This window comes from Streptomyces sp. NPDC002054, assembly GCF_040296685.1.
Taxonomy (GTDB): Bacteria; Actinomycetota; Actinomycetes; order Streptomycetales; family Streptomycetaceae; genus Streptomyces.
Genome location: NZ_JBEOXT010000008.1, coordinates 1 through 114265, shown reverse-complemented (window position 1 = coordinate 114265; position 114265 = coordinate 1). Strand labels below are relative to the sequence as shown.

The following is a 114265-nucleotide window of genomic DNA, read 5'->3' as shown; positions in this document are numbered from 1 at the left end:
GCCTCCGGGGTAGCGGCGGGCCATGCCGCGCCGCACCTCCTCCTTGAACCAGGTGGTGTTGGTGTAGCCCTCTTCCGGGATGTCGAACTTCGGCATGAGGTCGCGCGGCTCGAACATGCCGGTGGTGTCGATCTGCTCGGCCACCAGGAGGGTGTTGCGGCAGCCCTCCTGCCAGGCGTCCGAGGAGTCGACGGCGTACATCTCGTCCGTGGACTTGAGGTAGTAGCCGGTGCCGTCGAAGCGGAAGCGGTCCGGGTCGGAGAGGTTCTTGCCGGTCTGGATGCAGAGCAGGGCGTCGTGCGCGCCGGCCTCGTGGGCGTACGTGTAGTGCGAGTCGTTGGTGACCAGCGGCGGGATGCCGAGCTTCTTGCCGATCTCCAGGAGGCCGTCGCGGACCCGGCGCTCGATCTCGATGCCGTGGTCCATCAGCTCCAGGAAGTAGCGGTCCTTGCCGAAGATGTCCTGGTACTCGGAGGCGGCCTTCAGGGCCTCGTCGAACTGGCCGAGGCGAAGACGGGTCTGGAGCTCGCCGGAGGGGCAGCCGGTGGAGGCGATCAGGCCCTCGGACCACTGGCTGATGGTCTCCTTGTCCATGCGCGGCCACTTGGTCAGCCAGCCCTCGGCGTACGCGTCGGAGGACAGCCGGAAGAGGTTGTGCAGGCCGGTGGCGTTCGCCGCCCAGATCGTCTTGTGGGTGTAGCCGCCGGAGCCGGAGACGTCGTCGCGCTTCTGGTGCGGCTGGCCCCACTGGATGCGACGCTTGTTGCGCCGGGACTCGGGTGCGACATAGGCCTCGATCCCGATGATCGGGGTGACCCCGGCCTTCTTCGCGGAATGGAAGAAGTCGTACGCCCCGTGCAGGTTGCCGTGGTCGGACATGGCGATGTGCGTCATGCCCATTTCATTGCAGGCGTTGAACATGTCCTTCAGCCGCGCGGCACCGTCCAGCAGCGAGTACTGGGTGTGGACGTGCAGGTGCGTGAACGGCGTCTTGGTCACGACGGCAGACCTCCGGGGGGAGTGTGGGGGGCAGCTTCGAATCCTACGTCCAGCGGGTGACTGATCGCGGGCACGGAACGATAGCGTCGGGCGTTGCAACAGCCAGAAGACCCGCGCACCAGGAGGCACCACCCATGGCGGTCCCCGAGACGACAGACGAGCAGCGCGCCGAGCAGATCCTCGACGTGTTCGACACCGCGTTCGGTGAGCTCCACGCCGCCGACCCCGCTGCCTTCCAGGTGAAGTTCCGGAAGATGGCGGCCTCCGCCTTCGCCTTCTACCGGGGCACGGCCGGCCTCTTCTACGCCGACCTGGAGCGCGACCGGCACGGCGGGCCCTACCTGGACGAGCGGACCGGCCGGGTGTGGATCCACGGCGATCTGCACGCCGAGAACTTCGGCACGTACATGGACGCCAACGGCCGGCTGATCTTCAACGTCAACGACTTCGACGAGGCCTATGTCGGCCCCTTCACCTGGGACCTCAAGCGGTTCGCCGCCTCGGTCGCCCTGATCGGCTACACCAAGGCCCTCAGCGACGGGCAGATCAGCGAACTGGTGCGGATCTACGCCGCCGCCTACCGGGAGCGGATCCACGCCCTGGCCGCCGGCGCCAAGAACGAGGAGGTCCCCTCCTTCACCCTGGAGACCGCCGAGGGAGCCCTGCTGGACGCCCTGCGCGCGGCCCGCTCGCGGACCCGGTTCGCGCTGCTCGACTCGATGACGGAGATAAGGGAGTACGAGCGCCGGTTCGCGGCCGGCGGCGGCTCCATCGAGCTGGACGCGGCGACCCGGTACAAGGTGCTGGCCGCCTTCGACGGCTATCTGGAGACCCTGCCCGAGGAATCCCTGGTCCGCCCGGACTCCTACCGGGTCAAGGACGTGGTCGGCCGCCGGGGCATCGGCATCGGCTCGGCCGGCCTGCCCTCGTACAACATCCTGCTGGAGGGGCACAGCGACGCCCTCGAGAACGACGTGGTGATCTACCTCAAGCAGGCGCAGGTCCCGGCGGTCTCCCGGCACATCACGGACCGGGCGGTCCGGGAGTACTTCCAGCACGAGGGCCACCGGACGGTGATCTCCCAGCGGGCCCTGCAGGCGCACGCGGACCCCTGGCTGGGCTGGACGGAGCTGGACGGGGCCGGGCAGCTGGTCGCCGAGGTCTCCCCGTACGCGGTGGATCTGGACTGGTCCGACATCGACGACCCGGAGGAAATCGCGGCCGTGGTCGCGGACCTGGGCCGGGCCACGGCGACCATGCACGCCTCGGCCGACGAGCACGGCAGCGGCCACTCGCTGGTGCCGTTCTCCACCGAGCGGGCCATCGATGCGGCCATCGCGGCGGACGAGGAGGGATTCGGGGAGCTGCTGGTGGACTTCGCCCATGCGTACGGTGCCCGGGCCCGCGCCGACCACCAGATCTTCGTGGACCTCTTCCGGAACGGCCGGCTGACCCGCTGAGTCCCGGTTTCACAGGGACACATGGCACACTCACGGGCGATGGACATATCGGGAGTACGGCTCAGGGGCCTGCGGGCGGCGCTGTTCAGCGCCCTCGTCGTGCTGCTTTCGGCCGGCTCGCACGTCCTGATGTCCCGGGTTCCGCTGCCGCCCACGCTGGTCCTCGGCGCGTTCGCGGCGGTCTTCGTGATCGCCTATGCGCTGGCCGGCCGGGAGCGGGGCCTCGGCCCGATCGCCGGACTGCTGGTGCCGCTGGAGCTGGCCGCCGACACGGTCTTCACCGCCGGCCAGCACGTCTGCTACGGCCCCGCGGGCGGCCCGGTCTCCGGGCCGCTGCGCGCCCTGGGGCTGGAGGAGCTGTGCGGCGGACCGCCGGTGGGCGGGGCGCTGGCCGAGGTGGCCGGGCCCGCCGCCGATCCGGCGTCGCTGCTCGCCGCCCCGGGCCCCTGGGTGCCCTGGCTGCTGCTGGGCGCCCACGTCTCGGTCGGCCTGCTGGCCGCGCTGTGGCTGTGGCAGGGCGAGCGGGCGCTGGGCCGGCTGCTGCGGGCGGTGGCCGCGCTGGCGTTCCGGCCGCTGCTGCTGGCGGTGGCCGCGGGGGCGGCGGTCCTCGGCCCGGCTGCCCGGCGGGCGGTCCGGCCGGTCCGGGCGGGCGCTCGGGCCCGTAACCGGTTCCCCGCGCATTCCGTGGGACGTCGGGGACCTCCCGTGGCGGTCGTGGCGCCCTCCGGCGCCTGACAGCCCTGCGGCAGGACCCTCACCACTTCTTTCACCACCCACGGAGTACCACCATGAGTGCACGCAACAACAAGGCCAACAAGGCGGCGGCCCGCGAGCGGCTGCGCCAGGAGCGCGAAGCCCAGCTGAAGAAGGACAAGGCGCGCCGGCAGGCCATCGTGGCCGGCTCGATCGTCGGCGTCCTCGCCCTGGCGGGCGGCATCGGCTACCTGGTCATGGAGATGACCAAGCCGGACGCCTGGGAGAAGGCCGCGGACGCCCCGCTGGTCACGCCGAAGAACGCCACCGGCGACAAGGGCACCACCGTGGTCGTCGGCAAGGCCGACGCCAAGAAGACCCTGGAGGTCTACGAGGACTCGCGCTGCCCGGCCTGCGCCGTGTTCGAGCAGTCGGTGGGCGGACAGATCAAGACAGATGTGGACGCGGGCAAGTACAAGCTCCGCTATGTCGGCGCGACCTTCATCGACAAGGGTGTCAGCGGCGAGGGCTCGAAGAACGCGCTGAGCGCGCTGGGCGCGGCGCTCAACGTCAGCCCCGAGGCGTTCCTGGAGTACAAGGCGGCGCTGTACTCGAAGGCGAACCACCCGGAGGAGACGGACGACAAGTTCGCGAAGGACGCCTACCTGATCAAGGTGGCGGACGGGGTGCCGGCCCTCAAGGGCAACGCCGACTTCAAGGCGGCGGTGGAGAACGGCACCTACGACCGGTGGGCGCTCGAGATGTCGAAGGCCTTCGACGCGTCCGGGGTGAAGGGCACGCCGACCCTGATGATGGACGGCAAGAAGATCGAGACCCCGCAGACGCCGGAGGCGTTCACGGCGGCCATCGACGCGGCCCTCAAGGGCTGACCAAACGGCTGATCACAAGGCTGACCAAACGGACTGAACGACACATTCCAGCCAACGGGCGGGCGGACTCCGAGAGTTCGCCCGCCCGTTGCCGTTCGAGGGGTGTTCGGTGGCTATACCGGTCGGTAATATGATCATCCGTGACCAGTCATCTCCCCCTTTCTTCCGCGGCTTCGCCGCGCCGCCGTACGGTCGTCCTGGCCGCGGCGGCCACTGCCGCCCTTGCCCCGCTGGCGTTCGCCGGCGGGACGGCCCATGCGGCCGAGAACGCCCCGGCGTTCCTGCACGGCGTCGCCTCCGGCGACCCGCTGCCCGACGGTGTCCTGCTGTGGACCCGCGTCACCCCCACCGCCGAGGCCCTTCCCGGCTCCGGCGTGGGACCCGACACCCAGGTGGGCTGGGAGGTGGCCGAGGACAAGGCCTTCTCCCGGATCGTCGCGAGCGGCAGCCTGACCGCCTCCGCCGCGACCGACCACACCGTCAAGGCCGATGTACGGGGACTCCGGCCGGAGACGGTGTACTTCTACCGGTTCACCGCGGGCGGCACCGTCTCGCCCGTCGGCCGGACCCGCACCACCCCGGCACACGACGCCACCGCCCCGGGGGTGCGGTTCGGCGTGGTGTCCTGCGCCAACTGGGAGTCGGGGTACTTCTCCGCCTACCGCCACCTGGCCGCCCGTACCGACCTGGACGCGATCCTGCACCTGGGCGACTACATCTACGAGTACCAGACGGGGGGTTACCCCGAGGCCAAGTACGTGGTGCGGCAGCACGAGCCGAAGCACGAGATCACCACCCTCGCCGACTACCGGCTCCGGCACGGCACGTACAAGACGGACGCCGACCTCCAGGCCCTGCACGCGGCCCACGCGATCATCGCCATCTGGGACGACCACGAGTTCGCCGACGACACCTGGTCCGGGGGCGCCGACAACCACACCCCCGGCACCGAGGGCGACTGGGCGGCCCGCGCCGCCGCCGCCAAGCAGGCGTACTTCGAGTGGATGCCGGTCCGGGCCTCCATCGCGGGCACGGTCTACCGCCGGCTGCGCTTCGGCAACCTGGCCGACCTGCACCTGCTGGACCTGCGGTCGTTCCGCTCGCAGCAGGCCAAGACCGGCAGCGGCTCGGTGGACGACCCCGAGCGCACCATCACCGGGCGGGCCCAGCTGGACTGGTTGAAGGCCGGCCTGGCGAGCTCGGACGCGACCTGGAAGCTGGTCGGCACCTCGGTGATGATCTCGCCGGTGGCCTTCGGTTCGCTGCCCGCGCACCTGATGGCACCGCTGGCGAAGCTGCTCGGCCTGCCGCAGGGCGGCATAGCCGCCAACGTGGACCAGTGGGACGGGTACACGGACGACCGCAAGGAACTGCTGGGCCACCTGAAGGACCGGAACATCCGGAACACCGTCTTCCTGACCGGTGACATCCACATGGCCTGGGCGAACGAGGTCCCGGTCAACATGGCCACATATCCGGGTTCGGGCACGGCGGCCACCGAGTTCGTGGTGACCTCGGTGTCCTCCGACAACCTGGACGACATCCTGCACGTGCCGACGAACACCGCCTCACTGGCCGCCGAAGCGGCGATCCGGTCCGCCAACTGGCACGTGAAGTGGCTGGACATGGACGACCACGGCTACGGCGTGCTGGACGTGACCGCGGAGCGCACCCAGATGGACTACTACGTGGTGTCCAACAAGGCGAAGCGGGACGCGAGCTCGTCTTGGTCCCGGTCCTACCGGACCATGAACGGTACCCAGAAGGTGGAGAAGGTAAACAGCCCGGTGCGATGATCATTAATTGATGCACCGTCAATTTTGCGGTCCACAACGGCGTTCGGAGACATCCGAGCGCCGTTGCGCGTTTCCGGCAACAAATCTTTTACAGCAAACGTCTTGACGTTTCGATGACATGCACACGTAAGCTTCGCGCCAGTTGAGGAGATCATTCTCCGCCACCCCCACATCATTCGCGAGGAGCACACGTGCGCGCCGTTGCCCGCATATCCCCCCTTCTCCGCCGCCGCCTGATCGGCTCGGCCGCTCTGGCCGGAGCCCTGGCGCTGTCCCCGCTGTCGGGCCCGACCACCGTCGCCGCGGCCAAGACGCCGGCCGAGGTCTGCGCCGAGGAGACCGGCTCCGCCCCGGCGAACGCCCGAGTTGCCCGCCCCAAGGAGCAGCACGCGGCCGAGCCGAACGAGGTCACCGAGGCCCAGGCCCAGGCCATGGAGGCCGACCTGAAGGCGAAGCTGGACAAGAAGCTCAAGAACCAGCCGCAGCACGGGCTGAGCGCCGCCGCGGCCGTCACCACCATCCCGGTCTACTTCCACGTCATCCACTCCGGCACGACCGGAAAGCTGACCTCGACCGACATCTCGAAGCAGATGGCCGTCCTGAACTCCGCCTTCGGCGGGCAGGGCACCGGCAACGCGAACACCAACTTCCAGTTCACCCTCGCCGGCACCGACTACACGGACAACGCGAGCTGGTACAACCTGGCCTCGGGTTCCACCGCCGAGAAGAACATGAAGAACAGCCTGCGCAAGGGCGGCGCGAACTCGCTGAACGTCTACACCGCCAACCTCTCCGGCGGCCTGCTCGGCTGGGCGACCTTCCCGAGCTCCTACGCCTCGCAGCCCAAGATGGACGGCGTGGTCCTGCTGAACTCCTCCCTCCCGGGCGGCTCCTCGGCCAACTACAACGAGGGCGACACCGGCACCCACGAGGTCGGCCACTGGATGGGCCTTTACCACACCTTCCAGGGCGGCTGTAACGGAAGCGGCGACTCCGTCTCCGACACCCCGGCCGAGAAGACCGCCGCGTACGAGTGCCCGACCGGGCGCGACTCCTGCACCACCAAGTCCGGCGTGGATCCGATCCACAACTTCATGGACTACACGTACGACGCATGCATGTACCAGTTCACCTCCGGTCAGGTGACCCGGATGCAGAGCCACTGGACCGCATACCGCGCAGCCTGAGCGCGGACCGTCCCGACTGCCCTAACCTGGCGCCATGAGCGCGCCGGGGGACGTGATCGACGGACGGTTCGAGCTGGTTGAACGGCTCGGCAGTGGTGGGATGGGCACGGTCTGGCGCGCGCTGGACCGTGCCCTTCACCGCGATGTGGCCGTCAAGGAAGTCCGGCCCACGGCCGGCATGGAGGATCCGGACGCGGTGCGGCTGCTGCGCGAACGGGTGCTGCGGGAGGCCCGCGCCCAGGCCCGGATCAGCCATCCGAACGTGGTCACCATCCACCACATCGTGGACGGGGACCCACACCCCTGGCTGGTGATGGAGCTGCTGCCCGGCAACTCCCTCCAGCAGCGGCTGGAACAGGGCCCCATGCGGCCGGCCGAGGCGGCCCGGATCGGCCGCGAGGTGCTGTCCGGGCTGCGCGCGGCGCACGAGGCCGGGATCCACCACCGGGACGTCAAACCCGCCAACGTGCTGCTACGGGCGGACGGTTCGGCGGTGCTGACGGACTTCGGCATCGCCGCCATAAGGGAAGCCGCGTCGCTGACCCTGACCGGGGAGGTCATCGGCACCCCCGAGTACCTGGCGCCCGAGCGGATCCGGGGCACCGATCTGCCCGCCTCCGACCTGTGGTCGCTGGGCATGATGCTGTACGTGTGCGTGGAGGGCGTGAGCCCGATGCGCCGGGCCACCACGCTGGCCACCCTCGCCGCCGTGCTCGACGACCCGGTGCCCGCGCCCCGCCGGGCCGGCGCCCTGGGCTCCGTACTCGCCGCCGTCCTGGTCCGGGATCCGGCGCAGCGGCCGGATGCGGCACGGCTGGATGCGCTGCTGGCCGCGGTGGTGGCGGGCCGGGAGCTGCCGCCGGAGCCCACCCGGGTCGACCGCCCTCCGGCCCCGGCCCCCGCCCCGGAAGCTGATCAGCGGGCGCCCGCCAGCCGGTTCGGGCCGCCGCCGACCCCGGCGCCGCGGTACGACGCAACGCCCCGGGATGCGCTGCCGACCCTCGGCGCCGGCGGGCCCCACGGTCCGGCACCGGAGACCGGGCGCCGGGAGCGGATCACCCCGCTGGCCGCGGCGGCGGCCGTACTCGCCCTAGCGCTGCTCGGCGTCGGCGGGTACGCACTGTTCAAGCCAGAGGCACCGGGTCACGAAGACGGCCGGAACCCGACGGTCCCGCCGGTGGTCGCCACGACGCTGTCCCCGTCCCCGACGCCGTCGCCAACGCCGAGCCCCACAGCACCGCGCACTCCATCACCCACGCCATCGCCCACTCCCCCGGCCACGAAGTCGGCCGGTCCGCCGGCAACCCCCGCTACCGTGCCGGAGCCGGAACCCGAGCCGGCCGGGCGCTGGATCGCCCAGCTCCACTCCGAGCCCGAAAGCACCGGCACCGCCGCCCGCGACCGCCGCCTGGCCACCGTCCGCGCCACCGTCCCGGAGGCCCTGGTCCTGCGCAGCCGCGACCACGCCGCCCTCAACCCCGGCTACTGGGTGATCTACGCCCCCGGCCCCTTCGCCGACGGCAAGGCCGCCCTCGCCTTCTGCGCGCAACGCAGCCGGACCACCGCCGACCAGTGCATCGGCCGCTGGCTCAGCGACGACCGGGCCGACTACGGCTACCAGTGCGCCCCGCCGGCCACCGCACCGGCCGGCCGCTGCCGGCACCCGGCGACCTGAGCCGGTCAGCCCGAGCCGGTGAGATCGAGCCGGTCAGATCGACTCGAGGAAGCCGAGCACGGTGGCCCAGGCCCGCTCGGCGGCCTCCGCGTCGTAATCCGGCAGGTCCGGGTCGGTGAACAGGTGCCCTGCGCCCGGGTAGCTGTGGACCTCCACGTCCGCGCCCGCCCGCTGCATCCGCAGGTACCACGCGGTCAGCCAGTCGTGCGGCTCGAAGACGTCCGGGTCCGCGATGTGCAGCTGCACCGGCAGGTCGTCGACCGCCGCGTCGTCTGCGATGTCGGCGGTGCCGTGCATCAGGAGCAGGCCCCGGGCCTTCTCGTCGGCGAGCGCCAGCTGCTGGGCCACCGAGCCGCCGAACGAGAACCCGGCATAGACCAGCCCCCGGTCGGAGTAGGGAGCGGCGGCCAGCACCGCCCGCTTGAGCAGTTCGTCACGGCCCACCTCCTCCTGGAAGGCCATGCCCTCCTCGACGGTCTCGAAGGTCCGGCCCTCGAACAGATCCGGCACCTGCACCTGGTGGCCGGCGTCCCGGAGCCGGTCGGCGGCGGCGTGCACGGCGGGCCGCAGTCCGTACGTCGAGTGGAAAAGGATGATGTTCATGTGCCCATCGTGCCAGCCGGGGCCGACAGCGGTCGGTTACGGTCGAAGGCATGGAGACCGTGCTCCGCTCACTGCTGCTGCGCCGTTGTCTGCCGCCCCTGCTGCTCCTGCTCTGCGCGGCGGGACTCAAGGCCTTCCTCCGGGACCCGGGCAGACTCGGACAGCTGCTGACCCTGGTGGTGATCGGTGCGGCGGCCTGGCTGGCGGTGCGGATCGCCGACGCGGCCGTGGAGGCCTCGTACGGACGGTATGCGGCCGGGAACACGGACGAGGCGCGGGTACGGCGGGTGCGTACCCAGGTGGAGCTGATCAAGCGGGTGGTGACCGCGGTCGTGGTGGTCGTGGCGCTCGCCGCGATGCTGCTGACCTTCCCGGCGATGCGGACGGTCGGCGCGTCGATGCTGGCCTCGGCCGGTGTGCTGGGCATCGTGGCGGGCATCGCCGCGCAGTCCACCCTCGGCAACCTGTTCGCGGGGCTCCAGATCGCCTTCGGCGACACCGTCCGGATCGGCGACACCGTGGTGGTGGACAAGGAGTGGGGGAAGGTCGAGGAGATCACCCTGACCTTCCTGGTGGTGCGCACCTGGGACGAGCGGCGGATCACCATGCCGGTCTCGTACTTCACCTCGAAGCCGTACGAGAACTGGTCGCGCGGCGGTGCGGAGATGACCGGGACGGTGTTTCTGCACCTGGACCACCGGGCGCCGGTGGCGCTGCTACGGGAGAAGCTGGACGGGATCCTGAAGGAACTGCCGGAGTGGGACGGGCGGTCCAGCGGGCTGGTGGTCACCGACACCACCCCGCACACCATTCAGGTGCGCGCGGTGGTCACGGCGAAGGACGCGGACGATGTGTGGACCCTGCGGTGTGCGGTGCGGGAGCGGCTGATCGCCTGGCTGGCAGCGGAACACCCGTACGCCCTGCCCCGCATCGCCACCTCACCGGCGGCCGAACTCGGCACCGCCCCCGACCCCGACACCGGCGCCGAACCCGACCCTGAATAGCGCCCCGCCGCCCGGCGCCCGCTCCGCCGTCAGCTCAGCCCCGTGCGCCCGCGCAATCTGGCGGGCCATGGCCAGGCCCAGGCCCGAGCCGGGGAGGGTGCGGGCGGTGTCGGCGCGGTAGAAGCGGTCGAACACATAAGGGAGGTCCTCCGGGGCGATGCCCGGGCCGTGGTCGCGGACGGTGAGGTGGGTCGGGGTGAGGTCCACCTCCACCGGCAGGCCGGCCGGGCTGAACTTGGCCGCGTTGTCGAGCAGGTTGGACAGCAGGCGGGCCAGCCGGGCGGGGACGCCGGGGAGGACGATCTCCGTGGTGTGGAGGGTGAAGGGCACGGCGGGCCAGTGGGTGCGGGCCGCCTCCACGGCCTGCTCCACCAGCGGCGCCAGCCGTACCTGTTCGACCAGCGGCTGCGGCTCCTCGTCCCGGGCCAGCTCGATCAGGTCGTTGACCAGCCCGGTGACCTCGCGCAGCTGCCGGCCGAGCGCGCCGGCGGCCCGGTCGCGCTGGGCCGGGGTCAGCCGGTCGGCGCGGGCCAGCAGTTCGGCGTTGGTGCGGAGCGCGGTGAGCGGGGTGCGCAGCTCGTGCGAGGCGTCGGCGACCAGGCGGCGCTGGGCGGTGACGGACTGTTCGAGTTCGCCGAGCATGGTGTTGAAGCTCCCTGCGAGCCGGGTGATCTCGTCCTCCCGTCCCGGCGGCGGCAGTTCGATGCGGTGCCGGGGATCGCGGGTGGCGGCGATGCGTTCCGCGGTGGCGGTCAGCCGGCTGACGGGTGCGAGGCCGGTCCGGGAGACCCAGTAGCCGAGCGCGGCGGCGAGCAGCACCCCGGCCGCGCCGGTGAGGGCCAGGCTGTGGGCCGCCTGCCGGATGCCCTGCTCGACGGTGTCGGTGCGCAGCGCGACCCGCAGGGCGCGGCCCTTGGCGTAGTCGGTGGTGAGCATCCGGGCGGGATGTCCGTCGAGGGTGAAGTTGGTGTAGTACGGGGCGCGTTCGCCGGCCGCGACGAGCCGCGCGGGCGGGCCGGGCGGCAGCAGGTAGGGCGTACGGGGGTCCTGGGCGGGGTCGGCCGGTACGACCTCCGCGCAGGCGGGCGCGGCCAGGAACCGGCACTGCCCGGCCAGCGTGCCGGGCGGTGCGGATCGGTACTGCTGGGCGACAAGTCGGGCGGACTGGGTGAGGCTCAGGTCGAGCTGCTGGTACAGCTGAGCCTGGACGATGAAGAAGGCGGCGGTACAGACGCCGACCGCGACGAGGGCGACGGCGGCGGTGGCGGCGAGCGCAAGCCGGGTCCGCAACGGCCGCCGCCGCCTCCACCGCGCCCCCAACCGCCGCCTGCCCGGCCCAGCCCCCGCCAGGTCCGGGGCCGCCGGGTCCGGACCCGTCATGGCATGTCCAGGCGGTAGCCGACGCCGTGCACCGTGTGCACCAGTCGGGGCTCTCCGCCCGCCTCCAGCTTCCGCCGCAGATAACCGACGTACACGGCGAGGGAGTTCGACTCCGGCCCGAAGTCGTGACCCCACACCAGCTCCAGGATCAGCTCCCGCGGCAGCACCTGCCCCGGATGCCGCAACAGCAGTTCCAGCAGGGCCGCCTCGGTGCGGCTGAACTCCAGCGGGCGGTCCCCCCGGTGTCCGGTCCGGGTCTCCGGGTCCAGGACCAGGTCCCCGAAGCCGAGCAGGCCGCCGCCGCCCGCCGGATCGGGGGCGGCCCGCCGCAGCAGCGCGCGGATCCGGGCCACCAGCTCGTCCAGGGCGAAGGGCTTCACCAGATAGTCGTCCGCGCCCGCGTCCAGGCCGTCCACCCGGTCACTGACCGAGTCCAGGGCGGTCAGCACCAGAACCGGGGTACGGTCGCCCAGCGCGCGCAGCCGCCGGCAGACCCCGAGCCCGTCGAGCACCGGCATCCGGACGTCCAGGACGAGCGCGTCCGGCTGCCAGGACACCACCTCCGTCAGGGCGGCCAGCCCATCGGCGGCGCCCCGCACCTCGTACCCCTCGACGGCCAGCCCGTCCTCGACCGCGGCCCGCACCTCGGGCTCGTCGTCGACCACCAGAATCCGCTGCATATTACAAAGCGTGCCAAACAGGCGCGGAGAAGCAAAAAACCTCTTAGAACGTTCTTAGGACACACCCGTTGAGTGTGGCCATGAACACACACCTTTCCGTGGTGATCGGTGCCGGCGGCACCGGCGGCCACATCTATCCGGGGCTGGCGCTCGCCGACGCGCTGCGCCGCGCCGTCCCCGGGGCCGAGGTCTCGTTCATCGGGACCGAGCGCGGCCTGGAGACCGACCTGATCCCGGCCGCCGGCTACCGCCTGCACACCGTCGACATGATCCCCTTCGACCCCTCGCTCGGCGCGAAGCGCTATCTGCTGCCCGCCGCGCTGCTGCGCTCGGCCGGCCAGGCCAAGGCGGTGCTGCGCCGGCAGGGCGCGCAGGTGGTGGTCGGGATGGGCGGCTACCCGAGCGCGCCCGCCGTGCTGGGGGCCAGGATGGCCGGGCTGCCCGCGCTGATCCACGAGTCCAACGCGGTACCGGGCCGAGCCAACCGCTTCGCGGCCCGGCTCACCCCGCACCTCGCGGTCGCCTTCGACCGGAGCCGGCCCCATCTGGCCGGCGGGGAGCGAGCACTGACCACGGGCATGCCGATCTCCGCGGCCCTGGCCGCGCTGGGCCGGGACCGGCTTGCGTACCGCGCGGAGGCCCGGCAGGCGCTGCGGGTGCCGGACGGGCGGCGGCTGGTGGTCTTCAACGGCGGCAGCCTGGGCGCGGCCCGGCTCACCGCCGCCGCCGTCGGCCTCGCCCGGCAGTGGCAGGACCGGGACGACGTACAGCTGCTGATCAAGACCGGGCCGGCCGCGCTGTCGGCCACGGCGGCCGGGCTGGCGGCGGACGGCGGGCACTGGGTGGCGCGGGCCGTGCCGTACCTGGACCGGATGGACCTGGTGTACGCGGCGGCCGACCTGATCGTGTGCCGGGCCGGTTCGGCGACGGTCGCGGAGCTGGCGGCCACCGGGGTGCCGGCCGTGCTGGTCCCCTACCCGCACGCCCCCGGCGACCACCAGACACACAACGCCCGGGTGCTGTCCGACGCCGGCGCCGGGCTGCTGCTGCCGGATGCCGAGACCACGGCCGACCGGCTGGCCGGGCTGATCGAGCCGCTGCTGGCGGATCCGGCGCGGCTGGCGGCGATGTCCGGCGCCGCCGAGCCGGGCCCGCACGGCCGGGCCGCCGAGCTGCTCGCCATCGAGGTGCTGCGCCTCGCCGGCCACCCCCTCCCCTCTTCCGTACTGGAGCACGCATGAGCATCGACTGGAACAACCGCACCGTCCTGGTCACCGGAGCCGAGGGGTTCATCGGCTCGACCCTGGTGGACCTGCTGGTGGCCCGGGGCGCCCGGGTCCGGGCCTTCGTCCACTACAAGCCGTACGCCGAGAAGGGCCATCTGGCGCGCTACCTGGCGGATCCGGCCGGGCCGGTGGAGATGTGGGCGGGCGACGTCCGGGACGCGGGCCGGGTCAGCGATGCGGTGGCCGGCTGCGACACCGTCTTCCATCTGGCGGCGCTGATCGGGATCCCGTACAGCTACGACTCCCCGGGCGCGTACGTGCAGACCAACGTCACCGGCACCCAGAACATCGCGGAGGCCTGCCGCCGCCACGGGGTGCGCCGCCTGGTGCACACCTCCACCAGCGAGGTGTACGGCACGGCGCTCACCGCCCCGATCGACGAGAGCCACCCGCTGCAGCCGCAGTCCCCCTACTCCGCCTCGAAAATCGGCGCGGACATGATGGCCCTCTCCTTCCACCACGCCTTCGAGCTGCCGGTGGCGGTGGTCCGGCCGTTCAACACGTACGGGCCGCGGCAGTCGGCCCGCGCTGTCATCCCGACGATCCTGGCGCAGCTGCACGCGGGCGCCGAGGAGATCCGGCTGGGCTCGCTGACCCCGACCAGGGACTTCACGTACGTCACGGACACGGCGGAGGGTTTCCTCGCGGTGGCCGACTGCGACCGCGCGCTGGGTCAGGTGGTCAACCTGGGCAGCGGCCGGGAGATATCCATCGGAGACCTGGCCCGGGCCCTCATCACGGCCTCCGGCCGGGACGCGGTGGTGACGGAAGACACATCCCGGCTGCGCCCCTCGGGCAGCGAGGTGGAGCGTCTGCTGTCGGACAACTCCCGGGCCCGGGAGTGGGCGGACTGGAAGCCGCAGGTGTCCCTGGACGAAGGCCTGCGACGCACCTCGGACTGGATCGCCGCGCATCCGCACCTGTTCGCCCCGGACCGCTACCAGGTCTGACCTCTCAGGAGGTCCGGAGGCTGCGGACGTCCAGGTGGCGCAGGACCCGGTCGACGACCTCCGGGTCCGCGCCCGGCTCGCTGCGGGCGGCGAGGACCTCGTGGCGGGCGGCGGACATCATCTCGCGCTGGATGCGCTGGATGTGCCGGATGCGGGAGACCCTCTGCGCGTACGCCTCGCGGCGTTCCTCGTCGACCAGGTCGGGGCTGATCCGGGCACCGACGTCGTACGCCCGCCGGTACAGCGTCTCCATCAGGTCCTCGGGGAGGTCCTCGACCTCCTGGATCTCCTTCAGCCGCTGCTTCGCCGCCTTCGCCGCGCGCAGCGCGAGCCGGCGCTCGAATGCGCGCTTGGCGTCGGTGTCCGCCTCCACTCCGAGCCGGCGCACCAGCCACGGCAGGGTGAGGCCCTGCGCCACCAGCGTGGTCATGATCACCGCGAAGGCGATGAAGACGATCTCGTCCCGGGCGGGGAACGGCAGCCCGTCGTCGGTCCGGAGCGGGATGGCCAGGGCGAGGGCCACCGAGGCCACCCCGCGCATCCCGGCCCACCACATCACCACGCTCTCCCGCCAGCTCAGCGGGATCTCCTCGTCCCAGTCGCGCCCGGTGTGCAGCTTGCGCGCCAGCCAGGACGCCGGCAGCAGCCACACCAGCCGGACGCCGACCACCACCGCGATCACCGCGGCGGCCCAGCCCGCGAGCTGCCCCCAGCGGCCGTGCGCGGTGCTGAACACGGTGTGCAGTTCCAGCCCGATGAGCCCGAAGGCCACCCCCGTGACCAGGGTGTCGACGATCTCCCAGAAGGTGTGCCCGGCCAGCCGGCCCAGGACGTCGTCGGCGTCGGTCGCGTACTCGGCGAGGAACAGGGCGGTGGTGAGGACGGCCAGCACCCCCGAGCCCTGGAATTCCTCGGCGAGGACGTAGGACACGAACGGCACCAGCAGGGTCAGCCCGATCTGCAGGGTGGCATCGCCGAGCATCCCCATCAGCCGGTTCGCGACCCAGCCCAGGGCCAGTCCGACGGCCACCGCGACCACCGCGGAGAGCACGAACTCGCCGAGCGCCTCGGGCCAGGAGAAGCTGCCGCTGACGACGGCGGCCACGGCGACGTGGTACAGCACGATGGCCGTCACGTCGTTGAACAGGCCCTCGCCCTCCAGGATGGACACCATGCGCCGGGGCAGTCCCAGCGATCCCGCGACCGCGGTGGCCGCGACCGGATCGGGCGGGGCGACCAGTGCGCCCAGGGCCAGCGCCGCGGCGATCGGCAGCCCGGGCACCACGGCGTGGGCGGTGGCGGCGACCGCGGCGGTGGTGACGAAGACCAGGGCCACGGCCAGCAGCAGGATCGGCCGCACATTGGCCGCGAACTGCCGCCAGGAGGTGCGCTGCACGGAGGCGTAGAGCAGCGGCGGCAGCACCAGCGGCAGGATGAACTCGGGCGGGATGTCGACGTTCGGGATCGCCGGCACCAGGGCCAGCGCCACCCCGCCGAGGGTCATCAGCACCGGCGCGGGCAGGCCCAGCCGGTCCCCGAGCGGCACGGTGACCACGGCGCCGAACAGCAGCACGAAGAGCAGGAGGAGCTGATCCACTCCCCCACCCTGTCAGCTCTGTCCGGTTTTGAACCCTTACGGCAGGGTGCGCCGCATGGCCCGGTGCGGCATGCCCGCATCCTCGAACTCCGGGCCGTACGCCACGTAGCCGAGCCGCTCGTAGAAGCCGAGCGCATGCGTCTGGGCACCGAGGTCCACCGCGGCCAGGCCCAGCCGGACCGCCTCCGCCTCGATCGCACGGACCAGCGCGGCGCCGACCCCGAGGCCGCGGGCGGCCTTCAGCACGGCCAGCCGGCCCAGGGCGCCGACCTCGGGCGAACCGGTCTTGCCGAGGGCGGCCTCGCCGTACAGCAGCCGGCCGGTGCCGAGGGGGCCGTCCGGCCCGACGGCCAGCACATGCACGGCCCCCGCGTCGTAGGCGTCGTACTCGACCGACTCCGGGACGCCCTGCTCCTCGACGAACACCTCGGTGCGGACGGCGAAGCAGGCGGCCAGGTCCGCCTCGCCGGTGGCGACCCGGACCTCGTAGGCCGCGGTCACTCGCTCTCCGCGCGGATCACGTCCAGCGCGTGCTGGAGGTCCGCCGGGTAGCTGCTCTCGAACTCCACCCACTGCCCGTCGGACGGGTGCTCGAAGCCGAGCCGGACCGCGTGCAGCCACTGCCGGGTCAGGCCCAGCCGCTTGGCGATGGTCGGGTCGGCGCCGTAGGTCAGGTCGCCCACGCAGGGGTGCCGGTGCGCGGACATGTGCACCCGGATCTGGTGCGTACGGCCGGTCTCCAGCTTGATGTCGAGCAGCGAGGCGGCACGGAAGGCCTCGATCAGGTCGTAGTGGGTGACGGAGGGCTTGCCCTCCTGGGTCACGGCCCACTTGTAGTCGGCGCTGGGGTGCCGGCCGATCGGCGCGTCGATGGTGCCGCTCATCGGGTCGGGGTGACCCTGGACGAGGGCGTGGTAGCGCTTGTCCACGATCCGCTCGCGGAACTGGTTCTTGAGCGAGGTGTAGGCGCGCTCGGACTTGGCGACGGCCATCAGGCCGGAGGTGCCGACGTCCAGGCGGTGCACGATGCCCTGGCGCTCGGCAGCGCCGGAGGTGGAGATCCGGTAGCCGGCGGCGGCCAGGCCGCCGATGACGGTGGTTCCGGTCCAGCCCGGGCTCGGGTGGGCGGCGACCCCGACCGGCTTCATGATCACGACGATGTCCTCGTCGTCGTGGATGATCTCCATGCCCTCGACCGGCTCGGCGACGATCTCGACCGGCCGCGGCGGCGCTGGCATCTCGACCTCGAGCCAGGCGCCGCCGTGCACCCGCTCCGACTTCCCGACGACGCTGCCGTCGACCGACACCTTCCCCGCAGCCGCAAGGTCGGCCGCCTTCGTCCGGGAAAAACCGAACATACGGGCGATGGCGGCGTCGACGCGCTCGCCTTCGAGGCCATCGGGAACGGGCAGGGTGCGGATCTCGGGAATCGTACTCACCCGTCGAGTATGCCTTGTCAGTCCTTGTGGACGGTGCCGTCCGGGTCCAGGCCCCGGAAGGACAGCAGCACGATCAGGATGCCGCCGCAGACGATCGCCGAGTCCGCGAGGTTGAAGACGGCGAAGTGCGCGGGCGCGATGAAGTCGACCACTGCGCCGCGGAAGACGCCGGGCGAGCGGAAGATCCGGTCGGTGAGATTGCCGAGCGCACCGCCCAGCAGCAGGCCCAGGGCAATGGCCCAGGGAAGGCTGTAGAGCTTCCGGGCGAGCCGCACGATCACCACGATCACGGTGGCGGCGATACAGGTGAAGATGATCGTGAAGGCCTCGCCGAAGCCGAAGGCGGCGCCGGGGTTCCGGACCGCCTCGAACTTCAGCAGGTCCCCGATGATCTCGATGGGGACCTGGTGCTCCAGCTTCGCGACCACCAGCATCTTGCTGCCCAGGTCGAGCAGGTACGCCAGCAGGGCCACCACCAGCAGCGCGGTGATCCGCCGCCGCCCCTTGGGCTGCGCGGGCTCCGGCTGGGTGTCGTCCCCGACCTCCGGCGTACCGATGATGCGCTCCGCCTCTGCCACGTGAGTCCCTCGTCCTGGCTCGACAACTGAAGACGAGGGTACGTCACGGCCCCGGACCGGCCCTCCGCATCCCCGCTCGGGCAGGCCCCAGGCCCGCTCTAGTGCCGGCGCTCCTGCTTCTGCTTGCACTCCACGCACAGTGTGGCCCGGGGGAAGGCCTGCATCCTGGCCTTGCCGATGGGCTGGCCGCAGCTCTCGCAGAGCCCGTAGGTGCCGGCGTCCAGCCGCTCCAGGGCCCGCTGGGTCTGCTCCAGCATCTCCCGGGCGTTCGCGGCCAGGGCGATCTCGTGCTCCCGCGTGATGTTCTTGCTGCCGGTGTCGGCCTCGTCGTCGCCGGCGCCACCGCCGCCGTCCCGCATCAGGCCGGTGATGGCCAGCTCGGAGGCATCCAGCTCGGACCGCAGCCGCAGCACCTCGCCCTCCAGCTCGGTACGGGCCTGTGCGACCTCGGCGGGGCTCCAGGGGTCCTCGCCCGGCCGGACCGCGAGCTCCGCCGAGGCCCGGGCCTTGGGCAGCCCGCTGGTGGCCGCGGCGGCGGTCTTCCTGGCCCTGCTCGTGCCCGTGCTCTTCTTGGCAACCACGTTCTGGACTCCCGTCTCGGTCGTCTCCCCGGCCACCTCGGCAGGGGCCGCCTTCCCGGCCTTGGCCGGGGCCGAGCGCTTCCCGGCCGCCGTCCCCGCCGGGGCCCGCTTCTTCGCGGCCGGGGCCGCCCGTCCGGCAGCCGGCGCCGAGCCGGACGCGGCCGGCGCCGGCTCGCCGTCCACCCGCTTCACCGCGGCCGTCTTGCCCGCCGCGGCCCGCTTCGCCGGGGCCCGCTTCGGCTGGACGTCTGGGGCCGCCCGTTGGGCGGCCTTGGCCGCCGTCGACTGCTTCTTCGCCACCATGGCTGCGGCCCCTTCACATATGGTGATCTAGCACGCAAATCGTGCTGGGACGATAAATCGACTCCGGCCCCGCGGCAACGGGGCACGCGTCCTCCGAGACCAACCTGCATCCGTTGTGCCCAGCTCAGCGCCCGGTAATCCGCCACCCGCCGCCCTCCCGCCCCCGACCGCGGCCGTCGGACCATTCGGGTCAACGGAATTCCGGTCTGCCGAGCGGCCACCTGGCCCGTACACTGGGCCCAGCGAAAGGCATGGATGGGGACGAGTAGCCTCGTAAGCAGCCAGGAGCGACCCGGGGACGGTGAGAGCCCGGGGGCGAGCGCGATGCGAAGGATCACCCCGGAGCCGCCGGAAGAACACCCAGGGACGCCCGGTCCACGGGTCAGTAGAACCGGCTCGCAACCCCAATGAGGGGGCCACCGGCGCGCGCAGGCGCACCCGGGGGCCAAGGAGGGTGGTACCGCGGGAGCTGCGCGCTCTCGTCCCTCCGGACGGAGAGACAGACCCCGCCGGAGGAAGACGAAAAGCCTCATGACGAACCCGCCGCAGTACCGCCCGGTACCCGCCCAGGTCGATCTGCCCGCCCTGGAGCACGCCGTCCTGGAGTTCTGGCAGGAGAGCAAGACCTTCGCCAAGAGCCTGGAGCAGTCCGAGGGCCGCCCGGAGTGGGTCTTCTACGAGGGCCCGCCGACCGCCAACGGCATGCCTGGCGCGCACCACATCGAGGCCCGCGTCTTCAAGGACGTCTTCCCCCGCTTCCGGACCATGCGCGGCTACCACGTGGCCCGCAAGGCCGGCTGGGACTGCCACGGCCTGCCCGTCGAGCTGGCCGTCGAGAAGGAGCTCGGCTTCAGCGGCAAGAAGGACATCGAGGCGTACGGCATCGCCGAGTTCAACGCCAAGTGCCGCGAGTCCGTGCTCCGCCACACCGACGCCTTCTCCGAGCTCACCACCCGCATGGGCTACTGGGTGGACCTGGACGAGGCCTACGTCACCATGGACCCCGAGTACGTGGAGTCCGTCTGGTGGTCCCTGAAGGAGATCTTCAACAAGGGCCTCCTGGTCCAGGACCACCGCGTGGCCCCCTGGTGCCCGCGCTGCGGCACCGGCCTCTCGGACCACGAGCTGGCCCAGGGCTACGAGACGGTCGTCGACCCCTCGGTCTTCGTCCGCTTCCCGCTGACCTCCGGCCCGCTGGCCGGCGAGGCCGCGCTGCTGGTCTGGACGACCACCCCGTGGACCCTGGTCTCCAACACCGCCGTGGCCGCGCACCCCGAGGTCACGTACGTCGTCGCCACCAACGGCGAAGAGAAGCTGGTCGTCGCCCAGCCCCTGCTGGAGAAGGCCCTCGGCGAAGGCTGGACGGCCACCGGCGAGACCTTCACCGGCAAGGAGATGGAGCGCTGGACGTACGAGCGCCCGTTCTCGCTCGTCGAGTTCCCGAGCGTCAGCGAGGGAACCAATGGGAGCAGCCCGGCGCCCGCCCACTACGTCGTGAACGCCGACTACGTCACCACCGAGGACGGCACCGGTCTGGTCCACCAGTCCCCCGCCTTCGGCGCCGACGACCTCGCGGTCTGCCGCGCGTACGGCCTGCCCGTCGTGAACCCGGTCCGCCCCGACGGCACCTTCGAGGAGGAGGTCCCGCTTGTAGGCGGCCTCTTCTTCAAGAAGGCCGACGAGAAGCTGACCGCCGACCTCGACGCCCGCGGCCTGCTCTTCAAGCACATCGCGTACGAGCACAGCTACCCGCACTGCTGGCGCTGCCACACCGCGCTGCTCTACTACGCGCAGCCGTCCTGGTACATCCGCACCACCGCCGTCAAGGACGCGATGCTGCGGGAGAACGAGAAGACCAACTGGTTCCCGGACTCGGTCAAGCAGGGCCGCTTCGGCGACTGGCTGAACAACAACATCGACTGGGCGCTGTCCCGGAACCGGTACTGGGGCACCCCGCTGCCGATCTGGCGCTGTGAGGAGAACCACCTCACCTGCGTCGGCTCGCGCGCGGAGCTGAGCGAGCTTTCCGGGCAGGACCAATCCGCCCTGGACCCGCACCGCCCGTACATCGACGAGGTCACCTTCCCCTGCACGGCGGAGGGCTGCTCGCTGGAGGCCGTCCGCGTCCCGGAGGTCATCGACGCCTGGTACGACTCGGGGTCGATGCCGTTCGCGCAGTGGGGCTACCCGCACAAGAACAAGGAGATCTTCGAGAAGCGCTACCCGGCGCAGTTCATCTCGGAGGCGATCGACCAGACCCGCGGGTGGTTCTACACCCTCATGGCGGTCGGCACTCTGGTCTTCGACAAGTCCTCCTACGAGAACGTGGTCTGCCTGGGCCACATCCTCGCCGAGGACGGCCGCAAGATGTCCAAGCACCTGGGCAACACCCTGCAGCCGATCCCGCTGATGGATCAGCACGGCGCGGACGCGGTCCGCTGGTTCATGGCGGCCGGCGGCTCCCCGTGGGCGGCGCGGCGCGTGGGCCACGGCACGATCCAGGAGGTGGTCCGCAAGACCCTCCTGACCTACTGGAACACGGTCGCCTTCCAGGCGCTGTACGCCCGTACGTCGAACTGGGCGCCCTCGGCCTCGGACCCGGCCCCGGCGGACCGCACGGTCCTGGACCGCTGGCTGCTCTCCGAGCTGCACGCCCTCGTCGGCGAGGTCACGGACGCGATGGAGGCGTACGACACCCAGCGCGCCGGCAAGCTCCTGTCCTCCTTCGTGGACGACCTCTCCAACTGGTACGTGCGCCGCTCGCGCCGCCGCTTCTGGCAGGGTGACGCCTCGGCGCTGCGCACCCTCCACGAGGTGGTGGAGACGGTCACCCGCCTGATGGCCCCGCTGACCCCCTTCATCACGGAGCGGGTCTGGCAGGACATGGTGGTCCCGGTCACCCCGGAGGCCCCGGAGTCCGTCCACCTGTCCTCGTGGCCGGTCGCGGACGCGGCAGCCGTGGACCCGACCCTCTCCCGGCAGATGCTGCTGGTCCGCCGCCTGGTGGAGCTGGGCCGGGCGACCCGTGCCGAGTCCGGCGTGAAGACCCGGCAGCCGCTCTCCCGGGCCCTGGTCGCGGCGACGGGCTTCTCGGCCCTGTCGGCCGAGCTCCAGGCCCAGATCACGGAGGAGCTGAACGTCTCCTCGCTGGCCTCGCTCTCCGAGGTGGGCGGCTCGCTGGTGGACACCACCGCGAAGGCGAACTTCCGGGCGCTCGGCAAGCGCTTCGGCAAGGGTGTGCAGGACGTGGCGAAGGCGGTGGCCGCGGCCGACGCGGCGGCCCTGTCCTTGGCCCTGCGGTCCGGCTCCGCCGAGGTCTCGGTGAACGGCGAGACCGTGACGCTGACCCCGGAGGAGGTCATCATCACGGAGACCCCGCGGGAGGGCTGGTCGGTGGCCTCGGATTCGGGCGCGACGGTCGCGCTGGACCTGGAGATCACTCCGGAGCTGCGGCTGGCGGGCCTGGCGCGTGACGCGATCCGCCTGATCCAGGAGGCCCGCAAGAACTCCGGCCTGGACGTCGCGGACCGCATCGCCCTCCGCTGGTCCTCGACGGACCCGGAGGTCGTCACGGCCCTGACGGACCACGCGGCCCTGATCGCGGACGAGGTCCTCTCAACGGACTTCGCGTCGGGCGAAGCGGACGCCACATTCGGCACCCCGTTCACGGACGACTCCCTGTCCCTGACGTTCCGCCTCCGCAAGGCCTAACCCCGCCCACCCTGTGGCCCGGCCCCCTCCCAGAAGGGCGCCGGGCCACAGCCGTTCCATTTCCCCCACCCCGCCCCTCCCCGAAACCGGGGCTCCGCCCCGGACCCCGTGGGGATGCCCGGGCTCCGCCCGGCACCCCGTTTCGGGGGCTCCGCCCCCGGACCCCCGTGGTACGGGGCTGCGCCCCGTCAGGGGCGCGGGGAACTGCGCGACCAGCCACAGCCGGCCCGCAGGCCCGAAAGCAAGGGACGCCCCCGGGACCGGGGGCGGGGTCCGGGGCGCAGCCCCGAGAACGGGTGCGGGCGAAGCCCGTGCACCCGGCGGGGTCCGGGGCGGAGCCCCGGTTTCGGGAAGGGGCGGGGTGGGGGAAGGCTCCGCGCAGCGGCAGCCTCGGCGGGGCACGCCAAAGGGCCGGGCCCGGTGCCCCCGAAGGGGAACCGGGCCCGGCCCTGAGTGACTGCCGCTGCGGCTTAGTTGTCGTCCTCGTCGATCAGGAAGCCCCGCATCGGCGACGGCGCCTGCTGCATCGGCTGCGGCGCAGCCGGCCGCACCGGAGCCATCGGCTGGGTCATCGCCGGCGACATCTGCTGCTGGCCGCCGTACGACGGGCCGCCGCCCATCGGGGACGGGGGCGCCATCGGGGACGGAGCCCCCATGGAGTGGCCCATCGCGCCGGCCGGAGCCATCGACGGCGCCGGGGACGGCGGCAGCGAGGCGGTGGCCGGGGTGCGCGGCGGGGCCAGCGAGTCGTCGGCCTGGGTCTCCAGCTGGCGCAGCTGCGACTCCAGGTAGGACTTCAGTCGCGTACGGTACTCACGCTCGAAGCCCCGCAGGTCCTCGACCTTGCGCTCCAGCGTGGCGCGGGCGGACTCCAGGGAGCCCATCGCGACGCGGTGCTTCTCCTGCGCGTCCCGCTCCAGCGCGTCGGCCTTGGCACGGGCGTCCCGCTCCAGGCCCTCGGCACGGCTCCGCGCCTCGCCGACGATCTTGTTGGCCTCGGAGCGGGCCTCCGCGATCGCCTGGTCGGCGGTCTGCTGGGCGAGCGAGAGGACACGCGCGGCGCTGTCGCCACCGGGGCCCTGGCCGGGCTGCGGCAGCTGCGGCGGCTGGTGGCCCATCGGCTGCATCTGCTGCCCCATGGGCTGCATCTGCTGACCCATCTGCTGGCCCATGGGCTGCATCTGCTGCCCCATCGGCTGCATCTGCTGCCCGAGCGGGTTCTGGCCGCCCATGGACGGGTTGCCCGCCATCGGGTGCTGCTGCATCGGACCGCCCATGGGGCCGCCCATCGGACCGGGACCCTGCGGGCCCTGGCCGCCGGGGCCCGGCGGAAGCTGCGGCGCGCCACCCGGCAGCTGGGGCGGACCCATCTGCGGGGGACCCTGCTGGACCGGCGGGCCGGATATGGCGGCGGGCACGGGGGCGCCCGGACCGCGCTGGTCCTGCGGCTCCGGCTTGCGCATGCCCTGCTGCTGCTGGTTCTGCGCGGCGGCCCGGGTCGCTGCGGCCAGCTTGGCGCGCAGGTCCTCGTTCTCGCGCAGCAGGCGCGTCAGTTCGGCCTCGACCTCGTCGAGGAAGGCATCGACCTCGTCCTCGTCATAGCCTTCTCGGAGGCGGACGGTCGTGAACTGCTTGTTCCGCACGTCCTCGGGAGTCAGCGGCATCTCTTCTTCACCTCTACGTAGTCGTCGGCAGTCGGCCAGGCCGGGTCGTCCATGTCCATCGTCATCTCGCGAAGCTGCTCACGACACTGATCAGGATGTAGACGATGATCATGAGCACGAAGAAGGACAGGTCAAGTGCCACGCCCCCGAGACGCAACGGCGGGATGAATCGCCGCAGAAGCTTGAGCGGTGGATCGGTGACAGTGTAGGTGGCCTCCAGAACGACCACCATCGCCTTGCCCGGTTCCCATGAACGTGCGAACTGGAAGACGTAGTCCATGACCAGTCGGAAGATCAGCACGATGAGGAAGCACATCAGCGCGATGTAGACCACCTGCAGTGCGACACCCATTCCGTGCTTCCCTCTCCCCGTGCTCTCGCCTGTTCCGGTCTAGCTCTGGTTGAAGAACCCGCCCTCCGCAATGCGGGCCTTGTCCTCCGCCGTGACATCGACGTTAGCAGGCGACAGCAGGAACACCTTCTGTGTCACGCGTTCAATGCTGCCGTGCAGTCCGAACACCAGCCCGGCCGCGAAGTCGACCAGACGCTTGGCGTCAGTGTCGTCCATCTCGGTCAGGTTCATGATCACCGGGGTGCCCTCGCGGAAGTGTTCCCCGATGGTACGGGCCTCGTTGTAGGTCCGGGGGTGCAGTGTCGTGATGCGGTACGGCTCCCGCTCGGACACGACCTTGGGCATGATCACGGGGGCGTTCTTCTCCTGATTCGGGCGGTCGGGTGTGATGGACGCCACGGGGGCGATTCGCGCGGGTCGTCCGTTTTCCAGCGGCAACGGGATCGGCTCGCGGGGCGCCGGAGGCTGGGCGATTCGCACCGGTTCGTCCGTTACGGGCGGTTGGTGCACCGGCTGTTGCCGGCGATCCCGGTCCCGGGAGCGCTCCAGCTCCGGCTCCGGCTCGAACTCGTCATCGGGGTCGTATCCGGGGTTGTCGTACCGGTCGTCCTCCACGAGGCCGAGGTAGACCGCCATCTTGCGCATTGCGCCGGCCATTCTCCGAGTCCTCCGCTCTGTGGTGGATCGCCCACCGACAAATGTCGCAGTGTCACAAAAGTCACCAACTGCCCGCGATCCACGTGGTCTGCCCGCTCAGTTGCGGGAATGACCATATTTTCTGCTGTGGTCCGACTTTCTTCGCGACGTTACCCGAGCCGGGGTCTCGCGCCGAGTACCGCAGTGCCGACGCGTACATGTGTCGCTCCGGCCGCAACGGCCTGTTCCAGGTCTGCGCTCATCCCGGCCGACACCATGGTCGCAGCCGGATGGGCGGCGCGCAGGCCGCTTGACAATTCCATCAGCCGCTCGAAAGCGGCCTGTTCGCGTCCCGCGTAGGGGCCGGCCAGCGGGGCCACCGTCATCAGCCCGTCGAGCCGCAGTCCGGGTGCGCCGGCGACCAGGTCCGCCAACTCTCCGAGCAGGTCGGGGGCTGCGCCGCCGCGGGCGCCCTGCTCCCCCGACTCGGCGTCGAGGGCGATCTGCACCAGGCAGCCCAGCTCCCGGCCGGCCTTCACCGCCGCCGCGGAGAGCGCGGTGACCAGCCGGGGCCGGTCGACGGACTGCACAACAGTTGCGTATTCCGCCACAGAACGGACTTTGTTCGTCTGCAACTGGCCGACGAAATGCCAGGTGAGCGGCAGATCCGCGCAGGCGGCGGCCTTGGGCGCGGCGTCCTGGTCGCGATTTTCCGCCACATGACGGACACCCAGCTCCGCCAGCAGTCGTACGTCGCTCGCGGGGTGGGTCTTGGTGACCACGATGAGGGTCACCTCCTCCCGCTTGCGCCCGGCCGTCGCGCAGGCGGACGCGATACGGTCCTCCACCTGCGCGAGGTTGGCGGCGAGCTCGGCCTTACGGTCCATCATCAATCTGCTTCCAGGAAGACATATCCGGCAAGGCGGCCGGTCACCCGGTCTCGGCGGTACGAGAAGTGGTCCCGCGACTCCAGTGTGCAGACCGGGGAACGCCTGGCGTCCACCACCCCCAGCTCTGCCAGCTGGGCGTGCACCCCGGCGACCACGTCGACGGCGGGGGTTCCCCAGCTCGTCTCGGCCCGGGCGGCCGGCACCACCGCGGCGACCTCGTCCCGCATGGCGGCCGGAACCTCATAACAGCGCCCGCAGACGGCCGGTCCGGTACGGGCGACCAGCCGGGCCGGGTCGGCGCCGAGCGCGACCATCGCCTCGACCGCGGCCGGTACGACCCCGGCCACCAGCCCGGGCCGGCCCGCGTGCGCGGCGGCCACGACTCCGGCGACCGGGTCGGCCAGCAGCACCGGCACGCAGTCGGCGGTGAGCACCGCCAGGGCCAGGCCCCGACGGGCGGTCACCACCGCATCCACGGCGGGGATCTGCTCCTTCGGGCCCCAGGGCCCGTCCACCACGGCGACGTCCCGGCCGTGCACCTGGTTCATCCAGACCACCCGGTCCGGGTTCAGGCCCAGCTCGCGGGCGGCCCGCGCCCGGTTCTCGTACACGGCGGCCGGGTCGTCGCCGACCGCCCCGCCGAGGTTGAGCTCCTCGTACGGAACGGCGCTCACCCCGCCCCACCGGTCGGTGAAGGCGAAGTAGGCGCCGCTCTCGGTGTGCTGCCCTATCGTCACTTCAAGAAGTCCGGAACGTCCAGTTCCTCCGCCGGGCTGTCCTGGTAGGGGCGGGCCGACGGAACCGGCGGGGCGGTGGCGGCGGACTGCCGGTCCTCGTTCACCGGAGCCGCCTCGACCGGGGCCGGGGGCTCCTCGCGCGGGGTGACCGTACCGAGTCCACCGAAGGACGGGCGGGCCGGCTCGGCCGCACGGACCGGGGCCGGGGGCTCCTCGCGCTTGGTGGAAGCGGCACCGATGACGTTGTCCCGGCGGGCAGGAGGCTGCCCTCCGTCAAAACCCGCGGCGATCACGGTGACCCTCACCTCGTCGCCGAGGGCGTCGTCGATGACGGCACCGAAGATGATGTTCGCCTCGGGGTGCGCGGCCTCGCTGACCAGCTGGGCGGCCTCGTTGATCTCGAACAGGCCGAGGTCCGAGCCACCGGAGATGGAGAGCAGGACGCCCCGCGCTCCGTCGATGGAAGCCTCGAGCAGCGGCGAGGAGATCGCCATCTCGGCGGCGGCCACGGCGCGGTCGTCGCCGCGGGCCGAGCCGATGCCCATGAGCGCCGATCCGGCTTCGGACATCACGGACTTGACGTCGGCGAAGTCCAGGTTGATCAGGCCCGGGGTGGTGATGAGGTCGGTGATGCCCTGCACACCGCTCAGCAGGACCTGGTCGGCCGACTTGAAGGCGTCGAGGACGCTCACCTGGCGGTCCGAGATGGACAGCAGGCGGTCGTTGGGGATGACGATGAGGGTGTCGACCTCTTCACGGAGCTCGGCGATGCCGTCCTCCGCCTGGTTCGCGCGGCGCCGGCCCTCGAAGGTGAACGGCCGGGTGACCACACCGATCGTCAGGGCGCCGAGCGAGCGCGCGATGTTGGCGACGACGGGCGCGCCGCCGGTGCCGGTGCCGCCGCCCTCACCGGCGGTGACGAAGACCATGTCGGCCCCCTTGAGGACCTCCTCGATCTCCTCACGGTGGTCCTCTGCCGCCTTGCGACCGACTGCCGGGTTGGCGCCGGCGCCGAGGCCCCGGGTGAGTTCCCGGCCGACGTCGAGCTTGACGTCGGCGTCGCTCATCAACAGCGCCTGTGCGTCCGTGTTGATGGCGATGAACTCGACGCCCTTGAGACCGACCTCGATCATTCGGTTGATGGCATTGACACCACCGCCGCCGACACCGATGACCTTGATGACTGCGAGGTAGTTCTGCGGTGCTGCCACGTCGAAGGCCTCTCGCCTCGAGTTACGTGTCGCCGCCTCGCGGGCCTGCGGTGCGACGACTGATGCCGAAATGGGGACGGTCCGAACGCGCCGACCCGAACCCTAACCCTGAAGTTTAGGGTTAGGAGTGTGTGCTGTTGCTTGGATCCCTTGGACTTCCGAACAGGACACTAAGTCGACAAGTAGCACGTGTTCAACGAACACGCCGAACCTCCCGTTTTTCTTTTCACCCTATGTGATCACCCGTATCGCTGGCCAACCAGGGTGCTCCGATGTTGGACTCGACGTCAACTCCCGGACACCGCAGGGGCCGTGGGGGCACTCACGTCAAAGTGGCCGGCCTTGGGCGCGGCCTTCAGCAGAGCCGTCAGCGCGCGTGCTTTTGCCACACCCTGTTCGGCACTGCCCCACATGACCGTTCGGTCCCGGCTCAACTCCAGCACCACGGAATCGTACGAGCCGATACGGACCCGCAGGGTCTCCCTGGCCACGGCCTCGGGCAGGTCCCGGGCGATGCCCACCGCCTCGTGCAGCAGCCGTTCCTCGTCGAAGCGGCGCAGGCTCGGCGACCGGCCGGCGTCCAGTTCCAGGACCGGAACGCCCTTGGGGGCGTTCGGCACCGTGTCGAATCGCACACCCGAAGCGTCCACTTCGACGAAGTTGGCGTCCTTTTTGATGAGCAGGACGGGTTTGCGCTCCGTCACTTCCAGTCCGATCCCGTGCGGCCAGGAACGCACCACATCGACCGATTCGATCCGGGACAGCCGGGCGCGCAGCCGGCGCGCAATCTCCTCGGTGTCCACCGTCGCCAGCGGGGATCCGACCGGCACCGCTGCGGCGTCCAGTACCTGACGGGGAGTGAGCACCTCGGTGCCGGTGGCGGTGACCTTCTCCACCCGCAGCCATGGGGAGCCGTACAGCACCCAGGCGCCGCCGGCCCCGAGCAGGACGGCCGCGGCGACCGCCGCCGCCACCGGGCCCCGGCCGAACCGCTTCCAGCCGGGGCCCTGCCCCTTCGAAGATTTCGAAGACTTCGAGGGCTTCGAGGACTTCGATGCCTTTGGCACCTTCGACGCCGTCGACGACTTCGCCGACCTCGAGAACCAGGGGAATTTCGGGGGTTTGCGGGACTTGGGCGGTCTGCCGCTCTTCTTCCCGGACCCGGGGTTCCCGCGCTCGGCGGTCGTCGCTCCGGCCACGTGTGGTGCCTCCTGCGTCAGCGGTTCCTGTTGGCGGCGATCGCCTCGTACACCATGCCGACCAGCAGCTCGTCGGCGTCCCGGCGGCCGAACTCGGCGGCGGCGCGGGACATCTCGTACAGCCGGTGCGGGTCACCGAGCACCGGAACGACGTTGTTCTGCACCCACTGCGGAGTCAGCTCGGCGTCGTCGACCAGCAGACCGCCGCCGGCCTTGACCACCGGCTGGGCGTTGAGCCGCTGCTCGCCGTTGCCGATCGGCAGCGGGACATACGCGGCGGGCAGCCCGACGGCGGAGAGTTCGGCGACGGTCATCGCCCCCGCGCGGCACAGCATCATGTCGGCGGCGGCGTACGCGAGATCCATCCGGTCCACGTACGGTACCGGGATGTACGGCGGCATACCGGGCATGTTGTCCACGTGCGGCAGTTCGTTCTTCGGGCCGACCACGTGCAGGATCTGGATCCCGGAGCGCTGCAGCACCGGGGCGACCTGCTGAATCACCTCGTTGAGCCGGCGCGCGCCCTGAGAGCCGCCGGAGACCAGCAGGGTGGGCAGGTTGGGGTCGAGGCCGAACGCGGCGCGGGCCTCGGGGCGGACGGCGGCCCGGTCCAGGGTGGCGATGGTCCGGCGCAGCGGGATGCCGACGTAGCGGGCGTTGCGGAGCTTGCTGTCGGGCGTGGAGACGGCGACGGCGTGGGCGTACCGGGAGCCGATCTTGTTGGCCAGGCCGGGCCGGGCATTGGCCTCGTGGACGATGATCGGCACGCCCAGCCGCTTGGCAGCGAGGTAGCCGGGCAGCGCCACATAGCCGCCGAAGCCGACCACGCAGTCGGCCTTGGTGCGGGTGAGGATCTCCTCCGCGGCCTTGATGGTGCCGCGCAGCCGTCCGGGGACGGTGATCAGCTCGGGGGTGGGCTTGCGCGGCAGCGGAACGGCGGGGATCAGTCCCAGCTCGTAGCCGCGCGCCGGCACCAGACGGGTTTCCAGACCGCGTTCCGTTCCGAGGGCCGTGATGCCCACGGTCGGGTCCTGCCTGCGCAGGGCGTCCGCGAGGGCGAGCGCCGGCTCGATGTGGCCGGCGGTCCCCCCACCGGCGAGTACGACATGCACCGAAATTCACCGCTCTCCGGACGGCCGCCTTTTGACGCGCCGTCTCATCGACTTCCAAATCGGCCCGGAACGCTTCCAGCCGGACTTCGGCTGCCGCATTGCGAGCGCCGCGCGCGCGGCCGGCTCCTCACGCGCGAAGGCGATGAGCAGTCCGACCGCGAACATGGTCGGCAGCAGGGCGGACCCTCCGTAGGAGAACAGCGGGAGCGGGACTCCGGCGATCGGCAGCAGACCGAGCACCGCACCGATGTTGATCACGGCCTGGGCCGTGATCCAGGTGGTCACGCCTCCCGCGGCATACCTCACGAAGCTGTCCTCCGTGCGTCCGGCCACGCGGATACCCGCATAGCCTAGAGCCGCGAACAGACCCAGTACCGACAGCGTCCCTGCCAGTCCCAGTTCCTCCCCGGTGATGGCAAAGATGAAGTCATTGTGCGCTTCGGGTAGTTCTCCCCATTTTTCCACACTGGCGCCGAGGCCGGAACCGAACCATCCGCCGGAGGCGAGGGCGAAAATTCCGTGGACCGCCTGCCAGCATTCACCTTTGGGCCCCAGGTCGGTCGCGCCGATGCAGGAGAGTCGCTCCATCCGGTGCGGGGCGGTCTTGATGAGCACCGCGCCGATGGTCGCGGCGATCGACAGCACCCCGACGAACAGCCGGGTCGGGGCGCCCGCCAGCCACAGCAGGCCGAACAGGATGGCGCACAGGATCATCGCGGTGCCCATGTCCCCGCCCAGCATGATGAGTCCGAGCAGCAGGAAGGCCACCGGCACCAGCGGGACCAACAGGTGCTTCCACTGGCTCAGCAGCCCCTTGTCGCCCTTGCGGGCCAGCAGGTCGGCGCCCCACAGGATCAGCGCCAGCTTGCCGAACTCGCTGGGCTGCAGCATGAAGGGGCCGCCGAGCGAGATCCAGTTCTGGTTGCCCTGGATGGAGACCCCTATCCCGGGGATCTGGACGAGGACCATCAGGAAGAGGGTTGCGGCCAGTACCGGATAGGCCAGCGCCCGGTGCAGTTTCACCGGCATCCGGGAGGCGGTCAGCAGCAGCCCGGTGCCGATCGCGGCAGCGAGGAACTGCTTCTGGAAGAAGTACGACGGGGCCAGGCCGAGCTGGAGCGCCTTGATCATGGAGGCGCTGTAGACCATCACCAGGCCGAGCACGGTAATGAGCAGCGCACTGCCGAAAATCAGGTAATACGCAGTGAGCGGCCGGTCCCAGGTCCGGCGCAGCTGACGGTAGGTACGCCGGAACCCGGCCAAGGGCCCTGGCCCGGGCCTCTTGGCACTCCCCGCGGGCCGTTTACGAAGCGGTGCCCTGGTGGCGGTGGGCCGCCGCCCCGGCAGCATCTGCTTGGCCGGCATCTGTCGTCTTCCCCTCCACTCGTACGAGCAGCCGGTCGGACAGACCCTAGGCGCTCTGCCCCGCGGCCAGTTCGCGCACCGCGTCGGCGAACGCGTCCCCGCGCCTGCTGTAGTTCGCGAACATGTCCATCGACGCACAGGCAGGTGCCAGCAGGACGGTGTCGCCCGGCTCGGCGAGGTGGGCCGCTTCCCGGACCGCTGCCAGCATCGCCTCAGTGTCGGTCCGGTCGAGGTCGACGACCGGCACATCGGGGGCGTGTCGCGCCAGCGCGTCCCGGATCAGCGCCCGGTCGGCGCCGATCAGCACCACGCCGCGCAGCCGCTTCGCCGACTTCCTTACCAGCTCGTCGAAGGTGGCGCCCTTGGCGAGGCCGCCGGCGATCCAGACGATCGGCTCGTAGGCGGCCAGCGAGGCCTCGGCGGCGTGCGTGTTGGTCGCCTTGGAGTCGTCGATGTACGTGACCCCGCCGACCTCGGCCACGTGACTGATCCGGTGCGCGTCCGGGCGGAAGTCGCGCAGCCCGTCGCGGACCGCGCGCGGCTCCACGCCGAAGGCGCGGGCCAGGGCGGCGGCGGCCAGGGCGTTGGCGATGTTGTGCGGGGCGGGCGGGTTGACGTCCGCGACCTCGGCGAGCTCCTGGGCGTTCTTCTGCCGGTTCTGCACGAAGGCGCGGTCGACGAGGATCCCGTCGACCACACCGAGCATGGAGGGCCCGGGGGCGCCGAGGGTGAAGCCGATGGCACGGCAGCCTTCGACCACGTCCGCGTCCTCGACCAGCTTCTCGGTCCAGGAATCGGCCGCGTTGTAGACGCAGGCCACCGTGTTGCCCTCGTAGATCCGGCCCTTGTCGGCGGCGTACGCCTCCATGGAGCCGTGCCAGTCGAGGTGGTCGGGGGCCAGGTTGAGCACGGCCGCGGAGTGGGCGCGCAGGCTGGGGGCCCAGTGCAGCTGGTAGCTGGAGAGCTCCACGGCGAGTACGTCGTACTCCTGGTCGCCGAGCACCACGTCGATGATGGGGGTGCCGATGTTGCCGACGGCCGCGGTGCGCAGGCCGGCGGCGCGCAGCATCGAGGCCAGCATCTGGGTGGTGGTGGTCTTGCCGTTGGTGCCGGTGATGGCCAGCCATTCCGCTGCGGCGGCCGGTGCGGGCCGGTCCTGCGGTGCCCCGGCGGCTGCGGTCGGCCCGGCCTGGCCCGGCTCCGCGGCAGCGCGGGCCGCGCGGAGCGCGACGCCGGCGTCGCGGAGGCGCCAGGCGATCTCGACGTCGCCCACGACGTCGACGCCGGCCGCGGCTGCCGCGGCGAACAGCGGGCTGTCCGGGCTCCAGCCGGGCGAGGTGACGACCAGCTCGGTGCCCTCGGGGAGGGTCTCCCCGGCCCGGGCGCCGTCGGGCAGGTGCCCGAGCCGGGCCTCGATGCCCAGCTCGGCCAGCACGGCAGCCTTCGCCCGGTGGGCGTCCCCGTCGCCGTTGTCGACGACCGTGACGCTCGCGCCGAGCCCGGCCAGGGCGCTGGCGGCACTGATGCCGCTCACGCCGAGCCCGGCGACGGTGATGCGGCGCGGCAGCCCGTACCGCTCGAGCACGTCGGCGCCGAGGACGGCGGCCAGGGCCGCGGTTCCGGCGGCGGACCCGACGGCAGGGTGCTGCTGCGCGTTGCTCACTTGTCGGCTGCCCATCCCGCGTAGAAGAGACCCAGACCCACGATCACGCACATGCCCTGGATGATCCAGAACCGGACCACCACAAGGACTTCGGACCACCCCTTGAGTTCGAAGTGGTGCTGGAGCGGGGCCATCCGGAAGACCCGCTTCCCGGTGAGGCGGAAGGAGCCGACCTGGATCACCACGGACATGGTGATGAGGACGAAGAGGCCGCCGAGCAGGGCGACCAGCAGCTCGGTGCGGGAGCAGATGGCGAGGCCCGCGAGGGCACCGCCGAGCGCCAGCGAGCCGGTGTCACCCATGAAGATCTTGGCGGGCGAGGTGTTCCACCACAGGAAGCCGAAGCAGGCGCCCATCAAGGCGGAGGCGACCACGGCGAGGTCGAGGGGGTCGCGGACCTCGAAGCAGGCGGTCGGGTTGGTCAGGGTCTCCGCGTTGGCGCAGGCCTCCTGGTACTGCCAGACGCCGATGAAGGTGTACGCGCCGAAGACCATCACGGCGGCGCCGGTGGCCAGGCCGTCCAGACCGTCGGTGAGGTTCACGCCGTTGGACATCGCCAGGATCATGAACAGCGCCCAGACGACGAACAGCACCGGGCCGATCGACCAGCCGAAGTCGGTGACGAAGGACAGCTTGGTCGAGGCCGGGGCCAGCCCGCGCGAGTCCTTGAACTGGAGTGCGAGCACCGCGAAGGCGATGCCGACGATCAGCTGGCCGGACATCTTGGCCTTGGCCCGCAGACCCAGCGACCGGCGCTTGACGATCTTGATGTAGTCGTCCAGGTAGCCGACCAGGCCCATGCCGGCCATGAGGAAGAGCACCAGCAGACCCGAGAAGGTCGGCTCACTGCCGGTGATGACCTTCGTCAGGGCGTACGCGACGAGCGTGGCCAGGATGAAGGAGATACCGCCCATGGTGGGCGTGCCCTTCTTCCCGGCGTGGCCGCGCGGGCCGTCGTCCCGGATGAACTGGCCGTAGCCCTTGCGGGCCAGCAGCTTGATCAGCAGCGGGGTGCCGATGACGGTGAGGAACATACCGATGACACCCGCGAACAGGATCTGCCTCATCGGGCGGCAACCTCACCATCGCTGTCGAGCAGCGCCTGCGCGACCCGCTCCAGACCTGCGGACCTGGATGCCTTCACCAGCACGACGTCTCCCGGGCGCAGTTCACTGCGCAACAGGTCGACCGCCGCCTGCGCGTCGGACACGAGCACCGACTCCTCACCCCACGAACCCTCGTTATATGCGCCCAGTTGCAGCCAGGACGCTTCCCTGCCCCCGACTGCGACGAGCTTGCTCACGTTGAGCCGGACGACGAGTCGTCCGACCGCGTCGTGCTCGGCGAGCGAGTCGTCACCGAGCTCGGCCATCGGGCCGAGCACCGCCCACGTGCGCCCCCCGCGCTCCTGGGCGGCTCCGCCCATCGCGGCAAGTGCGCGCAGTGCGGCCCGCATGGACTCGGGGTTCGCGTTGTAGGCGTCGTTGACGACCGTCACGCCGTCCGCCCGCTCGGTGACCTCCATACGCCAGCGGGAGAGCGTGCCCGCGCCGGAGAGCGCGGTGGCGATCTCGGTTGTGGACATGCCCAGCACATGGGCGACGGCGGCTGCGGCGAGCGCGTTCGACACGTGGTGCTCACCGTACAGCCGCAAGGTCACATCGCTGCACCCGGAGGGTGTGTGCAGTGTGAAGGAAGGTTGTCCCAGGGGGGTCATCCGGACATTGGTGGCCCGGATGTCGGCGTCCTCGGCCTCTCCGAAGAGGACCGTACGGGCCTTGGTGCGCGCGGACATGGCGCGGACCAGCAGGTCGTCGGCGTTGAGGACGGCCACGCCGCCCTCGGCCTCGGCCGGCAGGGCCTCGACCAGTTCGCCCTTGGCCTGGGCGATGGCCTCGCGACCGCCGAACTCGCCGATGTGGGCGGTGCCGACGTTCAGGACCAGGCCGATCCGGGGCGGGGTGAGGCGGGTGAGGTAGGCGATGTGGCCGATCCCGCGGGCGCCCATCTCCAGGACCAGGTGCCGGGTTTCCCCGGTGGCCCGCAGCGTCGTGATCGGAAGGCCGATCTCGTTGTTGAGGTTGCCCGGGGTCCACACGGTCGGTGCGTGGTGCTGGAGGACCTGGGCGATGAGGTCCTTGGTGGAGGTCTTGCCGGCCGAACCGGTCAGGGCCACCACATCGGTGCCGATCCGGGCGACGACCGCGCCGGCCAGGGCGCCGAGGGCGGCGACGACGTCGGGGACGACGATCGCGGGAACGCCGACGGGGCGGGTGGCCAGCACGGCGGTGGCGCCGGCGGCGATCGCCCGGTCGGCGAAGTCGTGGCCGTCGACCCGTTCGCCGACGAAGGCGGCGAACAGGCTGCCGGACTCGACCTCCCGGGAGTCGTAGACGACCGGTCCGGTCACCAGGGCGGACGGATCCGGTATGTCGTGGAGCTGCCCGCCGGTGATGTCGGCGATCTCGGCGAGGGAGAGGGGGATCACTTAGTTCACCTCGGCCTGTCGAACGGATTCGGTCTTCTCGAGCTTCTCGATGGCGCTGCGGAGGACCTCGCGGTCGTCGAACGGCCGGACCACCCCCGCGGTGTCCTGCCCCTGCTCGTGCCCCTTGCCGGCCACCAGGACTGTGTCCCCGGGCTCGGCGCGGGCGACGGCCGCGGCAATGGCGGCGGCCCGGTCGGCGTCGACCAGGACGGTGCCGCGCTCCTGTGCCGGGACGGACACGGCGCCTTCGAACATCGCGGCGAGGATCTTCAGGGGGTCCTCGGAGCGCGGGTTGTCCGAGGTCAGCACGGCAGTGTCGGCGAACCGGGCGGCGGCGGCACCCATCGGGGCGCGCTTGGTGGTGTCGCGGTCGCCGCCGCAGCCGAGGACGATGTGCAGCTTGCCGGTGGTGACCTCGCGCAGGGCCCGCAGGACCGATTCGACGGCGTCCGTCTTGTGCGCGTAGTCGACGACGGCGAGGTACGGCTGTCCGGCGTCGACCCGCTCCAGCCGGCCGGGCACGCCGGGGACGGCGGCGATGCCGTCGGCGGCGGTCTGCGGGTCCACTCCGGCGGCGGCCAGGGTGACAACGGCGGCGACGGTGTTGGCCACGTTGAACGGGCCGGGCAGCGGGGCGGTGGCGCTGATCCGCTGTCCCTCGGGGCCGAGCAGGGTCAGGGTGGAGCCCATGTGGCCGAAGACCACGTCCTCGGCCCGCCAGTCGGCGGCCGGATCCCCGGCGGCGGAGAAGGTGACCACCGGGATCGGCGACTCCTTGGCCAGCCGGCGGCCGTACTCGTCGTCGAGGTTCACCACGCCCAGGCGGGCCCGGGCCGGTGTGAACAGCTGTGCCTTGGCCTGGAAGTAGTCCTCCATGCCGGTGTGGAATTCCATGTGCTCGGGGCTGAGGTTGTTGAAGACGGCGACGTCGAAGACGCAGCCGTCGACCCGGCCGAGCACCAGGGCGTGGCTGGATACCTCCATGGCGACGGCCTCGACCCCGCGCTCCCGCATGACGGCGAAGAGCGCCTGGAGGTCGGTGGCCTCGGGGGTGGTGCGCTCGGACTTGATCCGCTCGTCGCCGATCCGCATCTCGACGGTGCCGACCAGTCCGGTGGTACGGCCGGCCCCGCGCAGTCCGCCTTCGATGAGGTAGGCGGTGGTGGTCTTGCCGGAGGTGCCGGTGATGCCGATCTGGAGCAGGCCCTCGCCCGGGTGTCCGTAGATGGCGGCGGCGAGCTCGCCCATCCGGCCGCGCGGGTTCTCCACGACCAGCAGCGGCAGACCGGTGGCGGCGGCGCGGTCGGCGCCGGCCGGGTCGGTCAGGATCGCGGCGGCACCGAGGCCGGCGGCCTGGGCGGCGAAGTCGGCGCCGTGCAGGCGGGCGCCGGGCAGGGCCGCGTACACATCACCGGGGCGGACCGCCCGCGAGTCGTGGGTGATGCCGGTGATCTGCGCCCGCATCTCCGGAGCGGCGGTTCCCAGCAGGGCTGCCAGGTCGCCGAGCGGGCTCGGGCGGACGGCAGCGGGCCGGGGCGCTCCCGGCGGCGCTGCCGGGGGCTTCTGGGCGGTTCTGGGCTGATCAGCGTGGGGCACGGCGGTGAGCGTACCGGGCGCAGCGGGCCCGTCGGGAATTGAGGGGCCCCGGCCGCTTCGGTTCCCGTTTTGGTTCCCGGGATTCGGGGTGATCGTTGTCACTGATGGTGCCTCGCGCTTTTCTGGACGCCGGCTGGGGTCACTGGCCGGGCTGGAAGGTGACCGGCAGACCGGCGGGTGCGGTTCCGGTGGGGGCGACCTGGAGGGTCTTGAGGGCGAACTCCATGACTTTCTTGTAGATGGGTCCGCAGATCTGGCCGCCGAAGTAGCTGCCCTTGGTGGGGTTCTGGATGGCGCAGTAGACGGTGATCCGCGGGTCGTCGGCGGGGGCGAAGCCGGCGAAGGAGGCGGTGTAGCCCTTGTAGCGGCCGGTGGCCGGATCCACTCGGTTGGAGGTGCCGGTCTTGCCGCCGACCCGGTAGCCGGGGATCTTCGCCTTGGTGCCGGTGCCCTCCTGGTCGTCGACCACGGATTCGAGCATCTGCGCCAGGGTCTTGGCGGTGTCCTCGCTGACCACCCGGGACTTCTCGGGGGCGGGAGCGGGGGTGAACCGGCCGTCGGGGCCCTTGAACCCGCGGACCAGCGTGGGTTCGATCCGGACGCCGCCGTTGGCGATGGTGGAGTACACGGAGGCGGCCTGCATGGCGTTGAGGGACAGGCCCTGGCCGAAGGGGATCGTGAACTGCTGGGAGGTGGACCAGTCCTCGGGCGCGGCGAGGATGCCGCGGGACTCGCCCGGGTAGTTGAGGCCGGTGGGCCGGCCGAGGCCGAATTTGGTCAGGTAGGAGTGGAGGACCTTGTTGGCCTCGGGCTGGGTGCGGCCGAGCTGGCCGGTGGCCAGGATGGTGCCGATGTTGCTGGACTTGGCGAGGACCCCGTTGAGGGTCAGGTACCAGGTCGGGTGGTCGATGTCGTCCTTGAACAGCCGGTCGCCGCGGTGCAGCCGGTTGGGGACGGTCACATGGGTGCCGGGGGTGGCCTTCTTCTCCTCCAGGACGGCGGCCATGGACATCACCTTGGCGGTGGAGCCGGGCTCGTAGACGTCCTGGAGGGCGGCGTTCCCCATGGCCGTGGACTTGGCCTTGGTGAGGTCGTTCGGGTCGAAGCCGGGGGCGTTGGCCATGGCCAGGACCTCGCCGGTGCGGGTGTCCTGGACGATCACGTAGCCGCGGTCGGCCTGGGACTTCTCGACCTGTTCGGCGATGGCGTTCTGGGCGGCCCACTGGATGTCGCGGTCGATGGTCAGTTCGATGTCCTGGCCGGGAACGGCGGGCTTCTCGCTGGAGCCGGCCGTGGGGATTTGGCGACCGCCGGACTGGGCGTAGGTGACCTCGCCGTCCTGGCCGGCCAGTTTGCCGTCGAGGGAGGACTCCAGGCCGCCGCCGCCGTCGCCCTCGGCATTGACGTAGCCCAGTATCCCGGCGGCCAGGCTGCCGTTGGGGTAGACCCGCTTGCTGCTCTCCTCGCTGAAGATCCCGGCGAGGACGTTGGCGCCGGGCCCGTTGTTCTTCTTGTCGGCGGTGGCCTTGTCGGCGAAGACCCGTTTGAGGTCCTTGATCTGGTTCCAGACCTGGGGGGTCTGGCGGCGGGCGAGCAGCACGTAGCGGGTGCTCTTGGTCCGGAGCCGGTCCGCCAGTTCCTTGGCGTCCTTGTTCAGGATCGGCGCGAGGAGGGCGGCGGCCTGTTCCGGGGCGTCCGGGGCCTTGCTCTCCTTGGCCGTGAACATGGACGGGTCGGCGGTGATGTCGTACGCGTCCACGCTGGTGGCGAGGGCGACGCCCTTGCGGTCGGTGATGTCGCCGCGCTCGGCGGCCAGGGTGTAGCTGGTGTACCTGTTCTTCGAGGCGACGGCCGAGAAGGTGGAGGCGTCCACGGCCTGGACCTGGAGCAGCCGGACCACGAAGGCGAGCATGACCAGGGTCAGCCCGATGCCGACCAGGCGCAGCCGGGGCCGGGGGCTGCCGAGCCGGATGGTGTGCGGGGTGCGGAGGGCGGTGGGCCGCCGGGTGGCGGGCCGGCTCGCGGGCCGGGCGGCGGGCCGGGCGCCGCCCTGCGGTCGCCGGGGCCGCGTCGGGCCGGGCACCCGCCGCCGCGGCGGCTCCTGCGGGCTCATCCGGCCACTGCCGGGGCGGGGCGGTGCAGGGCGGGAAGGTGCGGTGCGGGGAGCGGCCCGGCGGGGCGGGCCGGGGCTGGCGCCGGGTGGGTCACGTCGTCACCGTCCGGGGGTCGGGGTGGACTGCGGGGGTACCGGGTTCGGCGGGGCTGCGGAGGGCGGGGTGCCGGCGTCCGGGGTGGGGTTCGCGGGCCCGGCGGGGTACGTGGGGCCGGAGGCGGCCGGGTCGGAGGCGCTCGGGGCGGGGGCGGCCGGGTCGGGGGCCGCCGGGAGGGAGGCGCCCTGGGCGGCCGGCGCCTGCGAGGCGGAGGTCGGCGACGCGGGCGGCGGCGGGGTCTCGGCGGCGGTGGCGGTACCGGTGGTCTTGCCGTCCGGGCCGAGGAAGACCGGGCTGCCACCGGGGACCATGCCGAGTTCGCGGGCCCGGCGCTCCAGCGCGTCGGGCGCCGAGTGGGCGTCCACATCGCGCTGGAGGGCCTGCTGCTCGTCGGTGAGCGCGGTGGTCTCCTTCTTCAGCCGGCTCAGCTGGAAGGAGCCCTGGTTGAGCGCCGAGTTCAGCAGCAGCAGGCTGATCAGCCCGCCGCCGAGCAGCACGACGACCAGCAGGACGAAGGGGGTACGGGCGGCCTGCCCGGGCCCCGAGCCGGCGGGCCGGGGCCCGCGCGGGCGCCGCCCGCCCAGCCGCGCGACCCGCATCCGCGTCGCAGTGGCCACCTTGCTCACGCTTCCTCCCGGTCGACGGCCGCGCGCCGCGGCGCCCGACTCACAGTCTGGCCTCGCGGATGCGTTGGACCCCCCGCAGCCGGGCGGGGGCGGCCCGGCGGTTCTCGGCGACCTCCTCCTCCGTGGGGAGTTCCGCGCCGCGGGTCAGCAGCTTCAGCTTGGGCTGGTACTTCTCCGGCACCACCGGCAGGCCGGGCGGCGCGGTGGAGGCGGCACCCGCCGCGAAGACCGTCTTGACCAGGCGGTCCTCCAGCGAGTGGTAGGACAGGACGGCGATCCGGCCGCCGACCGCGATCCGGTCCACCGCGGCCGGAATGGCCCGCTCCAGGACCGACAGCTCGCCGTTGACCTCGATCCGCAGCGCCTGGAAGGTGCGCTTGGCCGGGTTGCCGCCGGTCCGCTTGGCCGCCTGCGGAAGGGCGTCGCGGATGAGCTCGACCAGGCGGGCGCTGTTGGTGAAGGGCTCCTTGTCCCGCTCCCGGACGATCGCGGACACGATCCGCTTGGCCTGCTTCTCCTCGCCGTAGGCGCGCAGGATGCGGACCAGCTCGCCCGCCGGGTAGGTGTTGAGCACCTCCGCCGCGCTCATCCCGGTGCTCTGGTCCATGCGCATGTCCAGCGGTGCGTCCTGGGCGTACGCGAACCCGCGGTCGGCCTCGTCCAGCTGCATGGAGGAGACGCCCAGGTCGAAGAGGACGCCCTGGACGGCCGGGATGCCGAGCCGGTCCAGCACCTCGGGGAGCTCGTCGTACACGGCGTGCACCAGGGTCGCCCGGTCGCCGTACGGGGCGAGCCGCTCGCCGGAGAGCCGCAGGGCCTCCTTGTCGCGGTCCAGCGCGATCAGCCGGACCTCCGGGAACTGCCGGAGCAGGGCTTCGCTGTGGCCGCCGAGGCCGAGGGTGCAGTCGACGACGACCGCCCCGGGGGCCTCCAGCGCCGGGGCCAACAGGTCCAGGCACCGCTGGAGCATCACCGGGACATGTCGGGATTCGCTGGTCAAGGCGCCCTCTCAGATAACGGCGCGGCAGTCGTATGCGTAGGCGTACGCACCGCGCACGCGGGTCTTTGTCGGCTGGGGTCCGTCCGGGCCCGAGACCGTGTCGGCGAGGTGCGGCCGGGCCCCCGGCCGGTTTCGCGTCACTTTAGTCCAACGGTCGCCGCGGTCAACGAACCGGCCCGTGACCGGTGTGGCCCGCCTCCACCGAATCCGCAAAAGCCGCGAATCACCCGTCCGGCGGCCTCCTCCCCACCCCTGTGGATTAGCTCACACAAAGGTTCGTTGACGTTCTTTGTCCGCCCTCACACAAGGCCTTCACCAGCAGTGACGACTACCGTCTTAGACATGACGACTTCCGCACACCTGCCTGCCGACTCCGCACTCGAGCCCGGTTCCCACGGTCTCGGGAACACCGTCACGGACCGCCTGGTCGCGGCGAACCGCGCCTACGCCGCCCGCTTCACCGACCCCGGCATGGACGCCCGCCCCGTCCTCGGGGTGGCCGTGGTGGCCTGCATGGACGCCCGGCTCGACCTGCACGCCGCCCTCGGCCTGGAGCTCGGCGACTGCCACACCATCCGCAACGCGGGCGGAGTGGTCACCGACGACACCATCCGGTCGCTCACCATCAGCCAGCGCGCCCTGGGCACCCGCAGCGTCATACTCATCCACCACACCGGCTGCGGCCTGGAGCGCCTCACCGAGGACTTCCGGCACGAGCTGGAGCTCGAGGTCGGCCAGCGCCCCGCCTGGGCCGTGGAGTCCTTCCGGGACGTCGACCAGGACGTCCGCCAGTCCATGCAGCGGGTCCGCACCAACCCCTTCCTGCCGCACAAGGACGATGTGCGAGGCTTCGTCTTCGACGTCCACACCGGCCTGCTGCGGGAGATCGACCCCGCCTCTTGAGTGACACGGGGCGGTCACGGCGTCAAGAATGCGGGAGGAACGCCACCCCGGCGGTTTCTTCGTCCGGGGTCAGGCGTCCCCATTTTTGATCGTTTTTGGGTGTTTGGGGTGGAGAACCAGGTGACGACCTACGACGACCGTGCCAGCCTCGCGGATCTGACCAGCACCGCGGAACGGGTGCGCAGGTCGGTGGAGAGCGTGATCGAGGGGAAGCCCGAGGTCGTACGGATCGCCCTGACCGTGCTGCTCGCCGAGGGCCACCTGCTGATCGAGGACGTGCCCGGGGTCGGCAAGACCATGCTGGCCAAGACCCTGGCCAAGTCCATCGACTGCTCGGTGCAGCGCATCCAGTTCACTCCGGACCTGCTGCCCTCCGACATCACCGGCGTCAGCATCTACGACCAGCAGCGCCGGGAGTTCGAGTTCAAGCCCGGCGCGATCTTCGCCCAGATCGTGATCGGCGACGAGATCAACCGCGCCTCGCCGAAGACCCAGTCCGCGCTGCTGGAGTCGATGGAGGAGCGCCAGGTCACCACCGACGGGCAGACCTACGAGCTGCCCTCGCCGTTCATGGTGGTCGCCACCCAGAACCCGGTGGAGATGGAGGGCACCTACCCCCTCCCCGAGGCCCAGCGCGACCGCTTCATGGCCCGGGTCTCCGTCGGCTACCCCAGCCCGGCCGCCGAACTGCAGATGCTCGACGTGCACGGCGGGCTGTCCCCGCTGGACGACCTCCAGGCCGTGGCCCACGCCCACGACATCATCAAGCTGATCGAGGCCGTCCGCGAGGTGTACGTCGCCGAACCCGTCCGGCGGTACATCGTCGACCTGGTCGCCGCCACCCGCACCCACGCCGACCTCCGGCTGGGCGCCTCCCCGCGGGCCACCCTGCACCTGCTGCGCGCCGTGAAGGCCTCCGCCGCGCTGTCCGGCCGGGACTACGTCCTGCCCGATGACGTCCAGGCGCTGGCCGCCCCGGTGCTCGCGCACCGGCTGCTGCCCACCGCGCAGGCCCAGCTGAACCGGCGGACGGCCGAGCAGGTCGTCGCCGACATCCTGCAGCGGACCCCGGTGCCCGCCGCGCACCCGCAGGCCGGACACCCGCAGTCCGCGCCCCCGCAGGCCGCGCCCCTGCACTCCGGTCAGCCGCACGCCGGCCAGCCGCACCCCCTGCACCCGCAGGCCGGGCCGGCGCAGCCGGGCGTCCGGGGCTACTGATGGCCACCGGTGCCCCTGGCGGTGCCGGTGGCGAGAGCGGCGGGCTGCGCAGCGCGCTGTCCGGGCTCACCACCCGCGGCCGGTCCTTCCTGGCCGCGGGCCTCGCCGCGGCCGTCTGCGCCTTCGTGCTCGGCCAGACCGCCCTGCTCCAGGTCGGTCTGCTGATCACCGTGCTGCCGCTGCTCTGCGTGTACGCCCTGCACCGCACCCGGTACCGGGTCTCCGGCAGCCGCCGGCTGACCCCGGTGCGGGTGCCGGCCGGCTCCGAGGCCCGGGTGCAGCTGCGCATGGACAACGTGTCCCGGCTGCCCACCGGTCTGCTGATGCTCCAGGACCGGGTGCCGTACGTGCTGGGGCCCCGGCCGCGGTTCGTCCTGGACCGGGTCGAGCCCGGCGGGCGCCGCGAGGTGTCCTACCGGGTCCGCTCCGACCTGCGCGGACGCTATCCGCTGGGCCCGCTCCAGCTGCGGCTGGCCGACCCGTTCGGGCTGGTCGAGCTGACCCGGTCGTTCAGCACCTACGACACCCTCACCGTGATTCCGCGTACCGAGCCGCTGCCGCCGGTCCGGCTGACCGGCGAGGCCAACGGCTACGGCGAGGGCAACCAGCGGTCGCTGGCCCTGGCCGGCGACGACGATGTGATCCCGCGCGGCTACCGGTACGGCGACGACCTGCGCCGGGTGCACTGGCGCTCCACCGCGCGCTACGGCGAGCTGATGGTGCGCCGCGAGGAGCAGCCGCAGCGGGCCAGGGCCACCGTGCTGCTGGACACCCGGCAGGTGGCGTTCCAGGGCGCCGGACCGGACTCGGCCTTCGAATGGGCCGTCTCCGGGGCCGCCTCCGCCCTGCTGCACCTGCTCGAACGCGGCTTCTCCGTACGCCTGCTGACGGACACCGGGGACGCGGCGCCCGGCGAGGGCGGCGGCGGGTTCTCGGCGGGCGGCGGGGCGGAGTCCGCGGAGGCCGCCGGGCTGATGATGGACACCCTGGCCGTGGTCGGGCACTCCGACAACACCGGGCTGTCCCGCGCCTACGATGCCGCCCGCAGCGGCAACGAGGGCCTGCTGGTCGCCTTCTTCGGCGACCTGGACGACGCCCAGGCCGATCTGGCGGCGCGGATGCGGCAGCGCACCGGCGGCGCGGTGGCCTTCGTACTGGACTCCGCGGCCTGGACCGGCCGGACCGCCCCGGCGGGCGCGCCCGATCCGGCCGCGAAGCGGGTGCACCGGCTGCGCGAGGCGGGCTGGACGGCCCTGGCCGTCCCGCCCGGGGCCGCCTTCGGCGAGCTGTGGCGGCAGGCCGGGGCGGGCGCCCCGGCCGCCGGTGAGATGCCTCTGGGCACGGGAACTTCGGGTGCGGGGGGCTGGTCATGAGCGGCCGGACGAGACTGACGCTGTTCGCCCTGCTGGCGACGCTGCTGACGGCGGTGTCGCTGGCGCCGCTGGTGGACTCGCAGACCTGGCTGCTCCAGGCCTGCTGGCTGCTGGCGGTGCAGAGCGGGGTCGGCGCGCTGTGCCGGCGGGTGCCGCTGGCCCGGTCCCTGACCGTGGCCGCGCAGCTGCTGGTGTCGCTGGTGCTGCTGGTGCTGCTGTTTGCCGGCGAGGGCCGGGCCGCCGAGGCCGGCGGGGCGGGCGCCCAGCTGTTCACCGGCCTCGGGACCCTGTACCAGGAGGGTCTGGCGGACGTCGGCGAGTACGCCATACCGGCACCGCAGACGGACGGGATCCGGCTGCTGCTGGTCTCCGGGGTGCTGCTGATCGGGCTGCTGGTCGACCTGCTGGCGGTGACCTTCCGGACCGCCGCGGCGGCCGGACTGCCCCTGCTCGCCCTGTACTCGGTGGCGGCGGGGCTGTCCGGCGACAACGCCTGGCTGCTGTTCGTCCTGGCCGGCTCCGGCTACCTGCTGCTCCTGCTCGCGGAGAGCCGGGACCGGCTGGCCCAGTGGGGCCGGGTCTTCGGCGGCGGCGCCCGCGGCCCGGGCGGCTCCGGGTCGTCCGGCGGGCAGCCGCTGGCGCCGGTGCGCACCGGCCGGCGGATCGGCGCGGTGGCCGTGCTGATCGCGCTGGGCGCGGCGTACGTGCTGCCCACGCCCGACGGCGGGTTGGTGGGCCCCGGCAGTGAAGGCGGCGGCAGCGGTCCCGGCGGCGGGACGATCTCGGCGGTGAACCCGCTGGTCGCGCTGCAGAGCAGCCTGACCGCGCAGGACGACCGGGTGGTGCTGCGGTACCGCACGGACAACAAGCAGCCCGACCAGTACTTGCGGATCGTGTCGCTGGACGAGTTCGACGGCGTCGAGTGGAAGTCCTCCGGGCGCAGCCTCACCGAGGTCCCGGACCGGCTGCCGCGGGTGCCGGGGCTGAGCGACCAGGTCCGGCTGGCCGGGACCGAGGTCCGCACGAGCGTCTCGGCCGCCGAGGACTACGTACAGCGCTACCTGCCGATGCCGTACCCGGCGACCCAGGTGGAGATCAAGGACGGGCGCTGGCGGTTCGAGCAGGTGGGCCGGACCGTGATCGGCGACGACCTCGGCAAGGGCAAGAAGCAGACGGTGCAGGGCGCGCAGTACACGGTGAGCAGCCTGGCGCTGCGGCCTTCCGCCCAGCAGCTGTCCTCCGCGCCCAAGCCGCCGGCCGCGTTCGTGGAGGAGTTCACCCGGCTGCCGGCGGACCTGCCGATGGTGGTGGCGGATACGGCCCGTTCGGTGACCCGGGGTGCGAAGGACGACTACGCGAAGGCCCTGAAGCTGCAGAACTGGTTCGCGGTCAAGGAGAACGGCGGGTTCACGTACAACACGAAGACCTCCTCCGGTTCGGGTTCGCAGGCCATCGTCCGCTTCCTGCGGGACAAGGAGGGCTTCTGCGTCCACTTCTCCTTCTCCATGGCGGCGATGGCCCGCTCGCTGGGGATCCCGGCGCGGGTCGCGGTCGGGTTCACCCCGGGCAGCTCGCTGTCGGACGGCAGCATGCAGGTCACCATGAAGGACGCGCACGCCTGGCCCGAGCTGTACTTCGAGGGGGTGGGCTGGACCCGGTTCGAGCCCACGCCGACCCGGGGCACCGCCCCGGACTACACGCGGCCGGAGACCCCGGCCACCCAGCCTTCGGCCCCGGCCCCGCTGCCCTCGCAGAGCTCGGCCGCGCCGGCGCCGGTCCCGTCGGGCTCGGCGGACACCTGCCCGCCGGAGCGGAAGCGGCTGGGCGACTGCGACACCGCGGCGGCCCCGGGCGCCGGCCCGGAGGGCGAGGACTTCCCGTGGGGGACGGTCCTGGGCTTCGTGGGGCTGGGTCTGCTGGTGGCGGCGGTTCCGTTGCTGCCGCTGCTGTGGCGTGGCCGGGTACGGGCCCGGCGGCTGGGCACCGGTGAGCCGCTGGAGGCGTGGCGGGAGCTCGGCGATGCGGCCTGGGACGTGGGCATCACCCCGGACGATGCCCTGTCGCCGCGGCGGGCCGCGGCGCGGATGGTGGAGCTGGGCTCGCTGGAGCCGGCGGCGGCGGAGGCCGTGCACCGGCTGGCGGGAGCGGTGGAGCGGGTGCTGTACGCGCCGCCCGGCGCGGCGGCTGGGTCGGAGGGCTTGGCGGCGGATGTGCTTTCGGCCCGGGCGGCCCTGCTGGCGGGCGTCGGGCGTGGTCGCCGACTCCGGGCACTACTCCTGCCCAGGTCGGCGGCGCGGCTGGGCTGGGCCCTGACGGCCCGCTGGACGGCCCTGGCCGCCCGCACGGCCACCACCCTGTCGAAGCTCCCCCGCCCGAAGCGCACCTGACACCCCCACAGCGGAGCCCCCGACCCCCCGGCCGGGGGCTCCGCTGCGCGGTCTTTGCCCGGAACCCGGGTCGTCCGACCCCGGTCCCCCGGGCGGGCCCCCGCTGCGCGGGGCCATTCCCCCACCCCGCCCCTCCCCGAAACCGGGACCTGCGGCCCCGGACCCCGCCTGTGGGGCTCCGCCCCACACCCCGGGTGCCCAGGCTCCGCCCGGCACCCCGTTCTCGGGGCTCCGCCCCGGACCCCACGCGGGGCTCTGCCCCGGACCCCGTGCGGGGGCCCCGCCCGGCTCGCAGCCTGCAGCGGCGGACCGAGCCCCAAATAAACTCAGCCCGCTCCGCGGCCCCGTGTCCGCGGTGCGGGCCGAGTTGCCCCTGTCCCTGCACTCCCAGTCTGGCGATGCCGCAGGTGGGAGCCCATCCGTGCGCGTGCTCATCCGCGTCTGGGTACGGGTACTCAGTTCTACGCGCCCCGCGCATGGCCGGGACACCGCCGACCGGGGGTCAGCGGCTGCCGCTGACCCGCCCGCGCAGCAGCAGCGACAGCGCGGAGTGGACGTCGTCCAGGGACCGTTCGCGTTGGAAGGACTGCCAGTCCAGCGCGGCCACCAGCACCATGCCGACCAGCGCGGCAGCAGTCAGCGGCACATCGATCTCGGCGCTGAGCTCACCGCGTTCGACGCCCTCCCGCAGGACCGTCTCGACCACCGCGACCGCCTCCTGCCGGACCACCATCAGGGTGGACTGCCAGGCCCGGTTGGTGCGCCAGAGTTCGGCCACGTACAGCTGGGTGAAGGCGGGGTAGCGGTCGATGAAGACCAGGCCGGCCCGGATCATGGCGTCCAGCGCCTCGACCCTGCTGCCGCCGCGCGCTTCGGTCTCCTCCGCGGCGGTCCGCAGCGAGGCGGTCAGCAGGCCGACCCCGTGCCGCAGCAGTTCCTCGAAGAGGTCCGTCTTGCTGGCGAAGTTGTAGTAGACGGTGCCTTTCGCAACGCCCGCCCGTTCGGCGATCTCGTCGACCGTGGTCGCGGAGAAGCCCTTCTCGGCGATGAGCGTGACGGCCGCTTCGTAGAGCTTCTGCCGGGTGGCCCGCCGCCTGGTGGTGCCGCCGCCGGTGCCGGTGCTGCCGGTGCTGCTGGTGCTGCTTTCCATGTGGCTGATTCTCACAGGTCCTTTACAGGCTCAGGTCCGGATGCAGCCGGTCCATCGTCCACACCTGCTTGCCGCGGGCGGCCAGCGCGGTGAGCGCCAGCGCGCCGACGGTGAAGCCCGTCAGGACGGCGCAGCCCTGCCAGACGGGGGTGAGGTCGCCTCCGCTGATGAGTTTGCGCAGGCTTTCGACCACGTAGGACATCGGCAGGTAGGGGTGGATGGCGTTGAAAAATCCGGGGCTGGTCTGCACCGGGTAGGTGCCGCCTGCCGAGGTCAGCTGGAGCATCAGGACGGCGAGGACCAGGATCCGGCCGGCCGCGCCGAACTTGGCGTTGAGCCACTGCACGATCGCGGCGAAGCAGCCGGTGACCAGGGCCAGGAAGCCGATGGTGGCGGCCGGGTGGGCCATTTCCAGGCCGAGGCCGAAGTGCAGGACGGTCATCAGCAGGGCCACTTGGAGGACGCCGAGGGAGGCGACGGGCAGCCAGCCGGCCAGGGCGATCCGCCACGGCGAGGCGCCGGCGGCGAGGGCCCGGCGGTTGACCGGGGCGATCAGCATGTACGCGACCATCGCGCCGACCCAGAGGGAGAGCGGGATGAAGTACGGGGCGAAGCCGGTGCCGTAGTTGGGGGCCTTGTTCAGCGTCTGGGCGGCCAGCCGGACCGGGTCGGCCATGACCTCGGTGCGGGCCTCGCGCTGCTGCTGGTCGTAGTCGGGGATCTGCCCGGCGCCCTCGTGCAGGCCGGAGGCGAGTTCGCCGGAGCCGTCGACGAGCTTGAAGATGCCGCCGTCCAGGCTGTGCGCTCCGTCGCCCAGCTTGCCGACGCCGGTGTCGATCTTCGCCGAGCCCGAGCTGGCGGAGGTGAGGCCGGTGTGCAGCTTGTCCATGCCGGTGGCGACCTTCTGGGCGCCGGTGTTGAGGGCGTTGACCTTGGCGACGGCGGCGTCGAGGTCGGCGGAGAGGGCCGGGGCCTTCTCGGCCACGTCGCGGGCCTTGTCCTCCAGGTCGGTGAGCTGCCCCTTGAGCTTGTCGAGGTCGCCGTCGGAGGCCTTGACCACGGCGTTGACGTCACCGGCGAGTTCTGCGGCCTCGGCTGCGCCGTCCTTGAGCTCCTTCAGTTTGGGGCAAGTGGCGGGCAGCGGCTTGGTGCCCTTGGTGCAGGTCTGCGCGTAGACGTCGTCGGCCCAGTCGGAGACCTTCTTGGTGGCGGTGGCGGCGCCCGGGGCCTTCTCGGTGAAGCCGTCGAGGTGCTTGCGGACGGTCCGGGCGGAGTCGGCGACCAGTTCGGCCTGGGCGGCGAGGCTCTTGGGGTCCTTGAGGAAGGGGCGGGCCTTGGTGGCGGCGCCGTTGACCTTGTCGGCGAGGCTCTGGGTCCCGGAGGCGATCTTCCTGGTACCGGTCTCCAGTTCGCCGGCCGCCGAGTTGAGCGTCTTGAGGCCGCCGGCCAGCTCGCCGGTCTTCTCCTTGGCGGTGTCCAGGCCGTCGGCGAGGTCCTTGGCGCCCTTCTTGGCCTGGACGGTGCCGTCCTTGAGCTGGGTGGCGCCGTCGGCGGCCTCGGTGGTCTTGTCGTGCAGGTCGGAGAAGGAGACGAAGATCTTGTCGAGGAAGCCGCGGGAGGCGTTGCTGGACGCGGCGGCGCGGACCTCGGAGAAGACGGTCTTGGAGATCGAGCCGACGATGTAGTTGTTGGCGTCGTTGGTGCGGACTTGGAGGGCGCCGGTGGTGGGGTCCTCGCCGGAGCTGGAGGCGATCCGCTCGCTGAAGTCGGCGGGCATGGTGAGCGTGAGGTAGTAGGTGCCGTTCTCGAGCCCCTTGGCGGCCTCGTCCGCGCCGACCTCGTTCCAGCCGAAGGTCTTGCTGTCCTTCAGCTTCCCGGCGATCTCGTTGCCGGCGTCGATGCGCTTGCCGTCGACGGTGGCACCGCGGTCGGCGTTGACGAGCGCGACGGGCACCTTGTCGAGGCGGCTGTACGGGTCCCAGAACGAGCAGAGGTACAGGGCGCCGTAGAGCAGCGGCAGCAGGAGCAGGGCGACGAGCGCGGCGCGCGGCAGCTTTCCCCTGCCGAAGCGCTTGAGCTCAAGCGCGGCCAGCTTCGGCGATCGCATCGGCCGTCTCCTCCTTCGTGTCCTTTGTGTCCTTCGTGTCCTTCGTGATGTCGGTGGTGTCGGTGGTGTCGGTGGAGCCCCCCGGCTCCACCGACACCACCGGCTCCACCGCGGCCGGCGCGGCCGGCTCGGTCTGACGGGTGCGCAGCAGCACCGCGTCGGACGGGGCCTCGCTGCACACCGCCAGGACGGTGGTGCCCGCGGCGGCCAGGCCGCGCAGCAGGGACCAGGCCTCGCTGCGTTCCGCGTCGGAGAGCTTCAGGTCGGTGTCGTCGACGGCCAGCAGGCGCGGTCCGCCCAGCAGGGCGATGGCCACCGAGAGGCGGAGGGACTCCAGGCGCTCCAGGTCGCGTACCGAGGTGCGCGGGCCCTTGGGGAGCGCGGCCATGTCCAGGCCCGCCTCGGCGAGGGCGGCGTCGATCCGGGCGGCGGTCGCGGCGGCCCGTTCCCGCGGGGACCGGAGCAGTGCGCGGACCGGGCCCTCGTAGCGGCGCTGGAGCAGCGCGCCCTCGCGCAACTGCTCGGCGACGGTCAGCGCCGGGTCCAGGTCGGTGACCCCCGGGACCGGGCCGAGCCCGGCGATCCGGCGGACCGCTCCCATCGCCTTGGGCAGCCGGTGGCCGGCCACCTCCGCATGCCCCTCGGTGGCCTTCATACGGCCGGTGAGGGCCAGCAGCAGGCAGGTGCGTCCGCTGCCGGACGGGCCCTCGACGGCGATGAGCGAGCCGGGGGCGGCGTCGATGTCCACGCCCCGGAAGACCCAGCCGCGCGGGCCCTTGAGTCCGAAGTTCGCGGCCTTGACGGCCGCGCCGTGCGGGCTGTCCACGCCCTCCCCCTTCATCCACCCCGTTTTTTGAACTGACTGGTCAGTTCAAAAAACTAGCACCCTCCGTAGGTCGCCGTGCACGCCACCCCCCAATTCCTTCAAAACCGCAGGTCAGGGCGATTGTCAGTGGCGTCGGTCACGATGGATTGCGATCGACAGACAGAACGCAACGACAGGAGGTTCGTCATGGCCACACCGTCCCCGTCCCCTGTCCATCCCGTCCTGCGGAAGTCGACGGCCCCGCCGGCCGCCCTCGACCTGCTCGCCAAGGCCCGCCGCGGCCTGGACGAGGCCGCACAGCTGCCCCGGCCCAACGAGCGGTATGCCACCGCCCATCTCGCCGCCCTGCGCACCGCCGCGGCCGTGCTCGCCGCCCGGGCCCGACCGGAGCCGGTCGGGCCGCGGCGCCGGCCGCGGATCCGCAGCGCCTGGGAGGTCCTGCCGGAAATAGCGCCGGAACTGGCCGAGTGGAGCGCCCTCTTCGCCTCGGGTGCGGCCCGGCGGGCCCGGGCCGAGGCGGGGATACCGGATGCGGCGAGCGTCCGGGACGCGGACGACCTGCTGCGCGCCGCCGCGATGTTCCTGCGCCTGGTCGAGCGGATGCTGGCCCTCCAGCCAACCCTGCCCGCACCACGCCCTGACGCCGGGTGACCGGCCCGGCGACGGAAGGGAATAGGGTGGAGGCCGCATCGCACACCTCCCCCGGATCCGTCCGGGGGGACCCCCATTCCGCGCCGAGGAGCCATTCGACGTGTCCGACAGTTCCCGCCCCCGCGCCTCCCTCCGTACCGCCGTGGTGTGGGAGGTCCTGAAGGAGGCTCTCGACCGCCGCGTCAAGGCGACCGGGCAGGACGTGCTGGATGTGCTGGACACCGGCGGCGGCACCGGCAAGTTCGCGGTGCCGGTGGCCCGGCTCGGCCACCGGGTCACCGTGGTCGACCCCAGCCCGAACGCACTGTTCGGGCTGGAGCGCCGGGTCGCCGAGGCCGGGGTCGCGGATCTGGTCCACGGGGTGCAGGGTGATGCCCAGGGGCTGCTGGACGTCGTCGAGCAGGGTTCGTACGACGTGGTGCTCTGCCACGGCGTGCTGGAGTACGTGGACGACCCCGCCGAGGGCGTCGCCAATGCGGTCGCCGCGCTGCGCCCCGGCGGCACCCTGAGCCTGCTCGCCGCCGGCCTCGGCGGTGCCGTGCTGGCCCGGGCGCTGGCCGGGCACTTCACCGAGGCCAGGACCGCGCTCACCGACCCGGCCGGCCGCTGGGGCGCCGGGGACCCGGTGCCCCGCCGGTTCACCGCGGAGCAGCTCGCCGCACTGGTCGGCGGAGCCGGTCTGGAGGTCGGCGCGGTCCACGGCGTCCGGGTCTTCGCCGACCTGGTGCCCGGGGTCCTGGTCGACACCGAGCCGGGTGCCGTCGAAGCCCTGCTCAAGCTGGAGGAGGCGGCGGCCGAGCTGCCGGCCTTCCACGCGGTCGCCACGCAGTTGCACGTCCTGGGCGAGAAGCAGGCCTGAGCTGCGGCGCTGCCCTGGCCCGCGATGTGACGCAGTGCATCCACAACCCCTCCGAACCGGCGGCCGGACCCGTATGATCGGGGGACACCGTCCGGTGTGTGGTCCAGAGGCTGTTGGGGAACAATGGCCTCACCGGCTGCCCTTGCGACGGTACGGTTTGGCGCAGTGCTTATTCAGGCAGTGCTCGTTTCGAAAACATGGCGTAGAGGGGCGGGTTTCTCGGGGGCGATTCCCTGCCTATCCTGAAGGGGACCCCCGGTCGCTACCCCCGCGACCGACGGATGAGGAGGACTCCCGTGCCGCTCTCGGAGCACGAGCAGCGAATGCTCGAGCAGATGGAGCGAGCGCTGTACGCCGAAGATCCCAAGTTCGCGACAGCGCTTGAGGGAAGCGGGCTGCGTACGTACACCCGGCGACGGGTCTACCAGGCGGTCGCAGGCTTTCTGGTGGGTATCGCGCTCCTCATGACCGGAATGGTCGCGCAGGGAAATCTGATCTGGATCAGCGTGGTGGGCTTTCTCGTCATGCTGGGCTGCGCGGTTCTCGCGGTCACCGGATGGCGCAAGGCACCCAAACCTGGCGAGCAGCCCGTCTCCGGCAGCAGTGCCGGTGGCACCGGCCGTGGCCACAACCGACAGCGTCGGTCGATGATGACCCGCATCGAACAGCGGTGGCAGCGTCGCCGCGATGAACAGCAGGGGCACTGAGCCGCCCCGCGGAAGTCTCATGATCTCCGCGTGAGGGGGTGACCGCCGACGGCGGTCACCCCCTCATGCGTCTCCCGGCTGCGGCATGCTGGTCGGGTGAGTGTCCTCCCCCTGGTGTTCACCAGCGGCTGGGCCAGCGGGATCAATGCCTATGCCGTGGTCCTCCTGCTCGGCGTCTTCGGCAAGGCCGGGCTGACCGACGAGGTGCCCGAGTCCCTGCAGCGGACCGATGTCCTGGTGGCGGCCGGCATCCTGTTCCTCTGCGAGGCGGTCGCCGACAAGATCCCCTATGTGGACTCCCTCTGGGACACCGTCCACACCGTGATCCGCCCGGTCGCCGGGGCCGTCATCGGCGCCCTGCTGGCCGGGCAGAGCGGTTCACTGTCCGATCTCGCCGCCGGGGCGGTCGGCGGTACCACCGCCCTGGCCAGCCACTGCGTCAAGGCCGGCACCCGGATGGCGATCAACACCTCGCCGGAGCCGTTCAGCAATATCGCCATGAGCACCGCCGAGGACCTCGGCGTCGGCACCATCATGACCTTCGCCATGTTCAACCCGGAAGCCGCCGCGATCATCGCGGCCGTGCTGCTCGCCCTCGGCCTCGCCCTGCTGGTCTACCTCTGGTCCCGAATCCGCCGTTTCCTGCGCCGCCGCGCCCAGCGCCGCGAGGAGAGACGCCTGGCGGCAGCCGAGGCCAAGGCGCCGGAGCGGACCGGGTCGCCACCGGGCTGACCTGGCTCGATAAGGTCACCGCATGGCACGAATTGCGGTGATCGGCGCCGGGATGGGCGCGATGGCGACGGCCGCCCGGCTGGCCGTGGCAGGCCACCGGGTGACGGTGTACGAGCGCTCGGCAACCTATGGCGGAGCAGTCGGGCGGTACGAACGCGAGGGGTTCGCCTTCGACACCGGGCCGGGGCTGCTGCACCTGCCCGCCGTCTACCGCGACCTGTTCGTCAAGACCGGCAAACGACCGCTGGAACAGTCCGTGGACATGGTCCAGGTCAATCCGGCGGTCCGGCACGTCCTCCCGGACTACAGCATCGACGTCACCCTCCCGGGCGCGTCCCACGGAGGGGTTGCCGCCGCCCTCGACCAGGCCTTCGGCCCGGGCGCCGGCAGCCGCTGGAACGACGTGCTGGGCCGGGCCCGGGACGTCTGGGACGCCACCCGCCGCCCGCTGCTGGAGGAGCCGCTGCGCGCCGACCGGGAGGCCCTGGGCACCGACCCCTACCCCGCGCTGCGCAAGAGCGGCCTGCTGCGCCGCCGCACCCCGACCCTCAAGGAGATCGCCGACCGCGAGCTCGGCGGCGCCCTCGGCGAACTGCTGACCGGCCTGGTCGCCGAGTACGGGCTGGACCCCTGGTCGGCGCCCGGGTCGGCCACCGTGCTGCCGTACATGGAGCAGACCTTCGGCAGCTGGTACGTACGCGGCGGTATGCGGGCCCTGGCCACCGCCGTGTACGAACGCTGCCTGGAGCGGAAGGTCGACTTCGTCTTCGGCGCGGAGGTGCGGGAGGTACGCGCCGCGGACGGCCGGGCGGCCGGTCTGCTGCTGGCCGACGGCACCGAGGTGGCCGCCGACTCGGTGGTCTGCGGGATCGACCCCCGGCAGCTGCCGGCCGGCTCCGTGCCCTGGCCCGAGGACGCGGTGCCGGCCCGCGGCGGCCTGGCCGGGACCAGCCGGTTCACGCTGTTCCTCGCGCTGCGCGGGGCCCGCCCGCCGGGCACCGCGCACCGCACCCGGCTGTACAGCCGCGGCACCTCCCCCGACCTGACGGTGCTGCGCCCCGACGATCCCGCCACCCGGCCCGACGAGGACCACGAGGCGGTCACCGTGCAGGCCCGGTGCGCCCCGCACGGGGTGATCGACTGGTCGGAGCCCTCGGTGTCCCGGCCGCACGCCGAACGGCTCCTGGAGGCGGCGGCCCTGGTCGTGCCCGACCTGCAGGAGCGGCTGCTGTGGCACGAGGTCCGCACCCCGGTCGACGTGGCCGAGGCCACCGGCGCGGTGGCCGGTTCGGTGCCGCTGCCCGCCCTCGCGGGGGCCGGGGGCCGGCTGCTGTACCCGGCCAATGCCACCGCCCTGCCCGGGCTGTACCTGGCGGGCGGCTGGGCACATCCGGGCGGCGGGCTGCCGCACGCGGGCATGACCGGGGCGCTGGTGGCCGGGCTGATCGTGGAGGGCGCGGACTTCCGCGGCTCCCAGTGACCGCGGGTCAGTAGCGGTACTGCTCGTACTCGCCGGTGCCCTGGTACGGGTAGCCCTGCTGCGGGTCGTACGGCGGCGGCTGCTGGTCCTGCCCGGCCCAGGGCTGCTGCGGGTAGGGCTGGGCCTCGTCGGAGCGCTGCTGCGGCACCCAGACGCCGCCGGGCGGGGTGTCCATGGCGTACTGCCCTTGGACATACGGGTCGGCGTACCCGTAGGGCTGCGGCTGGGCGACGCCGCCGGTGCCGATGTACGGGTCGGAGTACGCCGCGTAGACCGGCTGCTCGCCGCCGGACGGGTAGCCGCCGGAGTAGTCGTAGCCGCCGCCCTGGGAGTGCGGGTCGTAGTAGGCCGCGTACTGGTGGGCGTCCTGCTCGGCGGTGGTGTAGGGGGAGGCGAAGGGGGCGGTCTGGGCCGGGTCCGGGGCGGGGGCGAAGCCGCCGGGCGCGAACCCGCCGGGGGCGAAGCCCTGGTTCTGGCCGCCGTGGCCGCCCTGGCCCTGGTCCTGGAAGCTCTGGATGCCGTACGAGCCGGTGTCCTCGGGCAGCGGCTGCGGGCTGAAGAACACCGGCTCCGGCCGGTCCTCGGCCGCCACGGCCGCCTCGGCGGGCCGGCGCGAGTCCCTGTCGGCGTCGGCCTCGGCCTCGAAGGCCAGGCCGGAGACCTGCAGGGACGGCTCCCGGCGTTCGGCGGGCGCGGACCGGCGGCGCCCCGCGGCCGGCTCCTCGGCCGGTGCGCCGGACTCGCCGCGGCGCAGCGCCCAGCCGGCCTCGAAGCCCTTGCGGAAGGACAGGGTGACCAGGGTCTGGCCGATCGCGAAGGCTCCCGCGCCGGCGCCGATCACCGGCACCGAGGGCAGTATCACGCCGGCGACCACGCCGAGGAACCCCGAGAAGGCGAGCAGCCGCCAGCGGAGCCGGGCCTTGTACTGCAGCAGGACCTCGGCGAGCAGCCACAACGCGACCAAGCCGAACGCGCCGTAGAGGACGTACATCCCCATTGCCTGGCCCCTCTCGTACGGCCGCCCGACGAGGTACGGCCGGTCTAGGCCCGCTGGTGCAGGCCGAGGTTCTCGTAGATCTCGAGAGTCGCCGTGGAATTGTTCAGCGTGATGAAGTGCAGCCCCGGGACACCCTCGGACAGCAGCCGCGCGCAGAACTCCGTGGCGAACTCGATGCCAATGGAGCGTACAGCGGCCGGATCGTCCTTGACGGCGAGCATGCGCTCTTTCACGTCCCGGGGGAAGACTGCGGTGCTCAGCTGGGGCAGCCGGTCGAGCTGCTTGACCCCCACAACGGGCATGACCTCAGGGATGATCGGGGTCTCGCAGCCGGCCTTCTGGACGCTGTCGCGGAGCCGCAGATAATTCTCCGGATCGAAGAACATCTGGGTGATCGCATAGTCGGCACCGGCGCGGCACTTGTCCACGAAGTGACGGATGTCCGTGTCCCAGTCCGAGGACCGCGGGTGCATCTCGGGGAAGGCCGCGACACCGACGCAGAAGTCGCCGGACTCCTTGAGCAGCCGGACCAGGTCGGCGGCGTAGTGCACTCCGTCCGGGTGGGGCACCCACTCCGCCATCGGGTCGCCCGGCGGGTCACCGCGCAGGGCGAGCATGTTGCGGATACCGGCGTCGGCGAACTGTCCGATGACGTGACGCAGCTCGGCGATGGAGTGGTCGACGGCGGTGAGGTGCGCGACCGGGGTGAGGGTGGTGTCGGCGGCGATCTCCTGGGTGGCCTTGACGGTGCCACCGCGGGTGGAACCGCCGGCCCCGTAGGTCACCGAGACGAAGCTCGGGGCGACCGCCTCGACCCTGCGGAGCGCGTTCCAGAGGTTCCGCTCGCCCTTCTCGGTCTTGGGGGCCCAGAACTCGAAGGAGTACGAGGGCCTGCCGGACACGAGCAGCTCATGGACCGTGTGTGCACGGTCTGTCCAGGTCGAAGCGGTACCAAGGGCCATACCGGCAGGTTAGACGGGCGCCCCGGCACGCCGAAGCGGTGTCCACCCATTGGACACGTTTTTGGACACCTTGTGGTGGGCGGAGTGTGTCAGGTGGGAACGGGCCAGGTCAGGCGAGGCGCTCGCGGACCCGCTTGGCCAGGGCTGCTGCGGCGGCACCAGGGTCTTCGGCCTCGGTGATGGCCCGGACGACGACCACCCGGGTGGCGCCGGCGTCCAGCACCTCGTCCAGATTGGCTGAGTCGATGCCGCCGATGGCGAACCAGGGGCGGTCCTGCGCGAGCGAGGCGGTGTACCGGACGAGGCCGAGGCCGGGGGCGTACCGGCCGGGCTTGGTGGGGGTGGGCCAGCAGGGGCCGGTGCAGAAGTAGTCCACGCCGGGCTCGGCCACGGCGGCGTCCACCTCGGCCTCGGCGTGGCAGGACCGGCCGATGAGCACGGCGGGGGGCAGGATCGCGCGGGCGGCCGGGACGGGGATGTCGCCCTGGCCGAGGTGCAGCACGTCGGAGCCGATGGCATGGGCGACGTCCGCCCGGTCGTTGACGGCGAGGAGCTTGCCGTGGCGGCGGGCGGCCTCGGCGAACACCTGGAGGTGCTCCAGCTCCTCGCCGGCCTCCATGCCCTTGTCGCGGAGCTGGACGATGTCCACGCCGCCCGCGAGGACGGCGTCCAGGAACTCGGGCAGGTCGCCCTGGCGCTTGCGGGCGTCGGTGCAGAGGTAGAGCCGTGCGTCGGCCAAGGACATGGGTGGAACCCCCCGGGTGGCGGTGTACGGGCCCGCACTGGGGCCCGTACACCGGTTGAAGCGGTGAACTTGTACGGCGGACCGTACGGCGAGCTGTCGGTCAGGCGTCAGACGGCGAGCGCCTGGGCGCGGCGCTTCACCTCCGTGCCGCGATTCTCGCTGAGGGCCTGCGCGGGGGTGCCGGGCAGGCTCGGGTCCGCGGTGAAGAGCCACTCCAGCATCTCTTCGTCGGTGAAGCCGTCGTCCCGCAGCAGGGTCAGGGTGCCGGCGAGGCCCTTGACCACCTTGTCGCCGTCGATGAAGGCGGCGGGCACCTGCAGGGCGCGGTTCTCACCGCGGCGTACGGCGATGAGCTGGCCCTCCTTGACCAGCTGGCGGACTCGCGTCACCTCGACGTCGAGCATTTCTGCGATGTCGGGGAGGTAGAGCCACTCGGGGACGAGAGCATCGATCTTTGCGTCAATCTCGGTCACGGAACCAAGCCTGCCATCCCGGACCGACACCCGGTACCCGGCGCCCCCTCCCGACCCCCCATCCGGGGCTCCGCCCGCTGCTCCCAGGGCGCGGCGGCGGGCCCCGGGCCGGGTGATCAGGCGGTCGCCGACTTGAGGGGGGTGGCGGGGTCGGTGAGCTTCGCCGGGTCCATGGCGGTGCCCGATTCGATCAGGCGGCGCCCCTGCGCCAGGTCGCGGGGCCGGCCGACGGCCAGGACCGCGACCAGTGCGCCCTCCCGCAGCCAGCAGACCGACCAGGCCGGGTCATCCGGGCTGCCCCGCCACAGCATGCTGTCCGCCTCCGCGTGGTGTCCGGCGTACTGCACAAAGCGGCCGAACTGCTCGGACCAGAAGTACGGCACGGGATCGTAGGCCTGCTCCGCGCCGAGGATGTTCGCGGCGACGGTGCGCGGGCCCTGCAGGGCGTTGTCCCAGTGGTGCACCAGCAGCCGTGTCCGGTACCGCCCGGACGGGAAGGAGGCGCAGTCGCCCACCGCGTACACCCCGGGCAGGGAGGTGCGCAGCCGTTCGTCGGCGGTGACCGAGCCGTCGGGGCCCAGCTCCACGCCCGAGCCGGTCAGCCAGCCGGTGGCCGGGCGGGCGCCGATGCCGACCACCACCGCGCCGGCCGGCAGCTCGCGGCCGTCCGCCAGCCGGACCAGGCCCGGTTCCACCGCGGCGACCCCGGTGCCGGTGAGCAGGCGGGCGCCGGCCTGCTCGTACCAGGCCGCCATCGGGGCCGTGACCTCGTCCGGGAGGGCGCCGGCCAGGACCCGGCCGGCGGCCTCGACCACGGTCACCGCGCAGCCCGCCTCGCGCGCCGCGGTGGCGAACTCGGCGCCGATCCAGCCGGCCCCGACGACCACCACCTCGGGTGCCGCGGCCAGCACCGGCCGCAGCCGTTCCGCGTCGTCCAGGGTCCGCAGCAGGTGCACCCCGGGCACGCCCTCGCTGCCGGGCAGGGTCAGCGGTTCCGCTCCGGTGGCGAGGACCAGCGTCCGGTACGGGAGCGGGCCTGCGGCCGTGTCGAGTTCCCGGTCCGCGGCCCGCAGCCCGGTGACCTCCACGCCGAGCCGGAGTTCGATGTCCAGCCCTTCGAAGTCGACCTCGAAGGCGGAGCCCTCGGCCGTGCCGAGCAGCACCGCCTTGGACAGGGGCGGCCGGTCGTAGGGCTGGTGCGGTTCGGCCCCCAGCAGGGTGACCGGACCCTTGAAGCCCGCCTCGCGGAGGGCGACGGCCGTCTGCACTCCGGCCATTCCGGCGCCGACGATCACCACGCCGGCCTGTTCGATCTGTTCGATCTGTTCCGTCTGCTCGTTCACGCCGCACACCCTAGCCAGCTGACGACCCGTCAGGAATGGGCGCCCTTACCCGGGCCTCCGGGCGGGGGTTAGTCTGGCCACCGTACCCATCCGCGGGAGTCCGGACGCACCGGGCTGAGAGGGAGGCTGGACGGCCTCCGACCGTACGAACCTGATCCGGATCATGCCGGCGAAGGGAGGGGCTGGACGCCCATGCACTCATCCACCCAGAGGTCGGACCCCCACCGCCCGGACGTCCTCGTCATCGGGGGCGGCATCATCGGCCTGGCCACCGCCTGGCGGACCGCCCGCCGCGGACTGACCGTCGCCCTCGCCGACCCGGCACCCGGCGGCGGCGCCGCCAAGGTCGCGGCCGGCATGCTGGCCGCCGTCACCGAACTGCACTACGGCGAGGAGACCCTGCTGGGCCTCAACCTCGCCTCCGCCGCCCGCTACGAGGCCTTCGCCGCGGAACTCGCCGAGGCCAGCGGCGGCCTGGACATCGGCTACCGCGCCTGCGGCACCCTCGCCGTCGCCCTGGACGCCGACGACCGCCTCCACCTGCGCGAACTCCACGCCCTGCAGCGGCGCTGCGGCCTGGAGTCGGAGTGGCTGACCGGCCGCGAATGCCGCCGCCTGGAGCCCATGCTGGCCCCCGGCGTGCGCGGCGGACTGCGCGTCGACGGCGACCACCAGGTCGACCCGCGCCGGCTGGCGGACGCCCTGCTGGCCGCCTGCGAGCGGGCCGGAGTGGTCTTCCACCGGGCGGGCGCCGAGCGGCTGACGGTCACCGCCGGCCGGGCGGCCGGCGCACTGCTCGACAACGGCACCGAGATCGCCGCGGGCCAGGTGGTGCTGGCCGCCGGCAGCCTCAGCGGCCGGCTGGACGGCGTACCGGCCGAGGCGGTGCCGCCGGTACGGCCGGTGAAGGGCCAGGTGCTGCGGCTCGCGGTGCCGGCCGCGTACGCGCCGTTCCTGTCCCGGACGGTACGGGCGGTGGTCCGCGGCAGCCACGTCTACCTGGTGCCGCGCGAGAACGGCGAGCTCGTCGTCGGCGCCACCAGCGAGGAACTGGGCTGGGACACCACGGTGACCGCGGGCGGCGTGTACGAACTGCTGCGCGACGCCCACGAGCTGGTGCCCGGCATCACCGAACTCCCGCTCACCGAGACCCGGGCGGGCCTGCGCCCCGGCTCCCCCGACAACGCCCCGCTGCTCGGCCCCACCGACCTGCCCGGACTGCACCTGGCCACCGGCCACTACCGCAACGGGGTGCTGCTCACCCCGGTGACCGGGGACGTCATGGCGGAGGTCCTGGCCACCGGCGAACTCCCCGACATCGCCCGCCCCTTCAGCCCGCGCCGGTTCTCGTCCGCCCCCGTCGTCCGAGAGGAGACGTACGCATGACCACCTCCGTCAACACCATCTCCGTCAACGGCGAGCCGCGCGAGGTCGCCGCCGGCACCACCCTGGACCTGGTGGTGGCCACCCTCACCCGGGCCCCCTCGGGGGTCGCCGCGGCGCTCAACGAAACCGTCGTACCGCGCGGGCAGTGGCCCGCCACCGCACTCGGCGAGGGAGACCGCGTCGAGGTGCTCACCGCGGTCCAGGGAGGCTGAGCGATGGCCGACGATCTGTTCACTCTGGGCGGCCGGACCTTCTCCTCCCGCCTGATCATGGGGACCGGCGGGGCGCCCAGCCTGGACGTGCTGGAACGGGCCCTGGTCGCCTCGGGCACCGAACTCACCACGGTGGCGATGCGCCGCCTGGACCCCACCGTCCAGGGCTCGGTGCTGTCCGTGCTGACCCGGCTCGGCATCGGCGTCCTGCCCAATACGGCGGGCTGCTTCACGGCGGGCGAGGCGGTACTGACCGCCCGGCTGGCCAGGGAGGCCCTCGGCACCGACTGGATCAAACTGGAGGTCGTCGCCGACGAGCGGACCCTGCTGCCGGACGGGGTGGAGCTGCTGGACGCGGCCGAAACCCTGGTCGACGAGGGGTTCACGGTGCTGCCGTACACGAACGACGACCCGGTGCTGGCACGGAAGCTGGAGGACGTGGGCTGCGCGGCGATCATGCCGCTGGGGTCCCCGATCGGGTCCGGCCTGGGCATCCGCAACCCGCACAACTTCGAGCTGATCGTGGAGCGGGCGGGGGTGCCGGTGATTCTGGACGCGGGGGCGGGTACGGCGTCGGATGTGGCCCAGGCCATGGAGCTGGGGTGTGCGGCTGTGATGCTCGCCTCGGCCGTGACCCGTGCGCAGGAGCCTGTGCTCATGGCTGCGGCGATGCGGGACGCCGTCTCGGCGGGCCGGCTGGCCCGCCGGGCCGGGCGGATCCCGGTCCGGCGCTTCGCCGAAGCCTCGTCTCCTGTGGAGGGCCGCGCCACCCTGGACCCAGAACGCCCGGCGTTCTAACCGCCCCGGGCCCAGCCCCCGAGGCTCCCCTGCGCGGGACATCCTGACCGGCCCGAGCCCGCCCCGGGGCTCCCGCTGCGCGGAGCCTCCGTTCTGACCGGCCCGAGCCCGCCAGGCGGGACTCCCGCTGCGCGGGGCCTTTCCCCTACCCGCCCCTCCCCGCTCCCCGGGGCTTCGCCCCGGACCCCCCGCCCCCGGTCCGGGGGCGGATCCGTGGTTCCGGGCCTGCGGGCCGGGTGTGGTTGCTCGCGCAGTTCCCCGCGCCCCTGGCGGGGTCCGGGGCGGAGCTCCGGCCACGGGTGCCGGGCGGAGCCCGTGCACCCAGGCGGGTGTGGGGCGCAGCCCCACGGGCGGGGGCCGGGGCCGCAGGCCCCGGTTTCGGGGAGGGGCGGGGTGGGGAAATGGCCCCGCGCAGCGGGCCCGCACGTCACAGCTGCGTCGCAGCAGCACACCAGCGGGGCATGCCCACAGCCGACGCTCGTAGAATCGGCGGGTGGATACGACCCTGGATGACCCCCTCGTCGGGTGCGTGCTCGACGGCCGCTACCGCATCGACGCCCGCATCGCGGTCGGCGGCATGGCCACGGTCTACCGGGCCCTCGACACCCGCCTCGACCGCGTCCTCGCCCTCAAGGTGATGCACCCGGCGCTCGCCGCCGACCACGGCTTCGTCGACCGGTTCATCCGCGAGGCCAAGTCCGTGGCCCGTCTCGCCCACCCCAACGTGGTCGCCGTGTTCGACCAGGGCACCGACGGCGGCTACGTCTACCTCGCCATGGAGTACGTCTCCGGCTGCACCCTGCGCGATGTGCTCCGCGAGCGCGGCGCGCTCCAGCCGCGGGCCGCGCTGGACATTCTGGAGCCGGTCCTCGCCGCCCTCGGCGCCGCGCACCGTGCCGGGTTCGTGCACCGCGACATGAAGCCCGAGAACGTGCTGATAGGCGACGACGGCCGGGTCAAGGTGGCCGACTTCGGGCTGGTCCGCAGTGTCGACGCGGTCACCCAGACCACCGGCGCGGTCCTCGGCACCGTCTCCTACCTCGCCCCCGAGCAGATCGAGAACGGCGCCACCGACACCCGCGTCGACGTCTACGCCTGCGGTGTCGTGCTGTACGAGATGCTCACCGGCACCAAGCCGCACACCGGCGGCACCCCGGCCCAGGTGCTCTACCAGCACCTGCACGAGGACGTGCCGCCGCCTTCCGCCACCGTGCCGGGGCTGTCGGCCGCCCTGGACGGGCTCGTCGCCCGGGCCGCCGCCCGCGACCCCGAGCTGCGCCCGTACGACGCTGCGGCCCTGCTGGGCCTGGTCCGGGAGGCCCGGGCCGGGCTGAGCACCGCCGAGCTGGACGCCGTACCGCCGCAGGCGCGCGCCGAGGTGCGGTCCGCCGCGGAGGACCGGACCGGGGTGATCCCCCGCCCGGTGATGCCGGCCCGGCAGCCGGTGGAGCACACCTCCCGGCTGGCCGCCCCGCCGCTGCCCCCGGCTCCGGCCGCGGCCCCGGCCGCATCGCCGGGCCGGCCGTCCCGGCGCGGCCTGTTCCTCATCGTCGCCGGGGTCCTGCTCGCCCTCGGTCTCGGCACCGGCGTCTGGTACATCAGCTCCGGCCAGTTCACCCAGGTCCCGCACGTGCTCGGGAAGACCGAGGCGCAGGCCCGGAAGCAGCTGTCGGCGGCCGGCCTGGACGTGAAGCAGGTCGACCGGAAGTTCAGCAGCAGCTTCGAGCGCGGCACCGTGATGGGCAGCGATCCGGCGTCCGGGGGGCAGATCCGGGGCAACGGCTCGGTCACCCTGATCGTCTCGCGCGGCCCCCAGGTGGTCTCGGTGCCCAACCTGAAGGGCCGGCCGCTGGACGTGGCCAAGGCCGAACTCACCAAGGAGGGGCTGGCCCCCGGCATGGTGACGCAGACCTTCGACGAGGACGTCCCGCAGGGCGCGGTGATCAGCACGGATCCGGCGGCCGGGGAGAAGCGGGCCCCGGACACGGCGGTCGCCCTGGTGGTCAGCAAGGGCCGGCCGGTGCCGGTGCCGAGCATCGTCGGGCAGCCGGTGGACCAGGCCCGGGCGGGCCTGGAGCAGCTCGGGCTGAAGGTCGAGCTGGCCGCCGAGCAGGTCCATTCGCCGCAGCCGGCCGGCCGGGTCGCCAACCAGTCGGTGGCGGCGAACACCCAGGCCGCGGCCGGGGACACGGTGACGCTGACCGTGTCCAAGGGACCGCGCCAGGTCCAGGTTCCGGACGTCACCAACCAGGAGGTGGACGCCGCCCGGCGCACCTTGGAGGGGCTGGGCTTCAAGGTGAAGGTGGACCGGCCCCTCATCTCCTTCTCGAACACCGTGGCGAGCCAGTCGGTGCCGGCCAACCAGAGCGCACCCGAGGGCAGCACGATCACCATCAGGACCAAGGGGCTGTAGCAGCACGTGAACGACGCCATACGCAATCCGGTGGGCGGGCATGTGCCCGTGGCCGGCGGGCTCGCCTCGGTCGGGCTGACCTATGCGCGGGAGATGGGCGCGGAGGCCGTGCAGGTCTTCGTGGCCAATCCGCGTGGCTGGGCCACCCCGGCCGGGAATCCGGCCCAGGACGAGCTGTTCCGCGCGCAGTGCGCCGCGGAGGGCATCCCGGCGTATGTGCACGCGCCGTACCTGATCAACTTCGGCTCGCACACGCCCGCGACGGTGGAGAAGTCGGTGGAGTCGCTCCGCCACTCGCTGCGCCGGGGCCGGGAGATCGGCGCGCTGGGCGTGGTGGTGCACACCGGCTCGGCGACCGGAGGGCGACCGCGGGAGGAGGCGCTCGCGCAGGTCAGGGAGCACATGCTGCCGCTGCTGGACGAGCTGACGCACGACGACGACCCGTTCCTGCTGCTGGAGTCCACGGCCGGGCAGGGCTTCTCACTGTGTTCACGCACCTGGGACTTCGGCCCGTACTTCGAGGCGCTGGACGCTCATCCGAAGCTCGGGATCTGCCTCGACACCTGCCACATCTTCGCGGCGGGCCACGACCTGGCCGGGCCGGGCGGGGCCAAGGAGACGCTGGACCTGCTGGTGGAGACGGTGGGTGCGGGACGGCTGAAGCTGATCCACGCGAACGACTCCAAGGAGGGCGTGGGCGCCCACAAGGACCGGCACGCGAACATCGGCGCCGGTCACATCGGCCGGGACGCCTTCGCCGAGCTGTGCACGCACCCGGAGACGGACGGGGTGCCGCTGATCATCGAAACGCCCGGCGGCAAGGAGGGGCACGCGGCGGACGTGGCCCTGCTGAAGGAGCTGCGCGGGCGCGGGTAACGTTCCCAGGCGCATTCACCCTGCGATCAGAGTTCCGGACCGTCCCCCGGCTCCTCCTGGTACGAGTAGCGCTGCTCGCGCCAGGGATCGCCGATGTTGTGGTAGCCGCGCTCTTCCCAGAACCCGCGCCGGTCGGCGGTCATGTACTCGACACCCCGGACCCACTTGGGGCCCTTCCAGGCGTACAGGTGCGGGACCACCAGCCGCAGCGGGAACCCGTGCTCCGCGGTCAGGAGTTCGCCCCCCTGGTGGGTGGCGAAGACGGTCCGGTCCGAAGCGAAGTCGGACAGCCGCATGTTGGAGCTGAAACCGTACTCGGCCCACACCATCACATGTGTGACCAGCGGGGACGGCGGGGCCAGGGCCAGCACGTCACGGGCGAGCACACCGCCCCATTCGGCCCCCGGCATGCTGAACTTCGTCACGCAGTGCAGGTCCGCGACCACCGAGGTGAACGGCAGGGCCGAGAACTCCTCGTGGTTCCAGCAGTGTTTCTCGCCGTCCGCGGTGGCGCCGAAGACCCGGAACTCCCAGCGATCCGGCTTGAACTTGGGCACCGGGCCGTAGTGGGTCACCGGCCAGCCGCGCTGCAGCCGCTGCCCCGGAGGAAGCTCCAGCTGCTCTGCTCCCGGAGATTCCCGGCTTTCCGGCTGACCCATGACTCCATGGTGACAGACCGGCAAGGGTGGTCCTGACCAGGTTTGGCCCTGAATCGGGCAACTCCTACTAAGGAGGCACTTACTGGACGACCCCCGGCAGCGGTGCAAGGATGCGCGCACCTGCCGGTTCTCTTGCTTGGAAGGAGCCTCTGCGATGCAGGGCGACCCCGAGGTCCTCGAGTTTCTGAACGAACAGCTCACCGGTGAGCTGACGGCGATCAACCAGTACTGGCTGCACTACCGCATCCAGGACAACAAGGGCTGGACGAAGCTCGCCAAGTACACGCGTGAAGAATCCATCGACGAGATGAAGCACGCGGACAAGCTGACCGAACGCATCCTGATGCTGGACGGCCTGCCGAACTACCAGCGGCTCTTCCACGTCCGGGTCGGCCAGACCCTTACCGAGATGTTCCAGGCTGACCGACAGGTCGAGGTCGAGGCGATCGACCGCCTCAAGCGCGGGATCGATGTGATGCGCGGCAAGAGCGATGTGACCTCGGCGCGTCTCTTCGAGGAGATCCTGGCGGACGAGGAGCACCACATCGACTACCTCGACACCCAGCTGGAGCTCATCGAAACCCTCGGCGAGGCGCTCTACATCGCGCAGCTCATCGAGCAGCCGGAGAGCTAGGAGGGCCGGGAGGGCTAGGCGGCTTCCGCCAGCTCCGCGCCCGCGGCCAGGACGGCCGTAGCCTCACCCTTGTCCAGCAGCGCCCGGCGCGGGCACGCGCCGCGACCGAGGAGGCCCTGGATGGTTCGTACGCAGGAACCGCAGTCGGTACCGGCCTTGGTCACCGAGGCGATCTGGCGGGGGGTGCAGGCGCCGGCTGCCGCGTGGTCCTTGACCTGCTGGTCGGTGATGCCGAAGCAAGAGCAGACGTACACGCGGTTCACCTCCCTGGCAGGAACGGTCAGGCGGGCCATCCCCTATTCGGTGAGGCTTACCTAACCTTACCCAAACTTAGGGTCACCTAAAAGGCCTGAAGACGACTGTGGGGCGCGGATCACAGATCCACGCCCCACAGCTCGTAGGAAACCACCTACTGATCGCGCCTACTGGTCGTGCCTACTGGTCGCGGTACATCTCCGCCACCAGGAAGGCCAGGTCCAGCGACTGGCTGCGGTTGAGCCGCGGGTCGCAGGCCGTCTCGTAGCGCTGGTGCAGGTCGTCGACGAAGATCTCGTCGCCGCCGCCCACGCACTCGGTGACATCGTCACCGGTGAGCTCGACGTGGATGCCGCCCGGGTGGGTGCCCAGCGCCTTGTGGACCTCGAAGAAGCCCTTGACCTCGTCGAGCACGTCGTCGAAGCGGCGGGTCTTGTGGCCGGAAGCCGCCTCGAAGGTGTTGCCGTGCATCGGGTCGGTCACCCAGGCCACCGTGGCCCCGGATGCGGTGACCTTCTCGACCAGCTCGGGCAGCTTGTCCCGGACCTTGTCGGCGCCCATGCGGACGACGAAGGTCAGCCGGCCCGGCTCGCGGTCCGGGTCCAGGCGGTCGATGTACGTCAGGGCCTCGTCCACCGTGGTGGTGGGGCCGAGCTTGATGCCGATCGGGTTGGCGATCTGCGAGCAGAACTCGATGTGCGCGTGGTCCAGCTGGCGGGTGCGCTCACCGATCCAGACCATGTGGCCGGAGGTGTCGTACAGCTTGCCGGTCCGCGAGTCGGTGCGGGTCAGCGCGCCCTCGTAGGCGAGCAGCAGCGCCTCGTGCGAGGCGTAGAACTCGACCGCCTTGAACTCGGCCGGGTCGGTGCCACAGGCCTTCATGAAGTTCAGCGCGTTGTCGATCTCCCGCGCGAGCTGCTCGTAGCGCTGCCCGGACGGGGAGGACTTCACGAAGTCCTGGTTCCAGGCGTGCACCTGGCGCAGGTCGGCGTAGCCACCGGTGGTGAAGGCGCGCACCAGGTTCAGCGTGGAGGCGGAGGCGTGGTACATCCGCTTCAGCCGCTCGGGGTCCGGGACGCGGGCCTCTTCGGTGAAGGCGAAGCCGTTGACCGAGTCGCCGCGGTAGGTCGGCAGGGTCACGCCGTCGCGGGTCTCGGTGTCCTTGGAGCGCGGCTTGGAGTACTGGCCGGCGATGCGCCCGACCTTGACCACGGGCACCGAGGCCGCGTAGGTCAGGACGGCCGACATCTGCAGCAGCGTCTTCAGCTTGGCTCGGATGTGGTCGGCGGACACGGCATCGAAGGCCTCGGCGCAGTCGCCGCCCTGGAGGAGGAACGCCTCGCCCTTGGCGACGGCTCCCAGACGGGCGCGCAGCTGGTCGCACTCACCCGCAAAGACGAGCGGAGGATACGACTCGAGGTCCGCGACGACAGCGCGCAGAGCCTCGGCATCGGGGTACGAAGGCTGCTGCGCCGCGGGAAGGTCTCGCCAGGTCGCCTTGGCGGCGGGGGCTTGGGTTTCAGCGTTCACGGTCACCCTGTAAACACTACGGGCTGAACGCGGCAGTCCGGCCCGCCGCCCACAACGTGAGACGCATGTCTGTCAGGTCACACCGCCACCGGTGTAGGGTGTACGGCATGTTCGCGCACCCGAACCAGACCTGCCAGAACTGGTGGTGGACCGCTCATCCGGCGGCCCACTGACTGCGCGTACCCGAAAAACCGACGCGAAGGCCGCCCGAGGGCGGCCTTTCTGCTTTCCGCGGGCCGTTCCTCTTCTACCGGAAGGAACCGCCCCGAATGACCAACCGTCCCGTGCCTGCCCTCTGTCAGGTCGACCGGCTCCTCGACCCCGACGGACCGCCCTTCGCGCTGCTGCGGCGGCGCACCCCGGGCCACGACCACGACACCGTCGAAGTGCTCGTCGGGCCCGTCCACGAGGCCGGGCTGCTGGCCGACCTCCCGGTGGGCGAGCTGCCCAGCCTGGCCCTGATCCCGTTCCGGCAAATCCGCGAGCGCGGGTTCACGGCGGCCGACGACGGCACCCCGCTGAGCGTGCTGGTCGCCGAGGAGGCGTACGAGATCCCGCTCGCCGAGGCGCTGGCCGCCCTGCCCGCCCACCCGGTCGGCGTCACCGACGGCGGCTTCGACGTCGGCGACGAGGAGTACGCGGCCACCGTCGAGCGGGTGATCGAGGACGAGATCGGCCGCGGCGAGGGCGCGAACTTCGTGATCCGCCGCACCTACCGGGGCCGGATCGACGGCTTCGGGCGGGCCGACGCGCTCGCCCTGTTCCGGCGGCTGCTGACGGCCGAGCGCGGCGCGTACTGGACGTACGTGGTGCACACCGGGGAGCGGACGCTGGTCGGAGCCAGCCCGGAGGTACACGTCCGGATGTCCGGCGGCACCGTGGTGATGAACCCGATCAGCGGCACGTACCGCTATCCGGAGGGCGGGCCGACGGCCGACTCACTGCTGTCCTTCCTGGCCGACCGCAAGGAGATCGAGGAGCTCTCCATGGTGGTCGACGAGGAACTGAAGATGATGTGCACGGTCGGCGACCGCGGCGGGGTGGTGGTCGGGCCGCGGCTCAAGGAGATGTCGCACCTGGCGCACACCGAGTACGAGCTGCGCGGACGGTCCTCGCTGGACGTGCGGGAGGTCCTGAAGGAGACCATGTTCGCGGCCACCGTGACCGGCTCGCCGGTGGAGAACGCCTGCCGGGTGATCCAACGGTACGAAGCGGGCGGACGGGGCTATTACGCGGGGGCGCTGGCCCTGCTCGGGCGGGATGCCGCCGGGGTCCAGACCCTGGACTCCCCCATCCTCATCCGGACCGCCGACATCGCACCGGACGGCACCTTGCGGGTGGCGGTGGGCGCCACCCTGGTCCGGCACTCGGATCCGGCCGGAGAGGTGGCCGAAACCCATGCCAAGGCGGCGGGGGTGCTGGCCGCGCTGGGGGTCCGTCCGGCCGCGCCGCGGCCCGCCCGCGAGGGAGCCGGGCGGCTGGCCGACGACCCCCGGGTGCAGGCGGCGCTGGCCGCGCGGCGGGCGGACCTGGCCCCGTTCTGGCTGCGGATGCAGGACCGGCCGGTGGAGCCGGCCGGCCATGCGCTGGTGGTGGACGGCGAGGACACCTTCACCGCGATGCTGGCGCACGTGCTGCGGGTGGCCGGGTTCACGGTGACCGTACGCCGCTACGACGATCCGGGGCTGCGGGCTGCCGCCCTGGCCCATCCCGGCCCGGTCGTCCTGGGCCCGGGCCCGGGGAACCCGGCGGATGCCGCGGACCCGAAGATGCGGCTGCTGCGCGGGCTGGCGGCCGACCTGCTGGCCGGGCACCGGCGGGGCCTGCTCGGCATCTGCCTCGGCCACGAGCTGCTGGCCGCCGAGCTCGGCCTGCCGCTGGTCCGCAAGGCGGAGCCGGCCCAGGGCGCGCAGCTGCGGATCGACCTGTTCGGGACGCCGGAGGTGGTCGGCTTCTACAACACGTACACGGCGGCCTGCGATGCGGAGCTCGCGGACCGGCTGGCGGAGCGGGGCGTTGAAGTCTCCCACGATCCCGCCACCGGAGAGGTACACGCCCTGCGCGGCCCCGGCTTCGCGGGCGTGCAGTTCCACCCGGAGTCCGTCCTCACCCTGCGCGGCGCGGAGCTGCTCCGCGAGCTCTTGACGGCCGTGGCCGTCGAAGTCACCCGGGGCTGACCGGGGTGTTCTCGGACGCAGCCGACGGTGAGCGCGAGCCGGCGGGCCGAGGCCCGCCGGCCGCCAGGGTGCGCAGCACCCGACCGCCCAGGTCCGCGTTCACGCCGGGCCGGCCGTCGAACGCCTGCAGCCCGACACCGTGCGGCTCAGCGGAAGCAGCCGCTGAGCCGGAGGCAGCCGCTCAGCCGAAGAACACCCCGGCCTCCCGGTACAGCTCCGGGTCCACCGTCTTCAGCTTGGCCGTCGCCTCCGCGATCGGCACCCGCACCACCTTCGTCCCCTGCAGCGCCACCATCTTCCCGAAGTCCCCGTCCCGCACCGCGTCGATCGCGTGCAGTCCGAAGCGGGTGGCCAGCCAGCGGTCGTACGCGCTCGGCGTGCCGCCCCGCTGGACATGGCCGAGGACGGTGGTCCGGGCCTCCTTGCCGGTGCGTGCCTCGATCTCCTTGGCCAGCCATTCGCCGACCCCGGAGAGCCGGACGTGCCCGAAGGAGTCCTTCGTCGCGTCCTTCAGGACCATCTCCCCGTCCGTGGGCATGGCCCCCTCCGCCACCACCACGATCGGCGCGTAACTCGCCTTGAACCGGGAGGTGACCCAGGCGCACACCTGGTCGATGTCGAAGCGCTGCTCGGGGATGAGGATGACGTTCGCCCCGCCCGCCAGGCCCGAGTGCAGGGCGATCCAGCCGGCGTGCCGGCCCATCACCTCCACCACCAGGACCCGCATGTGGGACTCGGCCGTGGTGTGCAGCCGGTCGATGGCCTCGGTCGCGATACCGACCGCCGTGTCGAAACCGAAGGTGTAGTCGGTGCCCGACAGGTCGTTGTCGATGGTCTTGGGAACCCCGACGCAGGGCACCCCGAACTCCGTGTACAGGCGCGCCGCGACGCCGAGGGTGTCCTCGCCGCCGATCGCGATCAGTGCGTCCACCTCGTGCTTGGCGAGGTTTTCCTTGATCGCGCGGACCCCGTTCTCCTGCTCCTGCTTGAACGGGTTGGTGCGGGAGGAGCCGAGGATGGTGCCGCCGCGCGGCAGGATGCCACGTACGGCGGGGATGTCGAGCGGGACGGTGTCCCCTTCGAGCGGGCCCCGCCAGCCGTCGCGGAAGCCGATGAACCCGTATCCGTACTCCTGCACGCCCTTGCGGACGACCCCGCGGATCACCGCGTTCAGCCCCGGACAGTCCCCGCCGCCGGTCAGCACTCCGACCTTCATGGAAGCATCTCCCTTCGCCATGACGGTCACGCTAGTGAGACTCAGGTCACAGCGCGCGGGGGCGAACGGACAACTCCGGTGGAACTACGGGTGGTTGTGTACACCAGGTTCACCCGCAGGGGTGAGGGGTCAAGCGTCGTCGAGGCCGCGTTCTATGGCATAGCGGACGAGCTCCACCCGGTTGTGCAGCTGCAGTTTGCCCAGGGTGTTCTGGACGTGGTTCTGCACCGTGCGGTGCGAGATGACCAGTCGCTCCGCGATCTGCTTGTACGACAGTCCCTTGGCCACCAGCCGCAGCACCTCGGTCTCCCGGTCGGTGAGTTGCGGGACCTTCGGCTCGTCGGCCGCGGCCGGGGCCGGGTCGGCGGCCAGCCGCCGGTACTCGCCGAGCACCAGTCCGGCCAGGCCCGGGGTGAAGACCGGGTCGCCGACGGCGGTGCGGCGGACCGCGTCGATCAGTTCCTCGGCCGCGGCGGACTTCAGCAGGTAGCCGGTCGCCCCGGACTTCACCGCCTCCAGGACGTCGGCGTGCTCGCCGCTCGCCGACAGCACCAGCACCCGCAGCGCCGGGTTGGCCCCGACCAGCTCCTTGCACACCTGGACCCCGGGCATGCCGGGCAGGTTGAGGTCGAGGACCAGGACATCGGGGCCGACCGCCAGGGCCCGGCGGACCGCCTGGGGTCCGTCGCCGGCGGTGGCCACCACGTCGAACCCGGCGGCGCCGAGGTCGCGGGCGACCGCGTCCCGCCACATCGGATGGTCGTCCACGACCATCACCCTGATCCCGCTCAGGTCACTCACGTCGCGCGCGTCTCTCACGTCGCTCATCGCTTGTCCGTCCTCCCCCTGGGTACTTTCAGTTCCACTTCGGTGCCCTGTCCGGGTACGGACACCAGCTCGGCGGTGCCCCCGAGCTCGCGCAGCCTGCCGCGGATGGACAGCGCCACCCCCATCCGGCCCTCGCCCTCCGCCTGGTCCAGCCGTCCCGGCGGAATGCCCGGCCCGTCGTCGCGGACCGTGACGATCACCTCGTCGCCCCAGTCCTCCAGGAGGATCCAGGCCCGGGCCCCGTCCCCGGCGTGCTTGCGCACGTTGTCGAGGGCGGCTCCGACGGCGGCGGCCAGCTCCTGGGCGGCCGGGGCGGGCAGCGGCACCGGCGTGCCCGGTTCCGCGAAGCTGATCCGGGACCCGGCGTGCGGGGCCAGCAGGCTCCGCAGGTCCAGCTCGCCCTCGTCGGCGCCGGGCTCCGCCACCTCGACGCTGTCGACCAGGGCTCCGCGCCCGGCGTCCCGGGAGATTCGGGAGGCCGGCACCAGCCCGCTGGAGACCAGGGTGCGCAGCGCCACCTCCTGTTCCCCCGCCATCCGGCCGAGCTCCGCGGCTTCGCCGCCGATCTCGCTGCCGCGCCGCTGGACCATGGCGAGGACCTGGAGGACCCCGTCGTGGATGTCCCGGGCCAGGCGCTCCCGCTCGCGGGTCGCGGCCTCGATCTCCAGGGCGCGGGCCAGGGTGGCCTCACTGGCGCGGGCGACCTCGACGACGTAGCCGATGGCGATGGAGGCCACCCACACCAGCAGGACGTTGTGCAGGGTGTCCCGGGTGGGTTCGCCGCGCTGGACGATGTTGGCTACAGCCACGAAGGAGGAGGCGAAGCCCGCCCAGCGCCAGCCGCCCTTGATGGCGAAGGCGAGGACGGAGCCCGCGGTCCAGATGGAGGGGAGGGTGGGGCCGCCGGCCGCGATCCGCTCGTGCGCGTCGACGAGCGGGGTGAGCAGGATGCCGGTCAGTGCGACGGCGAGGTCGAGCCCCAAGAAGCGCCGGGTGCAGCTCTGCGCGTTGGCCACCTTGTTGAAGGTGGCCAGGGTCCAGCCGGCGAGCAGTGTGAGGTAGCCGATGGCCAGCCAGGGGCGGTTGAACTCCTGGTGGGCGGAGGCGAACAGCAGCACGGCGTAGATCATGGTGAGCACGCGGTAGACGGTCAGGGCACGCCACAGCGGCTGCTCGACCGACATGCTGACGACGCGCTCGCGCTTCACTTGGCCTCGTGCTTGGCCTCGTTCTTGGCGGCCTTCTCGGCGTCGGCGATCTGGCGCTTGGCAGCCGTCGCGTAGATGTCGACGTACTCCTGCCCGGAGAGCTTCATGATCTCGTACATGACCTCGTCGGTCACCGAGCGCAGGATGAAGCGGTCCCCGTCCATGCCGTGGTAGCGGCTGAAGTCCAGCGGCTTGCCGATCCGGATGCCCGGGCGCATCAGCTTCGGGACCACCTTGCCGGGCGGCTGGATCTTCTCGGTGTCGATCATCGCCACGGGGATCACGGGGGCGCCGGTGGCCAGCGCCACCCGGGCCAGTCCGCCGGGCTTGCCGCGGTACAGGCGGCCGTCGGGCGAGCGGGTGCCCTCCGGGTAGATGCCGAAGAGCTCACCGCGTTCGATGACCTCGATGCCGCTCTTGATGGCCGCCTCGCCGGCGCCGCGGGCGCCGGAGCGGTCCACCGGGAGCTGGCCCACGCCCTTGAAGAACGCGGCGGTGAGCTTGCCCTTGACGCCCGGCGAGGTGAAGTACTCCGCCTTCGCGATGAAGGTGACCTTCCGGTCCAGCACGGCCGGCAGGAAGAAGGAGTCGGAGAAGGAGAGATGGTTGCTCGCAAGGATCGCCGGCCCCTCCGCGGGAATGTTCTCGAGGCCCTCCACCCACGGCCTGAAGGCGAGCTTCAGGGAACCGCCGATGGAGAACTTCATTGCGCCGTAGATCAACTGAGCAGCCTTCCTGTGTCCGTCGAACAGACCTTAACCCCTGGGCGTGGTCGGAGCGGTCCTTCGACCCTGGTCGGTGCCTGTCCCGTCGCGTACGGTGAAGTCACACAGCGCACCCGCCCCGAACATCGCTTCGCCATCCCTTTCAAGGAGATCCTGGTGCCCGTCCTCCCCGGTGCCGAGCCGTTCCGCCACGAGGGCGGAGAGGTCGGCGTCCTCCTCTGCCACGGTTTCACCGGCTCCCCGCAGTCCATGCGGCCCTGGGCCGAGTATCTGGCCGAGCGCGGTCTGACGGTGTCCCTGCCGCTGCTGCCCGGACACGGCACGCGGTGGCAGGACATGCAGCTCACCGGGTGGCAGGACTGGTACGCGGAGGTCGACCGGGCACTGCGGGAGCTGCTGGACCGGTGCACCAAGGTGTTCGTGTTCGGTCTGTCGATGGGCGGCGCGCTGAGCCTGCGGCTGGCGGCCCGGCACGGGGACGCGATCAGCGGCCTCGTCCTGGTCAATCCGGCCAACAAGGTGCACGACCCGCTGGCCGTCGCGCTGCCGGTGGCCATGCACTTCATCCGCTCCACGCCGGGCATCGCATCCGACATCGCGAAGCCCGGCTCGGACGAGGTCGGCTACGACCGGGTCCCGACCCGGGCCGCGCACTCGCTGCGGAAGTTCCTGCAGCTGGTGGACAAGGAGCTGCCGCAGGTCACCCAGCCGCTGTTGCTGCTGCACAGCCCGCAGGACCATGTGGTGCCGCCGGCCGACTCGGCGCGGGTGCTGGCGCGGGTGTCCTCCACGGATGTGACCGAGACCCTGCTGGAACAGAGCTACCACGTCGCGACGTTGGACCATGATGCGGAGCGGATCTTCGCGGACAGTTTTGCGTTTGTCGGCCGGCTCGCGGGGACCGGCGACAGGGAGGGGGCGGGCACCGGTGGCTGAGCAGGAGGAGCCGTCCGGCGGCGTCCCGCCGCTGGACGAAGAGGCGGCCTGGGCGGCGATCGTCGCCGGCTACGGCGAGGAACCGGCGGATCCGCCGGGGGCTCGGCCGTTCAAGCCGATCGAGGACCTGCTGCTGCCGGAGGAGGACGTCCTGCCGGAGCCGCCGGCCCCGGCGGCGGGTACGAAGCCGCCGGAGAAGCCGGAGAAGGACGCCGGGCCGGCGTCCCCGCCGGCCGCTCTGGGCAGCTCGGTGGTCTTCGCCCCGGGCGTGGGCGGGGCCGGGCCCCGTGACCACTCGCTGGCGGAGCCGGGCGAAGAGGATCTCGACGCGACCGACGAGGGGCATTTCGTCCCGCCGGAGCCCCCGCCGCTGCCGGCGGCCGACACCACGGCCAAGTTCGCCTGGCTGGCGGTGGTCGGCGGGCCGGTGCTGCTGCTGTTGGCGGTGGTGCTGCGCTGGGAGATGACCTGGTGGCTGACCACGCTGGGGGTGGGCGGCTTCCTGGGCGGCTTCGCCACGCTGGTGGGCCGGATGGCACACGGCGACGAAGAGGACGACGACCCGGGCCGCGGCGCGGTCGTCTAGGTCGGACAGTCCTCAGTGGTGTCCGGCGGGCCGGTGGGACGTACGGCACCGGAGGCGCCCAGTCTCCGGTAGGCCGTGGGGGTCATGCCGTACTCCCGCCGGAACGACCGGGTGAAGTCGGCGGGGTGTACGAAACCCCAGCGGCGGCCCACCGCGTGCACGGGCTGCGCCCCGTACAGCGGGTTGACCAGGTCGGCCTGGCAGCGCTGAAGCCTGCGGCGGCGGATCCAGGCGGCCACGGTGGCGTCCTGCTGCTCGAAGAGGCGGTGCAGGTAGCGCACCGAGATGTGGTGGAAGGCCGCCACCGCGGCCGGTGTGAGCTGCGGGTCCGCGAGGTTGAGATCGATGAAGCCGAGGACCTGGCGCAGCAGGGTCTGCCGGCGGGTCTCGGGCGGCAGGGCCGCCGTCGCGTCGAGGTGGTGGGCGAGGAAGGCCGTGGACAGCTCCATGGCCACGGACCCGAGCCGGACCGTGTCCCTGCCGTTCCAGCTGTCGGCCTGGTCCACGGCTCCCCGCAGGAACCCGGCCAGCAAGGCCCCCATACCGGTGTCGGTCGGCAGCCGGCGGGCCAGCAGGTCGTTGATCCGCGCCTCGGGCAACGGCACGGCCGCCCGCGGCAGATGCACGATGATCGCCCGTGACGGCTCGTCCGGGCCGATGCCCAGCCCCCGGCCGTCGAACGGCTGCGAGGTGTCCCACAGCAGCAGGTCCCCGGCCCGCACCCGGGCGTCGGTGCGGCGCTGCTCCAGCCACATGTCGCTGCCGAGGATCAGGCAGAGCTCGTACGCCTCCGGGTCCGAGCGCCGGATCAGCGTCGGGGTCCGTTCGGATCTGATGGCCGGCATGGACAGCAGGGACATTCCCACGGCTCCCATCGGCAGCATGCCGATGCTGGCCCGGAAATCATCGTGGTGATCGCTGCTTATCCGGGTGGGAGCGGTATCCCGGCCGACGAGATCACACCACCAGTCGAAACGCTCTCCCGCCGGAACAACAGTGCTGTCGAGTGAATCCACAATCGCCATGGTGCAGCCGCCGGACGGCGCAGGGAGAGTGCATTCCCCGTCAAGCAACCGTGCACTCTGAGCCAATCCGGTCCACCGGACAGCTGCAAAACTGATGCCGGAAATCCCGACCGCTCCGAGGGGAAACTCATGAAGAAATCCCGGATCGTCATGTCGATCGTGGCCGTAGTGGCCGCGGCGGGCCTGGGTACCGGAAACGCGATGGCTGCGGACGCCGGTCCCGACACGGCGGGCGCGTCGCCGGCCCGGGCAATGGCCACCAGCAGCTCCTCCCTGGTGCCCGCGGGTTCGATCCACTACAGCGAGGAGTATCAGCACGACGGCCTCCGCAATCACCTGGGCAATTTCACCGGCGGAACGCCCTGCAACTCCGGCTACGTGATAACGGGCAACGTGCTCTACAGCTGGATCGGGCAGATCAGCTCGTTCCGCACCTGGTCCTGGTGTCAGGCCAACCACCGTTCCGGTTGGGACGGCACCGGTGACGCAAGCGGCTGGTGGGGTGGCGTGAACAACTACATCGGCGGCTGGATGAACGACCGGACCCTTTCCGTCCAGTTCCGCTGACATCGAGTGAGAAGGGTGCCGGGCGATTCCGCCCGACACCCTTCCATCGAAAGGAGTTCCCTCCCCCATGCCGCCCCTCCCCATTCGAGCGCGACTCCTCGCAGCCGCGTGCATTTCCCTGGCGGTGGTCACCGCTTGCACCGGGAAGGACAATACGCATTCCGGCCTCCCGCCCATCGGTGGATTGACATCCATTCGCACACCTGCGGACATCGTGTTGCCGCTGGATTCCTACTGGGCCGACCCGGAAGAGCGCCGAAGGGCCAATATCGCTTTGCAGACGGCCGGGGCCGCATGTATGCGGAAGCACGGAATGAGCCGGCCGGTGGTGGACCCGGGACGACAGATGTCCGCCGCGGAGACGAACGCCGGACGCTACGGGATCGTCGACCGTCCGGAGGTCGAGCGGTGGGGGTACCGCAACCCGGTGGAGGAGCAGCCCGGACCGGACCGGCCGCCGGCTGCGGCACAGCCGCCCGCGCCCACCCCGGCCGAGCTCGCCGTGTGGACGGACACCTGCTCGGGCGAGGCACAGCAGGCCCTCACCGGGGGCGCTCCCGTGGACACGATGGCCCTGGTGCTGCGGCTGCGGAAGGAGGCCGCCGACAGTGCCCTGGCAGACCCTCGCCTGCGGACCGCGTTCGCGGGCTGGAGTGCCTGCATGGGGCGAGCAGGGTACTTGTACGCCGACCCCTGGCAGGCGAACGACGACGCGGACGACCGGCGCGCCCGGGCCGGCGACCGGCAGCGCGGCGAACGTGAGGACGTGGCCATGGCCTTGGCCGACCTCGACTGCCGGGCGGAGCACCGGGTCACGGACCTCTGGTACGCGTTGGACAGCGCGTACCAGAGCCGCCTGGTCGGCAGACACCGCGGGGAGCTGGACCGGATGCGTGCCCATCTCGCCGAGGTGCGGAAGCGGACCGCCACAATTCTCGCCGGCGCCTGATCAGGCGGGGGCCGGGAGGCGGAGGGCTGCCAGGAGGGGGAGGTGGTCGGTGGCCGCCTTCAGGTCGGTGCTGCGGATGCCCGGGAGCGCCGCCGGGACCCCGCAGCCCAGGACCTCCACCCCCGCCCCGGCCGCGAAGACCGCGTCGATGCGGCGGTCCGGTCCGCTCGACGGAAAGGTGAGCTCGCCGCCCCAGGGTGCCGCCGTACGACAGTCCGTGAGCTCGGCCGCGAGACGGCTGAAGGAGGGCCCGGCCGGGGTCTCGTTGATGTCGCCCGCCGCGATCGCGTACGGCACGTCCCGGTCCCGGAGCCGGTCCAGCAGCAGGTCCGCCTGGGCCATCCGCTCCACCGGGTCCAGCGACAGGTGCGCGCTCAGCAGCGCCACCCGCACGCCCCCGAACCGCACCACGGCCGTGGCGAAACCGCGCCGGTGCAGCCCCGGGGTGAGCGGGAGGAGCACGTCCTCGGTGCGTTCGACGAAGGCCCGCAGCGAGCACAGCAGCAGGGGGCCGGCGGCGGTGGCGCCACCGCTCAGCACGACCAGGTCGGTCTTCAAGGCCAGCCGGGCCGCGTGTTTGCGCCAGCGGAAGAAGCGCGGGGCCTCCTGGACGAAGACCAGGTCGGGGGCGCAGGCCCGGATCACCCGGGCCACTGCCTCCTCGTCGTCGCGCAGTGAGCGGATGTTGTAGCTGAGCACCCGGATCACCGCTGAGCCGTCGGGTTCCGTACGGGACTGTGGCAGGTCGGTCAGGTCTGTCAGGTCATCCATGCGCAGCAACATATGCGGCTGCCCGCCGCGCCCACAGGGGGCACGACGGGCAGGGTTGCGGGCGGGCGGCGGGCCGCCCCGGCGGTCAGCCCTGGCGGGCCAGGTCCGCGGCGCCGACCAGCCCGGCCTTGCCGCCCAACTGCGCGGCCAGCACCTGCGCGTGCGGCCGGTACTGGGCGCCGATCAGCCAGCGCCGGAAGGACTTCCGGATCGGGTCGAGGACCAGCTCGCCCTCGTCGGAGACACCGCCGCCGACGATGAACGCGGACGGGTCGAAGAGGGAGGCCAGGTCGGCGAGGCCGGCGCCGGCCCAGCGGGCCAGCTCCCGGAAGGAGTCCACGGCCACCGCATCGCCGGCCCGCGCGGCCTCGCTGATGTGCTTGCCCTCGATGCCCTCGGGGGTGCCGTCGCCCAGGCCGAGCAGGATCTCCGCCCGCTCCGGGGTGGCGTTGGCGCGCTGCTTCGCGTACCGGACCAGCGCCCGGCCGGAGGCGTACTGCTCCCAGCAGCCCTGGCTGCCACAGCCGCAGAGCAGACCGTCCGGGACCACCCGGATGTGTCCGAACTCGGCGGCCACGCCGAACCGGCCGCGGCGCAGCTTGTTGCCGATGATGATGCCGCCGCCCAGGCCGGTGCCGAGGGTGATGCAGATGACGTCCTCGTGGCCCTGACCGGCACCGAACCGGTATTCGCCCCAGGCCGCGCAGTTCGCGTCGTTCTCCACGACCACCGGCAGGCCGATGCGCTGCTCGACCTTGTCCTTGAGCGGCTCGTGGCGCCAGTTGATGTTGGGGGCGAAGAGTACGGTCGCCCGCTTGTCGTCCACGTATCCGGCCGCGCCGATGCCGACGGCCTCGATGGTGTGGTTGCTGCTGACCTCGGAGACGGCGGCGCAGATCGCTTCCGTCACACCGTCCGCGGTCGGCGGGGTGGGCACCTTGTACGTCTCAAGGATGGTGCCCTCTTCGTCGACCACGCCGGCCGCGATCTTCGTGCCGCCGATGTCGACGCCGATGGTGAGTCCCATTAGTCCCTCGGTTTCCGGTCAAACCCCGCCGGGGCCAACGGTACCCGAGGGCGGCGGAGTCTCAGTCGAGGTCGATGCGCCCGGTAGTCCCGGGGCCTTCACCCCCGTCGCGCCGGTCGTGCCCGTTGTGCCTGTCGTGCCCGTTGTGGCCGTCTCGGGGGTCGTGCTCGTCCCTGGTCCAGCGGCGCTCGTGGCCCTCCACCGCCGAGCGGTAGGCGGCGAGCAGTTCCGAACCGGCCGCGGCCAGGTGGTCGAAGACCTCGGGGTTGCGCTCGATGACGGGCTTGGCGGCGCTCTTCGCCTGGTGGACGAACTGCCGTACGGCGCCCTGTGCGGCCGTTCCCAGCAGCGGGTTGTTCAGCCCGGACACCTTGTCGGCGACGGCCTCGAACAGCTTGAACAGCTCCTCGGCGGCGGTCCCGGTGCCCTGCTCCCCCGCGCCCTGCTCGGCCCGCCGGCGCGCCTTCTCCGCGGCGAGGTCCTCCGCGCAGGCCTTCGCCCAGGCGTCGTCGTCGGTGGGACGGTCGTTGGCCTCGCTCATGGCGGACTCTCCTGCGGGCTGCTGCGGGCTCTGCGGGCGGATACCTTCGACGGTACCCGTTCGGGGGACCCGGTTCGGCGCGGGGGCACCGTTTTGTTCCGCGTCAGCGGGTGGGCCAGAGCCCCGGGTCCGGGGTGAAGCGGATGCGCAGGACGCCGTCCGCGAGGGCCGCGCCGGAGACCGTGCAGCGGCGGAGGGCGGACGGCAGGGGAACGATTCTGCGGTGCGGGCCCGCGGTGAGCAGCAGATCGTCGCCGCGCCGGATCAGGTCCAGTTCCCGCTTCTCGGCGCCGGGCAGCGGCACCGTCCAGACCAGTACCCCGTCCTCGGCACGGCGGTCCTCCACCGGCCAGTGCGGGCGGGCCGGCACGGTGACCGGTCCGGGGTCGAGGAGCGCCAGGTCCTCCGGGCCGCGCGGGTCCCGGCCGAGGTGCGGCAGCGGGCGGTGGTCCGGCCACTGGCTCGTGTACTTGTCCTGCTGCGCGGCCAGGCCGGCCAGCCAGGGTTCGGCGGAGCCGGCCGGCACCAGGCGGTTGGCGAGCACCGGGCCGACCGCCAGCCCGTGCAGGGCGAGGCCCAGGCGCCCGAGCCGGAGCGCCTCGGCGGCGGCCGGACCGGGTTCGGCGACCAGCTGTACGGAGGTGTCGGCCGACTCGACGACCGCCTGCACGGCGGCCAGCTCCCGGTCCCAGCGCTCGGCCGCCTCGTACAGCCACTGCGCGGGCATCGGTACGCCGGCCAGCTGGGCCAGTACCGGCCGCAGGGCGCGGGCGGCCTGCCGTTCGGCGGGGACCAGCCGGGCCAGGTAGCGGCGCAGCTGGGCGGGGAGGGCGAGGGCGGCGATGGCCTGGTGGAGCGGGGGCATGTCCACCACGACCAGGTCGAAGCCGGTTGTGGCGGATCGGGCTCGGCGTAGGGCGCGGAGCAGGGCGAACTGCTCGGCACCGGGCAGCTCGGTGAGCTCCTCCTCGCCGAGGGGGCGGGCGCCGAGCAGGTTGAGGGCGGCGGTGGCGCGGTCTTGGAGGGCGGTGAGTTCGGTGCGGAAGTCCTGGCCGGAGTCGATCCGGGCGACCCAGAGGCGGGGGTTGCCGTCGGCTGCGACGGGGTGGGCCGGGAGGCCGGGCGCGACGTCCTCGGCCGGGCCGGCGGCCGGGCCGAGCAGCGCGCCGAGCGGGTCGCCCGGGTCGCCGGAGAGCACCAGCACCCGCTGTCCGCTGCGCGCGGCGGCGAGGGCGGTGGCTGCGGCCATGGTGGTGCGGCCGGCGCCGCCGGGGCCGGTGAGGAGGAGGGTGTGCATGGGGGTGGGGACTCCTGGGGTCGGTGCAGCAGCTCGGGCGACGGCGTCGGGTGCCCTGCGGGGCCATTCCCCCACCCCGCCCCTCCCCGAAACCGGGGCTCCGCCCCGGACCCCGTAAAGGTGCACGGGCTCCGCCCGCACCTGATTCGGGGCTCCGCCCCGGAACCCCGTTGGGGGCGAGCCCCGAACCAGGGTGGGGGCTCCGCCCCCGACCCCGTTGGGGTGCCCGGGCTCCGCCCGGCGCCCCGCTCTCGGGGGCTCGCCCCCAAACCCCCGGCACGGGTACCGGGCGAAGCCCGTACACCCAGGGGGTGTGGGGCGCAGCCCCACGGCGGGGGCCGGGGCCGCAGGCCCCGGTTTCGGGAAGGGGCGGGGTGGGGGACGGCTCCGCGCAGCGGAACCCGGGCCGGTTAGGCCGTTGTTTCTACTCGCTTCTTCAGGCCCGCCAGCGCCCGGTCGATGATGACCTTTTCCGCCTTGCGCTTGATCATGCCCAGCATCGGGATCTTGACGTCCACGGTCAGCTGGTACGTCACCTCGGTGCGCGTACCCCCCTCCAGCGGAGCCAGCCGGTAGGAGCCGTCCAGCTGCCGGAGCATCTGGGACTTGTCCAGGGTCCAGCTGACCTCGTCCGTGCCCTTCCACGTGTAGGACAGGGTGTGGTCGTCCTTGATCGCGCCCGCGTCCAGCAGCAGGCGGACCTTCTCCGCGCGGCCCTCGGCGTCGGCGGCCAGCACCTCGGCCTCCTTCACCTCGCCGGTCCACTCGGGGTAGCGGGCGAAGTCGGCGATCACGGCCATGACGTCGGCCGGCGCCGCCTCGATCGTGATGCTCGAGCTGGTGTGTTCCGCCATCGCGGTGGCTCCTCCGGGGAGTGTTTCGAGGAATTGGGCGGCCTCGGGCCGCCGCGTGAAGGCTATCGCGCGTCGCGGGATCACCATTCCAGGGCCCACGGCCGCCCGGTGGCCGCGAAGTGTCCGACGTTCACACATTCGGTGCCGCCGATCCGCATCCGCCGGGCCAGCGGCTGGTGGACATGGCCGAACAAGGCGTACCGGGGCCGGACCCGGTGGATGGCGGCGAGCAGGGCCGCGCTGCCGCGTTCGAAGCGGCGGGCGACCGTGTCGTAGCAGAGCTCGGGGACCTCCGGCGGGATGTGCGAGCAGAGGACGTCCACCTCGCCGAGCGCCTCGACCTTGGCGGCGTACTCCTCGACGTCGATCTCGTACGGGGTGCGCATCGGGGACGGCAGGCCGCCGCCGACGAAGCCGAAGACCCGGCCGCCGATCTCCACCCGCTCGCCGTCCAGGACGGTGGTTCCGGTGCCGGCGTACTCGGGCCACAGCTTCGGGATGTCGACATTGCCGTAGGTGGCGTACGTCGGGGTGGGGAAGGCGGCGAACATCTCGGCGTACTGGCGCCGTACCGCGTTCTCGATGACCTGCTCCCGGTCGAGGCCGTCCCACAGACTTCGGCCGAATTCCTTCGCCTCGGCGAACCGGCGCTCGGCGCGCAGGGCGACGATCCGGTCGGCGTTCTCGACGCCGAAGAGGTCGGGGAAGATGCCGCGCGAGTGGTCGGCATAATCCAGGAAGAGCACGAGGTCACCGAGGCAGATCAGGGCGTCGGCGCCGTCTCCGGCACGGGCCAGTGCCTCGGTGTTGCCGTGGACGTCGCTGACGACGTGGACCTTCGTACGCGCCTGTGTGCCGCGTTTCGTACCACCCATGCCAGTCACCCTAGGGCGGGCCGGGCCGTGTGGGTAGAGCGGCCGAAGCCCTCCGGACCTGCGGTTACTTCCGAGTCGCGAAACGGGTGGACTAGGGTCGTCGCGATAAGGCCGCGTCATGTGACGCACGGAACATCTGGCCGGTTCCCTCTATCGGGAACCCACTACCGGTGGGTAACGTCCGGTCGGTCCACATCGTGGCGATGGCGCCCAGAGGAGCAGCAGTCTTGCGCGAGTTCAGCCTTCCGGCCCTGTACGAGGTCCCGTCGGACGGGAACCTTACGGATCTCATCCGCCGCAATGCCGCGCAGCATCCCGATACCGCCGTCATGAGCCGCAAGGTCGACGGGCAGTGGCAGGACGTCAGCGCGACCGAGTTCCTCGCCGAGGTGCGGACCGTCGCCAAGGGCCTGATCGCCGCCGGTATCCAGCCGGGCGACCGGGTCGCCCTGATCTCCCGCACCCGCTACGAGTGGGTGCTGATCGACTTCGCGATCTGGACCGCCGGCGGTGTCACCGTCCCGGTGTACGAGACCTCCTCGCCCGAGCAGATCCAGTGGATCCTCGGCGACTCCGGCGCCGTGGCCGCGGTGGTCGAGAGCCCCGACCACAGCTCGGCCGTGGCCTCGCTGCGCGACGCGCTGCCGGAGCTGCGCGAGGTGTGGGAGATCGAGCAGGGTGCGCTGGAGGCGCTGAAGACGGCGGGCGCGGACATCGCGGACGCCGAGGTCGACGAGCGCAGCAGCCTGGCGAACGCCGACGACCCGGCCACCATCGTCTACACCTCGGGCACCACCGGCCGCCCCAAGGGCTGTGTGCTGACCCACCGCAACTTCTTCGCGGAGTGCGGCAACGTGGTGGAGCGGCTGAGCCCGCTGTTCCGCACCGGCGAGTGCTCCGTGCTGCTGTTCCTCCCGGCCGCGCATGTCTTCGGTCGCCTGGTGGAGGTCGGGGCCGTGCTGGCGCCGATCCGGCTGGGCTGCGTACCGGACATCAAGAACCTGACCGACGAACTCCAGTCCTTCCGGCCCACGCTGATCCTCGGTGTGCCGCGCGTCTTCGAGAAGGTCTACAACTCGGCGCGCGCCAAGGCCCAGGCCGAGGGCAAGGGCAAGATCTTCGACGCGGCGGCCGAGACGGCGATCGCCTACAGCCGGGCGCTGGACGCTCCGGGCGGCCCGTCCTTCGGGCTGAAGCTCAAGCACAAGATCTTCAAGAAGCTGGTCTACAGCAAGCTGCACGCGGTGCTCGGCGGGCGCGGCGAGTACGCGATCTCCGGCGGCGCCCCGCTGGGCGAGCGGCTCGGGCACTTCTTCCGGGGCATCGGGTTCACCGTGCTGGAGGGCTACGGGCTGACCGAGTCCTGCGCGGCGACCGCGTTCAACCCGTGGGACCGGCCGAAGATCGGTACGGTCGGCCAGCCACTGCCGGGCTCCGTGGTGCGGATCGCGGACGACGGCGAGGTGCTGCTGCACGGCGAGCACATCTTCAAGGAGTACTGGAAGAACGAGACGGCCACCGCCGACGCGCTGACCGACGGCTGGTTCCACACCGGCGACGTCGGCACCCTCGACGAGGACGGCTACCTGGCGATCACCGGCCGGAAGAAGGAGCTCATCGTCACCGCCGGCGGCAAGAACGTGGCCCCCGCGGTGATCGAGGACCGGATCCGGGCGCACGCGCTGGTCGCGGAGTGCATGGTGGTGGGCGACGGCCGGCCGTTCGTGGCCGCGCTGGTGACCATCGACGAGGAGTTCCTGGGCCGCTGGGCGCAGGACAACGGCAAGCCGGCCGGGGTCACGGCGGCGGAGCTGCGGGAGGACGAGGCGCTGATCGCCGCCGTCCAGAAGGCGATCGACGACGGCAACGCGGCCGTGTCCAAGGCGGAATCGGTGCGGAAATTCCGCATTCTCCCCTCCCAGTTCACGGAGGAGTCGGGCCACATCACGCCGTCGCTGAAGCTGAAGCGCAACGTGGTGGCGAAGGACTTCGCGGACGAGATCGAGGCGCTCTACCGCGGTTAAGCCTCTCTTAGCACGGGTCTTCGGCGAGGATGCGGGCTAGGTTGCGTTCGGCGAGTGCCGTGATCGTGAGGAACGGGTTGACGCCCAGCGATCCCGGCACCAGCGCGCCGTCGGTGACGTACAGGTTCCGGTAGCCCTTGACCCGGCCGTACAGGTCGGTGGCCTCGCCCAGTACGCAGCCTCCCAGCGGGTGGTAGGTGAAGTCGTCCGCGAAGGCCCGGTTGCCGCCGAAGAGGTCGTGCCGGTACACCGTCACCTGGCGGCGGTTGATGCGGTCGAAGAGGGACTTGGCGGCGTTGACCGACGGGGTGTTCTGCTCCCTGCGCCAGTGCAACCGGGCCGAGTCGGTGGCCGGGTCGTAGCTGAAGCTGCCGCGCTCGGGGTTCCTGGTGATCGCCAGGTACAGGGAGATCCAGTGCTCCAGGCCCATCGGGAGCGGGGCGATCTCGGCGAAGACCGGGTTCCGGGCGTTGTCCCAGTCGTCGATGCCGAGGGCGGGCATGGTGGCCTGGCGGGCTCCGACGGTGTCCCACAGGTGGTTGGCCCGGGCGGTCATCACATTGCCGTTGCCGCCCCAGCCGAGGCCGACCCGGTCGCTGAGCGCCGGCAGGGTGCCGGTCTCCCGGGCCCGCAGCAGGATCTCGGTGGTGCCGAGGCTGCCCGCGCCGAGGAAGAGCTGCCGGCAGCCGAGTTCGCGGGTCCCGGTGACCCGGCCGGCGAGGTCGATGGTCTGCACGGTGAGGACGTAGCCCCCGGCGGCCGGATCGGCGCGGACGCCGGTGACCTTCTGCAGGGTCTCGATGGTGACGTTGCCGGTGCCGAGGGCGGCGGCGAGGTAGGTCTTGTCGAGGCTCCTCTTGCCGTGGTTGTTGCCGTAGATGACCTCGCCGGCGAGCGCGGACTTCGGCACCTGGCCGGCAGCCTCGCGCTGCATGTAGGCGAAGTCGTAGACATTGGGCACGAACACGGTCCTCAGGCCGGTGTTGTGGGCGTGCTTGCGGGAGATCCGGGCGAACCGGTACCACTCGGTGGACTCGAACCAGTCCGGGTCGATGTCGTTGACGCCGAGCATCCGCCGGGCCAGGGGGAAGTGGGTCCCGTACATCTCCTCGGCGTCGACCCCGGGGAAGACCTCGGCGAAGTACGAGCGCCGGGGCGCGGGCGCCATGCCGCCGTTGACCAGGGAACCACCGCCGACGCCGCGGCCGACGTAGACGGACATGTCCCCGAAGTGCACCCGGTCCAGGACGCCCGGGTAGGGGCTGATGTTCCGGTTGACCACGTCGAGCCAGAGGAACTGGGCGAGCGGGGCTTCGGTGCGGGTGCGGAACCACATGGAGCGGTGGTCGGGGGCGCTGGTGGACGGGAAGACCTTGCCGTCGGGCCCGGCGGTGTTCCAGAGCCGGCCCATTTCGAGGACCACGGTCCGTACGCCGGCCTGTCCGAGCCGGAGGGCGGCGACGGCGGAGCCGTATCCGGAGCCGACGACGAGGGCGGGGGCGTAGTGGGTGGGCGGTGGCTCTGCTGCGGCGGCTGCTTCGGTCAGGCCGATTCTGGTCAGGCCTAGGGCGGCGGCGGTCTGGAGGGCGCCGATGCCTAGGATGTGACGGCGCGTCAGGTTGGGTGTCATGGCCGCATCATGGGCGGAATCAGGCCTTCCGCCCATACGCGGCGCAGCCACCGTTCCGAGTGACAGTCAACTCTGGCTCCGCCGCGTGGGGTGCCGCTGCGCGGGGCCATTCCCCCACCCCGCCCCTTCCCGCTGTGCCGGATATGCGGCTCCGCCGCGTGGGGGGCTCCGCCCCAGACCCCGCGCCTCAAACGCCGGCGGGGCTGAGAAATGCCGCTGCGCGGCATTTCCAGCCCGCGCGGCGTTTGAGCGCCCCGGCGCGAAGCGCCGGACCGGGGGCCTGGGGGCTTGCCCCCAGTTTCGGGAAGGGGCGGGGTGGGGGAAGGCTCAGCGCAGCGCTACAACAGCTCGCGGAGGCGGTCCGCCAGGAGGTCCCAGCGCCATTTCTCCTCGACCCAGGCGCGGCCCCGCTCGCCCATCCGGGCCCGCATGGCAGGGTCCAGCAGCAGGGCGCTGATGCGGTCCGCCGCGTCCTCCGGGACGCCGCCGCGGACCACCCACCCCGTCTCCCCGTCCAGCACCGCATCCGGCGCCCCGCCCGAATCCCCCGCCACCACCGGCAGACCAGTCGCCGAAGCCTCCAGGTAGACGATGCCCAGGCCCTCCACGTCCAGCCCGCCCCGCCGCGTACGGCACGGCATCGCGAACACGTCGCCGGCCCCGTAGTGCGCGGGCAGTTCGGACCACGGCACGGCGCCGGTGAACACCACCGCGTCCGCAACGCCCGTCACCCCGGCCAGCTTCCGCAGCTCCGCCTCGTACGGCCCGCCGCCGACGATCAGCAGCACCGCGTCCGGGACGGCCGCCAGGATCCGCGGCATCGCCCGGATCAGGGTGTCCTGTCCCTTGCGGGGGACCAGCCGGGACACGCACACCACGACCGGCCGGTCGGACAGACCCAGCCGGGCCCGGATCTCCGCGCCGCCCGAGCCCGGGTGGAAGGTCTTCTCGTCCACGCCCGGCGGCAGTTGCACCATCCGGCCGGCCGCCCGGTCGGTCAGCGCCGAGGCGATCCGGGAGCGGGTGTACTCGCCGAGATAGGTGAGCGTGTCCGTGCCCTCGCCGATCCGCCGCAGCAGCTGCCGGGCGGCCGGCAGCTGCGCCCAGCCCGCCTCGTGCCCGTGCGTGGTCGCGACCAGCCGCCGGGCGCCCGCCCGGCGCAGCGCCGGGCCCATCAGGCCGAGCGGCGCCGCCGCTCCGAACCACACCGACTCACAGCCGTGTTCCTTCAGCAGCCCCACCGCCCGCCGGGTCACCCGGGGCGTCGGCAGCAGCATCGTCGTACGGTCCCGGACGACCTGGAAGGGCTGCTCCGCGTCGAAGGCGGCAGTGGCCTCCCGGCCCTCCGCGCCGTGCTTCCAGGTGGAGGCGTAGACAACGATCCGGTCCGGGTCCAGACGCAGCGCCATATTGTGCAGGAATGCCTGGATTCCGCCCGGTCGCGGCGGGAAGTCATTGGTCACGATCAGCGTCTTGTGCATCGTCTGCCGACAGTACCGGACTGATTTCGATTGCCGTGTTTCGTGGCTTCGGGGCCAAGGACCTGGGCATCATGGCGCGGTGCTCAAGCTTTCTTCGGCCTGGTCGGCCACCAGGATTCTGCTGCTGCTCTGCACCTTCCGGGTGATCCGGCTGCCGGGTGGGGACGTGACCATCGACGTCACGGTGATCTACCAGGGCTGGTACGGCGTGCTGCGCACCGGCACGTTCCCGCTCGACGACGTGACCTGGCAGTACCCGCCGGGCGCGGCGCTGGCCGTCCTGGCGCCCGGACTGCTGCCCTTCCTCTCCTACACGGCGGCGTTCATCGTGCTGTGCCTGGCCGCGGACGCGCTGGTCACCTGGCTGCTGGCGCGCAAGGGCCTGCGGGCCGCCTGGTACTGGGTGTGGGCGGTGCCGCTGATCGGCCCGACCGCGTACGCCCGGTACGACATCTTCGTCGCGGCGGTGGCGGTGGCCGCCCTGCTCCACCCGCGGGTGCGCGGGCCGCTGATCGCGCTCGGTGCGGTCCTCAAGGTGTGGCCGGCCCTGCTGCTGGCCGGGGTCCGCAACCGGATGGTGTGGTTCTCCACGGCCGCGACCGGGGCGCTGCTGCTGTTGCTGTTCGCGGTGGCCATGCCGGGCTCCCTGGCCTTCCTCACCTTCCAGCGGGACCGGGGCACCGAGGTGGAGTCGCTGGGCGCGCTGCCGCTGCACTTCGCCCGCGCCTTCGGCTGGTGGGAGGGCGAGGTGAAGCTCAACTACGGTTCGGTGGAGTTCCTCGGCCCGTGGGTGGAGACCATCAGCACCCTCTCCCTGGGCCTGACCGCGGTGGCGTTCGGCTGGCTGCTGGTGTGGCGGCTGCGGGCCCGGATCGTGGCCGGCGACGAACGCGTCATCTTCGACGCGGCGTTCACGGCGGTGCTGCTGTTCACCGTCACCAGCCGGGTGATCAGCCCGCAGTACCTGGTGTGGCTGGTGGCGCTGGCCGCGGTGTGCCTGACCCTGGCGGACTCCCGGATGGTCCGGGTCACCCGCATCCTGCTGGTGGCCACGGCGTTCACCCAGCTGGAGTTCCCGACGTTCTTCACGGAGATCGTCCGGAGCGACTGGATCGGCATCGTGCTGATCGTGGTCCGCAACGCTCTGCTGGTCTGGGCGACAGTGGCCGCGTGCCGCGTCCTGTGGGCCGCTTCCAAGGCCGTCCCCGCCACCGAGCCGGACCCGGCGACCGGGACCCGCACCGAGGAAGGCGTGCCCGCGGCGCGCTGACGCCCGCTAGGGTCCGCCGAGTTCCGTTGTCAGGGCTGCGCGCCAGGCGGCGGTCAGGGCGGGCAGGTCCGTGCCCAGGGTGGTCGCGAGCGCCCTGGACAGCGGCTCGCGGGCGGCGGCCTCGTAGAGGCGCAGCAGCGCCGGTTCGCCCCAGCGGGCCGCGATCAGCCGGCAGGCCAGCCAGGACTCCTCGTACGCCCGGGACAGCGCCTCCTGGTCGCCGCCGAAGGTGAACGCGGCGTTCCCGGGCAGGGCCGCCGGGAGCCGCCCGGCGCGGACCGCGCGCGCCGCCGCCGGGGCGACGTCCCGGGGCGCGCGCCCGCTGTCCCGGTACGCCACCCAGTCCGCGAAGCCCTCCGACAGCCACAGCGGGGTCGAGGCGGAGGTCACCGGCCGGGTGGCGACATGGGTGACCTCGTGGGTCAGCACGATCCGGCGGCCCTCCCCCGACAGCTCCTGGTACGCCTGCGGGTTGACCACCACCCGGTCCGCCGGAGCGGGGGCGGCCCCGACCCGGCCGGTGGTCACCGCGGCCATCCCGCGGTAGGCCTCGGGCGCTGAGCCGAGCAGCGCGGCCATCCGGTCGACGGAGTCGGGCACCAGCACCACCACCCGGCCAGCCCAGGTTCTCCCGGCGCCGGGGGAACCGGCCGCCGTCACCGCCGGGACGGCCCGGTCGGCCTCCGCGGCGATCCCGGTCAGCCGCTCGCGCGGGCCGGCCCCGAGCACCAGCGCGTGCCGCCCCTGCACCACCTGCACCGGGCCCTGGTCCCACAGCTCCGGCAGGGCTCCGGGCGCAGGCCGGTCGGCGGTGACCCGCCAGCGGCCGTCCGATGCGGCCAGCGAGAGTTCTCGGGCGCCCCCGGCGGGAGCGGCGTCGTGCCCGGCCAGCCGGTAGCGGAGCTCCGCGCCCGCCGTGGCCCGGGTGCCGCCGTCGGCGACGCGGACCGAGGTGACCTCGTACGACCAGGACTGCAGCGGAACCCCGCCGGGCCGCCCGGCCGCCCCCGCAGCCCAGTCCGCCACAGCCCGCCGGACCGCATCTCCGGCCCCGGCACCGGCCCCGGCACCGGCCCCGGCAGCCCCGTCCCGGTCCGCGGGCCCGGCACAGCCGGCCAGTAGGCCGAGCAGCAGCAGGAGGCAGACGGGGAAGCGGCGCATCCGGTGATGGTACGCACCGCCCGGCCCGGGCCCGGGCCGTCAGACCCGGGTCACCGACGAGACCGGCATCATGCCCACCGGGTCGTACCGCACCGCCGCGCCCGGGTACGGCGCATGGATGACCTGGCCGTTGCCCACGTACATGCCGACATGGCTGGCGTCGGAGCGGTAGGTGACCAGGTCGCCCGGCCGGGCCTCGGACAGCGGGACTCGCCGACCCGCGTACCGCTGGGCCTGCGAGGTGCGCGGCAGGGACACCCCGGCCTGCCGGTAGGACCACACCATCAGGCCGGAGCAGTCGAATCCGGAGGGCCCGGTGGAGCCCCACACATACGGCCGGCCGACCGCGGCCCGGGCCGCCATCACGGCTGCCGCGGCCCGGCCGGAGCCGGGGCCCAGCACGGGTCCGGGCATCGCCCCGTACCGGCCGCCGCCGGACCGGGCGGCCCGCTCGTACTCGGCCCGCTGCTGCGAGGGCATCGCGTTCAGCAGCCGCCGGGCCGCCGCCAGCTTGGCGGTGACGGACCGCTTCTGCCGGGCCACGTCCGCCCGCAGCTGCTCCAGTTCGCCGAGCTTGTGGGAGGCCTCCTTGCGCTGCTGGGTCAGCGCGCGCTGCTCCTCGCGGAGAGCGACCAGCTGGCGGGCCTGCCGTCCGGTCAGCCGGTCCAGGATGCCGGCCTTCTCCAGGTAGTCGTCCGGGTCCTCGGTGAGCAGCAGCTCCATGGCGGGGTCGAGGCCGCCGGACCGGTACTGGGCCCCGGCGAACGCGCCGAGCACGCCCCGCATGGTGTTGACGCGGTCCTGGCTGCGGGCGATCGCGTCCTGGACGTGCCGCACTTCGGCGCGCAGCTTCGCGGACCGCTCCCCCGCCGCATTGAAGCGCTCGGTGGCCTGCTCGGCCTCCTCGAAGAGCCGGTCGACCCGGGCGCGGGCGTCGCCCGCCGGGTCGGCGGGCGCGGCGCCGGCGACCCCGCCGCCGCTCAGGGCGGTGGCGGCGGTGGCCGCCACGGCGGCCATTCCGCCGGCCAGGGCGGTGACCTTCGCGTTCCGTTCGAGGCCCGCGGATGCCGGCCGGCGATGGTTTCCCACGGGAAGCCGCACTCCCTTTCCGCTGCACGGCACCCGTGTCCGCCCCCCGTGGACGGCCGTGGCCGGGTTCCGCGCTGGCAGACAGTAGCCGCACGGACACACCCCGACCAACGACCCGCCGGGGCGGACACGGCAATGCCCCGCCGACAGACGCAGGTCATCGGCGGGGCGTGCGGTGGAGCAGCGTACTTGGAAGTTCCCCCGGACGGTCGACGTCCGGAGGGATCGGACGATCAGATTCAGATGCGGACGCCGAACTGCGGCTGCATGTAGCTGATCTTCTCGTACTTGACTCCGCCGCGCGGGTTCGAGGCGTGCAGGGTCATGCCATTGCCGGCGTACAGGCCGACGTGGTGCAGGTCGCTGTAGAAGAACACCAGGTCGCCGGGCTGGAGCTGGCTGATCGGAATGCGGGTGCCTTCCTTGGCCTGGGTCCAGGTGGTGCGGGTGATGCTCACCCCGGCCTGCCGGTAGGCCCACTGGGTCAGACCGGAGCAGTCGAAGGAGTTGGGGCCCTCGTGGCCCGATATGTACGCGCTGCCCAGCTTGGTCTTGGCGGCGGCGAGGGCGGCGCCCGCGCGGCCCGAGGCCTTCACGTTGCCGAGGTTCGCGCGCGTGCTGTCGTCCCGGCTGGCCCGGGTGTCGTCGTCCTTGAGCTGCGCCCGCTCCTGCGCGGTGAGGGTGTTGAGCAGCTTCTGCGCCTCGGCGAGCTTGCTCTGGATGGTCGCCTTCTTGTCCCCGAGTTCCTTGCGGGTGGCGTCGAGGTCCTTGAGCTTGCCGGCGGCCTCCTGGCGCTGCTGCGCGAGGGTGCGCTGCTTGGCCTGGATCTTCTGCACGGCCTCCACCTGCTGGCCGCTCAACTGGTCGAGGGTGGCGGCCTGGTCGAGGTAGTCCTCGGGGTTGCTGGAGAGGAAGAGCGCGAGGGAGGGGTCGATGCCGCCGGTGCGGTACTGCGCGGAGGCCATCGAACCGAGGGTGTTCCGGAGCTCATTGAGCTCGCCCTGACCGCGGGCCACCTGGTCCTGGAGCTGGCTGATCTGCTTCTCGAGCTTCTCCTGCTGCTCCTTGGCCCCGTTGAACTTCTCGGTGGCCTTCTCCGCCTCGTCGTAGAGGGCGTCGACCTTCGCCTTGACCTCGTCCTTGCCGGGCTTGGCCGGGGCGGCCACGGCGGCTTGCGAGGAGAGGGCGACGGCTGCCGCGGCGGCGGCCGTGAGGAAGGACACGCGGGCGCGGTTCGGCTGCTTGGGTCGACGGTGGGACGCCACGGAGGCGAGCTCCTTCTTCCTCGAGCCGCCGGAGCACGCACACTCGGCAGCACCTTCGCCCGCCACCCGGACGAGTGGTCAACCGCACGAAGGTTTGGGCCAGACCCTAGTGACCCAGCTGTGATCAGTTCAAATCCTGGCGAGCAAAAATCCATTGCGCGACCAGCTTCTTTACCTTCATAGCACGCTGCGTGTCGGTGAATTGACCCACCGTCCCCAGACCGTGGGGTCAATTCGGACATTCGGTGCAGGAGTTGCAAGCGTCACTTGCGTTACGAGACGCGCGAAAGCCGCTTCAGCAGCAGCACCGAGGCGACCGGCCGGGCACCGGCCTGCGCCACCCCGTCGGCGACCTCGCGGTCCGCGGACACCACGACCACCGGACGGCCGGGCGGCTCGGCCCGCACCAGCTGCCGGATCAGCTCGTCGGCCGTCACCCCGGGCTTGGAGAACAGCACCCGCACCCCGCGCGGCGGCGCCAGCAGCACCGGGGCGGCCAGCTCGGCCCCGTCGAAGACACAGGTCATCTCGGCACCGGTCTGGGCGGCCAGCATCGACAGCCCGCCCAGCAGCCGCAGCCGCTGCTTCTCCAGCGGCATCGTCGGATAGCCGGTCTTGGTCACGTTGTAGCCGTCCACCACCAGATGCGCCTGAGGGAGCGCCAGCAACTGGTCCAGCAGCGCCGGATCGGTCTCCGACAGGGCCCGCGCCGCAATGTCCTTCGGGGTCATCCGGCCCGGCTCCACCGCATCGACCGTATCGGCCGGGCGGGTCGACACCGGCGGCAGCGCCAGCTCCCGGCGCAGCCCCTGGGCCGCGTCCAGCACGGTGTCCAGCAACAGCCGCAGCCGCATGTCCTCCACACTGCGGCCCTCCCGGGTGGCCCGCCGGGAGGCCTCCAGGGCCGCCTCGGTCTCCCCCAGGCGCGACTTGAGCCGCCGGCTCTCGCTCTCCGCGGCGGCCACCTGGGCCGCCGCCTCGCTGCGGATGCCCTCGATCTCGGATGCGGTCTTGCGCAGCGCGGCCTCGCCGCGCTTCACATCGCTGAGTGCACTGCGGAGCTTTCGCTGAAGCGATTCGGCTTCCTTGCGGGCGGTGTCCAGCTCGATGCGCAGCTGTTCCCCGCCGGTACGCTGCGCCTCCCGGGCGGCGGCCAGCTCCTCGCGCAGCCGCTCCAGCTCGCGCCGGCTCTCCTCGCCGACCCGTTCGGCGTCGACGCGCTGCGCCTCCTCACCGGCGGCGGCCACCAGCTTCACCCAGCCGACCGGGCGCAGTACGTACGCGGCAGCCGCCACGTCCAGCGGGTCGGCGGCGGCCGGCGGAGCACCCGCGTCGAGGGCGCCGGCCAGTTCCGGCTGCGCCTCGCGGACCTTCTCGGCGACCCGGCCGCGGAACACCGCGTCCGACTCGACGGCCGCGGCCATGGCGTTGCCGGCGAACTTGGCACGGCGGGTGGGGGTGAACCGGGCGTACTGGCGCAGCTGCGCGGGCAGGTCGGCGACCGTCAGGCCGCCGAAGGCGTCCGAGACGAGCGCAACGACCCGGCGCCGCACGCCTTCCGGCAGCGGGCGGTCGAGGACCTCCGCGGCGTCGCCGGCCGCACCGGCCGGCTCAGCGCCGCTCGCTGGCTCCACAATCCGTCACCTCTACCGTTCCTACTGTTCGGCCCCCGGCTCCCTCAGGAGTCCGAGCCCGGCCTGTCCACGAGTTCGATCTGGTCCACCGCGTTGCACCAGCGGCAGCGGACCGATTCGATGGTCTCATTGACCACCTCGCGCTCCTCGACCTTGGGCTCACCGGCCAGGTCGAGATGGACGTACTCCACGACTTTCGAGGAGCGGGTGACGTCGAATCGGGTGAGGTTGCCGCACAGGGTGCAGCGCCACCGGGTGGTGGCGGTCGGCAGGGGAACCGTCATCGGGCCGTCTCTCTCCTTCGTCGCTCATTCAAGTAAACCGCCTTGCGGGCGGCAGCACGTAACCCTACGGCCCGCCCGGCATCGGCGGGGCATGCGATCGGTATCCGTCCGGTTACGCCATGCTCTTGGCATGATCGTAAGGTGGCGGACCGTGCGCGAGGCCGCCCGGGGCCCGGTGGTCACGTACGCGCTCATCGCAGGCTGCGGCGTGGTCTTCCTGCTCGGCCCGGCCTCCGGCATAAATCCCGGCTACGGGACGGGCGAGGCCCTGGAGGCGGCCGGGACGGCGTATTTCCGGCGCTGGGGCGTGGTCCCCGCCGAGCTGTTCACCGGCACCGGGCGGGAGCTGCTGACCCCGCTGACGGCGCTCTTCATCCACGGCAGCTGGCTGCACCTGCTGGGGAACATGCTGTTCCTCTACGTCTTCGGCGCGATGACGGAGGAACGGATGGGCCGGGCGGAGTTCCTGCTCTTCTCCCTCTGTACGGGCTACCTGTCGCTGGTGGCGTACGCGGCGGCCAACGCGGCCACGACGGAGACCCTGGTGGGGGCGTCCGGGGCGATCTCGGCGGTGCTGGGCGCCTTCCTCTGCCTGTTCCCGCGCGCCCGGGTGACCAGCCTGTTCCCGTTCCTGTTCTTCCTGCCGCTGCGCTTCCCGGCCTGGATGGTGCTGCTGTTCTGGTTCGCCCTCCAGTGGTTCGCGGCGCACCGCGCGGGCAGCGGGCCGGGCGTCGCCTACCTGGCCCACCTGGTCGGGTTCTCGATGGGGTTCCTGTACGCCTGGGTGCGGTACCGGCATATGGATAGAGTGAGGCGACCAGCGACGGCCACCGAGGGAGACAGCCAGCCGTGATCACCGCGATCGTGCTCATCAAGACCAGCGTGGACCGCATTCCCGAGATCGCCGAGTCGATCGCCCGGCTGGAGAACGTCAGCGAGGTCTACTCGGTGACCGGTACCTACGACCTGATCGCCCTGGTCCGGGTGGCCCGCCACGACGACCTGGCGGACATCATCCCCGGCAGCATCAGCAAGATCCAGGGCGTCGAGGCGACGGACACGCACGTCGCGTTCCGCACCTACTCGCAGCACGACCTGGAAGCGGCCTTCGCGATCGGCCTCGACGCGTAACGCTGCGCTCCGCCCGAACCCCCGGCCCCGCTCCCCAGGAGCGGGGCCGCGCGTTCAGGGCGACTCGGGGGCGCGTCAGGAAACCGGCACGCAGCGGCCTTCTTCCGTGCGGTACTGCCACTTGGCGCCGGCGGTGACCAGTTCGCGGACCGCGGCCACGAAGCGTTCCACGTGCTCGTCCGGGGTGCCCGCGCCGAAGCTGACGCGGATCGCGTTCAGGGAGCGTTCGCCCGGGGCGGCCTCCGGGGCGCCGCATTCGCCCGGCTCCTGCGGCTCGCTGCCGAGCAGGGTGCGGACCAGCGGGTGGGCGCAGAACAGGCCGTCGCGGACGCCGATGCCGTACTCGGCCGAGAGCGCCGCCGCGAAGTGCGAGCTGTTCCAGCCCTCCACCACGAAGGAGATGACGCCCACCCGCGGCGCGTCGTCCCCGAAGAGGGAGAGGACCCGGACCTCGGGGACCTCCGCCAGACCTGCCCGGACCGTGGCGATGAGCTGCTGCTCGCGGGCGACCAGGCGCTCGAAGCCGGCCTCGTTGAGGGCCCGGCAGGCCGAGGCGATGGAGTAGACGCCGATCACGTTCGGGGAACCGGCCTCGTGGCGGGCGGCCGTGGTGTGCCAGTCGACGTCCACCCCGCCGTCCTCGCGCCGGGCCACCCGGCGGGAGGCGCCGCCGCCCGCCAGGTACGGGTCGGCCTCCTGCAGCCAGTCCGCGCGGCCGGCCAGCACGCCCGAGCCGAACGGCGCGTACAGCTTGTGGCCGGAGAAGGCGACCCAGTCCACGTCCAGCTCCTGCACGGACACCGGGTGGTGCGGGGCCAGTTGGGCGGCGTCCAGGACGATGCGGGCGCCGTGCGCGTGCGCGGCGGCGGCCAGCTCCTTCACCGGCCACAGCTCCCCGGTGACGTTGGAAGCACCGGTGACGCACACCAGGGCGGGCCCGTAGGGCTCCCGCTCGGCAAGCGCCCGCTCCAGGGTGGCGACGGCCTGGCCGGGGGTGCGCGGGGCGTTGAGGTAGGTGACCCGGGCGTCGCGCCACGGGAGCAGCGAGGCGTGGTGCTCGGTCTCGAAGACGAAGACCTGGCAGTCGGCCGGGAGGGCGGCGGCCAGCAGGTTCAGCGAGTCGGTGGTGGACCGGGTGAAGATCACCTGATCGGCGGGCCGGCAGTCCAGGAACTCGGCGACGGTGACCCGGCTCTGCTCGAAGAGGTCGGTGGACAGCTGGGAGAGGTAGCCGGCTCCGCGGTGCACGCTGCCGTAGTACGGGGCGTACGCGGCGACGTCGTCCCAGACCCGCTGCAGGGCCGGGGCGCTGGCCGCGTAGTCGAGGGCGGCGTAGCCGACCTCGCCGCCGGTGACGAGCGGGACGGTGACATCCCGGCCGAGCACCGGCAGCGGCTCGGAAACGGTCGTGGCGGTGGCAGCGATGGCGGTGTTCAGGGTCGCGGACATGGCGATATCTCCCGGGCAGGCAGGGGTGAATGGCTTCGATGGCCCGTCGCCGGATACACGGGTGCCGTGCGCTGCGCGGCGGAACGGGTGGGTGAAGAAAGGGGCGCTACGCGCCTATCGCATTCGCTTGCTCACGGAAAAAACTCCTCGAGAGACCAGGACCCCTGGTGTCGAGGGATCCGCGCTTGCCGTAGACCTCGCTGCCTACGGCCTGGTCATCACCCGGGGCACCCCGCCACGGAAGGAGGGTTGCCGGACAGCAAGCCGGGGCCAAAACGCTGTCACTCGTGACCTGCCCAGCATCCTGCCACAAGATCCGCCGGACGCAAGACCCCGGTCCAGGATGCGGACCGGGGCCCGGCGTGCGGCTGCCCCGTCAGGCGTTGCTGGCGGCCACCCAGCGCTCCAGGGCCGCTCGGGCCGCGCCGGAGTCGATGGACTCGGCGGCCCGGGCGATGCCGGCCGCCAGCTGCTCCTCCAGGGTGCCGGTGGAGGGGTCGAGCGCGACCAGCGCCGTCGCCGAGTTCAGCAGCACCGCGTCCCGGACCGGGCCGGTCTCGCCGGCCAGCAGCCGGCGGGCGACGTCCGCGTTGTACGAGGCGTCGGCGCCGCGGAGCTCGGAGACGTCGACCAGCGGGATGCCGACGTCCCGGGGGTCGAAGGCCTGCTCGTGGACCCGGCCGTCCCGGACCCACCAGACCCGGGAAGTGGCCGTGGTGGTCAGCTCGTCCAGGCCGTCGTCCCCGCGGAAGACCAGCGCCGAGGAGCCGCGCTCGGCGAGGACACCCGCCACGATGGGGGCCATCCGGGCGTCGGCGACACCGGTCGCCTGGGCGCGGACCTTGGCCGGGTTGGTCAGCGGGCCCAGGAAGTTGAAGGTGGTGCGGATGCCCAGCTCCTTGCGGGCGGCGGCGACATGCCGCAGCGCCGGGTGGAACTTGACCGCGAAGCAGAAGGTGATGCCGGCCTGCTCGGCGACCTCCGCCACCCGTGCGGGGGTCAGGTCCAGGTTGACGCCGAGCTTCTCCAGCACGTCGGAGGCACCGCTCGCGGAGGACGCCGCCCGGTTGCCGTGCTTGACCACCTTGGCGCCCGTACCGGCCACCACGATCGAGGACATGGTGGAGATGTTGACGGTCTTCGCACCGTCTCCGCCGGTGCCGACGATGTCCACGGTGCGGCCCGGGACCTCGATCAGGTTGGCGTGCGCGTACATGGCGCGGACCAGGCCGTTGATCTCCGCCACCGTCTCGCCCTTGGCCCGCAGGGCCACCGCGAAGCCGGCGATCTGGGCGTCGGTCGCCTCCCCGCGCATGATCCGGTCCATGGCCCAGGCCGTGTCGTCGGCGGACAGGTCGGTGCCGGTGAGGAGGGCGTCGAGGACGGACGGCCAGGACCTGTCCGCCACGCTGCCGCCGCCTGCCGGGGTCACAACGTTCATGGTCCTCGCTCCTGGGTCCACAGTCCGATTGATGAGAGCTCAAGCCTAGCCAGCTGCGGAGGACGGCAAAGAGCCCCGTCCAGACCCTGGACGGGGCTCTTGCCGTGGCGATCAGTTTTCAGCCGGAATCAGGCTTCAGTGGTGGCCGTGGCCGCTCTGAATCTCCTTGTATTCCTCGACAGAGGGCTTCTCGATCTGCGTTCCCTCGCCGTAGAAGCCCTTGCTCAGCTTAGAGCGAAGCTTCTCGGTAAGTGTCACCTTGCGCTCCACACCGTTCTCGTCGACCGTCGGGCCGATCTCGGCCGGCTTGTACTGCTCGTGCTGGGTCAGCGTGTGCAGCTGGGCCTGCGAGAGCGGCTCGTGGACCTCGACGAACTCACCGTGCGGCAGGCGCTTGATGATGCCGGTCTCGCGACCGTGCAGCACCTTGTCCCGGTCCCGGCGCTGCAGGCCGAGGCAGATCCGCTTGGTGATCACGAAGGCGACGACCGGGCCGAGGAAGAAGCCGATCCGGGCGAACCAGGTGATGCCGTTGATCGAGAGGTGGAAGAACTGCGCGAACATGTCGTTTCCACCGGCGATCAGCAGGATGACGTACCAGGTCAGCCAGGCCACACCGAAGGCGGTACGGGTCGGAGCGTTGCGCGGGCGGTCCAGGATGTGGTGCTCGCGCTTGTCACCGGTGACCCAGGACTCGATGAACGGGTACACCGCGATCGCGACCAGGACCAGCGGGAAGATCACCAGCGGGATGAACACGCCCAGGACGAGGGTGTGGCCCCACAGGTTGATCTCCCAGCCCGGCATGGCACGGATCAGACCCTCGGAGAAGCCCATGTACCAGTCGGGCTGTGCGCCCGTGGACACGTGGTCCGGGACGTACGGGCCGAGCGCCCAGATCGGGTTGATCGAGGCGATGCCGGCGATGGCCGCGATGACACCGAAGACCAGGAAGAAGAAGCCTCCGGCCTTGGCCATGTAGACCGGCAGCAGCGGCATGCCGACGACGTTGTTGTTCGTCTTGCCCGGGCCCGGGTACTGGGTGTGCTTGTGGTACACGACGAGGATCAGGTGGGCGACCACCAGACCCAGCATGATGCCCGGCAGCAGCAGGATGTGGATCGAGTAGAACCGGGCCACGAAGTCGTGGCCGGGGAACTCGCCGCCGAAGAGGAAGAACGACAGGTACGTGCCGACGATCGGCACGGACAGGATCGCGCCCTCCATGAAGCGGACACCGGTGCCCGAGAGCAGGTCGTCCGGCAGGGAGTAACCGGTGAAACCGGTGAACATGCCGAGGACCAGCAGCAGGAAGCCGAAGACCCAGTTGACCTCGCGCGGCTTGCGGAACGCGCCGGTGAAGAACACGCGCATCATGTGCACGAGCATCGCGGCGACGAAGATCAGGGCCGCCCAGTGGTGGATCTGCCGGATGAGCAGACCGCCGCGGACGTCGAAGCTGATGTCCAGGGTCGAGGCGAAGGCCTCGGACATCCGGACGCCCTGCATCGGCACGTACGAGCCGTGGTACACGACCTCGTTCATGCTCGGGTGGAAGAACAGCGTCAGGTACACACCCGTGAGGATGATGATGATGAAGCTGTAGAGGCAGATCTCACCCAGCATGAAGGACCAGTGGTCCGGGAAGATCTTGCGCATGTTCGCCTTGGCGAGGCTGTAGATGCCCAGGCGGCCGTCCGCCCAGTCGGCTACGCGCTCGCCGCGCGGCGCTTTGCGCTCCGTCGTATCGGTGGCAGTGCTCATCCGCGCTCCCAGAATGCAGGACCGACGGGCTCCGCGAAGTCGCCGAGCGCTTCGAGGAAGCCTTCGTCATTCACACCGATCCGCAGCTGCGGCAGCGCGTGACCGGCCGGACCGAAGATGACACGGCCGCCGTCGGAGAGGTCGAAAGTGGACTGGTGGCACGGGCAGAGCACGTGGTGCGTCTGCTGCTCGTACAGGCTGATCGGGCAGCCGACGTGGGTGCAGATCTTCGAGTAGGCCACGATCCCGTCGTGGGACCACTCCAGCTCCTGCTTGTCCTTGATGTCCTCCGGCTGAATCCGGACGATCATCAGGGCAGCCTTGGCGATCTGCTGCATGTAGTCGTGCGAGTCCTCCTCCAGGCCTTCCGGCTTGGCGAAGGTCAGGGAGCCGACCAGCACGTCCTCGGGACGCAGCGGCTCCATGGTGTTCTGGTTGATGAGCAGCTTGCCCTTCGCCCAGACGGTCTTGCGGAGCTTCAGCTCCGGCAGCGGACCCAGGTCGCGCAGCAGCACCACACCGCTGAGCGGCACCATGGCCAGCGCGCCGTACATCGTGTTGCGGATCAGCTTCCGGCGGCCGATGTCGGACTCGCGGGCACCGTCGGCGAAGTCCTCGAGGACCTTGGCCTTGACGTCCGCCGGGGCGGCGATCGGGTGGCGCTCGTCGGCGACCTCTTCATCGGACATCAGGGTGCGGGCCCAGTGGACCGCGCCGGCGCCGATGCAGAACAGGGCCGTGCCCAGGGTCATGCCCAGGGCGAAGTTGAGCGCGCTCACCTTGCCGATGGGCCAGATGAACACGATCTTGTCGACCGGGAAGATCACGAACGAGGCGATGAAGCCGACGGTCGCGAGCATCGACAGCGTGAACAGCAGCGCGACCGTACGCTCGGAGCGCTTGGCGGCCCGCTCGTCGATGTCCTGGATACGCGGCTTGTGGGCCGGCAGGCCCGGGTCGGCGAACGGGTTGTCCGCAACCGCTACGCCACCGTGGTGGGCGTCCTGCGCAGTCGGCAGGTTCTCTTCGGGAATGTCTTGGCTACTCATGACTTCTTGGCCTTAGCGGTGTGGGCCCCGACCCAGACGGCGACAGCGATCAGCGCACCCAGACCGAACACCCAGCCGAACAGACCCTCGGACACGGGGCCGAGGCCGCCGAGCTTGAGGCCGCCCGGGTTGGTCGAGTACTCGCCGTTCACGTGCTGGAGGTACGCGATGATGTCCTTCTTTGCCTGCTCCGGCATGGTCGAGTCCGGGAAGGAAGGCATGTTCTGCGGGCCGGTGAGCATGGCCTCGTAGATGTGCTTCGGCTCGACGCCCTCGAGGTTGGGGGCGTACTTGCCGTGCGTGAGCGCACCACCCTCGCCGGTGAAGTTGTGGCACTGCGCGCAGTTGTTGCGGAACAGCTCGCCACCCTTGGCGATGTCGGCACCTGCCGGGTCGTACTGCTTCTCGGTCGGCGTGATCGGGCCGGCACCGAGGGAGGCGATGTACGCGGCCAGCTGGTCGATCTGGGCCTGGGTGTAGATCTTGGGCTTCGCCGGCACCTGGGCGCTGGGCTGCTGGGCGGGCATGCGGCCCGTGCTCACCTGGAAGTCGACGGCTGCGGAGCCGACGCCCACCAGGCTCGGGCCGTCAGAGGAACCCTGACCGCCGGTTCCGTGGCAGCTTGCGCAACCCACGGCGTAGAGCTTGGCGCCCTCCTCGATGGCGAGGGACTGGGCGGTTTCATCGGCCTGCGCCTTGCCCGCGGGCGCGAAGGCGGCGTACAGCCCCCCAGTGGCCGCCAGCGCGAGGAGTAGAACGACGACCGCCGCCAGCGGATGGCGTCGTCGTGCGGAGAGCTTTTTCACGGATTACCCCGGTGTCAGGATCTTCTGCGTCGGTGTTTCTGGATGATGCCGGGCCGGACCCGGCGACGTGTTCGCTACTTGATCAGGTAGATCGTGGCGAAGAGGCCGATCCAGACGACATCGACGAAGTGCCAGTAGTAGGACACGACGATGGCCGAGGTCGCCTGTTCGTGGGTGAACCTCTTGGCCGCGTACGTCCGGCCGAGGACAAGCAGGAAGGCGATGAGTCCGCCCGTCACGTGCAGTCCGTGGAAGCCGGTGGTCAGGTAGAAGACCGAACCGTACGGACCGGACGAGAGGCTCATGCCCTCGTGCTTGACCAGCTCGGTGTACTCGAACACCTGGCCGCCAATGAAGATCGCACCCATGACGAACGTGATGATGAACCACGTCCGGAGCTTCTTCACATCACCGCGCTCGGCGGCGAATACGCCGAGCTGGCAGGTGAGGGAGGAGAGCACCAGGATCGTGGTGTTCGTCGCCGAGAAGGGCAGATTCAGGGTCGAGGCCTGTTCTGTCCAGTACTCGGCGCCCATCACGGATCGCAGGGTGAAGTACATCGCGAAGAGGGCCGCGAAGAACATCAGCTCGGAACTCAACCAGATGATGGTTCCGACGCTGACGAGGTTCGGCCTGTTGACCGTCGGGTGCGCGTGCCCGGTATCTACTGTCGTTGCTGTCGCCACGACCGACATTATGTCGGTCGCTTATCCCGCCCTCACCCCGGGGGGTGCCGTTCGGAGTGTCCGGGGGGTGTGCACTGCCCGAACGGCCCATCAGATCAGCTGCCGGACGCTGCTCGCAGAGTGATCACCGGGGTGGCGGAACCGATGTTGACGGGACATCGGACGGAGTAGCATCCGGCGCATCATCAACGTGATTCATGTGACACGTGGAGGAACAAATGCGGGCGACTGCGCGGGTTCTGGTCTACAGCGATGACGCCAACACCCGGGAGCAGGTGCGGCTCGCGGCCGGGCGCCGGCCCGCCGCGGACCTGCCTCCGGTGGACTACCTGGAGTGCGCCACCCTGGCTGCCGTCCTGACGGAGCTGGAGCAGGGCGGGATCGACGTGTGCGTGCTCGACGGGGAGGCGGTTCCGGCCGGGGGCATGGGGGTGTGCCGGCAGATCAAGGACGAGATCTTCCGGTGCCCGCCGGTGCTGCTGCTCATCGGGCGCCCGCAGGACGCCTGGCTGGCCACCTGGAGCCGTGCGGACGCCACGGTGACCCTTCCGGTGGACCCGGTCTCCTTCCCCGACGCCCTGGCCACTCTTCTGAGGGCACGGCTGTCCGTGAACTCCTGACCGACCGGGTCCCGGACGGGACCCGGTTCGGCCGTCCTACGGGCCGTCCTACACCTGGGGTCGCAGTCGCGCCGAGTCGACGGGGCTGCGGCCTTCCTGGGTGCCCTTGAGGAGGGCACTGCCCTCCTTCCAGTCCTCCCAGTCCAGGTTCCAGTCGCCGTAGCCGTTGCCGAAGGTGTCCATCTCCGGCCCGATGCTGTTGACGACGGTGACGACGTCGCCCTCGCGGATGTTCTCGAAGAACCAGGCGGCGTTGCCGGTGCTCATGCCGGTGCAGCCGTGGCTGACGTTGCGGCTGCCGTGGGCGTTGATGGACCAGGGTGCGGCGTGGACGTATTCACCACTCCAGGTGACGCGCGTCGCCCAGTAGACGTCCAGGTTGTAGTACTCGCTGCCGCCGATGCCGACGGTGTCGCCGCGCATCCGGACGTAGTACTGCTTGCCGAGGACCACCTTGGTGCCGTTGCGGGTGGCGAAGCCGGGCTTTCCGGTGGTGACCGGGATGCCGGTGACCACTTCGCCGTTGCGCTTGAACGTGAGCCAGTGCGCGGAGGCGTCGGTGATGACCTCGACCCGGTCGCCGATGTCCAGCTTCACCGGCTTGGAGGCGGCACCGTGCAGGTCCTTGCCGATCCGGATGCCCTCCAGGTTGCTCCGTACGGAGACGCTGGAGTTGGCGGGCCAGTACTCCTTCGGTCGGAAGTGCAGGCGGCTGTCGTCCACCCAGTACCAGGAGCCCTCGACCCGTCCGGGCTTGGTGTCGACGACCAGGGCCCGTTCGACCAGGGCGCGGGACGTCTTGTCCTTCACGGGTTCGTTGAGTTCGGCGATGATGGGCTGTCCGACCCCGTACGTGCCGTCCTGCGGGCCGAATTCGACCTTGAGGAGCTTCTTGGCCGGGGTGGTCTCGAAGGACAGCCTGCGCTGCCCGGGAGCCCCGCGCTCGTTTTCGGTGGCGACGGTGACCGTGTAGCGGACACCTGCGGCCAGCGGCACGGTGCTGTGCCAGCGGTCCCCCTTGGCGGTGAGTTCGCCCGCCAGGCGGCGGCCGTGGCTGTCCACGGCCGTCACATCGGTGATCCGGCTGCCCTTCACGCCCTTGGCGGTCACCTCCAGCGGCCGGTCGGGGTCGACGGGACGGCTGCCCGCGGACTGGTTGAAGGCGACCTGACCGGCCGCGTCGTAGGGGTTGGCGGACAACGGGTTGTCGCCGCCGGCGCAGGCGGTGGCGCCGGCCCCGAGGGACGCGACCAGCAGGGAGCAGCTGACTACCGTCCAAAGACGCGGTGTGTGACTCATGAGGCCACGCTATGAACAGATCGGCAATCCGTCGCGCGATGTGACTGCAAACGAGGGGCCCGGACTCCTCCGAAGAGGTGTCCGGGCCCCATGTTCGAATGCCGCGGGGGCGTTCTACTGGTTCTGGTTCTCGCCGCGGTAGTACTCGTACACCCAGCCCCACAGGCCGATCAGGATGACCGGAGCCGAGAAGTACATCAGCCACCAGCCGAAGACGACGCCGCTGAAGGCCAGCGCGCCACCGACGGCCAGCGAGAGCGGCTGCCAGCTGTGCGGGGCGAAGAAGCCCAGCTCGCCGGCCTCGTCCGCGACGTCGGCCTCCTTGTTGTCCTGGGCCATCTCGTCCACACGCTTGGCCGTGAAGGCCAGGTAGTAGCCGATCATGATGCTCAGGCCGAAGGCCAGGAACAGTGCGGTGGTGCCGACCGGCTCCTTCGACCACACGCCGTACACGACGGCCATGATCAGAATGAAGGCGGAGAGCCAGAGGAACATCTTGCCCTGGATCTTCACTTGCCGGCCTCCTTGCCACCGGTGACGGCCGGGGCCACGGTGCTGTGGTCCTCGAGGTGCTCGAGGGCCGCGATCTCCGGGTGGTGCAGGTCGAAGGCCGGGGATTCGGAACGGATCCGCGGCAGGGTGAGGAAGTTGTGCCGCGGCGGCGGGCAGGAGGTCGCCCACTCGAGCGAACGGCCGTAGCCCCACGGGTCGTCGACCTCGATCTTCTTGCCGTACTTGGCGGTCTTCCACACGTTGTACATGAAGGGAAGCATCGACAGGCCGAGCAGGAAGGAGCTGATCGTGGAGATGGTGTTCAGCGTGGTGAAGCCGTCGGCCGCGAGGTAGTCCGCGTAGCGGCGCGGCATGCCCTCGGCACCCAGCCAGTGCTGCACCAGGAACGTGCCGTGGAAGCCCACGAACAGGGTCCAGAAGGTGATCTTGCCGAGGCGCTCGTCCAGCATCTTGCCCGTGAACTTCGGCCACCAGAAGTGGAAGCCGGAGAACATCGCGAAGACCACGGTGCCGAAGATGACGTAGTGGAAGTGCGCGACGACGAAGTACGAGTCGGAGACGTGGAAGTCCATCGGGGGCGAGGCCAGGATGACGCCGGTCAGACCACCGAAGGTGAAGGTGATCAGGAAGCCGACGGCCCAGAGCATCGGGGTCTCGAAGGACAACGAGCCCTTCCACATGGTGCCGATCCAGTTGAAGAACTTCACACCGGTCGGTACCGCGATCAGGAAGGTCATGAAGGAGAAGAACGGCAGCAGCACACCGCCGGTGACGTACATGTGGTGCGCCCACACGGTCACGGAAAGACCGGCAATGGCAATCGTCGCGCCGATCAGACCGATGTAACCGAACATCGGCTTCCGGGAGAAGACCGGAATGACCTCGGAAATGATTCCGAAGAATGGCAGCGCGATGATGTACACCTCTGGGTGGCCGAAGAACCAGAAGAGGTGCTGCCAGAGCAGTGCGCCACCATTGGCCGAGTCAAAGACATGTGCACCGAACTTCCGGTCGGCCTCCAGCGCGAAGAGCGCGGCGGCCAGCACCGGGAAGGCGAGCAGGACCAGAACACCGGTCAGCAGCACGTTCCAGGTGAAGATCGGCATGCGGAACATCGTCATGCCCGGAGCGCGCATGCAGATGATCGTGGTGATGAAGTTGACCGAGCCGAGGATCGTGCCGAAGCCCGAGAAGGCCAGACCCATGATCCACATGTCGGCGCCGATGCCCGGCGAGCGGACCGCGTCCGACAGCGGGGAGTAGGCGAACCAGCCGAAGTCGGCAGCACCCGAGGGGGTGATGAAGCCGGCCACCGCGAGCGTCGAGCCGAAGAGGTACAGCCAGTAGGCGAACATGTTCAGCCGCGGGAACGCCACGTCGGGCGCGCCGATCTGCAGCGGCATGATCCAGTTGGCGAATCCGGCGAACAGCGGCGTCGCGAACATCAGCAGCATGATCGTGCCGTGCATCGTGAACGCCTGGTTGAACTGCTCGTTCGACATGATCTGCGTGCCCGGACGGGCCAGCTCGGCGCGCATGAAGAGCGCCATGATGCCGCCGATGATGAAGAACACGAACGAGGTGACCAGGTAGAGCGTACCGATGGTCTTGTGGTCGGTGGTGGTGAGCCACTTCACGACCACGTTGCCCGGCTGCTTGCGCCGTACCGGCAGCTCGTTCTCGTACGAGTCGGCTGCGGCGGCACCCTGAGGTTCGTTGAGGATGCTCACAGTTTGTTCGTCTCCGCGTTCCGGGCCGGGTCAGTCTGCTTGATGCCCGCCGGCAGGAAGCCGGTCTGCCCCTTCTCGGCCAGTGACTTGAGGTACGCCCGGTACTCCTCCGGCGAGACGACCTGCACGTTGAAGAGCATCCGGGAGTGGTCGACGCCACAGAGCTCGGCGCACTTGCCCATGAAGACGCCCTCTTCGGTCGGGACGACCTCGAAGACGTTGGTGTGGCCCGGGATGACGTCCTGCTTGAACAGGAAGGGGACCACCCAGAAGGAGTGGATGACGTCGTTCGACGAAAGGATGAAGCGGACCTTCTCGCCCTTGGGGAGGACCAGGGTCGGACCCGGGTTGCCCGTCTTGGGGTTCCGGTCGCTCGGGACGCCCTTCTCGTAGACGCCCTCGGCGCCCGCCGGGAAGTCCTTGGTGAACTTGTCCGGGATGGAGGCGAGCTCCTTGGGGACCTCGCCCGCCTTCGGAGTCGCCGCGTCGCCGTCGACGTTCTCGATGTAGTTGAAGCCCCAGCTCCACTGGAAGCCGACCACGTTGATGGTGTGCGGCGGCTTCGGGGTGAGCGCGAGCAGCTTCGACTCGTCGCGGGCGGTGAAGTAGAACAGCACCGAGACGATGATCAGCGGGACCACGGTGTACAGGGCCTCGATGGGCATGTTGTACCGGGTCTGCGGGGGGATCTCCACCTTGGTGCGGCTGCGCCGGTGGAAGATCACACTCCAGATGATCAGGCCCCAGACGAGGATGCCCGTGAGCAGTGCGGCCGCCCACGACCCCTGCCACAGCGAGAGGATGCGCGGCGCCTCCTCGGTGACCGGGTCCGGCATACCGAGGGTGGGGAAGTCTTTATATGTGTACGAGCAACCGGTGGCGGTTGCCAGGACCGCACCCGCCGTCAGCGCCTGCAGCAGCTTCCGCCGCATCGGGCGCCGCGGCGAGCGGTCGGAGCCGTAGGGACTCACGTAGCGCCTTCCCGAGAGTCTCGGCCCGCGCGGCCGGCCGCGGCCGTCTGTCGGGTCGGTCGCCGGCCCTGACGCAGGCAGGGGTTTGGATGTTTATGCGGACCAAACCCTACTGGACGCTATTTGGGGTCGCGCGGGGAGGGTGCCCAACGCGCCGCTACTGCCCCCGAAGGGGTGGCTCGGCCGTACGGGGGACGGCCGGCGCGCCCCTGAACGGCGGGCTCCGGAAGCCATCTGACGCCCCCTGACCTGGCAGCTGCCGCTGCTGTTCTACGGTGGCCGGATGCCGTACTTCGACGTCGCCTCCGCCGCCCCGCTGCACCCGGTCGCCCGGCAGGCCCTGCAGGCTTCCCTGGACGAGGGCTGGGCGGACCCGGCGCGGCTCTACCGGGAGGGCCGGCGGGCCGCGCTGTTGCTGGACGCGGCGCGGGAGGCCGCCGCCGAGGCGGTGGGGTGCCGGCCCGACGAACTCGTCTTCACTCCTTCGGGGACGCACGCGGTTCACTCGGGGATCGCCGGAGCGCTGGCCGGCCGCCGGCGGGTCGGCGGGCACCTGGTCGTATCGGCGGTCGAACACAGTTCGGTCCTGCACTCGGCGCAGGCCCACGAGGCGCGGGGCGGGGTGGTGACGGAGGTTCCGGTGGACCGGGCGGGCGCGGTGGCGGCGGCCTCGTACGCCGAAGTGCTCCGCGCGGACACCGCGCTGGCCTGCCTGCAGTCCGCCAACCACGAGGTGGGCACGGTGCAGCCGGTGGCGGAGGTAGCCGAGGTCTGCGCCGCCGCCGGGGTGCCACTGCTGGTCGATGCGGCCCAGTCGCTGGGCTGGGGGCCGGTGGAGGGCGGCTGGTCGGTGCTGGCGGCGAGCGCGCACAAATGGGGCGGGCCGGCCGGGGTCGGCCTGCTGGCGGTGCGCAAGGGGGTCCGGTTCGCGCCCCAAGGGCCCGCCGACGAACGGGAGTCGGGCCGCTCCCCCGGCTTCCCGAACCTGCCGGCGGTGGTGGCCGCGGCGGCCTCGCTGCGGGCGGTACGGGCGGAGGCGGAGGCGGAGTCCGCGCGGCTGCGGGTGCTGGTGGACCGGATCCGGCGGCGGGTGGCCCGCCTGGTCCCGGACGTGGAGGTGGTGGGCGACCCGGTCCGGCGGCTGCCGCATCTGGTCACCTTCTCCTGCCTGTACGTCGACGGCGAGACGCTGCTGCACGAGCTGGACCGGGCGGGGTTCTCGGTCTCCTCCGGCTCCTCCTGCACCAGCTCCACGCTGACGCCCAGCCATGTGCTGAAGGCGATGGGGGTGCTGTCGGAGGGGAACGTCCGGGTCTCGCTGCCGGCGGGGACCTCGGCGGAGGAGGTCAACGCGTTCCTGGAGGTACTGCCGAGGGCGGTGGCCGGGGTGCGGGAGCAACTGGGCGTCGCGGAGCCGTCGTCGGTGGTGCCGGTGGGCGCTGCGGAATCGGTGACGGTGGACGCGCTGGGGCTGCTGTGTCCGCAGCCGGTGATCGAGCTGGGGCGGGCGATCGGGACGGTGCCGGTCGGGGGGACGGTCACTGTCCTCTCGGACGACGAGGTGGCGCGTCTGGACATCCCGGCGTGGTGCGCGATCCGCGGCCACGCCTACCTGGGCGAGGAGCCGGCGCCGGGGGGCACGGCGTACCGCGTCCGCCGCCTGCACTAGCCCGGCGGATCCGGGCCCGCTACGCGGAGCCTTTCCCCCACCCTCCCCCTCGCTTCGCTGGGGGGACCCCCACCCCTCCCCGAAACCGGAGCTCCGCCCCGGACCCCACGGGCTTCGCCAGCCGCAGCCGCACCCTGGGTGCCCCGGGCTCCGCCCGGCACCTGGCGGGGCGGGGGCACGGGCGAAGCCCCCGGCCCTGGGCGCTCCGCGCCCGCGCGGGTGCGGGGCTCGGAACGCCCGAAACGCGGTGCCGGGCGAAGCCCGCACCGCCGGGCCCGGGGCGGAGCCCCGGAACGCGGGGGCTGGACGAAGCCCGCACCCCCCGGGGGGGCAGCCCCGGGGCCCGGGCGGAGCCCCTGTGGCGGGGTCAGGCTGAGAAGTGGGCCTGGAGTTCTGCGGCGGCTTCGTTGCCGTACGCCTTGGTGAAGCGCTCGACGAAGTGCGCGCGCTTCAGCTCGTACTCCTGGGTGCCCAGCGTCTCGATCACGAGGGTGGCCAGCATGCAGCCGATCTGCGCGGCGCGCTCCAGGCCGACGCCCCAGCCGAGCCCGGTCAGGAAGCCCGCGCGGAACGCGTCGCCGACGCCGGTCGGGTCGACCTTCGCGGTCTCCTCGGGGCAGCCCACGAGGATCGGCGCCTCGCCCGCGCGCTCGATCTTCACGCCGCGCGAGCCGAGGGTGGTGACCCGGGTGCCGACCTTGCCGAGGATCTCCTCGTCGGTCCAGCCGGACTTGCTCTCGATGAGGCCCTTCTCGTACTCGTTCGAGAAGAGGTAGGTCGCGCCCTCCATCAGGGTGCGGATGTTCTCGCCGTCCATGCGGGCGATCTGCTGCGAGAAGTCCGCGGCGAACGGGATGCCCCGGGTCCGGCACTCCTCGGTGTGGCGCAGCATCGCCTCGGGGTCGTCCGCACCGATCAGGACGAGGTCCAGGCTGCCCACCCGCTCGGCGACGGCCTGCAGCTCGATCAGCCGGGCCTCGCTCATGGCGCCGGTGTAGAAGGAGCCGATCTGGTTGTGGTCGGCGTCCGTGGTGCACACGAAGCGCGCGGTGTGCAGCACCTCGGAGATCCGGACGGACTCGGTGTCGACGCCGTGCCGGTCGAGCCAGGCCCGGTACTCGTCGAAGTCGTAGCCGGCGGCGCCGACCAGGATCGGGCGGCTTCCCAGCTGCCCCATGCCGAAGCAGATGTTCGGGCCGACACCGCCCCGTCGTACGTCGAGGTTGTCGACGAGGAAGGAGAGGGAGACCGTGTGCAGCTGGTCCGCGACCAGCTGGTCGGCGAAGCGGCCGGGGAAGGTCATGAGGTGGTCGGTGGCGATGGAGCCGGTGACTGCAATACGCACGGCGTGGATGCTCCTGCAAGGGGCGGCAAGGGTGACAGTCCACGCTACCCGGTCGATCGCGAACAACCGAACGGTCGAAACTACCCGATAGTAGGGCTTTCTCCTCGTACCGCGGCCTGCCTACGGTGCCTTCATGACGCACATGGACGGAATCCGTCACAACGAGTACACCGCGCGGGGGCGGAGTGCGGAAGCCCTGCGGCGGCCCGGCTTCGCCCGGCTGCTGGGCGACTGCGCCCGGATGGCCCCGCACTGGCCGGCCGATACGGAGCCCGCCCCGGCCCGGGTGACAGCCGCGCAGATCCACGGGGTCAGCGTCCCGCCCTCCTCGGCCCGGCTGATCGCCTCCACCCGTCTGGGGGACTGAAGGGAACCGGTTGCGCGCCTGCTCCGTCCCACTGGCACCACGGACGGCGAGCCAGGCGAAGGAGCGATGCGGTGACCAACGGGCAGTCCGGCACACCGGACACGGAGACCGACACGGACACAGCGCCCACCTCGACGGCGGTACGGCGGCGGCCGACCGCCGCGATCGTGGCGGTCGCGGCTGCCGTGCTGCTCGCCGGCGGCGGTACGGCGTACTGGGCGGCCAGCGCCCACGGCGGGGAGAAGCGGCCGGCCGCGGTGGCAGCCCGGGACGCGGCGGCGGCCGGATCCGCCATGCCCTCGCCCGGCGCCACTCCCCCGCCGGGGATCGCCCCCGGCGAGCCCGACCCCTCCGGCGGTTCCGTGGTGTACGAGGCCAAGGGGCAGCTGCCGGCCGGACCGGGCAGCGCGCCGGTGTTCAAGGCCTCCGGCGAGGTGACCGAGGCGGAGGTGGCCCGGCTCGCCGCGGCGCTCGGTGTCGAGGGCAAGCCGCAGCTGTCGGGTGCGATGTGGCAGGTCGGCGCGGTGCAGGACGGCGGCGGACCCCGGCTCCAGGTGACCCGGCAGGCGCCCGGCACCTGGAGCTTCAGCCGGGCCCAGCAGGGCGGCAGCGACAACTGTGAACGGGGCAAGGACACCTGCGGCCCCGCCACGCTCCCGGAGGGTGGCCAATCCGGCGCGGCGGTCTCCGAGGCGGCGGCGAAGGCCGCCGCGCCGCCGCGGCGCGCGCCGGCCGCCCCCCCGGCGGCCCACCAGCACCCCCCCCAGC

General features: G+C 71.8%; 103 protein-coding genes, 1 pseudogene and 2 riboswitches (1 of these 106 cut by a window edge). Of the genes and pseudogenes, 39 read left to right on the top strand and 65 right to left on the bottom strand.

The window, feature by feature from the left end; genetic code table 11:
* Positions 1-999 carry the beginning of a DNA polymerase III subunit alpha gene (dnaE, locus tag ABT123_RS09760; RefSeq protein ID WP_351311542.1) on the bottom strand. The gene continues 2544 nt to the left of window position 1, outside the view, so 999 of the gene's 3543 nt are visible here — the first part of the coding sequence; it begins with the start codon at positions 997-999; the stop codon falls past the left edge of the window.
* 134 nt (positions 1000-1133) lie between these two features.
* On the opposite strand from dnaE, the gene ABT123_RS09755 reads away from it, so the two are divergent.
* From ABT123_RS09755 to ABT123_RS09730, 6 genes are all read left to right on the top strand, one after another.
* On the top strand, positions 1134-2459 hold the full coding sequence (locus ABT123_RS09755) for a DUF2252 domain-containing protein (RefSeq protein ID WP_351311540.1): 1326 nt from the start codon (positions 1134-1136) through the stop codon (positions 2457-2459).
* A 39-nt stretch (positions 2460-2498) separates the two neighbouring features.
* Positions 2499-3194 (top strand): hypothetical protein, encoded by a 696-nt coding sequence (locus ABT123_RS09750; RefSeq protein WP_351311538.1) that lies wholly within the window; start codon positions 2499-2501, stop codon positions 3192-3194.
* A 53-nt stretch (positions 3195-3247) separates the two neighbouring features.
* Complete coding sequence (locus tag ABT123_RS09745; protein ID WP_351311536.1) at positions 3248-4042, top strand: DsbA family protein; 795 nt, start codon at positions 3248-3250, stop codon at positions 4040-4042.
* Between the two features lie 140 nt (positions 4043-4182).
* Entirely contained in the window at positions 4183-5838 is a 1656-nt protein-coding gene (locus ABT123_RS09740) for an alkaline phosphatase D family protein (protein WP_351311534.1), read from the top strand.
* 191 nt (positions 5839-6029) lie between these two features.
* Positions 6030-7025 carry a zinc metalloprotease gene (locus ABT123_RS09735; RefSeq protein ID WP_351311532.1) on the top strand — a complete coding sequence of 332 codons (996 nt, stop codon included), beginning with the start codon at positions 6030-6032 and terminating at the stop codon, positions 7023-7025.
* Between the two features lie 34 nt (positions 7026-7059).
* The gene (locus tag ABT123_RS09730; RefSeq protein ID WP_351311530.1) at positions 7060-8700 is read left to right on the top strand and encodes a serine/threonine-protein kinase; all 1641 of its coding nucleotides are present in this window, start codon (positions 7060-7062) and stop codon (positions 8698-8700) included.
* 33 nt (positions 8701-8733) lie between these two features.
* Here ABT123_RS09730 and ABT123_RS09725 read toward each other — a convergent pair whose 3' ends face one another.
* Positions 8734-9303, bottom strand: coding sequence for a dienelactone hydrolase family protein (locus tag ABT123_RS09725; protein WP_351311528.1), 570 nt, complete (start codon positions 9301-9303; stop codon positions 8734-8736).
* A 50-nt stretch (positions 9304-9353) separates the two neighbouring features.
* Between ABT123_RS09725 and ABT123_RS09720 the strand changes: the two genes are divergently transcribed.
* Positions 9354-10307 (top strand): mechanosensitive ion channel family protein, encoded by a 954-nt coding sequence (locus tag ABT123_RS09720; RefSeq protein WP_351311526.1) that lies wholly within the window; start codon positions 9354-9356, stop codon positions 10305-10307.
* Here the strand turns inward: ABT123_RS09720 and ABT123_RS09715 are convergent.
* Together ABT123_RS09715 and ABT123_RS09710 are read right to left on the bottom strand one after the other, a co-directional pair.
* Entirely contained in the window at positions 10242-11687 is a 1446-nt protein-coding gene (locus ABT123_RS09715) for a sensor histidine kinase (RefSeq protein WP_351311524.1), read from the bottom strand. The two genes, ABT123_RS09720 and ABT123_RS09715, sit on opposite strands and share 66 nt — an antisense overlap.
* The gene (locus ABT123_RS09710; RefSeq protein WP_351311522.1) at positions 11684-12367 is read right to left on the bottom strand and encodes a response regulator transcription factor; all 684 of its coding nucleotides are present in this window, start codon (positions 12365-12367) and stop codon (positions 11684-11686) included. Before ABT123_RS09710 ends, ABT123_RS09715 begins: the two co-directional genes overlap by 4 nt.
* Positions 12368-12447: 80 nt before the next feature.
* Between ABT123_RS09710 and ABT123_RS09705 the strand changes: the two genes are divergently transcribed.
* Both ABT123_RS09705 and ABT123_RS09700 read left to right on the top strand, forming a co-directional pair.
* Positions 12448-13608 (top strand): UDP-N-acetylglucosamine--N-acetylmuramyl-(pentapeptide) pyrophosphoryl-undecaprenol N-acetylglucosamine transferase, encoded by a 1161-nt coding sequence (locus ABT123_RS09705; protein ID WP_351311520.1) that lies wholly within the window; start codon positions 12448-12450, stop codon positions 13606-13608.
* Entirely contained in the window at positions 13605-14603 is a 999-nt protein-coding gene (locus ABT123_RS09700) for an SDR family NAD(P)-dependent oxidoreductase (RefSeq protein ID WP_351311518.1), read from the top strand. Before ABT123_RS09705 ends, ABT123_RS09700 begins: the two co-directional genes overlap by 4 nt.
* Positions 14604-14607: 4 nt before the next feature.
* Here ABT123_RS09700 and ABT123_RS09695 read toward each other — a convergent pair whose 3' ends face one another.
* The 5 genes from ABT123_RS09695 to ABT123_RS09675 form a co-directional block, all read right to left on the bottom strand.
* Complete coding sequence (locus tag ABT123_RS09695; RefSeq protein WP_351311516.1) at positions 14608-16200, bottom strand: Na+/H+ antiporter; 1593 nt, start codon at positions 16198-16200, stop codon at positions 14608-14610.
* 36 nt (positions 16201-16236) lie between these two features.
* Positions 16237-16701, bottom strand: a complete 465-nt coding sequence (locus tag ABT123_RS09690) for a GNAT family N-acetyltransferase (RefSeq protein ID WP_351311514.1) — start codon at positions 16699-16701, stop codon at positions 16237-16239.
* Positions 16698-17639 carry an RluA family pseudouridine synthase gene (locus ABT123_RS09685; RefSeq protein ID WP_351311512.1) on the bottom strand — a complete coding sequence of 314 codons (942 nt, stop codon included), beginning with the start codon at positions 17637-17639 and terminating at the stop codon, positions 16698-16700. The genes ABT123_RS09690 and ABT123_RS09685 overlap by 4 nt, the downstream gene beginning before the upstream one ends.
* Before the next feature lie 17 nt (positions 17640-17656).
* The gene (lspA, locus tag ABT123_RS09680) at positions 17657-18217 is read right to left on the bottom strand and encodes a signal peptidase II (protein WP_351311511.1); all 561 of its coding nucleotides are present in this window, start codon (positions 18215-18217) and stop codon (positions 17657-17659) included.
* Positions 18218-18315: 98 nt separating this feature from the next.
* The gene (locus ABT123_RS09675; protein WP_351311509.1) at positions 18316-19101 is read right to left on the bottom strand and encodes a TraR/DksA family transcriptional regulator; all 786 of its coding nucleotides are present in this window, start codon (positions 19099-19101) and stop codon (positions 18316-18318) included.
* Between the two features lie 531 nt (positions 19102-19632).
* On the opposite strand from ABT123_RS09675, the gene ileS reads away from it, so the two are divergent.
* Positions 19633-22812, top strand: a complete 3180-nt coding sequence (gene ileS, locus ABT123_RS09670) for an isoleucine--tRNA ligase (RefSeq protein ID WP_351311507.1) — start codon at positions 19633-19635, stop codon at positions 22810-22812.
* 470 nt (positions 22813-23282) lie between these two features.
* On the opposite strand, the gene ABT123_RS09665 is transcribed toward ileS, so the two are convergent.
* The 16 genes from ABT123_RS09665 to rsmH all read right to left on the bottom strand — a co-directional run bounded on the left by ABT123_RS09665 (position 23283) and on the right by rsmH (position 41561).
* Positions 23283-24476 carry a DivIVA domain-containing protein gene (locus ABT123_RS09665; protein WP_351311505.1) on the bottom strand — a complete coding sequence of 398 codons (1194 nt, stop codon included), beginning with the start codon at positions 24474-24476 and terminating at the stop codon, positions 23283-23285.
* A 61-nt stretch (positions 24477-24537) separates the two neighbouring features.
* On the bottom strand, positions 24538-24828 hold the full coding sequence (locus ABT123_RS09660; protein ID WP_351311503.1) for a YggT family protein: 291 nt from the start codon (positions 24826-24828) through the stop codon (positions 24538-24540).
* Between the two features lie 39 nt (positions 24829-24867).
* On the bottom strand, positions 24868-25485 hold the full coding sequence (locus ABT123_RS09655) for a cell division protein SepF (RefSeq protein ID WP_351311501.1): 618 nt from the start codon (positions 25483-25485) through the stop codon (positions 24868-24870).
* A 149-nt stretch (positions 25486-25634) separates the two neighbouring features.
* Positions 25635-26354, bottom strand: a complete 720-nt coding sequence (locus ABT123_RS09650; RefSeq protein WP_351311499.1) for a YggS family pyridoxal phosphate-dependent enzyme — start codon at positions 26352-26354, stop codon at positions 25635-25637.
* Positions 26354-27091 carry a peptidoglycan editing factor PgeF gene (gene pgeF / locus ABT123_RS09645; protein ID WP_351311498.1) on the bottom strand — a complete coding sequence of 246 codons (738 nt, stop codon included), beginning with the start codon at positions 27089-27091 and terminating at the stop codon, positions 26354-26356. Before pgeF ends, ABT123_RS09650 begins: the two co-directional genes overlap by 1 nt.
* Positions 27088-28302: a cell division protein FtsZ gene (gene ftsZ / locus ABT123_RS09640; RefSeq protein ID WP_351311496.1), complete on the bottom strand. Its 1215-nt coding sequence runs from the start codon at positions 28300-28302 to the stop codon at positions 27088-27090. Before ftsZ ends, pgeF begins: the two co-directional genes overlap by 4 nt.
* Positions 28303-28589: 287 nt before the next feature.
* On the bottom strand, positions 28590-29369 hold the full coding sequence (locus ABT123_RS09635) for a cell division protein FtsQ/DivIB (protein ID WP_502970923.1): 780 nt from the start codon (positions 29367-29369) through the stop codon (positions 28590-28592).
* A gap of 149 nt (positions 29370-29518) precedes the next feature.
* Positions 29519-30613 carry an undecaprenyldiphospho-muramoylpentapeptide beta-N-acetylglucosaminyltransferase gene (murG, locus tag ABT123_RS09630; protein WP_351311492.1) on the bottom strand — a complete coding sequence of 365 codons (1095 nt, stop codon included), beginning with the start codon at positions 30611-30613 and terminating at the stop codon, positions 29519-29521.
* A gap of 6 nt (positions 30614-30619) precedes the next feature.
* The gene (ftsW, locus tag ABT123_RS09625) at positions 30620-31978 is read right to left on the bottom strand and encodes a putative lipid II flippase FtsW (protein WP_351311490.1); all 1359 of its coding nucleotides are present in this window, start codon (positions 31976-31978) and stop codon (positions 30620-30622) included.
* Between the two features lie 46 nt (positions 31979-32024).
* Complete coding sequence (gene murD / locus ABT123_RS09620) at positions 32025-33656, bottom strand: UDP-N-acetylmuramoyl-L-alanine--D-glutamate ligase (RefSeq protein ID WP_351311488.1); 1632 nt, start codon at positions 33654-33656, stop codon at positions 32025-32027.
* Positions 33638-34708, bottom strand: a complete 1071-nt coding sequence (gene mraY, locus ABT123_RS09615) for a phospho-N-acetylmuramoyl-pentapeptide-transferase (RefSeq protein ID WP_351311487.1) — start codon at positions 34706-34708, stop codon at positions 33638-33640. Before mraY ends, murD begins: the two co-directional genes overlap by 19 nt.
* Complete coding sequence (locus tag ABT123_RS09610) at positions 34705-36129, bottom strand: UDP-N-acetylmuramoyl-tripeptide--D-alanyl-D-alanine ligase (RefSeq protein WP_351311485.1); 1425 nt, start codon at positions 36127-36129, stop codon at positions 34705-34707. Before ABT123_RS09610 ends, mraY begins: the two co-directional genes overlap by 4 nt.
* The gene (locus tag ABT123_RS09605) at positions 36130-37827 is read right to left on the bottom strand and encodes a UDP-N-acetylmuramoyl-L-alanyl-D-glutamate--2,6-diaminopimelate ligase (RefSeq protein WP_351311483.1); all 1698 of its coding nucleotides are present in this window, start codon (positions 37825-37827) and stop codon (positions 36130-36132) included. It lies immediately after the preceding gene.
* A gap of 37 nt (positions 37828-37864) precedes the next feature.
* Positions 37865-39838, bottom strand: coding sequence for a peptidoglycan D,D-transpeptidase FtsI family protein (locus ABT123_RS09600; protein WP_351311481.1), 1974 nt, complete (start codon positions 39836-39838; stop codon positions 37865-37867).
* Positions 39839-39937: 99 nt separating this feature from the next.
* The gene (gene ftsL, locus ABT123_RS09595; RefSeq protein WP_351311479.1) at positions 39938-40561 is read right to left on the bottom strand and encodes a cell division protein FtsL; all 624 of its coding nucleotides are present in this window, start codon (positions 40559-40561) and stop codon (positions 39938-39940) included.
* Positions 40562-40601: 40 nt separating this feature from the next.
* Positions 40602-41561, bottom strand: coding sequence for a 16S rRNA (cytosine(1402)-N(4))-methyltransferase RsmH (rsmH, locus tag ABT123_RS09590; RefSeq protein WP_351311477.1), 960 nt, complete (start codon positions 41559-41561; stop codon positions 40602-40604).
* Positions 41562-41903: 342 nt separating this feature from the next.
* Here rsmH and ABT123_RS09585 point away from each other — a divergent pair, with 342 nt between their 5' ends.
* From ABT123_RS09585 to ABT123_RS09570, 4 genes are all read left to right on the top strand, one after another.
* Entirely contained in the window at positions 41904-42464 is a 561-nt protein-coding gene (locus ABT123_RS09585; protein ID WP_351311475.1) for a beta-class carbonic anhydrase, read from the top strand.
* Positions 42465-42584: 120 nt separating this feature from the next.
* A complete protein-coding gene (locus ABT123_RS09580; protein ID WP_351311474.1) occupies positions 42585-43682 on the top strand; it encodes an AAA family ATPase in 1098 nt (365 codons plus the stop codon).
* Complete coding sequence (locus tag ABT123_RS09575; protein WP_351311472.1) at positions 43682-45055, top strand: DUF58 domain-containing protein; 1374 nt, start codon at positions 43682-43684, stop codon at positions 45053-45055. Before ABT123_RS09580 ends, ABT123_RS09575 begins: the two co-directional genes overlap by 1 nt.
* The gene (locus ABT123_RS09570) at positions 45052-47442 is read left to right on the top strand and encodes a transglutaminaseTgpA domain-containing protein (RefSeq protein ID WP_351311471.1); all 2391 of its coding nucleotides are present in this window, start codon (positions 45052-45054) and stop codon (positions 47440-47442) included. Before ABT123_RS09575 ends, ABT123_RS09570 begins: the two co-directional genes overlap by 4 nt.
* Positions 47443-47944: 502 nt before the next feature.
* On the opposite strand, the gene ABT123_RS09565 is transcribed toward ABT123_RS09570, so the two are convergent.
* From ABT123_RS09565 to ABT123_RS09555, 3 genes are read right to left on the bottom strand one after another with little or no spacing between them, the layout of a single operon-like run.
* A complete protein-coding gene (locus ABT123_RS09565; protein ID WP_351311469.1) occupies positions 47945-48592 on the bottom strand; it encodes a TetR/AcrR family transcriptional regulator in 648 nt (215 codons plus the stop codon).
* A gap of 22 nt (positions 48593-48614) precedes the next feature.
* Positions 48615-50699 carry a YhgE/Pip family protein gene (locus tag ABT123_RS09560; protein ID WP_351311467.1) on the bottom strand — a complete coding sequence of 695 codons (2085 nt, stop codon included), beginning with the start codon at positions 50697-50699 and terminating at the stop codon, positions 48615-48617.
* Positions 50671-51525: an ATP-binding cassette domain-containing protein gene (locus ABT123_RS09555; protein ID WP_351311465.1), complete on the bottom strand. Its 855-nt coding sequence runs from the start codon at positions 51523-51525 to the stop codon at positions 50671-50673. The genes ABT123_RS09560 and ABT123_RS09555 overlap by 29 nt, the downstream gene beginning before the upstream one ends.
* Before the next feature lie 186 nt (positions 51526-51711).
* On the opposite strand from ABT123_RS09555, the gene ABT123_RS09550 reads away from it, so the two are divergent.
* The 5 genes from ABT123_RS09550 to ABT123_RS09530 all read left to right on the top strand — a co-directional run bounded on the left by ABT123_RS09550 (position 51712) and on the right by ABT123_RS09530 (position 55954).
* The gene (locus tag ABT123_RS09550) at positions 51712-52176 is read left to right on the top strand and encodes an SAV_6107 family HEPN domain-containing protein (RefSeq protein WP_351311463.1); all 465 of its coding nucleotides are present in this window, start codon (positions 51712-51714) and stop codon (positions 52174-52176) included.
* A gap of 100 nt (positions 52177-52276) precedes the next feature.
* Positions 52277-53035: a methyltransferase domain-containing protein gene (locus tag ABT123_RS09545; RefSeq protein WP_351311461.1), complete on the top strand. Its 759-nt coding sequence runs from the start codon at positions 52277-52279 to the stop codon at positions 53033-53035.
* Between the two features lie 296 nt (positions 53036-53331).
* Positions 53332-53742, top strand: a complete 411-nt coding sequence (locus tag ABT123_RS09540) for an SCO2097 family morphological protein (protein WP_351311459.1) — start codon at positions 53332-53334, stop codon at positions 53740-53742.
* Positions 53743-53838: 96 nt separating this feature from the next.
* The gene (locus ABT123_RS09535; RefSeq protein WP_351311457.1) at positions 53839-54474 is read left to right on the top strand and encodes a DUF4126 domain-containing protein; all 636 of its coding nucleotides are present in this window, start codon (positions 53839-53841) and stop codon (positions 54472-54474) included.
* A gap of 22 nt (positions 54475-54496) precedes the next feature.
* Positions 54497-55954 (top strand): phytoene desaturase family protein, encoded by a 1458-nt coding sequence (locus ABT123_RS09530; RefSeq protein ID WP_351311456.1) that lies wholly within the window; start codon positions 54497-54499, stop codon positions 55952-55954.
* A 7-nt stretch (positions 55955-55961) separates the two neighbouring features.
* Here the strand turns inward: ABT123_RS09530 and ABT123_RS09525 are convergent, their stop codons facing one another.
* From ABT123_RS09525 to ABT123_RS09505, 5 genes are all read right to left on the bottom strand, one after another.
* Positions 55962-56951 carry a hypothetical protein gene (locus ABT123_RS09525; RefSeq protein ID WP_351311454.1) on the bottom strand — a complete coding sequence of 330 codons (990 nt, stop codon included), beginning with the start codon at positions 56949-56951 and terminating at the stop codon, positions 55962-55964.
* A 44-nt stretch (positions 56952-56995) separates the two neighbouring features.
* The gene (gene metF, locus ABT123_RS09520) at positions 56996-57913 is read right to left on the bottom strand and encodes a methylenetetrahydrofolate reductase [NAD(P)H] (protein ID WP_351311452.1); all 918 of its coding nucleotides are present in this window, start codon (positions 57911-57913) and stop codon (positions 56996-56998) included.
* A 109-nt stretch (positions 57914-58022) separates the two neighbouring features.
* On the bottom strand, positions 58023-58658 hold the full coding sequence (thiE, locus tag ABT123_RS09515; protein ID WP_351311451.1) for a thiamine phosphate synthase: 636 nt from the start codon (positions 58656-58658) through the stop codon (positions 58023-58025).
* 107 nt (positions 58659-58765) lie between these two features.
* Entirely contained in the window at positions 58766-59131 is a 366-nt protein-coding gene (locus ABT123_RS09510; RefSeq protein WP_351311449.1) for an Rv2175c family DNA-binding protein, read from the bottom strand.
* A 116-nt stretch (positions 59132-59247) separates the two neighbouring features.
* Positions 59248-60474 carry an NAD(P)/FAD-dependent oxidoreductase gene (locus ABT123_RS09505; RefSeq protein WP_502970913.1) on the bottom strand — a complete coding sequence of 409 codons (1227 nt, stop codon included), beginning with the start codon at positions 60472-60474 and terminating at the stop codon, positions 59248-59250.
* Positions 60475-60556: 82 nt separating this feature from the next.
* Positions 60557-60669: riboswitch (TPP riboswitch) on the top strand.
* Between ABT123_RS09505 and thiO the strand changes: the two genes are divergently transcribed.
* The 5 genes from thiO (at position 60667) to ABT123_RS09480 (ending at position 66159) form a co-directional block, all read left to right on the top strand.
* Entirely contained in the window at positions 60667-61860 is a 1194-nt protein-coding gene (gene thiO / locus ABT123_RS09500; protein ID WP_351311447.1) for a glycine oxidase ThiO, read from the top strand. It overlaps the preceding riboswitch by 3 nt.
* On the top strand, positions 61857-62072 hold the full coding sequence (gene thiS, locus ABT123_RS09495) for a sulfur carrier protein ThiS (protein ID WP_351311445.1): 216 nt from the start codon (positions 61857-61859) through the stop codon (positions 62070-62072). The genes thiO and thiS overlap by 4 nt, the downstream gene beginning before the upstream one ends.
* Positions 62073-62075: 3 nt before the next feature.
* Entirely contained in the window at positions 62076-62870 is a 795-nt protein-coding gene (locus ABT123_RS09490; protein ID WP_351311443.1) for a thiazole synthase, read from the top strand.
* A gap of 493 nt (positions 62871-63363) precedes the next feature.
* Positions 63364-65283 carry a Stk1 family PASTA domain-containing Ser/Thr kinase gene (pknB, locus tag ABT123_RS09485; protein WP_351311442.1) on the top strand — a complete coding sequence of 640 codons (1920 nt, stop codon included), beginning with the start codon at positions 63364-63366 and terminating at the stop codon, positions 65281-65283.
* An 18-nt stretch (positions 65284-65301) separates the two neighbouring features.
* The gene (locus tag ABT123_RS09480; protein WP_351311749.1) at positions 65302-66159 is read left to right on the top strand and encodes a deoxyribonuclease IV; all 858 of its coding nucleotides are present in this window, start codon (positions 65302-65304) and stop codon (positions 66157-66159) included.
* Positions 66160-66185: 26 nt separating this feature from the next.
* On the opposite strand, the gene ABT123_RS09475 is transcribed toward ABT123_RS09480, so the two are convergent.
* A complete protein-coding gene (locus ABT123_RS09475; protein WP_351311440.1) occupies positions 66186-66818 on the bottom strand; it encodes a sulfite oxidase-like oxidoreductase in 633 nt (210 codons plus the stop codon).
* A 154-nt stretch (positions 66819-66972) separates the two neighbouring features.
* Here ABT123_RS09475 and bfr point away from each other — a divergent pair, with 154 nt between their 5' ends.
* Positions 66973-67452 carry a bacterioferritin gene (gene bfr / locus ABT123_RS09470; RefSeq protein WP_351311438.1) on the top strand — a complete coding sequence of 160 codons (480 nt, stop codon included), beginning with the start codon at positions 66973-66975 and terminating at the stop codon, positions 67450-67452.
* A 14-nt stretch (positions 67453-67466) separates the two neighbouring features.
* On the opposite strand, the gene ABT123_RS09465 is transcribed toward bfr, so the two are convergent.
* Both ABT123_RS09465 and ABT123_RS09460 read right to left on the bottom strand, forming a co-directional pair.
* A complete protein-coding gene (locus ABT123_RS09465) occupies positions 67467-67715 on the bottom strand; it encodes a (2Fe-2S)-binding protein (protein ID WP_351311747.1) in 249 nt (82 codons plus the stop codon).
* A gap of 172 nt (positions 67716-67887) precedes the next feature.
* Complete coding sequence (locus ABT123_RS09460; RefSeq protein ID WP_351311437.1) at positions 67888-69243, bottom strand: class II 3-deoxy-7-phosphoheptulonate synthase; 1356 nt, start codon at positions 69241-69243, stop codon at positions 67888-67890.
* Between the two features lie 59 nt (positions 69244-69302).
* Between ABT123_RS09460 and ABT123_RS09455 the strand changes: the two genes are divergently transcribed.
* Complete coding sequence (locus ABT123_RS09455) at positions 69303-69410, top strand: trp operon leader peptide (protein WP_351311435.1); 108 nt, start codon at positions 69303-69305, stop codon at positions 69408-69410.
* 96 nt (positions 69411-69506) lie between these two features.
* Positions 69507-71414: an anthranilate synthase family protein gene (locus ABT123_RS09450; protein WP_351311433.1), complete on the top strand. Its 1908-nt coding sequence runs from the start codon at positions 69507-69509 to the stop codon at positions 71412-71414.
* Between the two features lie 181 nt (positions 71415-71595).
* On the opposite strand, the gene ABT123_RS09445 is transcribed toward ABT123_RS09450, so the two are convergent.
* The 4 genes from ABT123_RS09445 to ABT123_RS09430 form a co-directional block, all read right to left on the bottom strand.
* Positions 71596-72630: a 6-phosphofructokinase gene (locus tag ABT123_RS09445; RefSeq protein WP_351311745.1), complete on the bottom strand. Its 1035-nt coding sequence runs from the start codon at positions 72628-72630 to the stop codon at positions 71596-71598.
* A 129-nt stretch (positions 72631-72759) separates the two neighbouring features.
* Positions 72760-73458: a response regulator gene (locus ABT123_RS09440; RefSeq protein WP_351311431.1), complete on the bottom strand. Its 699-nt coding sequence runs from the start codon at positions 73456-73458 to the stop codon at positions 72760-72762.
* Positions 73455-74642 carry a MacS family sensor histidine kinase gene (macS, locus tag ABT123_RS09435; protein WP_502970922.1) on the bottom strand — a complete coding sequence of 396 codons (1188 nt, stop codon included), beginning with the start codon at positions 74640-74642 and terminating at the stop codon, positions 73455-73457. The genes ABT123_RS09440 and macS overlap by 4 nt, the downstream gene beginning before the upstream one ends.
* Positions 74643-74662: 20 nt before the next feature.
* The gene (locus ABT123_RS09430) at positions 74663-75373 is read right to left on the bottom strand and encodes a lysophospholipid acyltransferase family protein (RefSeq protein WP_351311743.1); all 711 of its coding nucleotides are present in this window, start codon (positions 75371-75373) and stop codon (positions 74663-74665) included.
* Positions 75374-75547: 174 nt separating this feature from the next.
* Between ABT123_RS09430 and ABT123_RS09425 the strand changes: the two genes are divergently transcribed.
* Positions 75548-76327 carry an alpha/beta hydrolase gene (locus ABT123_RS09425; RefSeq protein WP_351311427.1) on the top strand — a complete coding sequence of 260 codons (780 nt, stop codon included), beginning with the start codon at positions 75548-75550 and terminating at the stop codon, positions 76325-76327.
* Positions 76320-76913, top strand: a complete 594-nt coding sequence (locus tag ABT123_RS09420; protein ID WP_351311425.1) for a hypothetical protein — start codon at positions 76320-76322, stop codon at positions 76911-76913. The genes ABT123_RS09425 and ABT123_RS09420 overlap by 8 nt, the downstream gene beginning before the upstream one ends.
* Here the strand turns inward: ABT123_RS09420 and ABT123_RS09415 are convergent.
* Positions 76910-77938 carry an AraC-like ligand-binding domain-containing protein gene (locus tag ABT123_RS09415; RefSeq protein WP_351311423.1) on the bottom strand — a complete coding sequence of 343 codons (1029 nt, stop codon included), beginning with the start codon at positions 77936-77938 and terminating at the stop codon, positions 76910-76912. The two genes, ABT123_RS09420 and ABT123_RS09415, sit on opposite strands and share 4 nt — an antisense overlap.
* Before the next feature lie 129 nt (positions 77939-78067).
* Here ABT123_RS09415 and ABT123_RS09410 point away from each other — a divergent pair, with 129 nt between their 5' ends.
* The gene (locus tag ABT123_RS09410) at positions 78068-78505 is read left to right on the top strand and encodes a hypothetical protein (protein WP_351311421.1); all 438 of its coding nucleotides are present in this window, start codon (positions 78068-78070) and stop codon (positions 78503-78505) included.
* 298 nt (positions 78506-78803) lie between these two features.
* On the top strand, positions 78804-79454 hold the full coding sequence (locus tag ABT123_RS09405) for a hypothetical protein (protein WP_351311419.1): 651 nt from the start codon (positions 78804-78806) through the stop codon (positions 79452-79454).
* Here ABT123_RS09405 and ABT123_RS09400 read toward each other — a convergent pair whose 3' ends face one another.
* The 6 genes from ABT123_RS09400 to ABT123_RS09375 form a co-directional block, all read right to left on the bottom strand.
* Positions 79455-80225: an endonuclease/exonuclease/phosphatase family protein gene (locus ABT123_RS09400; RefSeq protein ID WP_351311417.1), complete on the bottom strand. Its 771-nt coding sequence runs from the start codon at positions 80223-80225 to the stop codon at positions 79455-79457.
* An 85-nt stretch (positions 80226-80310) separates the two neighbouring features.
* Entirely contained in the window at positions 80311-81252 is a 942-nt protein-coding gene (locus ABT123_RS09395; RefSeq protein WP_351311415.1) for an ROK family glucokinase, read from the bottom strand.
* Between the two features lie 61 nt (positions 81253-81313).
* The gene (locus ABT123_RS09390) at positions 81314-81793 is read right to left on the bottom strand and encodes a DUF5304 domain-containing protein (protein WP_351311413.1); all 480 of its coding nucleotides are present in this window, start codon (positions 81791-81793) and stop codon (positions 81314-81316) included.
* 103 nt (positions 81794-81896) lie between these two features.
* Complete coding sequence (locus ABT123_RS09385) at positions 81897-83090, bottom strand: ArsA family ATPase (protein ID WP_351311411.1); 1194 nt, start codon at positions 83088-83090, stop codon at positions 81897-81899.
* A 410-nt stretch (positions 83091-83500) separates the two neighbouring features.
* The gene (locus ABT123_RS09380) at positions 83501-83944 is read right to left on the bottom strand and encodes an SRPBCC family protein (RefSeq protein WP_351311409.1); all 444 of its coding nucleotides are present in this window, start codon (positions 83942-83944) and stop codon (positions 83501-83503) included.
* Positions 83945-84024: 80 nt separating this feature from the next.
* Positions 84025-84819: a metallophosphoesterase family protein gene (locus ABT123_RS09375; RefSeq protein ID WP_351311407.1), complete on the bottom strand. Its 795-nt coding sequence runs from the start codon at positions 84817-84819 to the stop codon at positions 84025-84027.
* 227 nt (positions 84820-85046) lie between these two features.
* Between ABT123_RS09375 and ABT123_RS09370 the strand changes: the two genes are divergently transcribed.
* Positions 85047-86843 (top strand): AMP-dependent synthetase/ligase, encoded by a 1797-nt coding sequence (locus ABT123_RS09370; protein ID WP_351311405.1) that lies wholly within the window; start codon positions 85047-85049, stop codon positions 86841-86843.
* Positions 86844-86850: 7 nt separating this feature from the next.
* On the opposite strand, the gene ABT123_RS09365 is transcribed toward ABT123_RS09370, so the two are convergent.
* Positions 86851-88473, bottom strand: coding sequence for a GMC oxidoreductase (locus ABT123_RS09365; protein WP_351311403.1), 1623 nt, complete (start codon positions 88471-88473; stop codon positions 86851-86853).
* A 338-nt stretch (positions 88474-88811) separates the two neighbouring features.
* Positions 88812-89954, bottom strand: a complete 1143-nt coding sequence (locus tag ABT123_RS09360) for a glycosyltransferase family 4 protein (protein WP_351311401.1) — start codon at positions 89952-89954, stop codon at positions 88812-88814.
* A gap of 79 nt (positions 89955-90033) precedes the next feature.
* Between ABT123_RS09360 and ABT123_RS09355 the strand changes: the two genes are divergently transcribed.
* A complete protein-coding gene (locus ABT123_RS09355) occupies positions 90034-91224 on the top strand; it encodes a glycosyltransferase 87 family protein (protein WP_351311399.1) in 1191 nt (396 codons plus the stop codon).
* 6 nt (positions 91225-91230) lie between these two features.
* Here the strand turns inward: ABT123_RS09355 and ABT123_RS09350 are convergent, their stop codons facing one another.
* The 5 genes from ABT123_RS09350 to ABT123_RS09330 all read right to left on the bottom strand — a co-directional run bounded on the left by ABT123_RS09350 (position 91231) and on the right by ABT123_RS09330 (position 96657).
* The gene (locus ABT123_RS09350; protein ID WP_351311398.1) at positions 91231-92385 is read right to left on the bottom strand and encodes a hypothetical protein; all 1155 of its coding nucleotides are present in this window, start codon (positions 92383-92385) and stop codon (positions 91231-91233) included.
* A gap of 39 nt (positions 92386-92424) precedes the next feature.
* Positions 92425-93474, bottom strand: coding sequence for a C40 family peptidase (locus ABT123_RS09345; protein ID WP_351311397.1), 1050 nt, complete (start codon positions 93472-93474; stop codon positions 92425-92427).
* Positions 93475-93713: 239 nt separating this feature from the next.
* Positions 93714-94739 carry a C40 family peptidase gene (locus ABT123_RS09340; RefSeq protein WP_351311395.1) on the bottom strand — a complete coding sequence of 342 codons (1026 nt, stop codon included), beginning with the start codon at positions 94737-94739 and terminating at the stop codon, positions 93714-93716.
* Between the two features lie 272 nt (positions 94740-95011).
* Complete coding sequence (locus tag ABT123_RS09335) at positions 95012-96376, bottom strand: NYN domain-containing protein (RefSeq protein ID WP_351311741.1); 1365 nt, start codon at positions 96374-96376, stop codon at positions 95012-95014.
* Between the two features lie 41 nt (positions 96377-96417).
* Positions 96418-96657: a hypothetical protein gene (locus tag ABT123_RS09330; protein WP_351311394.1), complete on the bottom strand. Its 240-nt coding sequence runs from the start codon at positions 96655-96657 to the stop codon at positions 96418-96420.
* 130 nt (positions 96658-96787) lie between these two features.
* Here ABT123_RS09330 and ABT123_RS09325 point away from each other — a divergent pair, with 130 nt between their 5' ends.
* Positions 96788-97510: a rhomboid family intramembrane serine protease gene (locus ABT123_RS09325; RefSeq protein WP_351311393.1), complete on the top strand. Its 723-nt coding sequence runs from the start codon at positions 96788-96790 to the stop codon at positions 97508-97510.
* Positions 97507-97788 (top strand): Lrp/AsnC family transcriptional regulator, encoded by a 282-nt coding sequence (locus ABT123_RS09320; RefSeq protein ID WP_150210241.1) that lies wholly within the window; start codon positions 97507-97509, stop codon positions 97786-97788. Before ABT123_RS09325 ends, ABT123_RS09320 begins: the two co-directional genes overlap by 4 nt.
* A 75-nt stretch (positions 97789-97863) precedes the next feature.
* Here ABT123_RS09320 and ABT123_RS09315 read toward each other — a convergent pair whose 3' ends face one another.
* From ABT123_RS09315 to ctaE, 6 genes are all read right to left on the bottom strand, one after another.
* On the bottom strand, positions 97864-99237 hold the full coding sequence (locus tag ABT123_RS09315; protein WP_351311392.1) for an aminotransferase class V-fold PLP-dependent enzyme: 1374 nt from the start codon (positions 99235-99237) through the stop codon (positions 97864-97866).
* Between the two features lie 176 nt (positions 99238-99413).
* Positions 99414-99530: riboswitch (SAM riboswitch) on the bottom strand.
* A gap of 83 nt (positions 99531-99613) precedes the next feature.
* Positions 99614-100678, bottom strand: coding sequence for an anthranilate phosphoribosyltransferase (gene trpD / locus ABT123_RS09310; protein ID WP_351311390.1), 1065 nt, complete (start codon positions 100676-100678; stop codon positions 99614-99616).
* Positions 100679-100813: 135 nt separating this feature from the next.
* Positions 100814-102442, bottom strand: a complete 1629-nt coding sequence (qcrB, locus tag ABT123_RS09305) for a cytochrome bc1 complex cytochrome b subunit (RefSeq protein WP_351311388.1) — start codon at positions 102440-102442, stop codon at positions 100814-100816.
* Positions 102439-103491, bottom strand: a complete 1053-nt coding sequence (qcrA, locus tag ABT123_RS09300; RefSeq protein WP_351311386.1) for a cytochrome bc1 complex Rieske iron-sulfur subunit — start codon at positions 103489-103491, stop codon at positions 102439-102441. Before qcrA ends, qcrB begins: the two co-directional genes overlap by 4 nt.
* The gene (gene qcrC, locus ABT123_RS09295) at positions 103488-104297 is read right to left on the bottom strand and encodes a cytochrome bc1 complex diheme cytochrome c subunit (RefSeq protein WP_351311384.1); all 810 of its coding nucleotides are present in this window, start codon (positions 104295-104297) and stop codon (positions 103488-103490) included. Before qcrC ends, qcrA begins: the two co-directional genes overlap by 4 nt.
* A gap of 74 nt (positions 104298-104371) precedes the next feature.
* The gene (ctaE, locus tag ABT123_RS09290; RefSeq protein ID WP_351311383.1) at positions 104372-104992 is read right to left on the bottom strand and encodes an aa3-type cytochrome oxidase subunit III; all 621 of its coding nucleotides are present in this window, start codon (positions 104990-104992) and stop codon (positions 104372-104374) included.
* A 209-nt stretch (positions 104993-105201) separates the two neighbouring features.
* Here ctaE and ABT123_RS09285 point away from each other — a divergent pair, with 209 nt between their 5' ends.
* Positions 105202-105603 (top strand): DNA-binding transcriptional response regulator, encoded by a 402-nt coding sequence (locus ABT123_RS09285; protein WP_351311381.1) that lies wholly within the window; start codon positions 105202-105204, stop codon positions 105601-105603.
* A gap of 48 nt (positions 105604-105651) precedes the next feature.
* On the opposite strand, the gene ABT123_RS09280 is transcribed toward ABT123_RS09285, so the two are convergent.
* From ABT123_RS09280 to ctaC, 4 genes are all read right to left on the bottom strand, one after another.
* Positions 105652-106902: a L,D-transpeptidase gene (locus tag ABT123_RS09280; RefSeq protein ID WP_351311379.1), complete on the bottom strand. Its 1251-nt coding sequence runs from the start codon at positions 106900-106902 to the stop codon at positions 105652-105654.
* 114 nt (positions 106903-107016) lie between these two features.
* The gene (locus ABT123_RS09275) at positions 107017-107415 is read right to left on the bottom strand and encodes a cytochrome c oxidase subunit 4 (RefSeq protein WP_351311377.1); all 399 of its coding nucleotides are present in this window, start codon (positions 107413-107415) and stop codon (positions 107017-107019) included.
* Positions 107412-109145: an aa3-type cytochrome oxidase subunit I gene (ctaD, locus tag ABT123_RS09270; RefSeq protein ID WP_351311375.1), complete on the bottom strand. Its 1734-nt coding sequence runs from the start codon at positions 109143-109145 to the stop codon at positions 107412-107414. Before ctaD ends, ABT123_RS09275 begins: the two co-directional genes overlap by 4 nt.
* The gene (gene ctaC, locus ABT123_RS09265) at positions 109142-110116 is read right to left on the bottom strand and encodes an aa3-type cytochrome oxidase subunit II (RefSeq protein ID WP_351311373.1); all 975 of its coding nucleotides are present in this window, start codon (positions 110114-110116) and stop codon (positions 109142-109144) included. Before ctaC ends, ctaD begins: the two co-directional genes overlap by 4 nt.
* Before the next feature lie 283 nt (positions 110117-110399).
* On the opposite strand from ctaC, the gene ABT123_RS09260 reads away from it, so the two are divergent.
* Positions 110400-111785 (top strand): cysteine desulfurase/sulfurtransferase TusA family protein, encoded by a 1386-nt coding sequence (locus ABT123_RS09260; RefSeq protein WP_351311371.1) that lies wholly within the window; start codon positions 110400-110402, stop codon positions 111783-111785.
* Positions 111786-112152: 367 nt separating this feature from the next.
* Here the strand turns inward: ABT123_RS09260 and ABT123_RS09255 are convergent, their stop codons facing one another.
* Positions 112153-113130 carry a carbohydrate kinase family protein gene (locus ABT123_RS09255; protein ID WP_351311369.1) on the bottom strand — a complete coding sequence of 326 codons (978 nt, stop codon included), beginning with the start codon at positions 113128-113130 and terminating at the stop codon, positions 112153-112155.
* A 133-nt stretch (positions 113131-113263) separates the two neighbouring features.
* Here ABT123_RS09255 and ABT123_RS09250 point away from each other — a divergent pair, with 133 nt between their 5' ends.
* Together ABT123_RS09250 and ABT123_RS09245 are read left to right on the top strand one after the other, a co-directional pair.
* Positions 113264-113497: a hypothetical protein gene (locus tag ABT123_RS09250; protein ID WP_351311367.1), complete on the top strand. Its 234-nt coding sequence runs from the start codon at positions 113264-113266 to the stop codon at positions 113495-113497.
* A 71-nt stretch (positions 113498-113568) separates the two neighbouring features.
* Positions 113569-114265 (top strand): annotated as a pseudogene (locus tag ABT123_RS09245) (hypothetical protein); the annotation flags it as partial.

Excerpts from the sequence above, each read along its gene's own strand:
- ABT123_RS09755 (WP_351311540.1), top strand. The coding sequence starts at position 1,134 with ATGGCGGTCCCCGAGACGACAGACGAGCAGCGCGCCGAGCAGATCCTC.
- ABT123_RS09750 (WP_351311538.1), top strand. The coding sequence starts at position 2,499 with ATGGACATATCGGGAGTACGGCTCAGGGGCCTGCGGGCGGCGCTGTTC.
- ABT123_RS09745 (WP_351311536.1), top strand. The coding sequence starts at position 3,248 with ATGAGTGCACGCAACAACAAGGCCAACAAGGCGGCGGCCCGCGAGCGG.
- ABT123_RS09730 (WP_351311530.1), top strand. The coding sequence starts at position 7,060 with ATGAGCGCGCCGGGGGACGTGATCGACGGACGGTTCGAGCTGGTTGAA.
- ABT123_RS09725 (WP_351311528.1), bottom strand. The coding sequence starts at position 9,303 with ATGAACATCATCCTTTTCCACTCGACGTACGGACTGCGGCCCGCCGTG.
- ABT123_RS09720 (WP_351311526.1), top strand. The coding sequence starts at position 9,354 with ATGGAGACCGTGCTCCGCTCACTGCTGCTGCGCCGTTGTCTGCCGCCC.
- ABT123_RS09715 (WP_351311524.1), bottom strand. The coding sequence starts at position 11,687 with ATGACGGGTCCGGACCCGGCGGCCCCGGACCTGGCGGGGGCTGGGCCG.
- ABT123_RS09710 (WP_351311522.1), bottom strand. The coding sequence starts at position 12,367 with ATGCAGCGGATTCTGGTGGTCGACGACGAGCCCGAGGTGCGGGCCGCG.
- ABT123_RS09705 (WP_351311520.1), top strand. The coding sequence starts at position 12,448 with ATGAACACACACCTTTCCGTGGTGATCGGTGCCGGCGGCACCGGCGGC.
- ABT123_RS09700 (WP_351311518.1), top strand. The coding sequence starts at position 13,605 with ATGAGCATCGACTGGAACAACCGCACCGTCCTGGTCACCGGAGCCGAG.
- ABT123_RS09675 (WP_351311509.1), bottom strand. The coding sequence starts at position 19,101 with ATGGTGGCGAAGAAGCAGTCGACGGCGGCCAAGGCCGCCCAACGGGCG.
- ileS (WP_351311507.1), top strand. The coding sequence starts at position 19,633 with ATGACGAACCCGCCGCAGTACCGCCCGGTACCCGCCCAGGTCGATCTG.
- ABT123_RS09665 (WP_351311505.1), bottom strand. The coding sequence starts at position 24,476 with ATGCCGCTGACTCCCGAGGACGTGCGGAACAAGCAGTTCACGACCGTC.
- ABT123_RS09660 (WP_351311503.1), bottom strand. The coding sequence starts at position 24,828 with ATGGGTGTCGCACTGCAGGTGGTCTACATCGCGCTGATGTGCTTCCTC.
- ABT123_RS09655 (WP_351311501.1), bottom strand. The coding sequence starts at position 25,485 with ATGGCCGGCGCAATGCGCAAGATGGCGGTCTACCTCGGCCTCGTGGAG.
- ABT123_RS09650 (WP_351311499.1), bottom strand. The coding sequence starts at position 26,354 with ATGATGGACCGTAAGGCCGAGCTCGCCGCCAACCTCGCGCAGGTGGAG.
- ftsW (WP_351311490.1), bottom strand. The coding sequence starts at position 31,978 with ATGCCGGCCAAGCAGATGCTGCCGGGGCGGCGGCCCACCGCCACCAGG.
- murD (WP_351311488.1), bottom strand. The coding sequence starts at position 33,656 with ATGGGCAGCCGACAAGTGAGCAACGCGCAGCAGCACCCTGCCGTCGGG.
- mraY (WP_351311487.1), bottom strand. The coding sequence starts at position 34,708 with ATGAGGCAGATCCTGTTCGCGGGTGTCATCGGTATGTTCCTCACCGTC.
- ABT123_RS09600 (WP_351311481.1), bottom strand. The coding sequence starts at position 39,838 with ATGAGCCCGCAGGAGCCGCCGCGGCGGCGGGTGCCCGGCCCGACGCGG.
- ABT123_RS09585 (WP_351311475.1), top strand. The coding sequence starts at position 41,904 with ATGACGACTTCCGCACACCTGCCTGCCGACTCCGCACTCGAGCCCGGT.
- ABT123_RS09575 (WP_351311472.1), top strand. The coding sequence starts at position 43,682 with ATGGCCACCGGTGCCCCTGGCGGTGCCGGTGGCGAGAGCGGCGGGCTG.
- ABT123_RS09570 (WP_351311471.1), top strand. The coding sequence starts at position 45,052 with ATGAGCGGCCGGACGAGACTGACGCTGTTCGCCCTGCTGGCGACGCTG.
- ABT123_RS09565 (WP_351311469.1), bottom strand. The coding sequence starts at position 48,592 with ATGGAAAGCAGCACCAGCAGCACCGGCAGCACCGGCACCGGCGGCGGC.
- ABT123_RS09560 (WP_351311467.1), bottom strand. The coding sequence starts at position 50,699 with ATGCGATCGCCGAAGCTGGCCGCGCTTGAGCTCAAGCGCTTCGGCAGG.
- ABT123_RS09550 (WP_351311463.1), top strand. The coding sequence starts at position 51,712 with ATGGCCACACCGTCCCCGTCCCCTGTCCATCCCGTCCTGCGGAAGTCG.
- ABT123_RS09530 (WP_351311456.1), top strand. The coding sequence starts at position 54,497 with ATGGCACGAATTGCGGTGATCGGCGCCGGGATGGGCGCGATGGCGACG.
- ABT123_RS09525 (WP_351311454.1), bottom strand. The coding sequence starts at position 56,951 with ATGGGGATGTACGTCCTCTACGGCGCGTTCGGCTTGGTCGCGTTGTGG.
- metF (WP_351311452.1), bottom strand. The coding sequence starts at position 57,913 with ATGGCCCTTGGTACCGCTTCGACCTGGACAGACCGTGCACACACGGTC.
- thiE (WP_351311451.1), bottom strand. The coding sequence starts at position 58,658 with ATGTCCTTGGCCGACGCACGGCTCTACCTCTGCACCGACGCCCGCAAG.
- thiO (WP_351311447.1), top strand. The coding sequence starts at position 60,667 with ATGCACTCATCCACCCAGAGGTCGGACCCCCACCGCCCGGACGTCCTC.
- thiS (WP_351311445.1), top strand. The coding sequence starts at position 61,857 with ATGACCACCTCCGTCAACACCATCTCCGTCAACGGCGAGCCGCGCGAG.
- ABT123_RS09490 (WP_351311443.1), top strand. The coding sequence starts at position 62,076 with ATGGCCGACGATCTGTTCACTCTGGGCGGCCGGACCTTCTCCTCCCGC.
- ABT123_RS09475 (WP_351311440.1), bottom strand. The coding sequence starts at position 66,818 with ATGGGTCAGCCGGAAAGCCGGGAATCTCCGGGAGCAGAGCAGCTGGAG.
- bfr (WP_351311438.1), top strand. The coding sequence starts at position 66,973 with ATGCAGGGCGACCCCGAGGTCCTCGAGTTTCTGAACGAACAGCTCACC.
- ABT123_RS09455 (WP_351311435.1), top strand. The coding sequence starts at position 69,303 with ATGTCTGTCAGGTCACACCGCCACCGGTGTAGGGTGTACGGCATGTTC.
- ABT123_RS09450 (WP_351311433.1), top strand. The coding sequence starts at position 69,507 with ATGACCAACCGTCCCGTGCCTGCCCTCTGTCAGGTCGACCGGCTCCTC.
- ABT123_RS09445 (WP_351311745.1), bottom strand. The coding sequence starts at position 72,630 with ATGAAGGTCGGAGTGCTGACCGGCGGCGGGGACTGTCCGGGGCTGAAC.
- ABT123_RS09440 (WP_351311431.1), bottom strand. The coding sequence starts at position 73,458 with ATGAGCGACGTGAGAGACGCGCGCGACGTGAGTGACCTGAGCGGGATC.
- macS (WP_502970922.1), bottom strand. The coding sequence starts at position 74,642 with ATGTCGGTCGAGCAGCCGCTGTGGCGTGCCCTGACCGTCTACCGCGTG.
- ABT123_RS09430 (WP_351311743.1), bottom strand. The coding sequence starts at position 75,373 with ATGAAGTTCTCCATCGGCGGTTCCCTGAAGCTCGCCTTCAGGCCGTGG.
- ABT123_RS09415 (WP_351311423.1), bottom strand. The coding sequence starts at position 77,938 with ATGGCGATTGTGGATTCACTCGACAGCACTGTTGTTCCGGCGGGAGAG.
- ABT123_RS09410 (WP_351311421.1), top strand. The coding sequence starts at position 78,068 with ATGAAGAAATCCCGGATCGTCATGTCGATCGTGGCCGTAGTGGCCGCG.
- ABT123_RS09405 (WP_351311419.1), top strand. The coding sequence starts at position 78,804 with ATGCGGAAGCACGGAATGAGCCGGCCGGTGGTGGACCCGGGACGACAG.
- ABT123_RS09400 (WP_351311417.1), bottom strand. The coding sequence starts at position 80,225 with ATGGATGACCTGACAGACCTGACCGACCTGCCACAGTCCCGTACGGAA.
- ABT123_RS09395 (WP_351311415.1), bottom strand. The coding sequence starts at position 81,252 with ATGGGACTCACCATCGGCGTCGACATCGGCGGCACGAAGATCGCGGCC.
- ABT123_RS09390 (WP_351311413.1), bottom strand. The coding sequence starts at position 81,793 with ATGAGCGAGGCCAACGACCGTCCCACCGACGACGACGCCTGGGCGAAG.
- ABT123_RS09385 (WP_351311411.1), bottom strand. The coding sequence starts at position 83,090 with ATGCACACCCTCCTCCTCACCGGCCCCGGCGGCGCCGGCCGCACCACC.
- ABT123_RS09380 (WP_351311409.1), bottom strand. The coding sequence starts at position 83,944 with ATGGCGGAACACACCAGCTCGAGCATCACGATCGAGGCGGCGCCGGCC.
- ABT123_RS09375 (WP_351311407.1), bottom strand. The coding sequence starts at position 84,819 with ATGGGTGGTACGAAACGCGGCACACAGGCGCGTACGAAGGTCCACGTC.
- ABT123_RS09365 (WP_351311403.1), bottom strand. The coding sequence starts at position 88,473 with ATGACACCCAACCTGACGCGCCGTCACATCCTAGGCATCGGCGCCCTC.
- ABT123_RS09360 (WP_351311401.1), bottom strand. The coding sequence starts at position 89,954 with ATGCACAAGACGCTGATCGTGACCAATGACTTCCCGCCGCGACCGGGC.
- ABT123_RS09350 (WP_351311398.1), bottom strand. The coding sequence starts at position 92,385 with ATGCGCCGCTTCCCCGTCTGCCTCCTGCTGCTGCTCGGCCTACTGGCC.
- ABT123_RS09330 (WP_351311394.1), bottom strand. The coding sequence starts at position 96,657 with ATGACGGTTCCCCTGCCGACCGCCACCACCCGGTGGCGCTGCACCCTG.
- ABT123_RS09325 (WP_351311393.1), top strand. The coding sequence starts at position 96,788 with ATGATCGTAAGGTGGCGGACCGTGCGCGAGGCCGCCCGGGGCCCGGTG.
- ABT123_RS09315 (WP_351311392.1), bottom strand. The coding sequence starts at position 99,237 with ATGTCCGCGACCCTGAACACCGCCATCGCTGCCACCGCCACGACCGTT.
- trpD (WP_351311390.1), bottom strand. The coding sequence starts at position 100,678 with ATGAACGTTGTGACCCCGGCAGGCGGCGGCAGCGTGGCGGACAGGTCC.
- qcrB (WP_351311388.1), bottom strand. The coding sequence starts at position 102,442 with ATGAGCACTGCCACCGATACGACGGAGCGCAAAGCGCCGCGCGGCGAG.
- qcrA (WP_351311386.1), bottom strand. The coding sequence starts at position 103,491 with ATGAGTAGCCAAGACATTCCCGAAGAGAACCTGCCGACTGCGCAGGAC.
- ctaE (WP_351311383.1), bottom strand. The coding sequence starts at position 104,992 with ATGTCGGTCGTGGCGACAGCAACGACAGTAGATACCGGGCACGCGCAC.
- ABT123_RS09285 (WP_351311381.1), top strand. The coding sequence starts at position 105,202 with ATGCGGGCGACTGCGCGGGTTCTGGTCTACAGCGATGACGCCAACACC.
- ABT123_RS09280 (WP_351311379.1), bottom strand. The coding sequence starts at position 106,902 with ATGAGTCACACACCGCGTCTTTGGACGGTAGTCAGCTGCTCCCTGCTG.
- ABT123_RS09260 (WP_351311371.1), top strand. The coding sequence starts at position 110,400 with ATGCCGTACTTCGACGTCGCCTCCGCCGCCCCGCTGCACCCGGTCGCC.
- ABT123_RS09250 (WP_351311367.1), top strand. The coding sequence starts at position 113,264 with ATGACGCACATGGACGGAATCCGTCACAACGAGTACACCGCGCGGGGG.